Here is a 113,700-nt window from a genome sequence, read left to right as displayed (position 1 = left end):
GAGCGTTTGAAAAGCCACATGGCCAATCAGCACACGTTCGACAGAACCACGCTGCAAGCTATAGGTGGACCAAACGACGGCGAATACTACGGTCTGCCCTGGCCGTGCTGGGGAACGCCAGAGATGGGTCATACGGGGACACCAAACCTCTATGACATGTCCAAACCGGTGGCCGAAGGTGGCCTGACCTTCCGCGCGCGCTTTGGCGTCGAACGTGATGGTGACAACCTGCTGGCGGAAGGGGTCTATAGCGTTGGGTCGGAAATTCAGGACGGATATCCCGAATTCACGATGCAGATGCTGATGGATCTTGGTTGGGACGGCGATCTGACGGCCGAAGAACGTGCGGCCATCGACGCCGTTGCGGGGCCAAAGACCAACTGGAAAACCGACCTGTCGGGCGGCATCCAGCGGGTTGCGATTGCACATGGCTGTGCGCCCTTTGGCAACGCCAAGGCCCGCACCGTGGTCTGGACTTTCCCGGACCCGATCCCGCTGCATCGCGAGCCGCTCTATACCAACCGGCGCGATCTGGTAGAGGACTATCCGACCTATGAGGATCGTCAGTCCTATCGCCTGCCAACCCTGTATGCCTCGATCCAGAAGAACGATTTTTCAAAGGATTACCCGATAATCCTGACGTCAGGTCGTTTGGTCGAGTATGAGGGTGGAGGTGAGGAATCCCGGTCGAACCCGTGGCTGGCCGAACTGCAACAGGACATGTTCGTCGAGATCAACCCCCGTGATGCCAACAACCTGGGCATTCGCGACGGGGCTCAGGTCTGGGTCGAAGGACCTGAGGGTGGTAAGGTCAAGGTGATGGCGATGCTGACCAACAGGGTTGGTGCCGGCGTGGCCTTTATGCCATTCCACTTTGGCGGCCATTTTCAGGGTCAGGATCTGCGGGACAAATACCCCTCAGGCGCTGATCCCTATGTGCTGGGAGAAAGTTCGAACACTGCCCAGACCTATGGCTATGATTCAGTAACCCAGATGCAGGAGACCAAAGCGACTCTCTGCAAGATCTCAGCAGCGTAAGGAGGACGACAATGGCTAGAGCAAAGTTTCTCTGCGACGCTGAACGCTGCATCGAATGCAACGCCTGCGTAACCGCGTGTAAGAACGAGCACGAGGTGCCCTGGGGCATCAACCGCCGCAGAGTGGTGACGATCAATGACGGCGACCCGGGCGAACGCTCGATATCGGTTGCCTGTATGCATTGCTCGGATGCGCCCTGTATGGCGGTGTGCCCGGTTGACTGCTTCTATCAGAACGAAGAAGGGGTCGTCCTGCACTCCAAGGACCTGTGCATTGGCTGCGGCTATTGCTTCTATGCGTGCCCGTTCGGCGCGCCGCAATACCCGCAGGCGGGCAACTTCGGATCACGTGGCAAGATGGACAAATGTACCTTCTGCGCCGGTGGCCCCGAGGAAACGCATTCGACCGCAGAGTTCGCCAAATACGGTCGCAACCGGATCGCAGAAGGCAAACTGCCCATCTGCGCCGAGATGTGTTCCACCAAGGCCCTGCTTGCCGGTGACGGCGATGTGGTGTCGGCCATCTACCGCGAACGCGTCGTGGCGCGCGGTTTCGGGTCTGGCGCCTGGGGGTGGGGCACAGCCTACGACCAAAAAGACGGCTGATCCTTGGCCAAACCTTCCCCGGCGCGCAATCCGTGTGCCGGGGAGCACTAAGATTTTTCGACGAAAAATCTCTGCCCGCCCGGAAAAGGGCCTACGCCAATGACCGCGTCACGAGGTTCATATGACTTTCCTGCGACTTCTGTTCTGTCTCATTGTTTTGACTGTTCCTGCCCTTGCTCAGGATGCTCCGGATCGCAATTCGACGGGTGGTGCGACCACGCTCGAGGATATCTTGGCCCGGCAGCGTGGCGAGACGGTCGATAACGGTTATCGCTCAGGTAACACCGGTCAAGGCAACGCCGAAGGTCTGATGGGCCAGTTGGGCACACGTGGCGTGGCGTCTGACAGCGACGTCTATCGCGCTTTGCGCTATGGCTCGGCGGATGTGACCGTTTCGTCGAACGGTCCTGCGGCCAGCGTCTTGATACAGGACGGAGGCATGTGGTGGTTGAATTTCCGAACAGGCCCGTTGCGCGATTACGGCACGTATATTCTGGCGGGGATGCTGGGCATCCTGCTGCTGTTCTTCTTGGTCCGGGGTAAAATCCGCATTGATGGTGAAAAGACGGGACGCACGGTTACGCGTTTCTCGGGATTTGAGCGGTTCGGACATTGGCTGTTCGCGGGCTCTTTCCTGATCCTTGGCCTGACCGGTTTGCTGACCCTTTATGGTCGAGACTTTCTGATCCCGATCTTCGGGAAAGAAGGCTTTGCGGCCATAGCGCAGGGCTGCAAATGGCTGCATAACAACCTCGCCTGGGCCTTCATGCTTGGTTTGATCATGGTCACTGTGAACTGGATCGCCCACAACATCCCCAACCGCACCGACCTGAAATGGCTGGCCGCCGGCGGCGGGTTGTTCACGAAAGGCAGCCATCCTCCGGCCAATAAATTCAACGCGGGTCAAAAGATCATCTTCTGGGCCTGTATCCTGCTGGGCGTATCGATCAGCCTGTCTGGCCTGTCTCTGCTGTTCCCGTTTGAGATGCCGCTGTTTGCTAAGACCTTCTCAATCGCAAATGCCACCGGCATCCCGCAGATGTTGGGTATGAACCTTCCGGTGCAGATGTCCCCCCAAGAAGAGATGCAATATGCTCAGGTTTGGCACGTGATGGTCGCCTATGTCTTCATCGCCATCATCATCGCGCATATCTACCTGGGCTCGGTGGGCATGGAGGGCGCTTTCGACGCGATGGGCACCGGCGAGGTCGAGGAACAATGGGCGCGTGAGCACCACTCGCTTTGGCTGGAAGAGGTCCAGGAAAAAGAGGCCAATAAGGCAGCGGCCTCGCCTGCGGAATAGATGCGCGGTCTAATCCTTGCACTGGTGTTGACCCCCCTGCCCGCAATGGCCGAGTTCTTTACGCTCAAAGGTCATGGAGGACCGATCATGGGGATTGCCGCCGCGCCGGACGGCCGGATTGCGACGGCCAGCTTCGACAACTCCGTCGGCCTGTGGTCAGACCGCACGCCGCAATGGCTTGAAGGGCACGAGGCTGCCGTGAACAGCGTCGCCTTTGGCGACACAGCGATCTATTCTGCTGGTGACGACTTTACCCTGCGCCGGTGGCCGGATGGCCAAATCCTCGGGCGGCACAAGGGCAAGATCGTCGATATTGCTGTTTCAAACTCCCACATCGCCACTGCCAGTTGGGACGGCACGATAGGGGTTTGGCCGCTTGACGGGGCAGAGCCAAGGATATTGGGCCCCACAGGCAGCGGTGTGAATGCTGTTGTGTTCACACCAAACGGAGATGCGCTGTATACCGGCGGGGTTGATGGGGCGGTTCGTCTTTGGGATGTCGCAACCGGTCAGGAAAAACTGCGACTGGTTGATAACGGGTTCGGCATCAACGAACTGGTCCTGAACCCCCATGAAAACTGGATTGCCTATGGGGCCGTCGATGGCGTCACGCGCATTCGTGATCTGACTACAGGCGACGAGCATGATTTTACCCTGGACCGCCGTCCAATCCTTGCGCTGGCTCTCAGCCCGGACCGCCGCCTGCTGGCGGTGGGGGATGGTGAGGGTCATATCATGTTGGTCGATACCATCGTCTGGCGCATCGCACAGGATTTCCGGGCCACATTGCGCGGCCCGGTCTGGGCGCTGGCCTTCTCAACCGATGGTAAAAACATCTATGCAGGTGGTATAGATGAGGCGATGTATAGCTGGCCGGTATCTGACCTTGGCGACCAACAACAGATGGCCGCGACTGAACCAAGTTTTCTGAAGAACCCTGACCAGATGGATAATGGCGAACGCCAATTCGTGCGCAAATGCTCGATCTGTCACAGCCTGACGGCGGACGGGCACAGACGTGCTGGACCTACGCTCTCTGGTGTGTTTGGTCGCCGGGCGGGCAGCTTACCGGGATATTTCTACTCGGACACGCTGCAAGACTCTGATATCATTTGGAATGACGAGACGATAAATGCCCTTTTCGACCAAGGACCAGACCATTACATTCCGGGATCGAAGATGCCCATGCAACGGATTACACAAGCGGATGACCGCAAAGATTTGATCGCCTTTCTGCGCCGCGTCACGGCACCGGAAAACTGAACCGGAGGTAAATATGAAAGCCTTTCTAGCCGCAGTTGCCACGATGGCTGTAATTGCCGTCGCTGCGCCGTTTGCCTTAGGCCAATTCGGATTCAGCGCGGCGAATGCCAGCGCGGGTTCGGCCGTGCGCCTCGACTGAATGTCAGAATACCTGACCACCAAAGAACTGGCCGACCTGCTGCGCATTGGCGAGCGTAAAGCCTATGACCTTGCCTCATCCGGCGAGGTCCCCTGTGTCCGTGCCATGGGCAAACTCTTGTTTCCAAGGGCCGAAGTCATTGCCTGGCTGAACGCATCGCGAAGCGGACCGCAGGTCGCAGAACCGTCGCTGCCGCCGATCGTGGCGGGCAGTCATGATCCGCTGTTGGATTGGGCTCTGCGGGAAAGCGGGTCGGGCCTGGCAACTTATTATGACGGCTCATTTGACGGCTTGAATCGTCTGAAAGAACGATCAGCGCAGGCTGCGGCGCTGCATATCCACGAGTCAGACGGATTCAACACGCAATCTCTGCAGGACCATCTGGGAGAGGCACCCGTCATTCTGTTCGAACTAGCAAAACGCCAGCGTGGGCTACTGATGGCCCCCGGTGTGACTGGGATATCGGACTTTTCTGACCTCAGGGGCCGTCGCATTCTTCTTCGTCAAGACAGTGCCGCCAGTCAACGGTTGTTCGACACGCAACTGCAGGCGCACGGCCTGAACCGAGACGATCTGGATACCCTGCCGACCTGCGCACGTACCGAAGAAGAGCTGGCCATAGCCCTGCATGACAGCAAAGCCGATGCCGGATTCGGCCTGGGTGCGCTTGCGGGGCTGTACAATCTGGGCTTTGCCCCGACTCATACCGAACGCCTGGACCTTGCCATCTGGAGACGCGCCTATTTCGATGGCCCGATGCTTCGGTTGCTCGGCTTTGTGCAATCCGACCGCTTTGCCACCCGGGCAGAAGAATTCGGCGGGTATGACTTGTCGGATCTGGGAACCATCCATCACAATGGAGCCAGCGGCTGACCCTATTGGGCGTTGGGAAAGAACAGCTGCTGGCCGTCGAGCGTGTAAGATGCGATGGCCGCCTGCCCTTCGGGTCCGGTCAACCAGTCAATAAAGCGCTGCCCCGAGGCCGCCCGCACTTTGGGATGCTTGTCAGGGTTCACAAGAATAATCCCATATTGATTGAACAGGCGCGGATCGCCCTCAACCATGACCTCAAGGTTTCCCTTGTTGCCAAAGCTCTGCCAAGTCGCGCGATCCGTCAGCGCATAGGCACCCATCCCACTAGCCACGTTCAGTGTCGCCCCCATCCCGGATCCAGTTTCCCGGTACCAAGTGCCCGAAGCGTCGGTCGGGTCGATACCGGACGAGGCCCAATGGCCCAATTCTGCCTTATGCGTCCCACTGTCATCCCCGCGCGAGGCGAAGGGCGCCTTCGCCTTAGCCACGGCGGTCAGCGCCGCGATAATGTCAGTCCCACCTTTCACTTTGGCGGGATCGGATTTTGGCCCTACAAGGACAAAATCATTGTACATCACGTCCGACCGCTCAACACCCCAACCATCTGCCACAAACTTCTCTTCGGCAGGTTTGGCGTGAACCAGCAAGACGTCCCCGTCACCGTTGATCGCATTGCGGATCGCCTGCCCTGTACCAACAGCCACCACGCGGACATCAATCCCGCTTTCGGCTTCAAAGCCTGGCAGGATATGGTCGAACAAGCCCGAATTCTGCGTCGACGTGGTTGATTGGACTACAATAAATGGGGTTTCGGTCAATGCGGCTGTAGTGTTCAGGCCAAGCGCTATTACTGCAGCCCCGACGAATTTGCGGATCATTTGAACTCCATATTCTGATTAGGTTACCAGACCACCGGCAACAAACCGGCGCGCGGCGTCACTTGTCGGGGCATCCAGAACTTGTTTGGCAGCACCGTGTTCGACCACGTGTCCGGCCTGCATCATGACGATATCCGCTGCCAGACGGCGTGCCTGACCGATATCGTGGGATACCATGACAATGCGAACCCCTCGGTTCGAAGCGCGCAAGATCATCCGTTCGATCATCTGCGTAGCACCGGGATCAAGCGAACTGGTTGGTTCGTCCAGGAACAAAGTCTCCGGGTCCAGCGCCAGCGCGCGCAGGATGGCCAGCCGTTGAGCCTCGCCCCCGGACAGCGATCTGGCGGACTGGCGTGCCTTACCCTCTAGCCCACCTTCGGCCAGCAATTCGTCGATCCGGGATTTGCGAATTGCACGGGGCATGCCCTGACGCTTTAGCACAAAATCAAGATTGGCTGACACGGACCGGCGCAACAGAACCGGTCTTTGAAACACCATCGCCTGTCGTGATTTGTGATACGCATTCAGGGCAATCCCGTCCTGCTGAACCCTGCCGCTATCCGGGACGATAAGCCCGTGCAAACAGCGCAAAAGCAGGCTCTTGCCCGCTCCGTTCGGCCCAAGGATCAAAGTTGGTCCCAGCCCCATCAGGGATAACTCTGGCACTTGAAGCAGTGTCTTTCCCTTGCGGGAAATCTGTAAACCGTGAACAGAAAGACATTTCACCATCTCGAGCACCAGATCACGCATGGCGCAACCCTTCCTTCTCGGCCCGCAGGCTAAGCGTGCTGACCATGGCGTTTACTGCGATGGCTATGGCAATCAGGATCGCCCCAAGCGCAAGCGCCAAGGCCAAATTACCCTTGGACGTTTCAAGGGCGATTGTCGTCGTCATCACCCGCGTGACGTGGTTGATATTGCCGCCAACGATAATAACCGCTCCAACTTCGGCAATCGCACGGCCAAACCCCGCCAGCAATGCCGTAACAAGAGACAGCCGCGCATCCCACAATAGCACCGGAATCGATGCCATCCGCGACAGGCCGAGTGAGCGGAGTTGCTCGGAATATTCCTCGGCCAGCATTTCGACCACTTGACGTGTCAGTGCGGCAACGATCGGGGTCACCAGAACGACCTGAGCAATAATCATAGCCGTCGGTGTGTAGAGCAATTCAAGGACCCCCAACGGGCCGGAACGCGACAGCATCAGATAGACCAGCAAACCTACCACAACCGGGGGCAAGCCCATCAAGGCATTCATCAAGACGATCAGAATCCGCCGCCCTGGAAAACGCGCAACGGCCAAAGCCGCGCCCATGGGCATCCCGATAACGGCAGAAATCAGAACGGCAAAAACAGAGACTTTCAGGGACAACAGAACAATCGCCCACAGCTCCGGATCCCAATGGAGGATCAAAGCAAGCGCCGACCTGAATTCTGTTGTAAAATCCTGCATTATCTACCCACTACCCCCCCCATATTGAACAGTTTGCTATAATTTACAGGTAATTACTATGACAAACGCCCTACAAGTGCAGTCACATTTTCGACGCTTCCAACAAAAAACGCGGCCCCGTTTGGGACCGCGCCATATTCCATCGTGAACCTGACTCAGTTCAGTGCTGCATCCGAAATCTGATGCGTCCAGGCACCTTCGGGTTGTTTGGTGATAACGGGATCAGAACCACCGGCAAGCAGCGTCCCTACAGTGCGCTCAAAATCCGCCGGATCAAGCGATCCGTTTGAGCCCGCAGTCAGCTTGGCAATCTCACCCATCATACGTTTCTGATGCGCTTCGGTCTGGGCGCCAGTCGCGTCATTTTCAAGCACGATATCGGCCGCTTCATCTGGGTTCTCTTCGGCATATTTCCACCCCTTCATCGACGCCCGCACGAAACGTTCCATCTTGTCGACAAATGCCGCGTCGCTCAGGTTCTCTTCAAGAACGTACAGGCCGTCTTCCAGCGTCGCGACGCCCTGATCTTCGTATTTGAATGTGACCAGTTCGTCGGGGCTGACGCCGGAATCTATGACCTGCCAGTATTCGTTATAGGTCATGGTGCTGATGCAATCAGCCTGACGCTGCAGCAGCGGGTCGACATTAAAGCCCTGCTTCAAAACCTCGACGCCATTTTCGCTCTTGCCACCGGTATCAATGCCCAGCTGGCTCATCCAGCTCATGAAGGGGAATTCGTTGCCAAAGAACCAGACGCCCAGTGTCCGGTTCTTAAGGTCTTCTGGTGCGGAAATACCGGCATCTTTCCAGCAGGTCAGCATCATACCCGAGCTTTTGAAAGGCTGGGCAATATTCACCAGCGGCAGGCCCTTTTCGCGCGCGGCCAACGCAGCTGGCATCCACTCGACCGTCACGTCAGCGCCGCCACCGGCAATGACCTGTGTCGGCGCTATGTCCGGGCCGCCTGGCAGAATGGTGACATCAAGACCTTCTTCTTCGTAGAACCCTTTGTCTTTGGCCACGTAATAACCTGCGAACTGAGCTTGCGTGACCCATTTCAACTGCAATGTCACCTCATCCGCTGACCAGGCTGCACTGGCGGCCAGGCTAAAGGCGGCAACCGCCCCGCTGAGTATCTTTTTCATCTTCACATCTCCTAGTTTCAGTTGGCGCCCCATTTTTCATTTTTGGGGTCTGTTGAATTTTTATCCGCGCTGCGATGGGTGCCAGAAGGTCACCGCCTTTTCGATCATGGCCACCAGACCATAGAATGATGTCCCAGCCAAAGCCGCCACTACGATCTCGGCCCAGACCATATCCAATGAGAGCTGCCCCACGCTGGTTGATATCCGAAAACCCATGCCAAGCGTCGGTGAGCCAAAGAACTCGGCCACGATAGCGCCGATCAATGCAAGGGTGGTGGATATCTTGAGACCATTGAAAACAAATGGCATCGCGGCAGGCAAGCGCAGCTTCAGAAAGCTCTGCCAATACGTGGCGGCATAAGTCTCCATCAGGTCGCGCTGCATTGCTGTCGCCTCGCGCAGCCCGGCGACGGTGTTCACCAGCATTGGGAAAAAGACCATCACGACAACCACCGCCGCTTTGGAGTGCCAGTCGAACCCGAACCACATGACCAGAATCGGCGCGGTGCCAACAATCGGCAGAGCGGCCACGAAGTTGCCCACAGGCAAAAGCCCAAGGCGCAGAAAATCCCACCGGTCCACTGCAATCGCCATCAGGAAGGCGGCTCCACAGCCGATGATGTAACCGCTCAGCGCGCCCTTGATGATGGTTTGCACGAAATCCATCCAAAGCGTGGGCAAACTGTCCCAGAACCGAATCCAGATAACCGATGGAGCGGGCAGAATGACCAAAGACACCTCAAGGCCGCGCACCAAAAGCTCCCAGATGATGATGATAGTCAGACCAAAGATCAGCGGAGCCAGAAACCGGACCATCCGCGTATCAGCATAGGGCCCGCTGGCCAAGCGGCTGTTCAACCACCATCCCAACAGCCACACACCGAGTGCGCCCAGAATTGGTATCATTGCGCAATCCCCATCCGTTTCAGGACCGACTTTTCAATCAGCCCCAGAAGCCCCACAAGACAGGCCGCCAGAATCGCCGCCGCAAACAGGGCCGACCAGATTTGCACGGTCTGACCATAATAGCTGCCTGCCAGCAGGCGCGCGCCCAGCCCCGCGACTGCCCCGGTGGGCAATTCCCCCACGATGGCTCCTACCAATGAAGCCGCAATGCCTATCTTCAGCGATGTGAACAGATACGGCATCGAGGCCGGCAAACGCAGTTTCCAGAACCCCTGCGCGTGGCTCGCGCTATAGGTACGCAGCAAATCCAGTTGCATCGCATCCGGGCTGCGCAAACCTTTGACCATGCCCACCACGACAGGAAAAAAGCTGAGATAGGCCGATATGACCGCCTTGGGGATAATCCCCTGCACGCCAACAGAATAAAGGACGACAATGATCATCGGGGCCAGAGCGATGATCGGGATGGTCTGGCTGACTATCGCCCAGGGCATGACCGACAGGTCCATGACCCGGCTATGTACGATCCCAACAGCCAGCAGAATTCCCAGGCCGGTGCCAATGGCAAAACCCAGTATCGTCGCACTTAGCGTCACCCAGCCGTGATAAACCAGCGAGCGCTTTGAGGTGATTTTCTTCTGGACCGTTGTCTTCCATATCTCAACGGCCACCTGATGCGGAGCGGGCAACCGTGGGCGATCCTGTTCCCACGTGGCTGGAATGGCAAAGCTATTGTCCAGAACCAGACTGAATTCGGACAGATCGCGACGATCTTTTGCCGAGGGTGGCTGAATTGTGGCCCCGGCCCGTTCTTGTTCGGTCAGAACGCCTTTGATATTCATCGGAATACAAGCGGCGTACCAAAAGGCTACTATGACGGCCAGTACCGTCAATACAGCCCAGAATGCCTTGAACCCGCTGCTATTCATCCGAATGCCCCGCGCGCAACCCTTCTCGCACCCTATGGGCAACTTCGATGAATTCCGGCGTGTCGCGAATATCGAGCGGCCGCTCTTTCGGCAACGGACTGTCGATCACGTCAGTGATCCGTCCGGGCCGAGGGCTCATTACAACGATCTTGGTGCTCAGATAGACGGCCTCAGGGATGGAATGGGTGACAAACCCAATGGTCTTTTCAGTCCGCGCCCAAAGTGCCAGAAGCTGCTCGTTCAGGTGATCGCGGACAATCTCATCCAACGCGCCAAAAGGTTCGTCCATAAGCAGGATATCCGCATCAAAGGCCAACGCCCGTGCGATGCTGGCCCGTTGCTGCATTCCACCCGACAACTGCCAGGGAAACTTTCCACCAAACCCCTCAAGATCAACAAGTTCCAAAACCTTGTTTACGCGTTCTTCCTGCTCGGCAGCTGTAAACCCCATGATTTCAAGCGGGAGCTTGATGTTCTTGGAAATGGTGCGCCAAGGGTACAGACCCGCGGCCTGAAATACATAACCATAGGCCCGTTTCCGCCGCGCCTCATCCGGAGTCATACCGTTGACGGTCAATGTCCCGCCAGTCGGTGTTTCCAACGCAGCGATGCACCGCAAAAAGGTGGTCTTACCACAGCCGGAGGGCCCGATGAAGCTGACGAATTCTCCCTTTTCGATGGTCAGGTTCACATCCTTCAGAGCGTGGACCGGCCCGTCATTGGTCTGAAAGGTCAGATCCAGTTGCCGCGCCTCGATTACAGGCGGTGCAGCGGTTTCAATATTCATTCCATCCCCTTGAACTTAAACCGTAATAAGACGTGATATCTGCCACATATTCTGTCATACACCGGTTGCTGGAATACCCGTGCGTACCACCGGTCGCGGCGCTGTCAGCTCTTTCCAAGTACTCAGCGCCTTGTTGACGGTTGTATTGGCCTCGCGTTCAACAAATTGGCCATGGCCTTCCTGAGTCCTGATCTCTCCGTCATGCACTGCAACCTGCCCACGGGTCAGAGTAAAGCGCGGCAAGCCTTTGACCTCTTTGCCCTCAAACACGTTGTAGTCGATCGAAGATTGCTGCGATTTCGCGCTGATCGTCTTGCCTTTCTCAGGATCCCACACCACCAAATCGGCATCGGCACCTACAAGAACTGCGCCCTTTTTTGGATAACAATTCAATATCTTGGCGATGTTTGTTGAAGTGACTGCCACAAATTCATTTGGCGTCAGCCGACCAGTGTTCACCCCATGAGTCCACAGCATCGGCATCCGGTCTTCCAACCCTCCGGTACCGTTCGGGATCTTGGTGAAATCCCCCACGCCAAAGCGTTTCTGATCCGTCGTAAAGGCGCAATGGTCGGTGGCCACGACACTCAACGAACCAGATTGTAATCCGTTCCACAGGCTATCCTGATGCTGCTTGTTTCGGAACGGAGGGCTCATGACCCGCCGCGCCGCGTGGTCCCAATCCTGGTTGAAATACTCGCTCTCATCCAAGGTCAGATGCTGGATCAAAGGTTCCCCCCACACCCGCTTGCCCTGCATCTTGGCACGCCGAATGGCCTCATGCGCCTCTTCGCACGAAGTGTGCACCACATACAGCGGCACTCCGGCCATATCCGCGATCATAATCGCGCGGTTGGTCGCTTCGCCCTCGACCTGCGGCGGACGGGAATAGGCATGTGCCTCGGGACCTGTATTGCCTTCGGCCAACAGCTTGGCGCTGAGCTCGGCAACAACATCGCCATTCTCGGCATGCACCATGGCCGTTCCACCCAGCTCGGCAAGACGCTTGAACGAAGCATACATTTCATCGTCATTGACCATCAACGCGCCCTTATAGGCCATGAAATGCTTGAACGTGTTGATGCCGCGTGTCTCGATCACCGTCTTGAGGTCATCAAACACCTGCTCGCCCCACCAGGTCACCGCCATGTGGAAAGAATAGTCGCAATTTGCACGTGTCGACTTGTTATCCCAGCGCTTGAGCGCATCCAACAGGCTTTCACCTGGGTTGGGCAGAGCGAAATCAACCACCATCGTGGTTCCTCCAGCCAATGCCGCCCGGGTTCCGCTCTCAAAATCATCGCTGGAATAGGTGCCCATGAACGGCATTTCCAAATGCGTATGCGGGTCGATCCCGCCAGGCATCACATAGCAGCCTGTCGCATCCAGTTCCGTGTCACCTTTTAGGTCCGGCCCAATCTCGGTGATCACCCCATGCTCGACCCTCACATCCGCATGGTAAGACAAATCCGCGGTTATGACGGTCCCGTTCTTGATAACAGTGCTCATATCAATCTCCCTGATGCGGTCTGCGCCGCTTGCTTCATCTGGCTACAAATACCTCGGGGGGAGTCGCCCAACGGGCGACGGGGCAGAGCCCCCTATTCCACAATTCCAGCCGTCTCTACGACCGCATGAAACAGAACATCCGCCCCGGCGGCAGCCCAATCCTTGCTGATTTCTTCGGCTTCGTTATGGCTTAGCCCATCCACACAAGGGCACATCACCATCGCTGTTGGTGCAACCCGGTTGATCCAGCAGGCATCATGACCGGCGCCCGAAATGATATCTGTATGAGAATAACCCAACCGTTCAGCCGCATCGCGCACGGCTGCCACGCAGCCTTCATCAAATTGCACCGGATCAAATCCGCCGACCTTCTCGAATTCGATCTGTAGGCCCATCTCATCCACGATATCTTCGGCCGCTACGCGCAGACGATTTTCCATATCGGTGATCACGTCCAGATCGGGCGAACGGAAATCGACAGTAAACACAACTTTCCCCGGGATCACGTTACGCGAATTCGGAAACACATCAATATGCCCCGCCGCACCCACCGCGTGGGGCGCATGGGACCAAGCAATCTCGTCAACCTTTTCAAGGATACGCGCCATCGCCAATCCGGCATTCTTGCGCATCGGCATCGGCGTAGACCCGGTATGGGCGTCCTTTCCGGTAACTGTAATCTGGGTCCAGCTGAGACCCTGACCATGGGTGACAACGCCGATATCCTTCCCCTCGGCCTCAAGAATGGGGCCCTGTTCGATATGCAGCTCAAAAAAGGCGTGCATCTTTCGGGCGCCAACCTCTTCGTCACCGCGCCAGCCAATGCGGCTCAGCTCATCTCCGAACTTCTTACCTTCGGCATCCTCACGGTCATAAGCCCAATCCTGCGTATGCATCCCGGCAAAAACCCCCGAGGACAGCATCGCAGGTGCATAGCGCGTGCCTTCTTCATTCGTCCAGTTGGTCGCGACGATTGGATGTTTGGTCTTGATCCCCAAATCATTGAGCGTGCGGATGATTTCCAACCCGCCCAATACACCCAGAACACCGTCATATTTGCCGCCTGTCGGCTGCGTATCCAGATGTGAACCCACATAGACCGGCAATGCCTCGGGGTCCGTGCCCTCTCGATGCGCAAACATATTGCCCATTTGGTCCAGCCCCATGGTGCACCCGGCCTCTTTGCACCATTTCTGAAACAGCGCGCGGCCTGCCGCATCTTCATCCGTCAGGGTCTGACGATTATTGCCCCCCGCAACACCCGGGCCAATCTTGGCCATCTCCATCAGGCTGTCCCACAACCTGTCGCCATTGATCCTGAGGTTCTGCGCCGGAGCTGCCATCCTAGTCTTCCCTGTTGCTTGCGATTTGCTCGCTTTTGGTGTCTTGATTTGACCATCTGGTCAAACTCACGCTATCACGGGTTCGACATCAGTCAAGAAATAGCAGAGCTCGGTGGGAATTTTTGGCATATTCCGCACTTGCGAGCCCAAAAATCAGACAGGCAAAGACATGTCCAAAGACCGCGCACCAACACGAATTCAGAAAAAAAACCGCGCTGCAATTCTAGAAGCCGCTTTGAACGTGTTTTCTGCCTACGGTTTCCGCGGTGCCACCGTCGACCAGATTGCTGCCGAGGCCGGGTTGAGCAAGCCGAATCTTCTATATTATTTCCCCTCAAAAGAAGCGATTCACACGGCCCTTCTATCTGGCCTTCTCGAGATTTGGCTGGCCCCTCTCCATGATCTCGACGCCGACGGGGACCCATTGGAAGAGATACGCGCTTATATCCATCGCAAACTGCAAATGAGCCGGGAACTTCCGCGCGAAAGCCGTCTGTTTGCCAATGAACTGGTCCAGGGTGCGCCACGCATACACGATGCATTGTCCAATGATCTCAAAACTTTGATGGATGAGAAGACCGCAATCCTTACGGCCTGGATGGAACAGGGTAAAATCGCGCGCCTCCACCCCTACCACCTTATTTTCTCCATCTGGGCTTTGACACAGCATTATGCGGATTTCGATGTCCAGGTTCGGGCCATTCTTGGCGACGAAGACCCGTATGAAGGTGCTGAACCGTTTATCGACACGCTCTACCGCAAATTGCTGGCGCCTTAGGTTTTCGTTAGCCGGAACCCGCTCACCCTGAGCCTAGGATGACGCTACTCTTTTCTTCCCTGTCCACACACAGGTGCCGTGGTAAGGCTTTCGTTGGGTGGGTAGAGCGAGAAGTGGGACATAAGGCGTTCCAAGACGAAGTGAGGAGGCGCGGATATCATCTGATCCGCACCGCCACCCAAAATGTCGCAAACTGCCACAACGCCCCCCATCGACATCCTGCTCTAAGAAAATTCGACGAATTTTCTTGGACTACTCGGCGGCTTTCGCCATTGGATTGTTGGGATGGGTTGTCCAGTTGCCATATTCGGGCTGCACTTCCTGTCCCGTGCGCGGGTCGATTTCGCCAGCGTCCATCGGCACCATGGAAATACATCCCTCGACCGGGCACACATCCACGCACAGGTTACAGGCCACACATTCGTCATCCATAACCTCGAATACGCGCTCTTCGGACATTGAAATGGCCTGGTGGCTGGTGTCTTCGCAGGCGGCATAGCAACGACCACACTTGATGCACTGATCCTGATCAATCTTGGCCTTGGCGACATAATTCAGGTTCAGGTATTGCCAGTCGGTCACGTTTGGAACCGCAAGACCGACAATTTCCGAGACGTCCTGATACCCTTTTTCATCCATCCATTTCGACAGGCCCGCCGTCAGTTCGTCAATGATCTTGAACCCATAGGTCATCGCTGCCGTGCAGACCTGAACATTGCCGCAACCCAATGCCATAAACTCTGCAGCATCGCGCCAGGTAGTCACACCGCCAATACCCGAGATCGGCATTCCGTTCGTTGCCTGTCCACGCGAAATCTCGGACACCATCGACAGGGCAATCGGTTTCACCGCAGGGCCACAATAGCCACCGTGGCTGCCTTTGCCGTCAATCGAGGGTTCAGGGCTGAAGCTATCCAGATTGACACTGGTAATCGAATTAATCGTGTTGATCAGCGATACCGCATCCGCACCACCATTCTTTGCGGCTTCGGCAGGCTTGCGGATATCAGTGATATTCGGCGTCAGTTTCACGATGACCGGTCGGTCATAGTATTTCTTGCACCAGCGCGTCACCATCTCGATATATTCCGGCACCTGCCCTACGGCCGCCCCCATCCCGCGCTCGCTCATCCCGTGTGGACAGCCAAAGTTCAGTTCGATCCCGTCGGCACCGGTTTCGGCAACACGCGGCAGGATAGCCTTCCAGGCCTCTTCCTCGCACGGCACCATGATCGAGGCGATCAGGGCGCGATCTGGATAATCAGCCTTAACCCGCGCCATTTCTTCAAGGTTTACCTCTAATGGGCGGTCTGTAATCAGCTCGATATTGTTCAGACCCAACAACCGACGGTCTGCGCCGTAGATCGCCCCATACCGCGGGCCATTAACATTGACGACCGGTGGACCTTCGGACCCGAGTGTTTTCCACACGACCCCCCCCCATCCGGCCTCAAAGGCACGGCGGACGTTATATTCCTTGTCCGTCGGCGGCGCAGATGCCAGCCAATATGGGTTGGGGCTTTCAATTCCCAGAAAGTTCGATTTCAAATCAGCCATTTATCCGGCCTCCCTGATGCTTGCAGGCATCTTGATCATTGAGTTTCACGCAATCAGACTTGCGTGGATATCCATCGCGGCATCGCGCCCCTCGGCCACTGCGGTCACGGTCAGGTCATCCCCGCCTGCGGCGCAGTCGCCTCCGGCCCAGACCGCTTGTACCGATGTGCGCCCGGCGCCCGTGACGGCGATCTTGTTCCCGTCCAACGTCAGCCCTTCGGGCGCTCCTTCCAGCGTCTGACCTATTGCCTTCAGCACCTGATCGGCAGGCAGGCGGGTTTTCTCGCCGGTGCCCTTCAACTGACCGTCATGGCTGGCAGTATACTCCAATTCGATCTCGGCGGCTGCCCCGTTGCCGTGTACGGCTATGGGCTGAACATTGGTCATGATCCTGACGCCGTGCGATGCGGCCAGATCCTGCTCATAGCGGCTGGCACCCATCGCCTCGCGTCCGCGCCGGTAGGCGATGGTGACGTTTTCCGCGCCCAGCAATTTCGACTTTACAGCTGCGTCAACCGCGGTCATGCCGCCTCCGATGACGACGACATTCCGCCCAACGGGCAGCTCAGCCAGATCGGCCGCCTGACGCACATCCGAGATAAAGTCGACCGCGTCGCGCACGCCGGTCAGATCCTCGCCGCCCGCTCGCAATGCATTCACACCTGTCAGACCGATGGACAGGAAAACCGCATCATAGTTGTCAACAAGGCCATCCAGCGACAGGCCCTCGCCCAGCACAGATCCGGTCTCGATGGTGATGCCGCCGATCCTCAGCAACCAATCGATCTCAGCCTGAGCGAAATCATTGGTCGATTTATAGGCGGCAATTCCATATTCATTCAGACCGCCGGGTTTTGGGCGGCTTTCGTGAATGACCACATCATGCCCCAGCATCGCCAGCCGATGCGCACAGGCCAGCCCTGCGGGCCCTGCCCCGATCACGGCCACCGTTTTGCCGGTGAATGCGGCGCGCTGGAACGGATGGTCGCCCGATGCCATAACACTGTCAGTAGCAAACCGCTGCAAACGCCCGATCTCGACTGGCGATCCTTCGGCGGTTTCGCGTACGCAGACTTCCTCGCACAGCGTTTCGGTCGGACAAACACGGGCGCACATGCCACCCAAGATATTCTGGCCAAGGATGGTTTCACCTGCAGCTTCAGGCTGACCGGCCTGAATCTGGCGCATGAACAATGGAATATCAATGTCTGTCGGACAGGCCGTCACACACGGCGCGTCATAGCAGAAATAGCACCGATCCGCGGCCACTGCGGCCTCATGCGGGGCAAGTGGTGGATGCAGATCCGTGAAATTCGAGGTCAGCTCATCGCTGGAAAGCCTCCCGGAGACTATGCCGGGGACCATCTGGCCCTGTGCCATCGCTCTACTCCCTGTAGATATGTTGTTATGGCCTCAGCTTGGCACAATCTGATTTTTTATCAAATGGTAAATTTTGCCAAATGGTCAAAAAATGAATAACCAGGCCGAAACACCCGGTTTTTTACTGTACATTGCTGGTTTTTTGGGCCGGAACCGCTCAGATCATCTGTGACAGGTGCCCAGATTTGATCCAAATTCGCGCGCCCTCTGCTCCTGCCAAAGCAGTGGAACGCGCACCTGGCGGTAATCTCAACCAGTCCCAGACCGAAAATTCTTCGTCGGATTCCTGCACCGAACCTGCGATGACAAACAACTCCAACCCATCGACTGCATCTAGATCCAGCTTTTCGCCAGGTGACAGATTCAATACGCGAACATCTTCGCGTGCGTCCTTGAAAAGCTGAAGATTCGAATCCCCGGTAATCGACCGACGAATTTCGGTCCTGTCCTCGGGGTCAAACTGGTGCAGTTTGACTAGTATCGTCGCGCCTTCTTTTGCCGAAGGCGTATGGGAAGATGTCGGAGGATTGCGCACATAACTACCTGCAGGAAAATCACCGGTCTCGTCCTGAAACACACCGTCCAGCACCAAATACTCCTCTCCTCCATCATGCGTATGGGCGGCAAAGGCGCTTCCTGGGGCAAAGCGGACAATCGTGGTGGCGCGGGCGACCTCTTCCCCGATCCGGTCCAACATCTTGCGCTCGACCCCTGCGGCAGGTGACGCAATCCAGTCATTCCGGTCGAAATGCACAGCAACACGTTTTGTGAAATCTGCGTTAACTCTCATGCGGCTTCTCCTGTTGGGTCTGGTCTCTAGATGGTTGCGCAAGTCCTGAATTCAAAATTCAGATGCATGATCTATGATCACATCTGGTTTTGTGCCACGTCTCTACCTAGTGTACGCCCAACCAAAATTCGAGCAGTGCTGGCCCAACGCCACGAACCCGAGAGACGCCCGATGCAGACCGCCAACAATAAATTCAATATCGTGGTCATCGGCCAAAACAACCGGCTGCAATACGAGGCACTGCTGTTTACAGCCTCGTTACGACACAGCTGTCCCGATTTCGCTGGCCGCCTGTTCGTTGCCGTTCCTCAACCGGGGGCCCGATGGTCACAGGATCCCGGCATTCAGGATGAGGATGTCCTGAAAGCGCTACATCAGCTTGGGGCCGAAATTCTACCGTTTGAAAACCGGGCTTTCGGTGGAAGCTATCCCTATGGAAACAAGATCGAAGCGCTCTTGGCCCTGCCCGAGGGGGAACCGTTTGTCTTTTTCGACAGCGATACGCTTGTCACCGGAGACCTGAATAGTGTGCCCTTCGATTTTGACCGCCCCGGTGCCTCGCTGAAACTCGAGGGAACATGGCCGCGCCCGACCCTGTATGGTCCGGGGTATGACGGTATCTGGCGCGCCCTGTATGAGCGGTTCGAACTGGATTTCGACAGCTCATTGGACAAGGCCCAACCAGCCGAATACTGGCGGCGCTATCTGTATTTCAATGCGGGTTATTTCTTTTACAGATGCCCACGCCAGTTCGGCGAACGGTTCCTGGAATATGCCTGCACTATCCGGGATGAGGATATCCCGGAACTCGCGGGCCAAACACTGGACCCATGGCTGGATCAGGTCGCATTGCCGCTGGTTATCCATGCCCTTGGCGGCGGCCGCGACGCACTGCCCACTGGCCTGCTGGACGGGTCGGTCACGTGCCACTACCGTCTGTTTCCTCTGCTGTATGCACGCGAAAGCGACCATGTGATCGAGGTTCTGGAAACTGTGGTTGCGCCCAACAAGTTCAAGAAAGTGCTCAAGGGCTATGACCCAATAAAGAAACTGGTGCTCCAGCGCAAAGGGCACAAAATACGCGAGATGTTCGATCGCGAAAACCTGCCCCACCGCGAGCAGGTCATTCGCAACAAGATCAAAAGCAAAGGTCTATGGATGCGCTGACAGCAATGTTGTGCGCACGCGTCCAATCGCCTAGAGATTCTGCAACACATAGCCCAACAGGAGATTTTCACCATGTCTGACGGCCCCACCTACGGTTTCGACACGCTTCAAATTCACGCAGGCGCACGCCCTGACCCGGCAACAGGTGCGCGTCAGACGCCGATATATCAAACAACGGCATATGTGTTTCGCGATGCAGACCACGCGGCGGCTCTGTTCAACCTGCAGGAAGTCGGCTTTATCTATTCCCGCCTGACCAATCCCACCGTGGCGGTTCTGCAGGAACGCGTGGCAACGCTTGAGGGTGGCGTTGGAGCAGTTTGCTGCTCGTCCGGTCATGCCGCCCAAATCATGGCACTGTTCCCGCTGATGGGACCTGGCTGCAACGTGGTGGCCTCGACCCGGCTGTATGGCGGCACGATCACTCAGTTTAGCCAGACGATCAAACGGTTCGGCTGGTCTGCCAAGTTTGTGGATACTGACGATCTGGATGCTGTGAAGGACGCGATCGACGAAAATACACGAGCGGTGTTCTGCGAATCCATCGCCAACCCGGGCGGCTATGTCACCGATATCCGCGCACTGGCGGATGTGACGGATGGCGCCGGCATTCCGCTGATCGTCGACAACACCTCGGCCACACCCTATCTGTGCCGCCCGATTGAGCACGGCGCGACGCTGGTTGTGCATTCAACCACCAAATACCTGACCGGCAACGGCACTGTCACCGGCGGCTGTATCGTGGATTCGGGCAAGTTCGATTGGTCCGCGAATGACAAATTTTCCTCGCTCAGCCAGCCGGAACCGGCCTATCACGGGCTGAAATTCCACGAGACATTCGGTCCGCTGGCCTTCACATTCCACGGCATCGCCATCGGCCTGCGTGATCTGGGCATGACGATGAACCCACAGGCGGCGCATTACACGCTGATGGGGATCGAGACCCTGTCTCTGCGAATGGAGCGTCATGTAGAGAACGCGCAAAAGATCGCAGCCTGGCTAGAGGCCGATGACCGCGTGGAATATGTGACCTATGCGGGCTTGCCGTCCTCGCCCTATCACGACCGGGTCAAGACGCATTACCCTAAAGGGGCCGGTGCGCTATTCACGTTTGCGGTCAAAGGCGGCTATGACGCCTGTGTCAAACTGGTGAACGCGCTGGAGATCTTCAGCCATGTGGCCAACCTGGGCGACGCGCGATCGTTGATCATTCATTCGGCCTCGACCACCCACCGTCAGCTGACCCCGGAACAGCAAGAGGCCGCAGGCGCCGGTCCCGGCGTTGTTCGGGTTTCCATTGGCATCGAAGACGCCAACGATCTGATTGCCGATCTTGATCAGGCGCTGGCCAAGGCAACGGCCTGACAAATGGCCGGGCACGACATCAACGATCTTGGCCAACCCATCGGCCGGCCGGTTTCGGGCAATTTTCCGCGCCCGACGCCGCCTTATACGCCGATGGAAGGTCACTATTGCTCGGTCGTGCCCCTTGATGTGAACAGGCATGCGCCCGGTCTGTACCGGGCGTTTGCCAATGACACTGATGGGCGGAACTGGACTTATCTGCCCTATGGCCCATTCGAAAGCGAAGAAGATTTCGCCGCCTGGACCCGCGCGTCCTGTATGGATGCCGATCCCATGTTCCACACAGTGCTAGACGGTGATGGCACCCCGATTGGCATGGCCTCGTTCCTGCGGATTGAACCTGCGGCCGGTGTGGTCGAGGTTGGGCACATCCATTTCTCACCGCTGCTGCAGCGCAGCCCGAAATCCACCGAGACGATGTACTTGATGATGCGCCGCGTGTTCGACGAGCTGGGGTATCGCCGTTATGAATGGAAATGCGACGCGCTGAATGCCCCGTCCTGCAGCGCGGCCCAAAGGCTGGGCTTTACCTTCGAGGGCATCTTTCGGCAGGCCACCCATTATAAGGGGCGCAACCGCGATACGGCCTGGTACTCGATCCTCGATACAGAATGGCCGCGCATCCGCTCGGCTTTCGAGGCCTGGCTGTCGCCGGACAATTTTGATCAATCGGGCCAGCAGCGGCAATCCCTGATGGCCCGAACCAGCGACACATCCTAGTCGGAAATCAGAAATTCCATCGACACGTTGACCGAGACCGAAATCTCGCCCCCGGAAACCGGAACGCCGCCCTCAGCCGCCATGTTCATTGCACGCATTTGAGGCATGGGATTGAACCCTCCGGCCTGTTCGCGGATCATCTGAACCGGTCCCAGCGTGACTTCGGCCGCCTGTGCCAGTTGGTTGGCCTTTGCCCGCGCCTCACCGACAGCTTTGGCCCGCGCCTGTGCCTCAAGCGGTGCAGGGTCCTGAATTCCGAAACTCAGCCCGCCGAAATTGTTGGCCCCGTCGTCAATGACCGCATCCATGATGGTACCCAGCTGCGACAGATCGCGAACACGCACCACGACGCTGTTGGATGCGACAAAGCCGGAAATCTCGGGCCGCTCTCCGCTAGAACTGTTCCGCCCAGACCATACCGGCGACAAAGACAGATCACGTGTTTGCACATCACGGGTTTCGATCCCCATCTCATCCAGTCGAGTCAGAATTTTGGCCACCGCGTCCGAAGTCGCTTGCATCGCATTTGATGCCTGTGCATCTTCGTTTGTTACACCCAGGGTAATGGTGGCCATATCCGGGGCCACATGCACCATGCCTACCGCATCAACAATGATGCGACGTTCTTCCGCAGTTGCCATCCCTACCGACGTCATGGCCAGCACAGCGGCCAGAAAAGCGATTTTCTTCAATATCTTCCCTCCAATTATCCTGATTTCAACATGGGGCTGCACCGGGTCACGGGGCAAGAGGAGACGCAGGCTTTTTCTTTCCCTCGGCGAGATCCTGCTTTAATGTCGGTCTGCGGACGAGGCATCGTTTGCATTGCAACTGACAATTATGGTTCCTCCGGATTATGAAACCCGCTTTTGCGCTGTCCATTTCTACAACCGGAATTTCTTTGCACCACAATTCCGATGGCGACTGGTTCGCCATAGGTGAGGTGTCGTTGGATGCCTCCAACTTGGAAGAGCAGTTGAAAGCGCTTCGGGACAAGGGGTTTGCGCTTGAAAATGACCTGAGCTGCAAGGTCATCATCCCAAGGGATCAGGTCAAATTCATCAAGGTTGAGGCCGCCGGATCATCCTTCGAAGACACCGAACAGGCTGTGCAAAACGCTGTATCCGATGCCACCCCTTATGATCTGACAGAGCTGGTATATGTCACGGCACATGACGGGGCGACCACATGCGTCGCCGTCGTTCCACGCGATACACTGGAGGAAGCTCGGGGGTTTGTGCTGGGATACGGATTCGTTCCGGTCGCGTTCAGCGCTGCATATGAAACAGATGACTTTCCGACCGAACCGTTTTTCCCGCTTGGGGACGCGCCTGCGACCACAAACGCGCCCAAAGCGATCGCCACAGACCCCGCGCAGGATAGTCCGGTTGTTCACGCGATCGCCGATTCTACCGCTCCGACCAGCTTTTGGCCTGTCCAAAAAGTGGCCGCACCTAACTGGGCCTCTCTGCCATCAGTGCGAATTGCAGCGGCGGTGGCTTTGATGTTGGTAGCCGGTGGCATATGGAGTCTTTTCAGAGAAGACAGCCCTGCCCCTGCCGATTCAGAACTGGCCCTGCTGGACGAAACAATATCCCAACTCGAGCCGAGTTCTGGACCTGTCGAGCCTGCAGAGACACCCGCAGCACAGGCCGAAGTCACAGTGCCCGAGACCGCAGAACCAGAAATGGCACCGACCTCTGAATCAGAGCCAGAGCTGTCTGCAACCGACCAGGCCATTCTTGAGGCGCTGAACGTTGCGCCCGCGTTGGTAGACGAAATCGAGCTTGAGCCTGAACCTCAGTTAGTTCCGACACAGCCGGAGATCGAAATCACGTCACCGGGCCTTTTGATAGCGCCAGCGCAGGATCCGCAAATTGAGCTGTATCTGGCCTCCAAAGACGACTCGAATCTGTCGCGTGATGCAATCGCATTGCCGCCAGTACACACATACGACACCGACCTGCCATTTGATTTCGAACCACTTTCAACCGCTGCCGGGGCTAGGTTCAGCCTTGATGAGCGCGGGCTGGTAATACCAACCAAAGAAGGTGTCTTGAACCCGGACGGGGTGGTTGTCTATTTGGGAACACCTTCTAAAACTCCCCCTCCATCGGCTTTGGTCCGGCTGGAAAAGGCACCTGTTGAGGAAGTGGTCGACAACAGGCTGGCGACATTGCGACCAAAACCAAGGCCCGAGAACCTGGCCGAAAATTTTGAACGGCAACGGCTTCAAGGGCGTACATTGAAGGAATTGTCCGGAATTCGCCCGAAACCGCGCCCGGAATCCCTATTGCGTGCCCCGCCGCCCCCGGAATCGACTGAGCCCCTTGCGGAAATGAGGGTGCCGCGCCCCAAACTCCGACCGGCCGGACTGACCCGGCAGGCCAGTGCAGGTACTGCGACTTTGGGTTCGGCAGCTGGAATTGAACAGCTCAACAATGAGGTCGGAACGTTCCAGCCCAAAACCACAGCGCCCAAAATCCCATCCTCGGCTTCGGTTGCACGGCAGGCCACAATCGACAATGCAATCAACCTGCGGAAACTGAACCTGATCGGGGTTTACGGCAGCCCATCCAATCGCCGCGCATTGGTTCGGCTGCCCAGTGGCAGGTACAAAAAGCTTAAGATCGGGGACAGGCTTGACGGCGGCAATGTCATTGCTATCAGCGACAATGAATTGCGCTATCAGAAACGCGGGCGAAACGTGGTTCTCAAGATGCCACGTGGTTAAGGGGCGGCCTGCGCGAGTGACCACGCAGGATTACCTTCTTGCATCAAGCTGCTGAAATTTCTCCACTTTCAATCTGCTCTCGCTCGATGGATTCGAACAGCGCCTTAAAGTTTCCCTCGCCAAACCCATCGTCGCCTTTGCGCTGAATGAACTCGAAGAAAATCGGTCCGATGACCGTTTTCGAGAAGATTTGCAGCAGAATCCGGGTCTCACCACCGTCCAGAACGCCCTCTCCATCAATCAGGATGCCGTGCTTCATCATCCGGTCCAACGGCTCTTCATGATCGACCACGCGGGTTTTAGACAACTCATAATAGGCTTCGTTCGGGCCGGGCATGAACTTCAATCCCTTTTCGGCAATCGCATCGGTCGAGGCATAGATATCCTCGCTGCCCACAGCGATATGCTGGATGCCCTCGCCCTTGTATTTCTTCAAGTAGGAAACGATCTGCCCGGTTTCGCCGCGATCTTCGTTGATCGGAATGCGGATACGCCCGCATGGAGACGTCAGCGCGCGGCTAAAAAGACCGGTGAATTTGCCCTGAATGTCAAAAAAACGGATTTCACGGAAGTTGAACAAATCACCATAGAACTTGAACCACTTGTCCATATTGCCCTTGTAAACATTGTGGGTCAGGTGATCGAGATAATAGAACCCATCCCCCCGGGGCTTGGACTGTTCGGTCCATGTGAATTCCTGATTATAGGGCGATGTTTCGTAATATTGATCAATGAAATAGATCAACGATCCGCCAATCCCCTTGATTGCAGGCACATTCAGTGTCTTGTCTGCCGCGTCATAAGGTTCAGCCCCTTTCGCTACAGCGTGCTCATAGGCTTTCTGCGCATCCACGACGCGCCATCCCATCGCCGGAGCACAAGGGCCATGCTCGCCCACGAACCGGGCAGAATAGCTGTCGGGATCTGCATTCAGGATGTAAGTCACATCACCCTGTTGCCACAACTCAATCGCAGGCTTGTCCTTGTGGTGACCTACCAGCGCGAATCCCATCTTTGCGAACAGATCGCGCAGCTTTTGCGGCTCGGGATGTGCGAACTCGACAAACTCGAACCCATCGGTTCCGGCGGGGTTTTCATCCGATATGATTGATTTCGGGGCGTTGTGAGGGAAAGGACCCATGGCGCGTCTCCGTTAATACAGGAATTTATTTGCTGATTTCAAAATACGTCTTAATCGGCACTTTTTTCGCGCATAGTTTTCCAATAACTTAAAGGAGCGCGCGTAAATTGCGCATAAGATTGGCCAATCACGGAGTTTTTCCGCACATGCTTGATTCCACTGATACGCGCCTGCTGTCAGCGCTGCAGAAAAACGCCCACCTAACAGCACACCAACTTGGAGAGATGTTGAACCTGTCGCCCAGTCAGGCTGGTCGCCGGCGCCAACGGCTGGAAGCTGAAGGGTATATCACCAGCTATGTCGCACGCCTCGATCCTCTAAAGTTAGGGTTGCAGGTGCAGGGTTTTGTTCAGGTTCATCTGAGTACGCACGGCCCCGAGCAATCTGAAGGCTTTGCCCGTATGGTCGAAACACGCGCCGAAATCACCAGCGCATGGACAATGACAGGTGAGGCCGATTATTTACTACATGTCTATTGCGACGATCTATCCGCGCTTAATCGCTTGCTTCATCAGGTAATCCTTCCACATCCTGCAGTGGCTCGGATACAAAGCCAAATCGTTATGGATCAGCTCAAACGCGACGCCCCCCTGCCCACCTGAGCGCATTGAAAGGACGATCATGGACAACTTCCTTTACCAGGCGACGATCTATCTGGCTGCGGCTGTGATCGCCGTGCCGCTTTCGGCGCGTCTGGGACTGGGCTCTGTACTGGGATATCTGGCCGCGGGCCTTGTCATAGGGCCGTTGTTCGGATTGGTGGGTGCGGAAACGGAAAACCTGCAGCATGTGGCTGAATTCGGCGTAGTCATGATGCTGTTCCTGATCGGACTTGAACTGGAACCGCGCGCTCTTTGGGATATGCGGGACAGGCTTTTGGGGCTTGGCGGCCTCCAGGTGCTTTTATCGACCGCAGTGATCGCCAGCGTCGCCATGTATGCAAATCATCCATGGTCCGTAGCCCTGGCAGTGGGGCTGACGCTTTCCCTGTCATCAACTGCGATTGTTTTGCAGACCCTGTCGGAAAAGGGCCTGATGAAAACGAACGGAGGACGGGCGACGTTTTCAGTACTGCTGACTCAAGACATCGCGGTCATACCAATCCTGGCACTGCTTCCACTGCTGGCTCTGCCTGCCATTCCCCAGATTGCAAATGACGGATCTATCAACCGCATATCCACGGGGCACCACGGCGCGGCGCATCATAGCTTGTCATTGGTCGAGGGGTTGCCAGGGTGGGCGGTAACGCTTGTCACCATTGCCGCGATCGGTTTCGTCATTCTCGCCGGAGTGTACCTGACCAGGCCCTTGTTCCGCTTTATTCATGCGACTCGCCTCCGCGAGATGTATACGGCGCTGGCGTTGATGATTGTGGTTGGCATTTCCTTCCTGATGACGCTGGTTGGCCTGTCACCCGCTCTGGGCGCGTTTCTTGCAGGTGTGGTGCTGGCCAGTTCCGAGTTCCGGCATGAAATGGAGAGCGACCTAGAGCCGTTCAAAGGCCTTTTCCTTGGTCTGTTTTTCATCACCGTTGGCGCAGGCATCGATGTCGCCTATTTCTTTGACGACCCCTTCGACCTGATCGGACTGGCCCTGTTGGTAATCTTGGTCAAAGGGATCATTCTGTTCTTGGTTGGCCGCGCCTTTAAACTGCGCGGACGCGATCACTGGCTGTTTACACTGGGGCTGGCGCAAGCGGGTGAGTTCGGCTTTGTCCTGCTGGCGTTTTCGACCCAGCAGAATGTGATTCCAGGGGATTTGTCACAAAAACTTTTGATGATCATTGCGCTGACCATGCTGATCACGCCGCTTTTGTTCATCATTTATGATCTTCTCTCGCGCCGGATGGGGGATGGCACTCCGGCACCCGAACCGGATGAGATCGACGAGAAAGGCCCGGTCATCATCGCCGGGATCGGGCGATTTGGTCAGATCGTCAATCGTCTGGTGCAGGCAAGCGGGTTCAAAACCATCGTTCTTGACCATAACATCGAAACCATCCAGCTGATGCGTCGCTTTGGCGTAAAAGGGTTCCTGGGGGATCCGACCCGTCCGGAACTGTTGCGCGCGGCCGGCCTTGAAAAAGCATCTGTTCTGGTGGCTGCGATGGATGATCGCAAGAAGGTGACGCGTCTTGTCGGCTATGCGCGCCGCCAGCGCCCAGACCTACACATCGTCGCGCGGGCACGGGATCGGACCCATGTGTACGAGCTGTATCAAGCCGGCGCGAACGACATAGTGCGCGAGACATTCGATGGCTCATTACGGGCCGGGCGATATGTGCTCGAGAATGTGGGTCTCAGCGAATACGAGGCAGCGCAGGCCGAACAGACTTTCTACCACCATGATCGCATGTCGGTTCGTGAACTGGCAGAGCTCTGGATTCCCGGGCTGCCCACCGCCGAGAACAAAAAATACATCGAGCGTGCGCAGCAGCTGGAAAAAGACCTTGAGACCGAACTGCTGGAATTGGCAGAAGAAAACGACAAAAAATCGGCCTGACCTTCAACTGACGGTCAGGCCGCGCGGATCAACCGTCCGAGACGCCAGCTTCGGCAAAGGTCGCCATGCCGGAATGACAGGCAACAGCGCTTTTGAGGATATTGATCGCCAGCGCCCCGCCAGAGCCCTCACCCAGTCGCAGCCCCAGCTTCAGCAAAGGCTCTTTACCGAGCTTGGCCAACACAGCGCCATGCGCACCTTCCGCGCTCTGGTGCCCGGCGACCGTGTGATCCAGCGCGCTCTCTGAAAGGTCAGACAGACACGCGGCGGCGGCTGAGCAGATAAAGCCATCCAGAATAACCGGAATGTGCAGCGCGCGTGCGGCGGCAATGGCTCCGGCCATAGCGGCGATCTCGCGTCCGCCCAGACGGCGCAGAATCTCTAGCCCATCGCCCGAACCGCCATGTAGCGTAACACCTTCGGCCACCACACGGGTTTTGTTTGCCAATCCCGCATCATCGACACCTGTTCCGCGACCAGTCCAATCGCCCGCCTGACCTCCGAACAAGGCGCAAGCAATCGCCGCTGCGGGGGTCGTGTTGCCGATACCCATTTCACCAACAACAAGAAGATCGGCGTCTGGTCTGACCGCAGCCCACCCGGTGCGCAGCGCCTGCAACAGGTCGTCCTCTGACATAGCTGGACCTGATGTGAAATCCGCGGTCGGTCGTTCAAGCTCCAGCGCGTGGACATCCATCGTTGCCCCAGCCGCCTTGGCCAGCTGGTTGATGGCCGCCCCGCCATGTTCAAAGTTCAACACCATCTGCACGGTCACTTCCGGCGGAAAGGCCGAAACACCCTGTGCTGTGACACCGTGGTTTCCGGCAAACACGATAACCTGCGGCGAGGTGATCTGCGGGCGGGCATCCCCGCGCCAGCCTGCATACCAGATTGCCAGGTCTTCCAACCGACCAAGCGCGCCCGGAGGTTTGGTCAGCTGCCCATTACGGTCAGTCGCCCCTTGCGCAGCGGCATCATCGGGCCCGGAGGCTTGCCGGACAGCTTCGCGGAAAGAATTCAGATTGTTAATTTCGGGCAGCATCCAAAGCCTCGTTGCATCAGAGTGGTCCTGCGTGTTTAACCGAAGCGATCAAACCGACAAGACCCTGAAAGGCGCAGGAGTGCTAAAAAACGACACCAAGCTCATTTCTGCCTGGGATATTCCGCTGGCTTTGGTCCTGTTGACGCGTTTGCCCGTGCCGCGGCTGCCTGACAGAGTGTTCTCGCGTCAGGCCAGCGCCGTTTGGGCCTTTCCATTGGCGGGGCTTGTTGTCGGCATGTTGGCCTGTGCTGTGGGATGGATGGCGACGGCTATGGGGCTCCCGTCGATAGCATGTGCCATACTTGTCGTTCTTGTCCTGACCATCTCCACCGGCGCGATGCACGAGGATGGGCTTGCAGATACCGCCGACGGGCTGTGGGGCGGTTTCACGCCTGAACGGCGGCTAGAGATCATGAAGGACAGCCACATCGGCACCTATGGCGTCCTTGCCCTGATTTCTTCGCAACTGCTGCGCGTGTCGTTGATTGCCGCGATCCTTTCGAATGCGGGTTTTACCATCATATTGGCCGCATGCATCGTTTCGCGGGCTATGATGCCTGTTGTTATGTCCGTCCTTCCAAATGCCCGCCAATCGGGCCTTAGCCATTCAGTCGGCGCACCCGGATCGACCGCGGTGATACTCGGCGGGGCCATGGCGCTGCTGCTCACTCTGCCAATGATCGGGTTGCAGGTGGTTTTCCCTGCGCTGATTGCCGCTTTCTCTGCGGTGGCAATGGCGATGCTAGCCAAGGCCAAGATCGAGGGTCATACCGGTGACATACTGGGCGCCACTCAACAACTGGCCGAGTTAGGGTTTCTTATGGCCGTAGCTACGCAGGTTTAGTGGCCCCGATTTCAATAGGTGACTGCAATATAAAAAGGCCACCTCCTTGCGGGGATGGCCCTAAAATTCTGATTTCAGCAGGTTCAGGCCGCCGCTGCCGCGCGCGAGGTCAGAACCTCATCCACCTGCCTGGCCGCGGACACTTCACCTGCGCCGGATACTGCCGCGACTTCGCGGGTCAGACGCTCAAGCGCGGCTTCATAAAGCTGACGTTCGGAATAGCTCTGTTCGCGCTGATCATCGGTGCGGTGCAGATCGCGGACAACTTCGGCAATCGAGATCAGATCACCCGAGTTGATCTTTTGTTCATATTCCTGTGCCCGGCGGGACCACATGGCACGCTTGACCTTGGCCTTGCCCTTCAGCGTTTTCATCGCTTGGCTGATGACATCCGGCGAGCTGAGCGACCGCAGACCAGACTCGGTCGCTTTGTTGGTCGGCACGCGCAGGGTCATTTTGTCTTTCTCAAAGGAAATGACGAACAGCTCGAGCGAGTATCCCGCAACTTCCTGTTCTTCGATCGAAATGATCTGACCGACACCATGGGCCGGGTAAACAACATAGTCGTTGGGGCGAAACTCAAGCTTCTTCGACTTAGACATACAGGTTCTTCCTTGGTTACGAGAGCGCGGGACAGACAACAAAACGACCCACCCCGTGCCAGTACGGCCCGGTCAGGTTGCTGTGTTTTCAACTAATCAGAACTCCAAAGCGAGCATACTTACGGAGTCATCCCCATCTCAATCAACGTTCAATTTCCGAGTATATCACAAAATTGAGACACTCGAAAGGCTGCCCCTTTCCACATGAAAGAAAGGTGTTAAGAAACAGATAGATAAGGCGCCATCCCACTGCTGAACTGACAAGTTCAGAGCGCGAATCGCTTAGCCGCCTTCGCCGGGGGCCTCAGAGAAGTATTTCTCCATCTTACCCTCTTCGCCATCACGCTCTTCTGCATCAGGCAGCGGGTCTTTCTTGGTCACGATCACCGGCCACTGCTCGGAGAACTTGCGATTAAACTCGACCCATTGATCCATGCCCGGCTCAGTATCCGGACGGATCGCATCAGCGGGACATTCAGGTTCACATACTCCGCAATCGATGCATTCATCGGGATGGATGACCAGTGTATTCTCACCTTCGTAGAAACAATCCACCGGACACACTTCGACACAGTCGGTGTATTTGCAGGCGATGCAGTTTTCAGTGACAACATAGGTCATGGTGAATTTCCCGTTTGCGGTTTGGGCGTCTAGCTAAATCAGTATGGCGTCAGCTTCAAGATATGTTCAGCTATCTTGATTGCGAGAAAGATCAAGTACACGCCGATCCTTCTTGGTGGGACGACCTTTTCCCTCAAACCCTGGAATTCGCGGCTGCGTGTCCTGCTTTTCGGTCAAATCGGTATATAGTGTCTGCGCCTCGGTTGCCGGTCCGCGCCGATCACCCAGTTTTTCGATACGCACAACGCGCACAATCCGCCCCTGAGGGAAGGTCAGAACATCACCGGGGGCCACAGGCTGCGCCGGTTTCAGGATCCGGTTTCCGTTGACGCGGACATGGCCGCCACTGACCTGCTTGGCGGACAGGCTTCGGGTCTTGAAGAACCGCGCCTGCCACAGCCATTTATCGATCCGAAGCCGGGCCTCGGTCATCAGGCTTTAGTTGCCTTCCTTCAAACCCATAAGCGCGGCCGCGAACGGGTTATCGGGATCAATGGGCTTTTCTTTCCTGGGCGGACGAGATGAGAAGGTCTTGGCACCCTGCGGCTTGCCACCTTTCTTGCCCTGCGGCTTGCCCCGGCCATCCTGAGGCTTACCGCGCGGCTTACCTTTGCCCTGCCCCTGTCGCTGTTCGCGGCGTGGGCCTTGGTTGGCCTGACGCTGACGGCCCCAAGTGAAGGTATAAAAGACCTCAACTTCGGGTTCATCTGTTGCGGCTGTCGGCGCGGTGGCCTCGGCTGCTGCCTCGGTGCTTTCGGTGGCCTCGGCTGACGCCTCGGTGGGTGCGGCGACCTCTTCGGGGGTTCCCTCTGGTGCGGGCACTTCCTCGGAGGCAGCTGCTTCCGTGGCCTCTGCGGCAGGTAGCTCTGCCGGTGCGGGCTTAACCTTTTCACGCTCGGCGCGTTCGGCCTTGTAGCCCAGCCCCTGCATCAGGTCGGCGAATTGTTCCAGCGTCATACCGGTGATCGACAGCATGTCAGGCTTGGCCTCGAACCCACCACGGCTGTCTTCAGCGCGCAGCATGTCGGCCAGACGTTCCAGCATGTCGATCCGGATCGAGCGTTCGCCCGCATCGCGATAACCACACATAGTGTCATAACCGTCAGGTGCGCCTTTGGCGATGGGCACAGTAACAAGACCCGGAGGCGGCGCGTCGGGAAATTCCTGCAGGCCATTTGCCAATGCCCACAGAACAAGACGCAGACGCGTTGGGGCCGGTTTCAGCAGCAGCGGCATGAAAATGGTGAACTGACCAAAGCGGATACCGTGTTTGCGCAGCGCGCCACGGGCGTCCTGATCCAGATCCTTGACGTCTTGCGCGACACCTGCGCGCGGCAATACGCCCAGCGCCTCAACCATGCGGAAGGCAAAGCCCCTAGCTAGCCCATTGAGTTCTTCATCGCGCGACAGGTTCAGCAACGGCTCGAACAGTGCGGCCACTTTGCGGTCGATGAAATGCTGCAGGCGACGCTGAACTTTCTGTTCAACATCGGGGCCCGCGGCCTCGTCCACAAAAACCTCGACCAGCGGCTTGAGAGGCTCTGCCCCGGCAACCAGCTTGCCAACGGCATATTCACCCCACATCAGGCCACCCTGATCGGTAAAATCAATCTCGGTATCGGGTGCATTATAGAAGCGATCGGCACGCAGATGGAATTGCGGCGCGAGGGCTTGCAAGGACGCCGATTTCAAGGCTTTCGCCTCGGCTCCTTGCGCGCTTTTGTCCGGACTGAACCGGAACCCTTCCAGACGACCGACGAATTCACCTTCGACGGTCACTTCACCCTTGTCATTTACTTCGGCCAAAAGGGCCTCCTTCTGTTTGAGCCGGCGCAACAAAACGGATGTGCGCCGGTCCACAAATCTCTGAGTCAAACGGTCATGCAGAGCGTCTGACAGCCTGTCTTCTACAATGCGCGTCTCATCACGCCAATGGGATTCGTCACGCACCCAACCATTTCGTTGCGCAACGTAAGTCCAGGTGCGAATATATGCCAACCTTTTTGACAGTGCATCTATATCGCCATCCGTTCGGTCGATCCGGCGGATTTGCCGCGCCATAAAGTCATCCGGGATCGAACCACCTTCATGCAGGTGGCCAAAAATCACTTCGAGCAGGCTGGCATGTTCGGCATGGCTGATGCCGCGAAAATCGGGGATTCGGCACACATCCCACAACAAACGAACGGATTGCGGATCACTGGCACGGGCCGCAATTTCGGCAACTTGCGACAAGGATTTAAGCACATTCAGATCATCTGCCGGACGGGCTTTGATCAGGTGTTCGCTATCCGGGCTAATCTCGAGCGTGCGGATCAGAGCGTCAATCGAACCAAACTGCAAGGCGGCATTCCGCCAATTCAGTTTTTTCATCGGCGCAAAGCGGCTGTCCATAATGGCCTGCGCGACACCGTCGTCCAGAGGCGGCGCCTCGCCGGTCACGCCGAAGGTTCCATCGGACATTCCGCGCCCTGCGCGGCCAGCAATTTGGGCAAGCTCATTCGGGGCCAGGGGCCGCATCCGCCGACCATCGAATTTGGTCAGGGACGAGAACGCAACATGGTTCACATCCAGGTTCAACCCCATCCCGATGGCATCGGTGGCAACCAAATAGTCGACCTCACCATTCTGATAGAGCTCAACCTGTGCATTCCGTGTACGCGGACTAAGCGCCCCCATGACCACAGCTGCCCCACCCTTTTGACGGCGTAGCAGCTCGGCGATGGCATAGACGTTGTCGACCGAAAACCCGACGATGGCGCTGCGCGGTGGCATGCGGCTGATTTTCTTGGAGCCGGCATAGACCAGTTGCGACATCCGCTCTCGCCGGACGAATTGTGCTTCGGGCACAAGTGCCGCGATGGGACCGCGCATGGTATCGGATCCCAGAAACAGGGTTTCATTGGTGCCGCGCGCGCGCAGCAACCTGTCGGTGAAGACGTGGCCGCGTTCCGGGTCGGCGCAGAGTTGGATTTCGTCGATAGCCACAAAATCGGCACCCATGCCTTCGGGCATCGCCTCGACCGTACAGACCCAATATTTCGCACGCGGCGGTACGATACGTTCTTCCCCGGTGATCAGCGCCACCACCGACGGCCCGCGAATGGCGACGATTTTGTCGTATACCTCGCGCGCAAGCAGACGCAGCGGCAAGCCGATCACCCCCGTGCGGTACCCCAGCATACGTTCGATTGCGTAATGGGTTTTGCCTGTATTGGTTGGGCCAAGTACGGCCACGATTCGGGATGACCCGCTCACCTTTGCCCCCTGCCCTCGGTTCTCAGAGGGCCGAGCCCTCGACCTGGGCTTTCAGTCGATTCACTGCATTGGTTACTTCTTCGTAATGGGGATGTATAGCCAAGGCATGGGAATAGGCCGCAAATGCTTTTTCGGGCTGACCCAGAATCTCAAATATCAATCCAAGCCCGTAGATGGCCTCATAGTTGTTCGGGTTCAGCGTCAGGGCATGTTCCAGATCTGCGGCAGCCATCCCGAACCTTTCGATCCCAAAAAACGCAGAGGCCCGCGCGTGCCAGCCTTCGGCGAAATCAGGCGCGTGGTCTGTCAGGGCCGTCAAATGCTCGATCGCGGCATAGGTGTCACCATCATCCAGTGCTTCGCGCCCACGCTCCAGCAGCAGATCGGCGGAGGCCGAACCAGATTGCGACCAGAGCGCCCGTAACTGGCGGTCGATTCCGGTCGCCTGGTCCGGTGTGGCCTGCGCAAGGTTCTGCAACAACTCGGCCTCGTCGCGGGAATCCTCCTGCTGCGCAAGGCAAGTGGAGGAAAACATGACTAGGACAGAAAGTGCCGCAACGGTACCTTTGAGATTGTTGATTGCATTGCTCATAACAAGTGTCAGTGTAGCGTTGCGACCGAGGAAGTCCATTCACGGCGTACTAACAAAATGAGGAAGATCATGAGCGATTCATTGGAAAAAGCCGCAGCAGTGCTGAATGAGAAACTGTCGGGCGGCGATTTCGACGCATCGGCTAAATTTGCCATCGCGGATTTGGGCGCGATTGTAGTTGATGCAAGCGGCGCGCGCATCAGCGATGAAGAAACGGACGTGACTTTGAACGCTGATGCGGACACGTTCGAGCAAATTCTCAATGGTGATCTGGACCCGACAAGCGCCTTCATGGCCGGAAAACTGAGCATTGACGGCGACATGGGCGCGGCAATGAAACTCGCCTCGGCCCTGGCCTGATGGAATACCCGTCGGCCCCTTTGTTCGAAGACGTGGCTGGCGGCCCCGCTGGCGGTGTTGCACATTGGTTGAACACCGCCGACGGCACCCGAATTCGCGTGGCGCATTGGCGCCCCGAAGGTACAGCGAACGGGACTGTCATGCTGTTTCCCGGTCGCACTGAATACATCGAAAAATACGGTGATGCGGCGAGTGAATTCGTCAAGCGTGGCTTTGCCGTGCTGGTGATCGATTGGCGGGGTCAGGGATTGGCAGACCGGTTGCTTGACGACCCGCGGGTTGGCCATGTCGATAAATTCACCGACTATCAGCAAGACGTAGATGTGTCGCTAGAGCTGGCCACAAAGCTTGATCTGCCCAGGCCCTGGCATGTTATCGGCCACTCTATGGGTGGTGCCATTGGATTGCGGGCAGTTTTGGAAAACGATTGTTTTGCTACCTGTGTTTTTACCGGTCCGATGTGGGGGATTTTCTTTACGCCCCTTATGAAACCCATCAGCCGGTTGACCGCAAATTGGGCCCCACGACTGGGGTTTGGCGAAAAGACGCCCCCAACCACATCACTGGACAGCTATGTTCTGACACAGCCTTTCGAAGGCAATAGCCTGACGCGCGATCCTGCCATGTACAAAATGATGCAGGATCATCTGGCCAAGTATCCCGAACTGTCCCTTGGTGCGCCGTCGACGATCTGGCTGCGCGAGGCATTAGATGAATGCGACTGGTTGATGGTGCAGACTGCCCCAGCCATTCCATGCCTGACATATCTTGGCTCCCACGAGCAGATTGTGGACCGCAAGGCCATCCGCGCACGCATGGCAAACTGGCCCAACAGCACGTTGATCGAAATTCCAGACGGTGAACACGAAGTCCTGATGGAACCACCAGAGGTGCGCGACCCTGCATTTGACCAAATCGCCGCGCATTTCAAAGCTGCATAGACGGATCACCCCCTGGAACTGGCGCTTTCCCTTTGACTGTCCGCTTGTGATCCTCGCCGGTCGCGCCTAGATGTTTGCCAAAGCAGATTTTCGAGGTGATCCATGCGCGACCTTCCTTTTCCAGTACGTGACGCAAACGCGGTCGGCGGGGCCGATAATCTTGGCAACCTGCCGGAATGGGATCTGACGGATCTCTATGCTTCGGAAGACGCGGCCGAGCTTGCGCGTGACCTGGACTGGTTGGAAACCGAATGCGCCGCCTTTGCCGCAGATTACGAAGGCAATTTGGCGGATCTTGATGCCCAGGGCTTGCTGACCTGCGTGTTGCGGAACGAAAAGATCAATTCGATCGCCGGGCGTATCATGTCCTTTGCCGGACTGCGCTATTATCAGCTGACGACCGACGCCGAGCGCGCCAAGTTCCTCTCGGACATGCAGGAAAAGATCACTGTCTTTACCACGCCGCTGGTGTTCTTCACGCTGGAAATCAATCGCCTCGACGACGACGCGCTAAAAGCGCATTTCGACGCCAACACCGATCTGGCCCGTTACGAGCCCGTATTCCGCCGCATCCGCGCAATGAAACCCTATCAGCTATCTGACGAGCTAGAAAAATTCCTGCACGATCTGGGTGTTGTTGGCGATGCCTGGGAACGCCTGTTCGACGAGACCATCGCGGGCTTGACCTTTGATGTTGACGGAGAAGAGTTGAACATCGAAGGCACACTCAACCTACTGACCGAGCAGGACCGCAGCAAACGCGAAGCGGCTTCTCGCGAATTGGCCCGGGTGTTTCAGGACAACGTCAAGACCTTCGCGCGCGTTCACAACACGCAGGCCAAGGAAAAGGAAATCGTCGACCGCTGGCGCAATATGCCGACTGCGCAGACTGGTCGCCATCTGTCGAATGACGTCGAACCCGAGGTCGTCGAGGCCCTGCGCGAGGCGGTCGTGGCTGCCTACCCCAAGCTGAGCCACCGGTACTACGAGCTAAAGCGCAAATGGCTGGGTCTGGACGTGATGCAGGTCTGGGATCGCAACGCCCCCCTGCCGATGGAAGACACGCAGATTGTCGGCTGGGATGACGCCGAGAAAACCGTGATGGATGCCTATGAGGCCTTTGATCCGCGTATGGGTGAGATCGCCGCGCCGTTCTTCTCGAAGGGTTGGATTGATGCCGCGGTGAAACCGGGCAAGGCGCCGGGCGCCTTTGCGCATCCCACCGTAACTGACGTCCACCCCTATGTGATGCTGAACTATCTTGGTAAGCCCCGCGATGTGATGACCCTGGCGCATGAGCTGGGCCATGGCGTTCATCAGGTTTTGGCCGCCGATCAAGGTGAGATGCTGTCTTCCACCCCGCTGACGCTGGCCGAAACCGCTTCGGTTTTTGGTGAAATGCTGACCTTCCGCAAAATGCTGGACAAGGCCGAAACCCCTGAGCAGCGCAAGATTCTGCTGGCTGGCAAGGTCGAGGACATGATCAACACGGTCGTGCGCCAAATCGCCTTCTATGACTTCGAATGCAAATTGCACGCCGCACGCCGCGAGGGCGAGTTGACCCCGGACGACATCAACGCCCTGTGGATGAGCGTTCAGGCCGAAAGCCTCGGCCCCGCATTTGAATTCATGGAAGGGTATGAGACGTTCTGGGCCTATATCCCACATTTCGTGCACTCGCCCTTCTACGTCTACGCCTATGCCTTTGGCGACGGCCTCGTAAACGCGCTCTATTCCGTCTACGAAAGCGGCGCCGACGGGTTCGAGGACAAATACTTCGACATGCTGCGCGCCGGTGGGTCAAAACACCACAAAGAGCTGCTGGCCCCGTTCGGTCTGGATGCTAGCGATCCCAAGTTCTGGGACAAAGGCCTGTCGATGATCTCGGGCTTTATTGACGAGTTGGAGGCGATGGAGGGCTGAAGCCGCCTGAAGCGGAGACGGTGATGTCTGCTTCGCGGACAAAGCGGACAAACGAACGAACAGTCCGAATGTCCGCTTCAAGAAGTCAGAAACCTACGAATTCTTCCAGAGTATACCCGTTTTCATATATTTCGGTTTTGGTCCGAGACAGGCTCAAGGCCGATGTATTGCTGCCAAACAATCCAACTCCGGTTCCCAAGATACATGGCGCTCGCTTGAGGATCAGCCTGTCGATCAATCCTTCGACGAGCATCCATCCTGCGAACTCTCCTCCGCCGCACAAATATACCGGGCCATCTGATTCTCGGGCTATCTGCCGAATATCGTCTGGATCTGGCCGCTTTAGAACCGATACCTCGGATTTCTCAGGCAACTGAAACGTGTTTGAGAACACAATCGTGTTCATGTGCGGATATGGGTTCTGTCCGGGTTCTAGTCCGTATTCATAGCCAAACTCATAGGTCTTCCGGCCCATGATTGCTGTCTTGTAGCCTTCAAGCCGATTGGCATAGTCGTCGACAACGGGCCCTTCATGGGCGAATTTCGAAATGTCTCCAGACAAACCAGAGATAAACCCGTCAAGCGATACGGCGACGTCATAGATAATGGGATGCATCTGCTGCTCCTGTACAATGATTTCCAATGAAGCCAGTTAGCTTCGTGCAGGGTGGAAATTACTTGATCACTGACAGGGCACTCCTCAGATTGAACGCGTCACTAGATGAGTTTCGTGGTCTGGTCAACGTTGCGTCAAATGAGCATTCGAGCAAAAAGCAGCATCCTCTACTTTGGGCTCAAAGCAAACATAATAAACTCACCTCAACTGACTGTCCTTCGACCCGCGCCGGTTGATACCGCCGCGCATTTTATGCACTCCGTCACGTTCTTGCTGGCACTCGAGGCACAGTTTCACGCCAGGCAGTGCTGTGCGGCGCTTTTCGGGGATTGGTTCTTCGCATTCGGCACATTGGGTCAGGCTTTCGCCTACGGGCCGTTTCTGGGCCTGCATTCGGGCCAGCTCATCCGAAATGGATGCTTCGATCTGTTCGCTTACTGCGCCGTCGCGCGCCCAGCCACCTGCCATCGGGATGCCTCCTGTAAAGGTGTTAGCCGATTTTGCAGCGGTTCAAGAAGCGTGGCAAGTCATGGCAGCGCCACTGCATTCTCCAGCACACGGTCAATCACTTCCTGCGTGCCGCGTGAAAACTCCAGCGGGCAGGGATATTCGGCACCCTCACGGACCGACCGACAAAAAGCTTCGACCTGCAGCTTATAGTGATCGTCCGCGGGGAAACGTGTGACCTGTATTTCCAGGCCGGGGCGGTGCAATTCGACACGCGCCTCTCCGAACACACGCGGATTGAACGGCGCAGTCAGCCGGATCATGCCGCGGTCGCCATGAAACACCATCTCTTGATGCGGATGCATTCGGATCGAGACATAGCTGGAATAGGTGAAATCCGGGAACTGAGCGCGAATCTCGGTAAAAGCGTCGACCCCATCCTCCCACCGGATGGCGGATTCGACCTGAATCGGCTCCTGCCCGGTGACAAAGCGCGCGCTGCCAATCACATAGACGCCAATATCACGCAGCCCACCTCCGCCGGTCTCAGCCCGGTTGCGAATGTTTGCCGTATCCGCCCGGCTGTCAAAGCTGAACGCACCCGTCACATGGGCCAAATTCCCGATCGCCTTGTCGGCGATCAGCTTGCGTACAAACTTCCATTGAGGGTGTTGGACGATCATATAAGCCTCGGCCGCCAACAATCCGGTCTCATCCCGTTTGTTGATCAATGGGGCAAATTCGGACACGGTCATAGCCATCGGCTTTTCACACAGCACATGTTTACCGGCGTCCAGTGCCTTAAGGCTCCATTCGACATGCAAATGGTTGGGCAGCGGGATGTAAACGGCCTCAATCTGTGGGTCGTTCAGCAACGCATCATAACTGTCATAAACCGTCAAATCCGGGCAAAAGGCCTGAAACGGTTCGGCTTTGGCGGGATCGGACGTCGCAAGGCCTGCCAGACGCGCGCCCTCAGCTGCGTGGATTGCAGGGGCCATATATTGCCGCGCGAATTTCGCAGCTCCCAATACGCCCCAATTCACCGGATTCTGCATCATGGACACCCCCTATGGCTTTGATCCGGTCTGTTGTAATCGCCCTCAGTCCGAGTGTCATTAGCGCTAACACAAATAGAAAACCCGGCACGACCAATGTCGCACCGGGCCCGTTCAATAAACGAAGAGGTCAGGCTGTGGCCAGCATCCCTTTTTCGCGGGCAAGCTCTCGCATCTTCTTCTGAAGTTTCTCAAAAGCGCGGACTTCAATCTGGCGAATGCGTTCGCGACTGACATTGTACTGCGTACTCAGCTCTTCCAGTGTGACGGCCTGATCCATCAGGCGGCGTTGGGTCAGAATGTCTTTTTCCCGGTCATTCAAAACTTCAAGAGCAGCCGCCAACAGCTCGCGGCGGGCGTCGAGCTCATCGCGGGCCTCATAGTCGCCCGCCTGATCGGCATCCTCGTCCTCAAGCCAGTCCTGCCATTGCATGGTGCCTTCGCCCTCGGACCCGACGGTCGCATTCAGAGAGGCGTCGCCACCGGACATCCGGCGGTTCATGCTGATCACTTCTGCTTCGGTCACACCAAGGTCATTTGCGATCCGGGCCACGTTTTCCGGACGCAGGTCGCCCTCTTCCAGCGCACCGATGCGTGCCTTAGCTTTGCGCAAGTTGAAAAACAGCTTTTTCTGCGCCGAGGTTGTACCCAGTTTGACCAAAGACCATGACCGCAGAATGTATTCCTGAATCGAGGCGCGAATCCACCACATGGCATAGGTCGCCAGCCGGAATCCTTTTTCCGGGTCAAACCGTTTCACGGCCTGCATAAGACCGACATTGGCCTCGGAGATCACTTCGGCCTGTGGCAGCCCATAACCGCGATAACCCATAGCGATCTTGGCCGCCAACCGTAGGTGGGAGGTCACCATTTTATGTGCAGCTTCAGTATCTTGCTTCTCAACCCAGCTTTTGGCCAGCATGTATTCTTCTTCTGGCTCCAGCAGGGGAAACTTCCGAATTTCCTGCATATAGCGGTTCAGCCCGCCTTCCGGCGTCGGCGCGGGGAGATTTGCGTAATTGGCCATGTTTCTTGTCCCTCCGACAAATGTTTAAGTCGTTAACATGGATATGGGAGGTCGTCCCGATCCGTTCAAGAGGTACCGTTAACAGTTTGAAATTAACGTTTGATAAAGGAAACCTAAGAAAACGTTATTCACGTAACTTTGCTTATTATGTCAGCGGTGTGCGCAGCTGTTCAATCAGATTTTCCATATCATCCGGCAACACAGCCTCGAAGCGAAGGTTTTCACCCGATATCGGGTGCTCAAAACCCAAAACCGCAGCATGAAGCGCCTGACGAGGAAAGTCTCGTACAGCCTCGGCGGCAGACGCGCTAAAGGCTTTAGCTGCGAGTTTCCGCTTGCCCCCATAAACCGGATCACCGACCAGACCATGACCGGCATGGGTCATGTGAACCCGAATCTGATGCGTGCGGCCCGTTTCCAGCCAGCATTCGATCAGAGCCAGCCCCTGCGGCGCCCCAAACGTTTCGACCAGGCGGGCGCGCGTGACAGCGTGGCGACCACCGTGAAACAGCACAGCCTGTCGTTGCCGGTCTGTCTTGTGACGGGCCAGCTGAGTGGTGATCCGCATGATGTTTCCGGGCTCAAAGCTGACACCTTTGACGCCGCGCAACCGGGGATCATTGGCATCCGGGACACCGTAACAGATGGCGCGATAATAGCGTTCGACACTATGCGCCTCGAACTGCGCGGCAAGCCCGTGATGGGCCGCGTCGGATTTGGCCACCACCAGCAACCCGCTGGTTTCCTTGTCGATACGATGCACGATGCCGGGGCGCTTTACGCCGCCTACGCCAGACAGGTCATCACCGCAGTGATGCAGCAACGCATTGACCAATGTCCCGTTCGGAGAGCCGGGCGCAGGATGCACGACCATACCCGCAGGTTTATTGACCACGATCAGGTCGGTATCCTCGAATACGACCTCCAGCGGGATGTCTTCCGGGCCGATATGGCTGTCTTCGGCCTCGGCCACAGTGATCGCCACCACTGCGCCTTCGGCCACCTTGGCCTTGGGGTCGCGGGCGGCGGTTCCGTTGATCATCACGGCCCCCTCTTCGATCAGCTTCCCCAATCGGGTCCGCGACAGGCTTTCCTCGGCTGGCACATCGCGGGAAAGCGCCTTATCAAGGCGGGGCGGCGGATCGGCCGCGATTTGAAACTCAATCTGGCGAGTGCCCATGACTGTCCCTTCCGAACCCCAAGAACCGCAGGAAACGCCGCAGCTTCGCCTGCTGCGGAGAATGGTCATGCTGCTGACCGCGGTAATGATTGGCGGGGTTCTAGTGACATTCGCACTGATTGTCATCCGGCTATCGGACCGGACCCCTACCCTGCCTGATCAGGTTGAGTTGCCCGATGGCGCAAAAGCGCAGGCGGTCACCATTGGAAACAACTGGTTTGCGGTTGTGACTGATGACAATCGCATCCTGATCTTTGACAAAACCACTGGCCGGCAGCGCCAGGAAATTACCGTCGAATAAGGTCAACCCTCTAGCGCCATGCGAAACACGATCTCGGATGCCTGGCGCAGCGCCTGATATTCCGCGGCTGTGTCCCGGCGAAACGACTGATCATGCATGCTCAACCTGACAGGGGCAAAAAGCTGCGTCCGGTCGGGAAAGAACTCTTGATGAAAACTCACATCTTCATTTGCCATAAACGCGTCCAGCCAGGCGCGTTCATCCGGTTCAAGCACATCATTCTTACGCATCATCACGGGATCATCGACAGCCCGACGTCGCAACTGGCGACTTTTCTTGCGTCCCATAGCCCTTGTGACCACACCAAACGCCTCACACGCGGCTCTTGAATGCGAAGGATTGGACGATGTTTCGGTCTTGCTGTCCAAGGGCAGTTGGACGCCGATGCGATCCAGAAAATCATCGATAATGTTGCCATTGGCCATTTCAGAGCGCTCATACAGCATAGGCACCAACGAGACGCCCGGAAAAGCTGACCTAATCCGAGCCGCAGCACTGGCAAAGCTGAAACGCTCAGGATGCGCACGTATCTCGTCCAGCTGGGTACGAATATATTCAGAGCCGCCCCCGGCAAGCCTGCCGTTCTTTGCCCTTTGTTTATAATCGGCCTCGAAAAAGTCAGAATATCTACGGCAGTAGAAAGCAATCCTCATCTCACGCGCGGGGATCTCAGCGAAAATCTCGGCCAGTTTGTGCAGATCGACTGAGTACAACATCTCAGACGATACCAAGCATGCCTTATCCTCATGCTCAGCATATTCCCTTGCCATCGCTTCGCGCAGGGCGGTGACCGGCTGTTCGGTTTGGTTCATGTGGAAGGCAATCAGGTTATGACTGCTGGCCAGACGCCCCTGCCCCTCGGTTCGCCTGCGGCCCGTTTCCATATAGTGTAATCCGGCCCCAGCCATCACTTGACCGTTTTTGCGAACAAACCCCTGTAACGCAGTCGACCCAGTCTTGGGCATTCCTATGTGTAGCCAGAGCATGAAACGTTCCTATTCGCCAAGCGACCTCAGGTCTCGGCCTTGGCTGAGAACCCGGCGGTCATCTGACGCATGAGGTCTTGCATCTCGGGTTGTTCGCGCAACTGGGCAACCTGTTGGCGATGCAGATCGCAGGTCATATGGTGCAGGCGGGCCGTCTCAGCGTCTGACAGCATTTCGTAATACAAAGCCCGTTTCCGATCGAGGATTGTGTCGATCGAGGTCTCAGTTTCGGCGTTTTGGTTCATCATGTTCCAATATTCCATCCCAAGGCTTTCCCCCAGATGATGGGCCCGACCACGCATTTTCTTGACCAGATAACTTTCACAGGATTTCAAAGCATAGTGATTGATCTGAACATGCTCGTACCCGACGGAGTCCCGCGCCGATCGCCAACTGGCAGTAAAATACCTTTCGGGCATCGGTTGACCGGATCCGTTGTACCAATGGCATTCTTCCATCGTTTCAACGGTCGGCCTTTTCGGTCGATGGACACCGAGCGCATCCCACAGGCCGCGTTGGAACATGGTCTTAAAGCCCCAAGCTTGCGGCGGTCGAAAAATACGCTCAGGTGCAGCTTGGCGAAACTGATCCGACAGAAAACGGTCCTCGTACCGAACAATTCCGGCGTTTCCAAATAGACGCCAAGTCATTGAAATCGTTTTTGCATCCGGCATGGCACCTGTCAGCGCACGCAATGTATGGTCGCCGGTTCTGACGTTAATATGTTCATCCGCGTCGATAACGATCACCCAATCCTGTGGACGGGCCACTTCCATTTTCAGAAAGGCGTTATAGGCGCGTTTTTGCGGGCTGGTCTGACGTCTCGAGTTGTTGTCGACATGCGTGACAATGCCAAGGTCATGCAATCGCTGCAGCAAGGCATCTGTACCATCGGTACAGTCATTGGTCATGACCACAATCTGGTCCACACCAATGGCACGATTATGGGCGATCCATTCAAGAACGAATGGTCCTTCGTTCTTCATAGGGGTAACGCTGATATATCGAGGATCCTGTTCGGCCATACCTGACTGCCCTGCTTGTTTTCATTGCCCCGGTGGTATCGGAGATTTGTTTAAGATTTTGACTGCAAACTACCGGTATTCAAGCCGGTCACCAAGAGAAATCCGTCTATTTTCCACCCGCACGTTTCAGCTGATTGGAATATCGTTTTAGGGTTGGGCACAACGCGTGGGCCTTGGAAAGATGAACGCGCGCATTCTGCTTTTCACCTCGTTGCAGATATATCCTGCCTGCCTCGCCTTGGATCGCCGCTGTATTGTCATCCAGTTCCGCAGCCTGAATAATTTGGTTTTGCCCCTGTTCTTCGGCCCCGTTCCTTTCAAGGTATTGCCCCATCGCAAAGACCAGAAATGGGTTTCCCGGATCACAGGCCAACGCATCTGCCATGGCCAGCCTTCCGTTTACAAAATCTCCATCTTTCTCATACAGTTCGGCCAGTCGCTTTAAGTATAACGGGTTATCCGGAAGGCGCTTGGCCACTTTCCGCGCAATATCCAAAGACTGCGCCAAAGATGTATCTCCCAAATGCAAACGCAGCAAAGATTGCACCCCTTCAAAGCGCGGGTCTTCGCGGGAAATGCGAACATCCTCGGGCAACTGAGTTGAGCTTTCTAGCCCGTCAGCCAAAGTCTGCAAGCGGGATCGGTTGGAGGTTAGACGGCGCGCCCTTTGATCTACGGACAGACTAGCCCAATCCAATAGGATCAGGTCGAAATTACAGGGCGGGCGACCCAGTACCTTCCTCTGCGCAACGTGCGCATTGTAGTTGAACCAAGGCCTCCGAACAGCCTTCTGCATCACCCAATCCATTGGCGGCATTGCGCGCTGCGCAATCTGTTCACGATACAAAAGCCGAGAGCCAAATATGATGACATCCGGGCGCATTGGTTTTGTCCAAAACGCCCTGCTGAACACCTGCGCAGCCTTCCAGCGTTTCTTCTGCCCTCCAAATATCGCGGCTTGAAGTGCAGTTACGACAGCAAAATCTTCGGGCCAGATATGCGGGTTTTCGAAGGCTGCTTCAGTCATCTCTAACGCTTCGGCCCAACGATTCAGATAAAAGTAATTCAACGCCTGAAGAAGTGGAAGGAATGCATTATCCGAACCTGCATCCATCAACGGCTGCACCAGTTCCAATGCCTCTTCGGCCCGATCTCCCGCGCCCAAACCATGAAGATAAAACGAAGCCTTGGCATAGATATGAGCGGCTTCTGAGAGATTCAGAAATTCTTCTGGACCGCGTTGCAGGCGTGCGATCACTTGTTCGTTGGCGCGTTTGACTTCATCTTCGTTCAAAACATCGCGAAAAACTTTTCCCTGCTGCCCTGAAATTCGCGCCGCTGCCATGGAAAAGGCGGAAACGTACGGCGCTATCAACTGATCCGCGCGCGACATGGTATAGAGCTCCAGAAAGTCTCGTTGTGCACGGGTCAGACTGGAAAGATCCGCGATATCTGACATTTGCATAAGGTGCGGAAACTGCACTTGGAATCGGGCCACAAGCTCGGGCTGATCTGAAAACATGATCGCGGCACACCCTGCGTTTTTTCCAAGATGCGCTGCATACAGTTCTTCCGGTTCGATCTTTGCCGGCCAGGTCGTATGCTTCCACGGCAGACCATTCAGGATGTCGCCACGGCGAATGTGATAGGCCGACACCCCCTTGCCACTTAGTTTGGCATCTGCCTTTTCCATAATGTTCCGGATTTCATCCGTGAACCCGATCTGATGGATGAACTCTCGGTACCGGGGGCGGATCTGCTCGACATCTTCCCATTGAAAGGCCAGAACCTCAAAGCCTTCCTCGACGACAACAGAGCGGCCGGAATTCAGATGGGATATCAGCCGATCCGGTGTCGCATCGCCCTGAAACGACCATATCGGCAGGGCGTTCTCGCCTAGAGCATCAAAGGATTCGGTGCTCAGGAAATGCTCATCCATCCACTCTTGTGAGAACAATTCTTGCGGCTGGTCCAGCTCTGGCGCATCCGCACCTTTGGGAAACCAGTTGACCCGATAGCTGGTGTCAAAATCCTCGGCCAACCGGATGCAGGTCAGCATCATCAGCAACCGGGCACCCATCCGGTCTTTGCGCTGGCCGATAAAGACCCCCTTTTCGGGCTTCATGAGGCTGCTTCGGCCAAGGCTGCGCGCCGCAGCCGTCGGAACCTCTGCCTTGCTTGCGTAACAAGCTGTGGGTGACGTTCGCCGCCAATCGCCTCGATCCCGCGCATATACAAAGGCAGTCGCCGCCGTGCCCGCATCATTCGGTAATAGGCCTGGGGTTCCAGTGTGCCGTCCATCGCCTCGAGCATAACCGGCTTCAGTATATCCAATTTGCGCAGCATCGGGGCCGCGAAATGGTTTGAAAACCATGTCTTCAGCAGCACGACATTATCGCCTTTCAATCGCGTCACCTGCTGGCGATCAAGATCAAAAAAGGGATCATAGAAAACGTAGGCTTTCCCCACATTTTCAACGGCTTGCGTGGCATCGCTAAAGGGAAGATCCCAGTCTTGCACCTGCCCGAACCGATACCGGGTCTCCCACGGGACCAGCCGTTCATCCAGCGTTGTCTGCGGATTGAAAGCGATGACATTGGCGCCGGGAACAAGGGCCGAGAATGTCAGCGCTCCAAATCCGCCCATCGAAGCGCCCGCAAACACAACCTGATCAAACTGTGCAAAAAAACCCTGATCCGCTTGGGTCTGAAAATACGAGATGATCTCGGGATCGCGGTACCAGGCTTTGGTCCGCGCAAATATCCCCATATGGGACCAGCCTTCGTCACGGAAGAACTTCCAGCCCCAGGGTTCGCGGGAAAAAGACAGGTCGTTGGCATTGGCAATGTTGTCAAAGCTGACCACAAGCCGGGACGCAGACCTTTGGTGAAACAAAACCGAGTGTCTGTTCAGCTTTTGCAGAAACCCGGTCCCGTCCCCACCTGGATACAGCTCGACAAACCAAGGGGGCGCAGGGTCTGTCAGAATCCGTTCATACCCCGTCTTACGATCGGGGTGATCAGGCTTGAGCTGCTCTTTTGAAAGGTCTTCTGCCATGGTGATCAGACCAGATTTTCCGCAAGCCAGAGGCGGAAATCCACCCAGTCAGGCCGCAACTTGATCTCTGATATCTTGGTGCGATGCCAGTCACATGCCTTCGCGTGCAGGCAGCCGAGTTCTTCATCGGCTTTCAGTTCGGCCAGCAATGGGGCCGCGCGATGCGCTGCTGGCAGTATCGAGTGATCTGTTTCTTTGTTGGCATTCATGTCCTGCCAATAGGCTTGCCCTTGGTCTACGCGGATATGATTGGTACGGCCCCGATCCCTTTTGACCAGAAACCCATCCAAAGACCGGACGGAATAGTGATGAATCCGCCCCAGCGAATGATCAAATTTCCTCCATGCGCGCCACCCGACCTTCTCGGACGGAAACAGCCTGCCACCGGCATCGGACCAAGCGATTTCGCTTTCTTTCCCTTCTTCGACCCCTTTCGGGCGATGCGGGCCGAACCGCGTAAATTTTCCGTTGTTACGAAACAGGGTTTTCAGACCATAGGCCCGGCCGGAATGATACGGGAATTCCTGATCCCCCATCGAAAAGGACTCGGTCACAGGTTTGTCTTCAAAGCTGATATTCCCCGAACTACCAAACAATTTCCACGCGAATGAGATCGCATCCACCGGCTTTCCGGCCCGCTGTTCGGTTTCTGCGATCAGCGCCGCAAAGCTGTTGTCACCGCAGCGGATGTTCCAGAATTCATCAACATCCAGACACATCAGCCAGTCGGCCTCTTTCACTTTGGGCTGACGCCGCGCGCGCCGTAGCATCTGATGCTGCGGGTTTCCCCCTTCTTTGACCTCGTTCGGGACATGTGTGGCAAGACCCAATTCCTGCAGCCTGCGGGCAATGGCATCCGTGCCGTCTTCACAGCTATTGGTGAAGATCACAAAGTGATCGACTCCCAGTGTTTTGTGGAATGCGACCCATTCCAGCATATAGGGGCCTTCGTTCTTCATCGTCGTGAATACGGTGAGCGCCTGAGACATGTATTTCCTGCCATAACTTCTTTGCCCAAGTCATACACAACCCGGCAAGCACGGGCGAGATGGGATTTGGGTGCAAAAGAAATACTGCGCGAAACTGGTGCAAAGCTACACCCACTGGGTAGGGATCATACTATTTCGAATGAATATCCAAGTGGTTGAAGCGGCTAACCTTAATCACGCCAAAATGCGCCCACTCTTTCTTTGGTTGCAGCAGGACGCATTTGGCTGGTTCAAGGTTAGTCGGTTCTGAATCGTCGTGAACCAGGTCAGAATCTCAGCGACAGACATGACATTCCGCCATCCAATTTGGCGCATTCCACATTGTCGATTTCGACCACATCATAACCGTTCTGGCGCAACATCTCGGTGGTACGCGGGAAGCCGGCCGGAGCCAGGACAAATTGGTTGAACCGGATCGAGTTTGCAGCGGCTTCTTCGCCTTCTGCCACATGCAGAACCCGATACCCTTCGAAGCAGCCGGATGCGTCCAGCCGCTTCGTGGACAGGATGGTTTCCCCATCCAGCAACGAACAATCCGTTTTGAAGTGCAACACGCCCGGTGGTGTAAAAACCTCGCGTACGGTGTGGCCCCAGTCGGAAACGATTTCGGTCAGCTCTGTGACACCGGCCGCATCGGTCCGATCTGACCGGCCAACCAGAATTTCGCGACCCGTTACCAGAATGTCCCCGCCTTCAATATGGCCGGGCCCAGCGATCTGCCGAACCTCGTCATAAACGCCGCGGATTGTCGGCTCCATCTCGGCCACCTCACCCATGCGGCTGGGTGCACCGGGGCGCATCATCACCGCACCCTGAGGAAGACACAGTGTGGTATCTTCGACAAAGACGGCATCCGGATACGTCTCAAGGGGAGCCAGTTCGATAACCTCTGCTCCGGTTTTCTTGAGGGTTTCAACATAATGCGCATGAGATGCAAGCATTCGGTCTAGGTCCGGCGTACCGATATCTTCTGCACGCAGACCATCGGTGATGGACGCTGCTGGGCGACGGGTGATCGCGCGCGAGAATTCATAGGTCGGGTCAGTCATTTTCGGTCTCACTTTTAATCAAGAGTGTGATTGGTTTGGCGCGCGGATTTCAACAAGCCGCGGGCCATCTTGGGATTGTGCAGACGACAAAGCTTGGGCCACGTCCAACGGGTCGGGGCCAGTGCGCCAGAACGGCATGCCGCACGACCGGGCGACGCTTTCAAAATCCGGTGGGGTCGGATCGCATCCCAGCACAGTCACACCGACCGCCTGCATTGATGTGGCGATTTCCTGATAACCGTGGTTGTTCCAGATCACGAAGGTGATCGGCAGTTTTTCATCAACGGCGCACATCAGCTCAGGAAGGCTGAACTGCGCCCCGCCGTCGCCTGCGATACAAATGACCGGAGCGTCAGGGTCCGCCAATGCAGCGCCGATCGCGGCAGGTATGCCATATCCAAGCGCTCCGAACCCGGTCGCGGCGTTGAACCACCCGCCGGGCCGATCATGATCGTAGTAAAGGTTTCCTGCATAGATCGGATAAGCAGAATCGCCCACCATGATCGCGTTAGGGACTGCATCGCGCATGGCGTTCAGCACAGCCAGTAACGCCTGCATTTCCGGCCCGATTTCTTCGACCGCGTTCTGCCGCGAAGTAGCTGCGCGCGCGACACCGTTTGCCGACTTGGGCGATGCGGCAAACCGATCCACAAGCTCGGCCGCTGCCATCGCCGCATCACCAACAATGGCAATGTCCGCCGCGTGGCGCTTCAGCTGATCGGGGCATAGGTCCACACGGATCAGGGATGGCATTTCAGCCATCGTGCCGGTGGCGTACATATCGTAGTCCGTCTGGCCCAGCTCAGTCCCCAAAGCCAGAACCACGTCGGACTGTTCGATCAAAGCACGCACTGAATTCAGGCTTGGGCTTGCAGGCACGCTCAACGAGTGATCATACATCAACCCGCGCGCATTCACGGTTTGAACAACCGGCGCGTCCAGCGCTTCGGCCAGCTGCCGGATCGACCTGCCCGCGCTGCGCGCACCGCCGCCGACCAGAATGACCGGCGCTTTTGCCGACCCCAGTAGCTTGGCAGCACGGTCAAGAAGCGCCGGATCAGGAGACTTATCGACAGGACCTTTCGCAGCATCGGTCGGACCAGCAAACTCGTCCCCCGCAACGTCTAGCGGGATTTCGATATGTGTTGGCCCTGGGCGACCGGATTGAAACATGGCGAAGGCGCGGTCCAACGCGGCTGCTAGTTCAACTGACTTTTCAACTCGGTCCGATGACAGAGCGACTGTTCGCGCCATCGCTCGTTGATCCGGTAACTCATGCAAGTGACCAAGCCCTTTGCCAAGACTGGACAACGTGTTGACCCCCGACACAACCAGCATCGGAACGCTGTCTGCCCGAGCCTGCCCCATCGCCGTGAGTGTATTGGTCAGACCGGGGCCGGTAATCACAAAGGCCACGCCGGGCTTGCCGGATACCCTGGCATAACCATCAGCCATGAACCCTGCCCCCTGCTCGTGTCGTGGGGTGACATGGCGAATGCCCGATGCGGCCAGCCCGCGGTACAATTCGACCGTATGCACGCCGGGGATGCCAAACACGGTATCCACATCGCGCCTGACCAGTTGATCAACCAGCGCCTCACCAATGCTCGTCATGCGTTTTCCAGTTGCAGTTGGGTCGCGTGGGCAACGATCCGGTCACAGGCTTCGGTAAAGATCGCGTCGTCCACCGTCAGCGCGATACGGACCCAGTTATCAACCGTGTCACCGAAAGACGGCCCCGGCATCACCGCGACTTTGCCATGTTCGAGCAGATGAAAGGCGTACTCGTTTCCATTCATCCCGGTGGCCGAGACATCAATCATCGCAAACATACCTGCCTGTGGAAGATGCACACGCAGATGTGTCTCGTTCGGCAGCCTGTCGTTCAGCATCCGGGCGCGGCGGGCGTACCGTTGCGCCATGCCTTCGGCCACGGTTGATCCGTTGCGAATAGCCGTCTCGGTCATGTCGGCGATGAAGGGCTGATTTCCAAACAGCATGGTTTCCGACAGCGACAAAAGGCGCGCGGTAAACTCCTCGGGGCCAATGCACCAACCGCTGCGGAATCCGGGGGCGGCATGGGATTTTGATATCGACGAGACGACGATTACCCGATCCGCCAACTCGGACCGCGACAGGGGTGAGGTAAACACAGATCCGTCAAAGATCAGTTCTTCATAAACCTCATCAGAAATGATCCATAGATCATGCTCGATAGCCAGCTTGCCGATTGCGTCTATGTCTTCGCGTGTCAGGATCGACCCGGTAGGATTATGCGGTGTGGTTAACAAAAGCGCAGTGGTCTTCGCGGTAATCCTGTCCGCGATATCATCCGCAGAAATACGAAAACCGTTTTCCGGCCGCAATGGAACCGGCACAATATCCGCACCGCTTGCGCGTACCACACCTTGATAGGTTGCATACATCGGATCGCCCACCAGCACCTCACAACCCGCCTCGGCCACGCCCATCAGGACGGTAAATAGCGAGGTCTGGGTGCCTGGAAAACACAGCACTTGATTATCCGTGATCGTGCGCCCGGATCTGGCCGAATAACGATTGGCCAGTGCAGAGCGCAGTCCAGCCTCACCACGCCCATTGGAGTAGTTAGTACGCCCGGCGCGCAAAGCGTCCACAGCGCTTTCCACCAGTTCGGTAGGCGTTGGCACATCCGGCTCGCCAATGGTCAATTCGATGATATCCTGCCCCTGCTCGACAAGTTCCTTGGCCTTGAGATAAACTTCCCATTTGGCGCCACCCAGGCCGGCAAGGCGTTCAGTAATCGCTGTTTTCTTCATGTCTGCCTCTGCTCAAGATCCGTCAATTCAACACCGATAATTGCCCCAACCGAAGCCAGCCCAATCTCGGGCAGCTCATCCGGCTCAAAGGCGTATGGCAGGGCGCCGCCTTCCATCCACAAGCCGTCGACCACGGCGTTGCATGCGATAGCCAACCTGCGCAGTTCCGCCGGGCTGGCTGGTATGCCTACCTCGTTCAGCGCATCTGCAATGAGTGATTCCAAGCGGTCACGAAAATCCCGATATGTCTGTTCGTGGATCGCTTGCATTTTGTCGTCCGCCAGAACTTTGTTCAAAAAGCCCGCCCATAGGGACACTGACCCCGGATCGACCACCGGATGGGTCAACCCGGTCGTTACAAACGTCGCCAGCCGCAATCTAGCTGTGCTATAATCTCCGTCTGCAGGGGCCGACGTCATATCCGTCAGTCGCCGCATATGAAAGTCATAAGCTGCTGTAATTAAATCTTCTTTCGAAGAAAAATAGTGCCGGATCAGACCCTGAGTTACACTGGCCCGCTCGGCAATCGCCCGAACGGTCGCACCTTGCAAACCTTGCTCGGCGATCAAAGACAGCGTGGCCTGGATCAACGCCTCTTTGCGCTGCTCCGCGGGTTCTCGCTTGAATTTTGTTGCGTGATCCGACATCTATCTTTCCAGAAATTATAATTATACAGTTGCATAATTGTAGGGATTTGCTAAAGCTGCAAGTAAAAAAACGGTTGAGAGGGATGAAACTGCAAAATGAACGCTGACCCAGAAACCACGCTGGATGAAGCCATTCGGGTCACTGACTTGCACAAGTCTTTTGGCTCGCTCGAAGTTCTCAAAGGCGTTTCACTTACTGCCCATCAGGGTGATGTCGTCGCCATCATCGGAGGCAGTGGTTCGGGGAAATCCACGTTCCTTCGCTGTATCAATTTCCTTGAAACGCCCAGTTCCGGAGAAATCGTCGTAAACGGCGAGCCAATTGAGATGCGCCCGGATGGCACGCCTAAGGACCGGCGTCAGCTGGAACGCATCCGCACCCGACTGGCAATGGTGTTTCAGGCCTTCAACCTTTGGACCCACCGGACGCTGCTGGAAAATGTCATCGAGGTGCCCGTTCACGTGCTGAAAGTGCCGCGGGACGAGGCGATCAAGCGCGCGCACCAGTTGCTGGAGCGCGTCGGGCTTGGCGACAAGGCGGAAACCTTCCCTTCCTTTCTGTCAGGCGGTCAGCAACAGCGCGCTGCGATTGCGCGTGCTCTTGCCGTTGATCCCAGCGTAATGTTGTTTGACGAGCCAACCAGCGCGTTAGATCCAGAACTTGTTGGTGAAGTACTGACCGTAATTCGCGATCTGGCGGCCGAGGGCCGAACCATGTTGCTGGTCACGCATGAGATGAAGTTTGCGCGCGAGGTTGCGACCCATGTTGTGTATCTTTTCGAAGGAAAGATCGAGGAACAGGGGCCACCCGACGAACTTTTCGACAATCCGAAATCCGCAAGGCTGCAACAATTCCTAAAATCAGTCGGCTGAACAAACAAAATATCAAACAGGGAGAATATTAATGAAAAACAAAAAGCTAATCGTGGCCGCATTGGCTGCTGCTGTGCTTTCGGCTGGAACGGCTGGCGCAGATGAAGTCAAGATCGGGATCGCAGCCGAGCCTTATCCGCCTTTCGCATCGCTGGATGCCTCTGGCAAATGGGTCGGTTGGGAGATCGAGGTTATTGATGCGGTCTGTGCCGCCGCCGAGCTTGAGTGTGTGATCACTCCGGTTGCGTGGGACGGGATCATCCCATCACTGACCGGTCAGCAGATTGATGCCCTGATGGCGTCGATGTCGATCACCGAAGAGCGCATGAAAACGATCGATTTCAGCGATCCTTACTACAACACTCCGGCCGTTATCGTCGCCGACAAGTCGATGGACATTGAACCGACACCAGAATCTCTGGCCGGTAAGATCATCGGTATTCAGGCGTCCACGATCCATCAGGCCTATGCCAACGAGCATTTCAAGGATGCGGCAGAAATCCGGGTGTATCAGACTCAGGACGAAGCCAACCAGGATCTGTTCGCCGGCCGTATCGACGCGACCCAAGCCGACAGCATCGCCATGGCGGATTTCGTCTCATCTGACACCGGTGCCTGCTGTGAAATCAAAGGCGCGGTCGAAAATGACGTCTCGATCCTAGGTCGCGGCGTCGGCGCGGGTGTCCGCAAGGGCGATGACGCGCTGCGTGAAAAGCTGAATGCGGGTATCGCGGCAATTCTTGCCGACGGCACGCATGACGAAATCACCTCGCGCTATTTCACAGCCAGCATCTATAGCGAGTAAGGTTCGCCGTGGAAGCTATCCTCGAAAGCCTGGGTTTGGCCCAAAGCATGGAGTTGCTTGCCCTTAGTCCTCCGGGATGGGGCGGCAACCTTCTGCGTGGCCTCTCTAACTCGTTGCAGATCGCTTTTGGAGCGTTCGGTTTCGGGTTGATCATCGGGCTTTTCGGGGCCTATGGAAAACTATATGGCGGGCCGGTCACACGTGACCTGCTCGGCATATATACGACTGTAATGCGCGCCGTGCCTGAACTGGTGCTGATCCTGATCCTGTATTACGTCGGGACCGACCTGATCAATCAGGCCGCGCAGGCAATGGGGTATGACCGCGTCGAAATCAGCGGCGTCGTTGCCGGCATCTGGGTTTTGGGCATCGTTCAGGGCGCCTATGCGACCGAGGTTCTCAGGGGCGCAATCAAAGCGGTTCCCACCGGACAGATCGAAGCCGCCCGCGCCTATGGCATGCCCTCGCTGCTGCTGATGCGGCGGGTGACAATTCCCGCGATGATGTCTTTTGCCACGCCTGGATTGGCCAATCTGTGGCTCATTGCAACTAAAGATACGGCCCTGCTGGCCATTGTCGGCTTTAGCGAATTGACGCTGGAGACCCGTCAGGCCGCGGCCAGCACCCGCGCCTATTTCACCTTCTTCCTTGCTGCAGGTGCCTTGTACTTGATCGTCACGCTTTGTTCCGGTGTCGTGTTCGCGCGTATCGAGAAATGGGCCCGTCGTGGGCAGCCTTCGTTGAAGGGAGGAAGCCGATAATGGACTGGCGAGCACTCATGCAGCCGCATCGGATCGTGCTGATGGCACTTTTTGCTGCTTTCGTTATCTGGTGCGCCGTCTCACTGCGCTGGGATTGGATTCCAACCTATGCGCCCCTGGCACTTGAAGGTCTGTGGAGAACCATCTGGCTGTTGGCCGTCACCTGTGTGCTTGGGTTCTTGCTGGCTGTTCCGCTGGGCCTCGCTCAGGCGATTGGGCCCTGGTATCTGTCGGCACCGGCGCGGGTGTTCTGCACGATCATTCGTGGCACGCCCATCCTTTTGCAGATCTGGCTGCTATACTATGGGCTTGGATCGCTTTTCCCTCAGATTCCATGGATACGCGGCAGCGAGCTGTGGCCCTATCTGCGACAGGCTTGGCCCTATGCGGTTCTGGCCCTGACCTTGTCGTACGCAGGCTACGAGGGCGAAATCATGCGCGGTGCCTTTGCCAGCGTTAAGAAGGGTCAACTCGAAGCGGCGCAATCCTTTGGCATGCCTCGGTTTACCATGTTCCGCAGGATCTGGCTGCCTCAGGCCATTCGCAGCGTGCTGCCGACACTAGGCGGTGAGACGATCCTACAGCTGAAAGCAACCCCGCTGGTGGCGACGATAACAGTGGTTGAGATCTACGCTGTGTCGTCAAGAATTCGGGCGGACACCTTTGTTGTCTATGAGCCGCTGCTGCTGTTGGCACTGATCTATCTGATCATTGCAGGCATTATCACACTGATCTTCCGCCGTATTGAGCTGCAGGTCCCTGCCCGGTAACGCAACGCCGGACACCTAAGAAACCTGACACCTGGTCAGAATCCTGGCTGCCAGCGCCTTTACCTTGCTTAACAGCGGGCGGCTGGCGACCGGCTTTGACACGTCGACTGAACGCACCGAAGGCGTCGCGAATTTCGGCCTAAAAAGAATGAAATCCAATGACTTGGTGCGGTCGAGAAGACTCGAACTTCCACGGGTGTTACCCCACAGCGACCTCAACGCTGCGCGTCTACCAATTCCGCCACGACCGCACTGTTAGTGACTTGGTAGTGGGGCGTATAGACCTTGATGATCAAGATGTGAAGAGGCAAAAATCACGTTGGTTTGAATTCCCATTCGGCGCTCTTATCTTTAACAGGTTGTCGTCCAAATGACCCCGTCAGGAGCCCCGCCATGACCTCGCCCGACCCTCGCCCCATCGTTCAGATCGACATAGTCTCCGATGTGGTTTGCCCCTGGTGCATTGTTGGATTCCGGCAGTTGGATCTGGCGCTAAAACAGCAAGATACTCTAGCACAGCTGCGCTGGCATCCGTTCGAATTGAACCCAAACATGGCGCCCGAGGGTCAGAACCTGCGTGAGCACATTGCCGAGAAATACGGCTCCTCGACGGAACAAAGCCAAGCGATGCGGGATCGATTGACGCAAATCGGGGCTGACTTGGGCTTTACCTTCGCCTTTGATGAAGAAAGTCGCATCGTAAACACATTTGCTGCACATCAGCTTCTTGACTGGGCCGAGGCTCAGGGTCGCCAGCATCCACTGAAACTGGCCTTGTTCGAGGCCTATTTCACCAAGCAAATGGACGTTTCGAATATTGAAGTTCTGCTTGAGGCCGCGGAAACTGCCGGTCTGGATCGGAATGCTGCGCGCAGGGTGCTTGAATCGGGTGCTCATGCCGCGCCGGTTCGAGAGAAGCAGCAATACTGGACCAGCCGTGGCATTTCCGGCGTGCCCTCAATGGTGTTTGGCGGAAAGTATCTGCTGACCGGAGCGCAGGGGGCGGACACCTATGCGCAGGTCCTGCAGCGCTGTTTGACCGAAGCGGCCTAGGCCCTTTCCATCCATGCAACCAGCCGCTAAGGAGCCGACATGGAATGGAAGATTACTGACGGATTGACCGACTATGATGAGGCCATCGCCTTTATGGAGGCGCGCGTGGCCGATATCGCGGCGGGTGAGGCGGATGAGTGTATCTGGCTACTTGAGCACCCTGCCCTGTACACAGCGGGCACTTCAGCCAAGGTCGAAGACCTGAAAGACCCGGACAGATTTCCAGTCTATACGTCAAAACGCGGTGGTGAATACACCTATCATGGTCCGGGGCAGCGCATTGCTTATGTCATGCTGGACCTGAACAAACGCGGCAGGGATGTGCGCAAGTTTGTAAAGCAGCTTGAGAATTGGGTGATCGCAGCTTTGGCCGAGTTCAACGTGACCGGGCAAATCCGCGACGGCCGTGTTGGTGTCTGGGTGCAACGGGATGACAAGCCGCTGACGCCAGCAGGCGAAAAAGCCGAGGACAAAGTCGCGGCGATCGGCCTGCGATTGCGTAAATGGGTCAGCTTTCACGGCATCTCGATCAATGTCGAACCGGATTTGAGCCATTTCTCTGGGATCGTACCCTGCGGCATCTCGAACCATGGCGTGACTTCTCTGGTCGATCTGGGTCTTCCGGTCGCGATGGATGATGTGGACAACGCGCTTAGAAAAACCTTCGCTGAGGTTTTTGGACCCTCGGGGGCGGATTAACTCGGATCACGAATCGAAAAACAGCCCGGCACCGACTACAATCCTGCCGTCAGATCCGCTCTGTTTCAAAATTTGGAAACAATTCCCGATCGGTCCGTCTGGTTTCCGACGGAATCTAGTTAAATTTCACAAATATGAATACTTGGGTCCCATTAACGCCTAGTATGGATTTACCGTTCTAGAGTGAGTGGTGTGTTAAGCCGGTGATCGCAGGTATCCCCTGGGAAAACAGGTAAGTGTTTTGGTTACGAGTCTGCCGTTCCGACCCCAAATCGGAACGGCAATTTCTTTTTTAGTGCTCGTGTTTGTCATGTCCAAACCGGGCCAGATGGCCACAAACCTCTTCCCCACTTTCAATTTCAAGCGTTGCATGGCCGATCCCGAACTGATCCTGCAGCGCATTCTTGATGGTTGTGGAAAGCCACCTGGCATCTTCGTCTGCGTGGCTGGTCGCAACCACATGTGCAGTCAGGGCAGGTTCATGCTCCTGCATACTCCACAGATGAACGTGATGGACCGAAACAACGCCCTCGGTGGCCTCGATCATCGAAGCGACCTCTTCTGGGTCAAGGTCGGATGGTGCACCCAACATCAAGACGTGAATGGTTTCGCCAATTTCAGATTTCACATGCCAAAGGATGTAGACCGAGATCAGAATGGTTACGGCGGGATCCACCCATGTCCAGTTGAACACGATGACCATGGTCCCGGCGACGATCACTGCCAACGAGCCCAATGCATCTGCCACATTGTGCAGAAAGGCCGCCCTGATATTCATACTGTCCTTTGCCATCGAATAGGTCAGTGCAGCCGTGATCAGATCGACGATCAGGGCCAGCGCTGCGATCCAGACGACGATCCAGCCATTCACCGGTTCGGGCTCGATAAACCGCATGACACCTTCGTACATCAGATAAACGGCAAGAACGACAAGAGTGGTGTAGTTAACAAGAGCGGCCACAACCTCTGCCCGACCATAACCAAAGCTCATCCGTGGATCTGCCGGGCGTCGCGCAATCTTACGAGCGAAAAACGCGATGATCAGCGCGATGGCATCTGAAAAATTATGCAAGGCATCTGCGATCAAGGCCAGTGAGCCAGACAAAATGCCCCCCACTATTTGTGCAAGCGTCAATACCATATTGACGCCGATCGCTCCGACCACCCTCCGGTCACCGGCATTCGGATCAATGTGAGAGTGGGTGTGGTTATGTGACATGGCAGATCAGATCCTTGTTTTGAACTGCCATCTTATGTAATTCCTCTAGTCACTAGAGGTTCAAGAGGCAAAAAGCACAAAATGTACTCAATCGGAGATTTGTCGCGGCAAACCGGGGTCAAGGTGCCCACGATCCGTTTCTATGAGGAAAAAGGCTTGTTGGCCAAACCGTATCGGACGGCGGGCAATCAGCGCAGATATGACGAGACTGCTCTGAAACGCCTCCAATTTATCCGCCACTCGCGTGATCTGGGCCTGCCTTTGCCGGATGTCGAGGCGTTGCTTTCTTTGGAAGGGGCGCAGGGGGCGGATCTGGACCATGTTCATGAAATCGCGGATCGTCAGCTGACTGAACTGCGCAACCGGATAACATTGCTGCGCAGCCTTGAGGCCGAACTGGAACGCATCACAGCCGCCTGTGACGGCACCCACGACCATGTATGTGAAGTGCTGAACGCGTTTGGCGACCATAGCAAATGCCTTGGATCGCACTGATCCTGTAGCGGGTGATCAGGCCAGCGCGTCTTTGATTTTACCGGCGTTTTTAGCGATCAGGTCAAAATCACCCATATTGCCCGGCGGTCGCATCGAAACGCCTTCGTGCCGCGGCAGAACGTGGAAATGCAGATGAAACACTTCTTGCCCACCTGCAGCCTCGTTGAACTGTTGGATGGTGACACCATCCGCACCAAACGCCGCTTTCACCGCCTGCGCCATCTTCTGAACCGTTGAGATCACAGAAGCAAGCTGTTCTGGGCTGGCATCCAGCACGTTGCGACAAGGCGTTTTCGGGATCACCAGCAGATGCCCGTCCGTGCGCGGCATGATGTCCATGAAGGCCAGTGTGTCGTCGTCTTCATAGACCCGGTTTGCAGGGATTTCACCACGCAGGATCTTGGCGAAAATGTTATCGGGATCATAGGCAGACATACTCGGCCTCCGTTTGGACGTTTTTCATGAGGTGTTTGTGCGGTGCCGCACCTTGGCGGTCAAGACGCAATGCACATGCGATCAGAGCGACAAAGGTGTTTCCAGAAAATCGCGGTATACCCTGTCCCGATGCAACAGCAAACCTGCCGAAAGAGTATCCCGTACAGGATCGGATATATGCTCGAAAACCCTTCGGGTACTCAGCCGCATAGCACACAACTCTTCCGGCAACGGTGCGAACAAAGCCATGAAGGCAGCGCAATAGATATCTGCTGCAGTGAGCGTGTTGCCAAACAGAAAATCACCACTTTCTGCGAGCTTGCTACTGACGCGTTTCAATATTCCATCAGCGCGACCGGCAGCCATTTCACCTGCTTCTGTATCATAACCGTATTTCTTGCCAAGATAGTCGGCAATCTTGGGATGGAACCCACCTTCTTGGCCTCGCATACCAGCATGGATTTTCTGAAGCCGCCTTTGCCAGCCCAATCCATTGGGGGCCGCCAGTAAGTCAATGAAGGCGAGAATGTCGGGCGCCATTGATGCTGGCAACAAATCTGGTTCAGGCGCGATTCGTTGTGCCAAGGCGACAATATCGGCCGTTTCGGAAAGCGGTGCCTCATCTTTCCAGAACACAACCGGTGCGCTGTCCGTTTGCGCCCAGATGGTCTGCGCCCGGTCCTGATGGTCCAGATAAACTGGCAGCCAAGGCAGACGTTTTACGTGAAAAATACTCTTTGCGGCTTCGCTCCAGGGGCTTGGCACACCTCCGACAACGATCATGCGTAGCCCGGTGGCCGCCTGAGCCTTTTCGGTCGTCACGTAGTTCAGAACCATCCGGTCGCCTCCATTTGCCGAAAGTTGTGCTCTTTTTCGAAGCCCTGCAACCGGCACCCGCGACAATTAATCTTGATCCAGATCAAACTCGACCATTGAAGGTCGCCCCCACGCAATCTAAAACCAGCAGGAATCCCGCGCGTTGGAGAGGTCCGACAGCGCGGTGTAGTTGCAACAGGAGGCACCTAATGGCAGACGCAGCCATTCATGGTCACGACCATGAAGACCAGCGCGGGTTCTTTACCCGCTGGTTCATGTCGACCAACCACAAGGACATCGGGATTCTGTACCTGATCGTCTCGGCCCTGGCCGGTCTAATCTCGGTTCTGATGACTGTTATCATGCGGATCGAATTGATGGAGCCCGGGGTACAGCACATGTGCATGGAAGGGTTCCGCTTGTTCGGCAGCGGTGCCGAGCTCTGCACTCCGAACGGGCATCTGTGGAACGTGATGATCACCTACCACGGTGTTCTGATGATGTTCTTCGTGGTCATCCCTGCCCTATTCGGCGGATTTGGCAACTATTTCATGCCGTTGCAGATTGGCGCGCCGGACATGGCGTTCCCGCGGATGAACAACTTGTCCTTCTGGCTCTATGTCGCCGGTACTTCGCTGGGCGTGGCCTCGCTGCTGAGCCCCGGTGGTAACGACCAGCTTGGTTCGGGCGTCGGCTGGGTTCTATACCCGCCGCTGTCGACGAGCGAGGGCGGCATGTCCATGGACCTTGCGATCTTTGCCGTGCACGTATCGGGCGCCTCCTCGATCCTCGGCGCGATCAACATGATCACCACCTTCCTGAACATGCGTGCCCCGGGCATGACCCTGTTCAAGGTGCCGCTGTTCAGCTGGTCGATCTTCATCACCTCGTGGCTGATTCTTCTGTCGCTGCCGGTTTTGGCGGGCGCGATCACCATGTTGCTAATGGACCGCAACTTTGGTTTCACCTTCTTTGATCCGGCCGGTGGTGGTGATCCGATCCTGTATCAGCACATCCTGTGGTTCTTTGGCCACCCAGAAGTGTACATCGTAATCCTACCTGGATTTGGCCTTATCAGCCACATCATCGCGACCTTCTCGCGCAAGCCAGTCTTCGGTTACCTGCCGATGGTTTGGGCACTTATTGCGATCGGTGTGCTGGGCTTTGTCGTGTGGGCACACCACATGTACACAGTTGGCATGTCGGTCCAGCAGCAAGCCTACTTCATGCTGGCAACGATGGTCATCGCGGTTCCCACCGGCGTTAAGGTCTTCTCGTGGATCGCCACCATGTGGGGCGGCTCGATCGAGTTCAAGACACCGATGCTGTTTGCCTTCGGCTTCCTCTTCCTGTTCACCGTTGGCGGTGTGACCGGTGTGGTTCTGTCGCAGGCTGGTATCGACCGCGCCTATCACGACACATATTATGTGGTTGCACACTTCCACTATGTGATGTCGCTGGGCGCTGTGTTTGCGATCTTTGCCGGAATCTACTTCTACTTCTCCAAGATGACAGGCCGTCAGTATTCAGAGTTCTGGGGCAAGGTTCACTTCTGGCTGTTCTTCATCGGCGCCAACCTGACCTTCTTCCCGCAGCACTTCCTGGGCCGTCAGGGCATGCCACGTCGCTACATCGATTATCCCGAAGCGTTCGCGCAGTGGAACTATGTCTCGTCGATTGGTGCCTTTGTATCCTTCGCCTCGTTCCTGCTGTTCTTTGGTATCGTGTTCTACGCCTTGTTCCGTGGCGCACGTGAGACCCGGAACAACCCGTGGAACGAATACGCGGATACGCTGGAATGGACCCTGCCCTCGCCGCCGCCCGAACACACGTTCGAGCAGCTGCCCAAGCAAGAAGACTGGGACAAGGGCCACGCGCACTGATCCCTCTGAACCAACAGAAAACCCCGCCAACTTGGCGGGGTTTTTCATTTCTAAGTGGCGTGCCACCGGAAATTCGCCAGATCGGTCAAAATAGGGTACTCTGGTAAAGGCAAAACAATCGGCTACCCCGAGGGTTCACATGCCCGATCTTGATTTCTGGTACTCTATCGGAAGCACCTACAGCTTTCTGACGATCATGCGCCTGGACGATTGGTGTTCTGAACACGATGCGTCCGTCACATGGCGGCCGTTCAATGTACGCACAGTTATGTCGCAGCAGAAGAACATCCCCTTTGCAGGGAAACCCGTCAAATCCGCCTATATGTGGCGCGACATTGAGCGTCGGGCGGCTAAGTACCATATGCACGCCCAGCTTCCTGCGCCCTACCCCATTTCTGACCTTGCCTTGGCAAATCAAGTAGCGCTGTTAGGAATGGAAGAAGGCTGGGGCAAGAACTTTACGCAAATTCTATATCGGATCTGGTTCGAAGAAGGTGTAGAGGCCGGCAGCGAAACCGCCCTGTCCGAAGCGCTACATCGCAGTCAGCAGGATCCCCGACTGATCCTGTCCCGCGCGCGCAGCCCCGACATTGTCGCCGCACTTGAGGCGGAAACACTACGCGCAATTAAGCTGGGCATTTTTGGCGCCCCAAGCCTGGTTGTGGGGAACGAAGTCTTTTGGGGGGATGATCGGCTGGACGATGCCCTATCGTGGGCCCGCGTCGGGCACGTCATCTGAATTTTCAGCGTCGACTCGGACGCGCTTTGGGCTATCTTCCGGCCATGCCCTACAGATGGAATCAAACCACCACTTCAGAACTTGAATTGCGCCTGTGGCCGCATAACTCACTGCCGCGTCCTTGGGCGGTGCGAGTTGTGTTTGGGGTCTTTCTGTTCGGGCTGATCCCACTTTTGGCCGTGCTCGGCTCGGCCCTGCTTTGGGGGTTGCTGCCGTTCCTGCTGCTGACGGTAACGGGTCTTTGGCTGGCGCTCCGGTCAAACTATCGGGCCCGTAGCATATTCGAAGTCCTGACGCTGACCGGAACACAGGCGCATCTGATACATCATGACCCGCGACGGGGGCAGCAGGAATGGGCCTGTAATCGGCATTGGGCCCGCCCCGAGATCCATCAGAGCGGCGGCCCGGTTCCGAACTACGTCACCCTCAAGGGTGAAGGTCGCGAAGTCGAAATCGGCGCATTCCTGTCCGAGGAAGAGCGGATTGCGCTTTACGATGACCTCAAAGAAAAACTGCGCGAACCAGTCGCGCAGTAAACTTTCAGCATGTCACGGCAGTCAGCCGCTGGCAGCCGCACAAAGCTGATCTTTGACCATGGGCCCAACTTTCCCAAAGTCCATCTGGCCAGTATAGCGTGTCTTGAGCTCGCCCATGACCTTGCCCATATCCCGGATCGACCCGGCACCAGTGGCCGTAATCGCTGATTGGATGGCTTTCGTCACCTCATCGTCGTCCAGTTGCTCGGGCAGGAATTCTTCTATGACTTCTATCTCGCGCAGTTCACGCTCCGCCAGATCGAGGCGTCCACCCTCTTCGTAAGCACGCGCACTTTCCTTACGCTGCTTGGACATTTTCCCTAGAATTTCAAGAACTTCGGCATCACCGCAACCCTTGGCTTCCTCGTTGACCGCAGCACGAGACGCGATATCCCGGTCCTTGATTGCTGCATTGATCAGACGTAGGGTCGACAGACGCTCGGCGTTCTTGTCTTTCATTGCTTGCTTCAGGGCGGAATTCACCCGTGATCGCATATCCATTTAGTTTGTCCATCCCCATGACAAAAGGAACCCCGACCATATCGAAACAAAAAGCGTGATACAACCGGGGGTCTCAACATCTAAGTCATTGATATTGCTCAATAGCCCAAAAATTGAACACACTTGACCCAAGCGCATAACCCCCTTAGGTATGCGCCGATTTACCCTGCAGGAGAGTCGCGCTATGGCCCAGAACGCCCCGTCCAAGCCCACCGCATGTCTGGCTTTGGCCGATGGAACACTGTTCTACGGGGTCGGTTTCGGCGCCACAGGCCAGACCGTGGCCGAGCTGTGTTTCAACACCGCAATGACCGGCTATCAAGAGATCATGACCGATCCTTCTTATGCCGGGCAGATCGTGACCTTCACTTTCCCTCATATCGGAAATGTTGGCGTGAACCCCGAGGATGACGAAACAGGTGATCCTGTCGCGGCCGGAATGGTCGTCAAATGGGACCCAACCGAACCGTCCAGCTGGCGGTCTGCTGAAGAGCTGAAATCATGGCTTGCCCAGCGTGGGCGTATTGCCATTGGCGGTGTCGATACCCGCCGGTTAACCCGCGCAATTCGCCAGCAAGGCGCACCTCATGTGGCATTGGCCCATGATCCTGAGGGCAATTTCGACATCCAAGCTCTGGTTTCGGCTGCGCGTGGCTTTGCCGGGCTTGAAGGTATGGATTTGGCGAAGGAAGTGACTTGTGCGCAAAGCTATCGCTGGGATGAGATGCGTTGGGCCTGGCCAGATGGCTATAAACGGCAAGAGGCCCCAGTACATAAGGTTGTGGCACTGGATTTCGGGGCAAAGCGCAATATCCTGAGATGCCTTGCCTCGACCGGGTGCGATGTCACTGTGCTGCCCGCAACGGCCACCGCGGCTGAGGTTCTGGCCCATAGTCCCGACGGCGTATTCCTGTCCAATGGCCCCGGTGATCCAGCGGCTACGGGTGAATACGCAGTACCGATGATCAAAGAGGTATTGGACACCACCGACCTACCCGTATTCGGGATTTGCCTTGGTCATCAGATGCTTGCGCTGGCCCTTGGCGGTCAGACTGTCAAGATGAATCACGGCCACCACGGGGCGAACCACCCGGTAAAAGATCTCGAGACTGGGAAGGTGGAAATAACGTCGATGAACCATGGGTTTGCGGTAGACGCTCAAACCCTTCCCGACGGTGTCGTTGAGACTCATCGTTCGTTGTTTGATGGTTCAAACTGCGGAATTCGCATGACGGATCGACCGGTCTATTCGGTACAGTACCACCCAGAGGCATCTCCAGGTCCACAAGACAGCTTCTACCTGTTCGAGCGGTTCTCGCATGCGATGGCCGCCCGGAAGGCACAGGCATAATCATACAGTCTTAACGGCCTATTAACCTTAATCGCTCCACCCTGACGCAGATTACCACGTCTGGGTTGATTGAATGGTTGAACTGAACCTGCAGCATTTCGCATCGGCCGCGCCGATTTCTGCAACGGTGCGCAAGCCTTTGGGGGCTTGCCTGATCGACCGCGGGCTGCTTTCGAACCATCAGTTGCAAAAAGCCCTGCACCTGCAATCCAGACAAAATGTTGCACTGGGCGAAATCCTGGTCGGCGAAGGCTGGGTAGATCGGTCCGAGGTTCTGACGGCGCTGTCTGAACAAACAGGATTGCAGATCGCGGACCTGGATCTGCATCCACCAAATCCGGACCTTTGCAAAACCCGCCCCGCCAGCTTTTGGCTGGATCACAACATCATTCCCTGGATGCGCATCGGTCCCATTCTGCTGGTCGCTACCGCCAATCCCGATCAGTTCGACGCAGTTCGCAAGCAGTTGGCAAAGGAAAAGCAAACGATCATACCCGTGCTTGCCGATGCGGACCGGATCGACGACGCGATCGCCAGAATTTTCTCGGAAAGCCTTGCTGAAAAGGCTGAAACCCGTGTGGCAATAGCTCAGAGTTGCCGATCCTGGACTCGGCACTCGCGTATTGGGCCGATTGCCATAGTGCTTGGCCTCGCCACACTGTTCCTGGCGCAACCCATTCCGGGGCTGCTGGCTCTGGTCGTTTTGGCCGTTACGTCGCTTGTATTATTCCTGACATTGCGACTGGCGGGATTGCTCTCGTTTCTGTGTTACAAAGGAAAACGCCACAGTCAGACCACCACCACGCTTCCTCTTCGACTGCCTCGCGTTTCCATCATGGTCCCTTTGTACAAAGAGCGAGAGATTGCTGGCGCTCTGATCCGCCGATTGCGACGTCTGACATATCCCAAAGCTCTTTTGGACGTCATTCTGGTTTTGGAAGAAACGGATATGGTAACCCGTGCAACCCTGGCCAAAATCGAGCTGCCCTGTTGGATCCGCACGATCGAAGTACCGGCTTTAAGCGGGCTGACGACAAAACCGCGCGCGATGAACTATGCGCTGGATTTCTGTCGTGGTGATATTCTGGGCGTTTGGGATGCCGAGGACGCCCCTCTTCCCGATCAAATCGAACGCATCGTCGGACATTTCACCCAAGCCAGTGAAGACGTCGTCTGCTTGCAAGGCGTTCTGGATTATTACAACCCGCGCACCAACTGGCGGTCTCGCTGCTTTACCATCGAGTATAACAGTTGGTTTCGGGTCATCCTGCCTGGCATTGCCCGGTTGGGACTGGTGGTTCCACTTGGTGGTACAACCTTTTTCTTTCGTCGCGAAAAGCTGTTGGAACTGGGCGGTTGGGATGCCCATAATGTGACCGAAGACGCGGATCTGGGCGTCCGCCTCAGCCGCGCGGGTTATCGGACCGAGATGGTTGATACCGCCACTTTCGAAGAAGCAAACTTTCGGGCCTGGCCTTGGGTCAAACAGCGTTCACGATGGCTCAAGGGCTTTATGGTCACATATCTTGTCCATATGCGCGCGCCGATCCATCTGCTGAAAGAGCTGGGTGTGCTGCGCTTCCTTGGGCTTCAGGCGTTTTTTCTGGGCACCGTCGGACAATTCCTGCTGGCCCCGGTTTTGTGGCTGTTCTGGCTTACCACATTCGGATTGGCCAGCCCGCTGGATCCCGTCATTCCGGGCAAGGTCATGACCATACTGATAGCTCTATTCGTATTTGCAGAAATCACGAATGTGACCATCGGGATACTGGCTGTCGCCGCCCGTGAAAGACGGTTTCTGATGCCGTGGGTGCCGACAATGCCGTTGTATTTCCCCTTGGGTGTGCTGGCAGCTTACAAAGCCCTTTGGGAATTGGCTATCAACCCGTTCTTCTGGGACAAAACCCAACACGGTCAAGCTAGTGAAGAAGCCTTCGACATGTGACCGTCAGCTTTCGCGACGAACCGCATCCTGCTTGAGACGCGTCATGAAAGCGACCGAGATATGCTCTTTCAACGCACGTTCCGCGGCTTGCTCGTCACGGGCGGCAATAGCCTCGACGATGCCTTTGTGTTCACTTTGCGCGATCTCACCGCGCCCGGAAACCGCAAGCGATGTCGTTGCCATCAAGGCCATTGTACGGTGCACAAGGTTCAGCTGTTGCACCAAATAGCGGTTGTGCGAGGCCAGATGGATCTGTTCGTGAAACCGCCGGTTCGCCCGAGACAGGGCGTTTGGATTGTCCACCAGCGCATCATCTTCGGCAACCATTTCCTGCAGCACCTTGATCTCTTCCTCGGTCGCGTGCTTGGCGGCCAAACTTGCAGCGAGACCTTCAAGTTCACGGCGAACGACATATAGCTCTGCCATCTGATTGTGGTCCAATGAGGCCACAATCAGCGAACGCCCGTCGCGTTCAAGCAAGGATTGGGTCTCTAACCGCTGCAACGCCTCGCGGATTGGCGTGCGCGAAACACCGAACCTTTCGGCCAGTTCGCTTTCGACCAGCCTGTCACCGGGCTTGTAGATGCCCACATCAATCGCTTCGAGAATAAGGCTGTAGGCGTCGCTGTTGGACTGCTTGGATTGGGGCATCTTTTGTTTTTCTCCTCGTTCGGACATGTCTATCCGTCTGCAGTGCGCACAATCAAGTACTGCATTGAAAACCTGCGCTGCGCGGCTTAAACGGCAGGCATGGTCAAACCTGCCTTCAGCCATGTCTCCCAATGGGTGTTCGATCTGGACAACACCCTGTACCCGCCGCATATGCGCCTGTTCGATCAGATCGAGGTGCTGATGACGGATTATGTGGTCCAGGCCATCGGCGTCGACCGGGCCGAAGCCGACCGGCTGCGATCCCATTACTGGCGCGAATATGGCACCACGCTGGCCGGGCTGATGGCCGAACATGATCTGGATCCCGACCCTTACCTGCATGCCGTGCATCAGGTGGATATGAGCCATATGGACCCGGACGTGGATCTGGCGGCACATATTCGTGCCCTGCCCGGTCGCCGCATTGTCTATACCAATGGCAGCGCGCCCTATGCCGAACGCGTCCTTGCGGCGCGTGGCCTCAGCGGTTTGTTCGATGCCATCTATGGGGTCGAGCATGCGGGATACCGTCCTAAACCCGAAAAGGCCGCATTCCAGGCCATCTTTGCGCAAGACGGAATCAAGGCAGAAAAAGCGGCCATGTTCGAAGACGATCCGCGCAATCTGGCGGCCCCGCATGAGATGGGGATGCGCACAGTTCATGTCGCGCCCGAACCGCACATGGCCGATCACATCCACCATCATACAGACGACCTGACCGCCTTTCTGGCCCGCCTGCGATAGGCTGTCACACTGCGACGATCTGCACGTACTGCGACCCGGGCGCCGCCCCTATATCCCAACTGCGACGAACAGAACGGAGACCCAGATGTCCGCAATCGAAATGCCCCCGCGCTCACCCATCTGGCAGCGCCTGCTATTTGCTGTTCCCCTGTTTGGCTGGATGGCGCGCGATGCGGCCGATGCAGATGGGGACGACTGGTATTACACCGCTGCCGCCATCTTCAGCATGTGGGGCTGTTCGGTGATGCTGTTTGGCTTGCCGGGCCTGTATATCCCCGCCGTCGTGATGGTGCCCGTGATATTCCTAATCCTCATCCTGATCTCGCGCGGCTGACCTGCGAGACAGGATGTCACTTGGCGCAGGCAGCGGAACCGCTCTAGGGTCGGCTCAGAACCAAAGAGGGCGCCATGAACGACCAGTGCGACATCCTGATATCCGGCGGCGGAATTGCCGGTTTGACCGCAGCGGCGGCCTTTGGCGCGGCTGAGTTCAATGTGGTCTGCGTTGATCCCACCCCTCCTGTGACCCAGCGGGACGTGGACGGATCGGATTTACGGACTACCGCGTTTTTGCAACCAGCCCACGGTCTTTTGGAACAATGCGGGCTGTGGGAAAAACTCGACGCGCATGCCGCCCCTCTTCAGATCATGCGGATTGTGGATGCAGGCGGAGATGTGCCCGAGCCGCGCGTGGTGCGCGACTTCAATGCCGCGGATATCTCGGATCAGCCCTTTGGTTGGAACCTGCCAAACTGGCTCTTGCGGCGCGAAATGGTGGCCCGTCTCGCTGAACTGCCCAATGTCGATTTTCGCCCCGGAACGGGCACGGTCAGCTTGTTCACCCGTACAGCCGAAGCCCGCGTTGGCCTGAGCGACGGGACGCGCATCCGCTGTCAACTGGTGATCGCCGCAGATGGTCGCAACTCGCCCATGCGAGAGGCCGCCGGGATCAACGTGCACACCACGCGCTATGGACAAAAGGCGTTGGCCTTCGCGGTTACACACTCGATCCCGCATCAGAACGTCTCGACCGAGATTCACAGGTCCGGCGGCCCGTTCACGCTCGTTCCCCTGCCCGACTGGCAGAGTCAGCCCTCGTCCGCGATTGTTTGGATGGAGCGTGGCCCGCGCGCAGTAGAGCTGTTGAACACCGATCCGGAAAGCTTTGAAGCGCTGATGACCGAACGGTCCTGCGGGTTGTTCGGTCCGTTGAAACTGGCTTCACGCCGAACAATCTGGCCGATCATCAGCCAATCGGCAGAGCGCCTTTCGGGCGAACGCGTGGCCCTGATGGCCGAAGCCGCCCATGTCGTGCCCCCCATCGGTGCGCAGGGGCTGAACATGTCCTTGGGTGATCTGCGATGCCTGCTGGATTTGGCACAGGCCCGTCCCGAGGGCCTGGGTGACGCGCAGATGTTGGATACCTATCACAAAGCGCGTCACACCGAGATCGAGGCCCGGGTCAAGGGTATCGACTTGCTGAACCGCGCCTCGATGATCGAGGCGCGGCCTTTACGGGACATACGTGCAATGGGGTTGAACGCGCTGTATTCGCTGCCGACCGTGCGCAAGACGCTGATGCAGATGGGCCTCGGCGTCCGCTAAAGCCCGATGGTCACAAAACCTGGTCCAGCACGCGCTTTAGACGCGCGATTGTGCCGTCAATATCGTACAGCTTGTCCAGACCGAACAGGCCCAGACGGAAGGTGCTGAACCCGTCTGGCTCATCACATTGCAAGGGCACACCAGCAGCGATCTGCATGCCCAAGGCGGCGAATTTGCTACCGTTCTGGATATTGGGATCCGAGGTATAGCTGACCACCACACCCGGCGCACCAAACCCATCGGCAGCGACAGAAACAATGCCCTTCTCCTTCAGCATTGCCCGTACACCGTCCCCCAATGCCCACTGGGCGTCACGCAGTTTGTCAAAGCCATAGTCTCGAGTCTCAGCCATCGTGTCGCGGAAGGCTTTCAGCGCATCTGTTGGCATCGTGGCGTGATAGGCGTGACCGCCATTTTCATAGGCTTGCATGATCTGACGCCATTTCTTCAGGTCGACGGCAAAACTGTCCGAAGTCGTCTCCTCCAGCCTTGCCTCAGCCTGTTCAGACAGCATGACAAGACCCGCGCAAGGCGATGCGCTCCACCCTTTCTGAGGGGCCGAGATCAGGACATCCACACCCGTCGCCTTCATGTCCACCCATGCGCAGCCCGAAGCGATGCAATCCAGAACCATCAGCGCCCCAACCTCGTGGGCTGCGGCTGCCATCGCCGAAATATAGTCGTCGGGCAGAATGACCCCGGCCGCCGTTTCGACATGCGGCGCAAAGACAACATCCGGGCGCCCATCGCGGATCGTTTCGATGACTTCCTCGATCGGAGCGGGCGCAAATGGGGACGTTGCCGAGTTGCCGGTCTGGCGCGCCTTCAGAACTGTTGCCGACGCCGTCAACCCACCGGACTCGATGATCTGGCTCCACCGATAGGAAAACCAGCCATTCCTGACCACCAGAACATTGGCATTGCGGGCAAACTGGCGCGCGACTGCTTCCATTGCATAGGTACCACCGCCCGGGATAACGGCCACACCGTCAGCGTTGTAAACGCCTTTCAGCATCTCAGAGATGTCGCGCATCACATGCTGAAACTGAACCGACATGTGATTAAGCGAGCGATCGGTGAAGACGACCGAAAACTCCTCTAACCCATTGGGGTCAATTTTGTCCAAAAGCGGGGGCATTGGTATTCCTTTCAAATTCCACGAAACGAGCGGGTGTTCGCAACTTCGCTCACTGCCTCTCAGTTATTACTGAAAATTGACCCAACGGAACCCGGTTTCCTAAGAAAATTTTAACGCCTCAAAGGCCCTATCGACAACTAATGACGCCAAACAGTGTCAGCAACCCTTTACACCCCTACGTGTTTCTGACCAGATACATACACTTTGGAGAAGAAAGGTATTTTCACTCGTGACTGCGCATAAGCGGATCAGTTTTCAGTTTGTACGTGACGAAGTAAAACGACGAATAGAAACCAGAGTTTGGCCACAGGGGTCGGTGCTGCCGACAGAAACCCAGTTGGCAGAAGAATTTAATTGTGCCCGTGCCACGGTAAATCGTGCTTTGCGGGAACTGGCAGATCAGGGCTTCGTTGAAAGAAAACGTAAAAGCGGAACGCGGGTCAAAAAAGAACCCAGCAAACACGCAAAACTGGAGTTTTCCCTGACCCGACTGGATGTCGAGGGGCAGAACTCCACCTATCGTTATGCGCTGGTCGAGCGTAATATCGTCTCCAGCCCCGGATGGCTTGCCTCTCAGTTAAGCGTCTCGCAGGAAGCGCGTGTTTTGCATATTGTCTGCATGCACTATGCAGACAACCGGCCGTTTCAACTGGAAGAGCGCTGGATCAATATCGATGCAGTTCCAGAAGTGGAACATGCTGACCTCGACACCAAAGGCCCGCATGAGTGGCTGTTGCACGCCGCCCCCTTCACCGATGCTGAAGTCGCCTTTTGCGCGATTTCGGCAGATGGACGGCTGGCTGAATTCATGGGGACAACCTCGGGGACGTCCATGATCCAATTAGAGCGCACGACATGGAAAGACGGGCAGCCAATTACCTTTGCGCGCATGACACATCATCCCGGATATTACATCCGTACCAGGTACTAAAACGGGCCTAGCCGATAGGCCCGGGTAGCCTCTCTTCGCTCAGCAATACATTGGCTTCGACATCTCCGGCCCCGGGCAAAGTCATTATCCGGCGGCGCAGAACACGTTCAAAGTCCGAGAGATCCCGTGCCACGACGCGCAAACGGTAATCATAGAGGCCCAACACATGTTCAACGGTTTGAACCTCGGGGATCGCACTGACGGCACGTTCGAAATCTTCAAGGCTGACCTGACCTTTCCGCGCTAACTTGACCCCCAGAAAGACTGTCACCCCAAACCCCAACGCTTCTGCATTCAAACGCAGGTGGCGCCCCTTTATGATCCCCGTCGTTTCAAGCCTCCGGATACGGCGCCACATCGCGGGCTGAGACAGGCCGAATTTACGCCCCAAGGCACCCGCGCTTTGCGTTGCATCCTGGATCAGAGCGCGCAGAATTTTGCGGTCGAGCTCATCCAATTCGGTCATAGCGGCAGCACCTCATCGCTTTTGACCCGCGCGATATGCATCAATGCCTCGATATCTGCGATATGCGGTAAAGTCAGGATACGGTCACGATACAGCTGCTGGTAATGTGCCATATCCTTGGCAAGCACAGATAAGCGCACATCCACACGGCCCAAAAAGGTCTGAATCTCGATCACCTCGGGAACCTCACGCGCGACACCCATGAACTCGTCGAATGCACGCGGTTGGGTCTTATCCAGCGTCACCCGCAATGAAACCTCGACTGCATATCCCAATGCGGCCCAGTCAATGATCGCCTCTTGGGCTTGAATAATCCCGACCTCTTGCATTTTTTCGATACGCCGCCAGCAGACACTTGTGCTGATGCGACAAAGCTCGGCCAACTCAGCGGTTGTCAGCGTCGGGTCGGCCTGGAAATGACGCAGAAGCCTGCGGTCAACATCATCAAGCATGATTTTTTCTTTATTGCTATACTTCAAGAATAGATACTCGAGTTATCCTTGATAATTCAAGGATAACAGTATCGCTATCCTTGGAAAATCGCCTTAAAACCCACAGCAATCGAAACAGAAAGGACCAGCATCATGCGCGTCTATTACGATCGCGATTGCGACATCAACCTGATCAAAGACAAAAAAGTGGCCATCCTGGGTTATGGCAGCCAGGGTCATGCACACGCGCTGAACCTGCGCGACTCGGGCGCGAAGAATCTGGTCGTTGCCCTGCGCGAAGGCTCGCCTTCGGCTAGGAAAGCCGAAGCCGAAGGCCTGGCGGTCATGGGCATTGCAGAAGCGGCAGCCTGGTGTGATGTCATCATGTTCACCATGCCCGATGAATTGCAGGCCGAAACTTACAAGAAATACGTGCATGACAACATCAAGCCGGGTGCTGCGATTGCGTTCGCCCACGGCCTGAATGTTCACTTTGGCCTGATCGAACCGAAAGCAGGCGTAGACGTCATCATGATGGCCCCCAAAGGCCCCGGCCACACCGTCCGTGGTGAATACACCAAAGGTGGCGGCGTTCCCTGCCTTGTGGCTGTTGACACCGACGCAACCGGCAAAGCGCTGGAAATCGGTCTGTCTTATTGCTCGGCCATCGGTGGCGGCCGTTCGGGCATCATCGAGACCAACTTCCGCGAAGAATGCGAAACCGACCTGTTCGGTGAACAGGCGGTTCTGTGTGGTGGTATCGTCGAGCTGATCCGCTGCGGCTTTGAAACTCTGGTCGAGGCTGGTTATGCACCCGAAATGGCCTATTTCGAGTGTCTGCACGAAACCAAACTGATCGTGGACCTCATCTATGAAGGCGGAATCGCCAACATGGATTACTCGATCTCGAACACTGCTGAATACGGTCAGTACGTCACTGGTCCGCGCATTCTGCCTTATGAGCAGACCAAGAAGGCAATGAAAGAGACCCTGTCGGACATCCAGAGCGGCAAGTTCGTACGCGACTTCATGCTGGAAAATGCTGTGGGTCAACCCACCATCAAAGCCTCGCGCCGTTCCAATGACGAGCACCAGATCGAAGTGGTCGGCAAAAAGCTGCGGGACATGATGCCCTGGATTTCGGCCGGTAAACTGGTCGATCAGGAAAAGAACTGATCCTATCGTGACGCCGCCCCCCGGGGCGGCGTCATTCATTTAATGGGCGTCAAAAATTTCTATCGACGGCCCGCCAACAATATCCACATGGGTATACATCGGGTTCGAATGCTGCTCGAACCGCACCGGCTTGTCGACAACCACCGAGGGCCATTTCCCGGGCTTCTGACAGAGGAAGATGTTGAGCAGCAAATGGCTGGGATTGATCCCCTGCGGATTGGCGATAACCAACATGGGCTCGACCCCTGGATTACCAACCGTGACAATGCCCGTCACAATCAACCTAGCGGGCCCCGGAGGCATCTTGTTGTTCCAAGCATACCAATCTCGTGAAGCCACATCGTCTCCGGGCTGGCAAACAGCATTCACTTCTTTGTAGTCCATAATTTGTCTCCAAATTCTTTTTCCAATACCCCTACAATACCACACTCGCAGCTAATTGTGACGAAGCAGGCAATACCATGAGCGAACCCTCTGAAATCACCAACAAAAACTGGCTTATGGTCGCTGTACTTGGCTTCATCTGGGGCGGCACATTTATGGTCGTGGCCATCGCGCTCGAAGGGTACGGGCCCGTCACAGTAGCAACAGCGCGCACGACTCTGGGCGCGCTCACCCTTATACTGCTGATGGGGGTGACGGGTCGCAAATTGCCAACAACCACGCGGGGCCTTTGGCCCTCAATCATCGTGATCGGCATTCTGTCGACGGCCCTACCTTTTTTGCTTCTCAGCTGGGGCCAGCAATATGTTCCGTCCGCCTTTGCAGGCCTGTCGATGGCGGCCATCCCGTTGATGGTGTTGCCACTGGCGCATTTCTTTTCGGATGAGCCCCTCAACGCGCGGCGTTTTGTTGGCGTATCACTTGGATTTGCAGGCGCGCTGGTGCTGATTGGCCCTGGCCTTGCACAGCTTGGTCAAGGTGCGGAACCACTGGCACAGCTGGCCTGTATTGGTGCTGCACTGTGCTATTCCTGCGCTTCTATATTCACGCGCAGATGCCCTCCGGTCGATCCGGTTGTTCTGGCTGCGCTCACTTTGCTGGTCGGCGCGGCGATCTTGTTGCCCATCATGCTGGTAACCGAAGGGGTGCCAAATTGGCATGGCGCACGGCCTAGCCTCGCCATAATCGCATTGGGCCTTGTTCCGACCGCCTTTGCCACGTTGTTGCGCGTCTCGATTATTCGCAGCGCCGGGTCTGTTTTTCTGACGCTGGTCAACTACCAAGTTCCGATATGGTCGATGGTGTTTGGCGCGTGGATTCTGTCCGAGGCATTGCCGATACGGTTTTACGTTGCTCTGGCGATGATCCTGACCGGACTAGCGATCAGCCAGTGGTTCAGCCTGCGCAGAATGCTGGCCGGTCGCTAGCCTGCAACCGCCGCGACCTCAGCAACGATACTGTCAACGACTTGGGCCAACAGCTGATCATCTTCACACTCCGCCATGACGCGGATCAGAGGTTCAGTGCCGGATTTACGGATCAGTAATCGGCCTTTTCCTTTTAGACGCTCTTCGGCATCCGAGATTGCGGCTTTCACACCAGCTGTTTCCAGCGGGGCCTGCCCCTCGCCATAGCGCACGTTCTTCAACAGTTGCGGTACTGTTTCGAACTGAACCGACAGTTCGGATGCGTTGCGCCCGGAATGTACCATTTCAGCCAGGAAATGCAGGCCCGCCATGAGGCCATCGCCTGTGGTGGCATAGTCGCTCATGACGATGTGGCCAGATTGTTCACCACCCAGGTTGAAATCTCCTTCACGCATCCGCTCAACTACATAGCGGTCGCCTACGGCCGTTCGTTCAAGCCTGAGCCCCTGCGAACCGAGATGGCGTTCGAGACCAAGGTTGGACATAACTGTCGCGACCAAGGCGCCGCCGCGCAGGCGGTCGGCCTTGGCCCAAGAGGTCGCCAACAACGCCATCAACTGATCGCCGTCGGCCACGTGTCCGTGCTCATCCACGATCACAACCCGATCGGCATCACCATCCAGGCAGATCCCGACATCGGCCCCGTGCGCCACCACTGTTTCAGCTGCAAGCTGAGGTCTGGTCGAACCGCAATTCAGGTTGATATTCTTACCGTTAGGAGATGTGCCTACAGGAATGACCTCGGCCCCAAGTTCCCACAAAACTTCGGGCGCAGTGCGGTGCGCGGCGCCATTGGCGCAATCCACCACCACTTTGAGACCGTCCAGTCTAAGATCGCGGGATAGCGAAGATTTCACCCGCTCGCCATAGCGAAACCGCGCATCGTCTACCCGGCGGGCCCGACCGATATTTTGCGCCTGCGCAGGCTTAACCCCTTCTTCGATCAGCCGTTCGATTTCAATTTCCGCCTGATCCGACAGCTTGAAGCCATCAGGCCCGAAAAACTTGATCCCGTTGTCTTCGGCGGGGTTGTGACTGGCCGAGATCATCACGCCCAGATCGGCGCGCATTGACCGCGTCATCAGGCCGACAGCCGGCGTTGGAACTGGTCCCAGCAGCAAAACATTCATCCCGGTCGAGGTCAGCCCCGCCGTCAGCGCGTTTTCCAGCATATACCCAGACAGGCGCGTATCCTTGCCAATAACAACACGGTGCACGCCGGATTGGTCACGTCGGAAGTACCGCCCAACCGCGGCCCCCATGCGCAGGGCCATCTCAGCCGTGATCGGATGCGTATTGGCGGTGCCACGCACCCCATCGGTTCCGAACAGCTTGCGCATTGGTATCTCTCCGTAAATTCTTGCTTGTTGCGACCGGATTACCGGACGGCGGCCCATAGACGCAAGGCCTGAGCGGTTTCAGCGACGTCATGAACACGAAGGATCTGCACACCCTGTGCCAATCCGGCCAGCCCCACGGCGATGGATCCCGGCGCACGGGCATCTTTGCCCGGTTCTTTGCCTATCTGACCAATAAACCCCTTTCGGGACACGCCCAGCAGGATCGGACACCCCAAACCGTGAAACAGGCTGAGATTCTGCAGAAGGATAAGATTGTGCTTTTCGGTTTTGCCAAATCCTATGCCCGGGTCGATAACGATCTGGTCCCGGCTCATGCCGAGGTCTTCAAGAAAACCAACCTGCCCATGTAGGAAGTCATAAACATCCAGCAAAACATTGTCGTAAGTCGGGTCATCCTGCATCGAACCGGGATCGCCCTGCATGTGCATCACGCAGACAGAGGCTCCGACCTGGGCACAGAACGGCGCAAGGTCCGGATCGAAGGTAAAGCCCGAGACGTCGTTGATCAGCCCTGCCCCGGCTTTCCAAGCGGCTTTGGCAACGGCGGCTTTGCGGGTATCTATGGAAATCAACGCATCGGTGGCCGACCTGATCGCCCTGATCAGCGGTTCGGTCCGGGCGATTTCCTCATCTTCAGGGACAAAGGTTGCACCCGGGCGTGTCGACTCGCCTCCGATATCGAGAATGCTGGCGTCCCGCGATACCATGTCCCGAGCCGCAGCCTGTGCCGCCTCGACCGAGTTATGCACCCCGCCATCCGAGAAACTGTCCGGCGTGGCGTTGAGGATCCCCATGATCTGAGGGCAATCCATCGCAACTCCAGAAACAGCTGCCCGTGGACGTGTCAGTCGATCCAGCACATCCCCCGGAACCTGCGCAGCCGGGATGATGCACGCGGCTTCAGTCCGGCTCAGACGTTCGACATGGGTAAACCACAGCTTCTGACCGGCTAAGGTCACCGCCCCTTCAGGGCGCGCCTCACCATGCTGAACCAGGGGTCGGTAGTAAGCAGTCACAGATTCGCCTGATCCACCGGCACAGCGCGCAGCGGAATCTGCGGCGAGTCCGGCAGGGCGCCTCCGAAAACCAACAGCTCACTTGCTTCGAAAGTCGCGGCAAACCATGCCGCCAAAGCGACCGCGTCAGAGGGTGCGGCAGATGGCCCATCCACCGCATCAAGAACGATCTTGGACGGGGCCCAAACGCAAATCTGTCCGTTCTTCATGGCCCAATCCAATTCAGTCCGCGTGGATACGACGACACAGCGCAGGTCACGCGCGGCCAATACCCAGGCGTTTTGCTCGATGGCCAAAAGGTCGATCCGGCGTTGTGTCATGGCGTGCCCCGTTTGTGAAACGGCCATATCCGCCGCCCCAACGCATAGGATCAAGGGACGTTTCCGGTTCTCCAACTGGTCGATCCAACCGGTCAGATTGTCCGAAGCGATTGCTTCGTTTGACAGGAAGGCCAAACGCGGGTGCGGACGCTCTTCCTCGACCAGATCGTGGTGAGTTGCATCTTTACCGCGCACGATCTCGACGCCCAAAGCGCCGGGTCCTCGATCCAGTTTTTCTATTCTGACAAAAGCTCTTACGGCTTGAGGCTCAAGCAAAATTCTTTCCGCAATCCGATCTGCCAGAGTTTCCAGCAGGTTCAACCGCTCGGCTGACAGTTCAAAGGCGATAGCCTCGGTCACACGATCATATGACAAAATGCGATCAACATCATCGTCAATCGGATCGGTCAAAGGGCGCACTTCGACAACGATATTAAAGCAAATGCGTTGCGTCGTTCCGCGCTCTGCCTGAAAAGCGCCAATTTCGACCTCGACAATATGGTCCCGCAGAGAAATGCGATCCAGAGGTCCCCGCGTGGCTGTCGCTTCGGACCGCTCGGAGGGGTGCGCAAAGGCAAGACGGATTTCAGAACTCATGCGGTTGACCCTTTGGGCTTGGTGGATTTTTCGGACCTATTTACACATTGCAGGCCCTATAACACTGCAACAAGCGCCATTCCAGTCTTCGAATGCGGCGTCAGCTGACGCGAAACCAGCTCATCATTCCCGATGCTGAATGACCCAGCATATGACAGTGCAACAACCAGTCGCCTGGATTGTCAGCAATCAGCGCGATTTTACGGGTCTGACCCCGCCCTATCAGTATTGTGTCGCGCCAGGGGCCCAGCGTGCCGTCATCCAGGATGATGCGGAAATGGTGCCCATGCAGGTGCATAGCATGGGAAAATACCGTTTCATTGACAAACTCAATCTGATGAGCACTTCCCAATCGCGCATCCAGAAACGGCTCATCCGGTCGATCAGAATAGCCATTCAATGCCCAAAACCTCCCGAGTTGGGCCAATTCACGGCCTGATAGCTCGGTCTCGCCCATATTGGCGGAATCCAGCCAGCGCATGGCCCCGCCTTGCAGCGTCATGCGATGGATCGGTGCGTCGTCCAGCCGAACCTTAGGTATCTCATTTGCTGGCAAAGGGCGGATTCCAGTCCTGTTTGCCGCCTCCTGACCGGCCACCGCAAGCCGAACCAGACCGAAGCTGTCACCGCGTTCTTGACTTACAAGCCCGGCAATCTGACCCTCATCACTTTGCACATCCACGATCAGATCCATCCGCTGAGCAGGTGCAAGCGGGACGTTCCCGGAAAACGGCAAAGGGTCAACCAGAGGCATTCCATCCAAAGCGACGATCCAACCTGTCAGACCATCCAGCCCCAGATCGAATATCCTGGCATTTGCCGCATTGATCAGCCGCAGCCTCAGGCGCGCGCCGCGCGCCACTGCATATTCTGGATCAAACTGGCCATTAACTGTGACGAGATTGCCCAAACGCCCGGCGTGGCTGAGGTCGTGCTGGTTATCAAAATCTTCTACGATCTGCCCGGTTTCCGGGGCCAACCTCCAGTCGTCCAGGACAAGGGTCAAATCCTGATCCACATCAGGCAGATTATCTTCTTCGACAATCAATGGGCCGTAGAGGCCACGCGCAACCTGCTCCATGGATCGGTTATGGGCATGATACCAATATGTTCCCGCATCCGGGACCACAAAGTCATAGGTAAAACTGTGGCCAGGCTGAACAGCGTCCTGCGTCAGACCCGGGACTCCGTCCATTGCATTGACAATCCGAATGCCATGCCAGTGGATCGTAGCGGGTTGGGGTAAATCGTTTACCAATCTGCGCCGGACGCTTTGCCCTTTGCGCAGGCGAATTTCCGAACCGGGCACATTTCCACCAAAGGACCAAACCGAGGTCTCGGGGTACCCGTCAGGGGCCAGCTGTCGGGAGACGATCTGGGCAACCAAATCATCTATTGCGGCATGCACTGCCTTGGGCAACAGCAACATTGCTGTACCGGATTGCAAAATCTGTCTGCGTGATAACACCAATACGGGCCTCCTGGACCCGCAATCTAAACCGATTTTCGTCCCGCGCCAGTAGGGTTCCAGCGCGGGTGCGTCAATCAGTTACTCGCCGTCTGATAGTTGTGACGGTAGAAAATATGGACACCGATACGCGCGGTTTCCTTGTAGACCTTGGCCCAAGACGGGCGCACTGCGGTCGTGTGATAATGCGTAGCCCCTTCGGTGAGCTTTTTGGCAGCCCCGTCGATGGCTGTACGCGCGACTTTCGCTACACGCTCATAGGCCTTCTTTTCACGGATCACTTCCTCTTGACCGTCACAGGTATAGGTGAACTGGCACTGGTATTTCTTACCTGTGCCCTGATTGATCACACCACACAGCGTGTCGGGAAAGCGGCTGCTGGCAACACGGTTGAGGATTACCTCCGCCACAGCAAACTGACCGCGCACGCCTTCGCCGCGCGCTTCAAAGTACAACGCCTCGGCCAGGCACTTGAACTGTTCGCCTCCGGTGGCGGTGGGTTGCTCGTCCAACCAGCTCTTGGAGTAGGACACTTCTTTCGGCTCAGGCTCCTGTCGGGGCTTGAACAAATTCAGATAATCGCGAAAATTCTGACCGGGCAGTTCGCTACGGGCGACCAGCTCACGTTTCGCAGTATCGGTTGCTTCCCTCTCAGCGAAGGACACACTAGGCAGCATGGTTGTCGCCATAACGGCAACAGCCAGAATATATCTTAGCATCAGATAACCTCGCACAGGCACATTCTGCGCCATACCCTCCCCCGGCGGGCGCGATGAGGCTCATACCGAATTGAATCGGAAACGTCCAGATCAGAAGAAGATGCAAGTGGAAAATCGCCGTAACGTCAAAATAAGTTGACGACGGCTACCTTCTTTTCCCACTAATCCTTGGGTCGGCAGTTACTGTCAACCCCCAAGTCTGGACGAAATCGCCAGTTGAGCGGCAGCCAGCCGAGCGACAGGTACCCGGAAGGGTGAACATGACACATAGTCGAACCCCAAATCCCGACAAATTGCGATTGATTCGGGGTTTCCGCCATGTTCGCCACAGACCGACAGGGTCACGTCCGGCTGAACCCGGCGTCCGCGTTCAGACCCCAGCTTCAGCAATTCCCCTACACCATCGGGATCTAGCACGTGGAACGGGTCCTCGGCAAAAACACCCTGACGCACATAAGCAGACATGAAACGACCAGCGTCATCACGAGACAATCCGTAGGTCATTTGGGTCAAATCATTGGTGCCGAAGCTAAGGAACGCAGTTTGTGGAGCGATTTCGTCCGCCCGCAGGCAGGCACGCGGCGTTTCCACCATGACCCCCAGCCGATATTCGAACTCTTGCCCTCGTTCAGCGGCTACCGATGCCGCAACCGTGTCTATCCGAGATTTGACAAGCTCAACCTCGCGCTTGGCCGAAACCAGCGGTATCATCACCTCGGGGACCACCAGAGCGCCCTCTTTGCTGGCCTCAAGCGTCGCCTCAAAGATTGCCCGGGCCTGCATATCATAGATTTCCGGCACCGTGATGCCCAGCCTGACGCCGCGCAATCCCAACATCGGATTATATTCGGTCATCTCGGCGACACGGCGTTCCACATCCGAAACCGGCAGATCAAGTGCCTCTGCTAATTCACGCTGGCCACTGCGAGTCGTGGGCAGGAACTCATGCAACGGCGGATCGAACAGGCGGATACAGACCGGTTGACCTTCCATAATTCGAAAAAGTTGCACGAAATCTGCGCGTTGCATCGGAAGCAGACGTTCCAGAACCGCCGCACGACCGGAAGAGGTTTGGGCAAAGATCATTTCGCGCATCACGATCAGGCGGCCGGGATCAAAGAACATATGTTCCGTCCGGCACAGGCCGATCCCTTGTGCCGAAAAGTTCCGAGCGGTCTGCGCATCCGCAGGCGTATCGGCATTGGCGCGGATCTCAATATCACGTTCGGCGTCTGCCCAGCTCATAAGCGTCTGAAAACAATCGTCTAGCGCCGCCTCAAGCATCGCGGGCTGCCCCGCCAGAACCTGCCCCGAAGTTCCGTCTATCGTCAGCTTGTCGCCCGTTTTGAAAACGCGGCCATCCTGAGCTGTCAACATCTTTTCTTTGGTCTGAAACCGCATTTCAGAGGCGCCAACGATGCAAGGCAGGCCCAAGCCGCGACCGATCACGGCCGCATGGCTGGTCATCCCACCCTTTTCGGTCAGAACAGCCACTGCGGCGTGCATTCCCCGGACATCTTCCGGGGACGTCTCTCGGCGCACCAGAATACAGGGCTCGCCCCGCGCGGCACTCGCCTGCGCCTCGGCCGCAGTAAACACAAGCTTTCCGGTTGCCGCCCCTGGACTGGCTGCAATGCCTGTGGTCAGCACATCGCGGCGCGCGTCGGGGTGAACCTGCCGGTGCAGCAACTCGTTCAGAGAATGCGGATCGACCCGCATCACCGCCTCTTGCTGAGGAATGATGCCATCCTCGGCCAACCGAACGGCAATCCGCATGGCGGCACGGGCACTGCGCTGCACGCGCACACCGTCCAGAATGTGAACGTGCCCATTTTCAATGACGAATTCGACCTGCATTTCCTCACGCAGCTTTTCGCGCATGATTGCAGCATGTGCCTTGAGTTCCGCGAATGCCTTGGGCGCAACTTCCTCAAGCGACTTACCACGCGGATCCTTTTCCAGATACAGCGCAGCGACCCCCTCGCCCAACGCATCGCGACCCTGGCTTTGGCTGAGGTAACGACCGGTTATCTGCTGCAGCCCTGTTGTCGGATCAATCAGTTGCAGAACGCCGGACCCGCACTCGCCCTGCCCCACACCCGGGACCATCTCCTGAATGACCAGGCCCAGACCTGCATCCGCTGGCGCACCTTTTGCCTGGCGTAACAGCCGGGCTGAGGTTCCATCCCATGCCCGCGCCATCGAACGCAGAACCGCAACCAGCTGCTCACCACGATCCTGTGGGAAAGGCTCGTCGGTCTCATCCTCATAGGCCCGCAACGACTGGCGCAGACCTTCCAGCCCATCGGCCTCGATGTCGTCAAACACATCCGCATCCAGACGCGCCACATGAATGGCATAGCTTTGAACAAAGCGCAGCGACAGTGCAGCCGCGGCCTCGTTCCCCATCTCGTCTGACAGATCCACATAGCGCGCATCATTCATACCGATGTTGAGGATTGCCCCAGGCCCGCCCCAATCGGGGTCCTCGGAACTTGGACGAACACATAGCAGCGCCGCCTCGTCGAACTGTTCGAGAATGGCCGCAATGTCGGGCACCTGCCCGCCGGCGATCCGCTGCACTGCGTCAAAGGACAATGCAACCGTTCGTGGTACGGGAAAATCCAGCCGAACCAGGCGCTGCAGGCATTTCGCGCGCCCGCCATGAGTATTCGCCGCTACGGGCGCTTCGGCTGTGATCAGAGTGGTATGCGGGTTATTCTGCACTGCGGCACCTTTTGATTTCACCGCAGCATAAGCCCCTGCGCCCTTGGCGCAAGGGCGTTATCCTTCGATCCGGGTCAGATCGGCGACGCTGGAACAGACCTTGCGGATCTGGCTTAGCAGGTTCAGACGGTTGCGGCGCAGGATGTCATTGTCGGTATTGACCTGCACATCCTCAAAGAACGCATCCACCGGCCCGCGCAGCGCGGACATAGCCGTCATCGCGGCCGGGAAATCTTCGGACGCCAGCGCTGTGTCGATCTGTGCCTTAGCCTGATCCAATGCTGCAAACAGTGCTTTCTCGCTTTCTGTTTCGGCGAATTTCACATCCGCGCCATAGGAGTACTCGACCCCATCCTTTTCCTCGGCCTGGGTCAGGATGTTGTTGGCCCGCTTGAACCCCTGCACGAGGTTTTCGCCATCCTCGGTCGCAATCACCGCGTTCAGCGCGCGGGCGCGCTTGACCAGCAGGTTGAGGTCGTAATTCCCGTCCATCGCGATACAGGCGTCGATGATGTCGTGACGTATGCCCTCATCTCGAAGGAGGACTTTGAGGCGGTCGTGGAAGAAGGAGAGTAAGTCCTCTACGACGCTGAGCGTTTTTTTCGGATCGTACAGTGCAAGTGCCGCCTCTTTGTCTTTGTGATCCTGCTCAGTCCATTCACCCATTGGTTTGCCAGCGCTGCGCCAATGGTTCGGGTAGACATGACCATTGTAGCCCATCGCAAGAAATTCCCGAAAACTCGGTGTGTCATTAAGGTGCAAGTCATTCTCTAACGCCAACCGAACAAAACCCAACGCCGCGCGGCGCAGGGCAAACGGATCTTTCGATCCGGTCGGCTTTTCATCAATCGCCCAGAACCCGGTCAGCGTGTCCAGCTTATCGGCCAGCGCCACGGTCACGGAAAGCGGCGCGGTTGGTACGTCATCCGACGGGCCCAGCGGTGAATAATGCTCTTGCGCCACGGCGGCTACGGCAGCATCTTGACCTGCGGCCTCGATGTAGTACCGCCCCATAAGCCCCTGAAGTTCGGGGAATTCATAGACCATTTCCGAGCTCAGATCGGCCTTGGCCAGACGCGCGGCTTTCTCGGCCTGATCTGCGTCCGCTCCAACAATCGGTGCCAACTCGCGCGCCAGCGCGGCGATGCGATCGATCCGTTCGGCCTGCGTGCCCAGCTTGTTGTGGAAGGTCACATTCTCCAACGCGCGGGTCCATTGGGCGATGTCCGATTTGGCGATGCGCAGGTCGTTCTCCCAAAAGAACTTGGCATCCGCCAGACGCGCCGACAGCACCTTTTGGTTGCCCGCCAGAATGGTCGCGCCATTGTCGGCGGTTTCGCGGTTGGCGACGGTGATAAAGCGTTCAATCCGGCCCGTTTTGGGGTTCTTCACGGAAAAGAACTTTTGATGCTCTTTCATCGAGGTCTGCAACACCTCGGGCGGCAGTTCGAGGAACTCCTCGTCAATCTGCCCCATCAGCACAACGGGCCATTCGACCAGCCCCGCAACCTCGGCCAGCAGGCCCTTATCGTCGACCAACTCCAAGCCTGCCGCAAAGGCCATGTTCTGGGCGTCGTTCCAGATATGCTCAGCGCGTTCCTGGGGCGACAGCACCACGAACGCGCGTTTCAGCTTGGCGGCGTAATCCTCGAAGGAAGAAACAGAAAACCGGTTTGGGGCCATGAAACGATGACCCTCGGTCGTATCGCCGGATGTGATCCCTTCGACCTCAAGCGGCACGACCTGCGCGCCTGCCTCATCGCTGAGGAGGCACAGGATCGAATGCAGCGGACGTACCCAGCGCATCGGGCCACTGCCCCAGCGCATCGACTTGGGCCAGGGGAAGTTACGGATGGTCGCCTCAAGCACTTCGGCCACAATATCAGCCGCCGGTCGCCCGGGCTTTTCGATCATCGCGAAATACACCGCGCCTTTGGGCGTTTCGCGCTCTTCCAACTGGTCACGGGTTACACCGGCGCCGCGCAGGAAGCCTTCGATGGCCTGATCCGGCGCGCCCACTTTCGGACCCTTACGTTCTTCGCGGATGGACGGGCTTTCGGCCAGCAAGCCTTCGACCGCCAACGTCAGACGACGGGGCGTGGTCAGTGAGGCGGCCCCGGCATAGGTCAGACCGGCCTCGACCAGACCATCGGTGATCCGCTTTTTCAGGTCTTCACCGGCACGGGTTTGCATGCGTGCAGGGATTTCCTCGGAAAACAGTTCGATCAGCAGGTCGGGCATAGTCGGTCCTTAGAAATTGACGATCGTCTGGATGACGATGGCATTAGCGATATCCACAAAAAAGGCGGATACAAGGGGCAGTACGATAAAGGCAATAGGTGAAGGGCCATATCGCTTGGTTACTGCGGTCATATTGGCAATGGCGGTCGGAGTTGCGCCCAGCGCAAACCCACCGAACCCGGCGGCCAGAACTGCAGCGCGATATCCTGACCCCATCACCGGAAACAACACGTAGATAACGAAGATTACCGTAAAGGCGGTTTGTGCCGCCAGTACGACCAAAATGGTCACACCAAGTTCCGCAATCGTCCACAACTGCAGGCTCATCAGCGACATGGCCAGAAAGGTACCCAACGCAAGCTCTGAAACCAGCCCAAGCGCGGATGTGCGGCTGACGGGAACTGCATTTGGCCGCAACCAGCTGCGCAGGTTGCCGATCAAAATGGCAATGATCAGACAAGGTACAAACAGGGGAAGTTTCAGGCCGGCCTCTGCGATCAGGACATTCACGCCATAGCCAATGATAATGGCAAGATGGAGGTACAGCATGACCCGCATCAGACCAAGCGGCGTAATATCAGGATAACGCTGTTCTTCGGTTGCGACACCAACTGTCAGTTCTTCGTTGGGGCGGTCGGGGGTCAGAGTATAGCGTTCGACAAGATACTTGGCCACAGGACCACCAACTACCGCGGCCAACACCAGGCCCAATGTCGCCACTGCGACCCCCAACTCGGTCGCGCCTTCCAACCCAGTTACGGCACCAACGTCCGGCGCCCATGCGATGGCGGTTCCATGCCCGCCGATCAGTGCAGCTGATCCGAATAACACTCCGGATTGGGCAGGAAAACCAAATGCAACCGCCCCGACCGCACCAATGCCGTTTTGCATGATGATGGTGATCAGTGTCAGAACCAACAGCAAGAACAGAGGTTTGCCGCCGGTAAGCAGATCCAGGAACCGGGCATTCAGGCCGATTGCCGCAAAAAACAGCACCAGCATATAGTCCCGCGTGGCCATCTCAAAATCGAATGAGATGCCTGTGGCCATGTACAATCCCAACATCACCAGCGCTGCGACCAACCCGCCGCTGACCGGTTCGGGTATGTTGAAGCGCTGAAGCAGTTTCACCTGCGTGTTCAACTCCGCCCCCAAAAGATAGACAGCTAGCCCCAACGTGGCGGCGATCATATCCGGGATGAGATAAGTCATTGCCCCGTTTCCAGTTGCTGCGGGCATTCCTCTCCGACGACCGTGCCGTCATAGGCCTTTTCCCCGCAGTTGTTCAGCGCGTGCCAAACATAGCCTTTTCCATCCTGGGTTACAGCGACGATCCGGTCCACGCCAAAGTGTATATTCTTAGCCCCGATAAAGGCCTGCGCCTGACCGGTCTGCAACGCGTTGGCAATCTCGATGGCATCGTAGCACTCAAACCATCCGGGCGCCGTCAACGGTTCGGGGTCATTGGCGGTCTGATAACCAGCCAGATCTGCTGGCGTCAGGTCAGTTTCAAAGCAGGCGCGGTATCGAATCGGAGAGCTGTCCGCATCAATCGCCTGAAAGTCCGTATAGGCGATGGTCTCGGGCTCATCTGCGCCGATTGCTAGCAAACGGACATCCTGTCCCGGCTTTGAGACCACTTCATAATAAAAGCCGTAAACTTGCAGATAGTACATGGCCCCACCAGCCAGAACAGCCGACCCAAGAAGGAGAATAGCAAGTAGTTTTCCGGTCATCGTTCGAGCATCCTATTCACGTGGCCTCTTTCATTGAGGTCGAAAATGGGCCAGTTTCCAACCTGATACAGGCTGACATTAGGGTAATGAAAATGGACACGACTCTCGCCGCAGGTTTTTTCGGCGCGCTTTTTGCGATCATGAACCCGATCACCAACTTGCCCGTTTTTCTGAGCGTGACTGATGGTCTGACCCCCGCCGATCAACGCAAGGTTGCGGTGAAAACCGTCACCTACTGTCTGATCCTGGGCGGTGCTTTTGCAGCCATTGGCAGCAAGACATTGGGACTGTTCGGCATCAGCGTCAATGATCTGCGCGTTGCGGGCGGTCTTGTTGTCCTGATGATCGGCCTGAACATGCTGAGCGGCACCGAGAGCACGGCGCATCACGGAACCGAAGGCGAAAAGAAATCTTATCCCGAGCCCGACACCGTCGCCTTTTATCCGTTGGCCTTTCCCATCCTCGTTGGGCCTGGCACAATCACAACGTTGATCCTCTATGCACATCAAATGTCCAAACCTATGGACGTCATACTCTATGCGGGCGTTTTTCTGGCAGTGCTGTTTTTGCTGTTCGTCACATTCTGGAACGCCGCGGCGCTGTCCAAGCGGCTTTCGGACAACGCTCGGGTGATCATGAGCCGCTTTATGGGTATGATCCTGTCTGCCATCGCAATCAGCATGATCGCGGACGGACTTAAAGTTCTGCTTCCCGGTTTGGCGTAACTGCCGCATCAGACCTCGTACCCGGCGGCATCGGTCTGAACGAAGGCGTCGGCGCATTGCTTTGCCAAGGTCCGCACGCGCCCAATATAGGCCTGCCGTTCCGTCACCGAGATCACGCCACGCGCATCCAACAGGTTAAAGATATGTGATGCCTTGATGCACTGATCATAGGCCGGGTGCGCCATTACGATACGCTTGCCGGTCTTGGGATCGTCATGATCCTGCGCCAGAATGGTGGCACATTCGGACTCGGCCTCTTCGAAATGGCGCAGTAGGACTTCGGTGTTGGCCACGTCAAAGTTCCAGCGGGCATATTCTTCTTCGGTCTGTTTGAATATGTCACCATAGGTCAGCGGGCTGGGTGACTGCGGATCGTTGAAGGGCATGTCCATCACGTGATCAACACCCAGCACATACATCGCCAGCCGCTCCAACCCATAGGTCAATTCACCTGAAACCGGCGCGCAGTCATGGCCTCCGACCTGTTGGAAATAGGTGAACTGGCTGACTTCCATGCCGTCGCACCAGACCTCCCAGCCCAAGCCCCAGGCGCCCAGGGTTGGGCTTTCCCAGTCATCCTCGACAAACCGGATGTCATGCAGGTCCATGTCGATGCCGATTGCCTCAAGGCTGCCCAGATACAACGCCTGCAGGTCCGGCGGGCTAGGCTTGATCAACACCTGATACTGGTAATAGTGCTGCAAGCGATTGGGGTTCTCGCCATAACGCCCATCTGTTGGGCGGCGCGAGGGTTGCACATAAGCTGCGGCCCAGGACTTGGACCCCAAAGCGCGCAAAGTAGTCGCTGGATGGAATGTCCCTGCCCCGACCTCCATGTCATAGGGCTGCAGAATGGCGCAGCCTTTTGACGCCCAATAGGTCTGAAGGCGCAGGATGATCTCCTGAAAAGAGCGAGGTGCGTTGGACTTAACGGTCATCACATTCCCTTTGGACGCCATTGCGCCCTGTTCCGGTGGGTTTTGCCCTTCCTATGCAAGGGGCCAAGGGGCGTCAACGGGACAGTGTGCCCGGGAAGCCACTGAGCGGCCAAACTGGAAATTCCCCGTATTCCAGGCATGGTGTTTCAACCCGCATATCGCGTACTCTTCATCGCAGAAAAACACCGCGGACACAGGCACACAATGAGACGCATATTAACGGTAATTTCAGTTCTTTTCCTTTTCGGCGTGCGAGCATCATTTGCGCAGCAAGACGGAGGTGTTTGGGTCCAGGTCGAGGCGCAGCCTTCGCTGCGTGAAGCCCAGGAACGCGCACAAACCTATTCTGGCGCGTTGCCAGACGTAAATGGATTTCGCCTGAATTCGGGCTGGTATGCCATTGTGATCGGCCCGTATCTGCGCGGCGATGCCGAGCAAGTTCTGCGGGTGTACCGCGCAGAGGGGCAAATTCCAGCCGACAGCTTTATCGCCTTCTCGAACACACTGGGGCAGCAGTTCTGGCCGGTCAGTGCGAATACTCAGGACCAGGCCGCTGTGACAGCGCCGGTCGCATCTGAACCGGAACAACCAGTGGCCGAGGCAACCCCGCAAATTGCCGATGAAACCAGATCACAGGCGCTGCAAAGCGAACGATTGCTGAGCGCGCAGGAGCGTATGGGCCTTCAAACCGCACTTCAGGCAGCCGGTTTCTACAATTCGACGATTGACGGTGCCTTTGGTCAGGGGACACGCCGCTCGATGGGCGACTGGCAAAGTTTCAACGGATACGAGGCGACCGGGGTTTTGACCACGGCACAGCGCAAGGCCTTGATGGATGACTATAACGCGCCATTAATCAGCGCGGGAATGCAGCTCTACACAGACCCACAGGCAGGTATCGAGATGGCCATGCCGCTGGGTGTTGTTGCATTCGACCGTTACGAGGCCCCCTTCGTGCATTTCAACGGCTCGACCGACCTGAATGCTCAGGCCCTGCTGATCAGTCAGGATGGCACCAAAGCAACCCTGCGGGCCCTTTTTGAAGTCATGCAGTCGCTGGAAATCGTTCCGCTTGAAGGCCCTCGCCAGCTGCGCGGTGACAGCTTTACGCTGGAAGGTCGCGGCAATGACATTGTGTCCTATACCGAGGCCAAGCTGAAAGATGGTCAGATCAAAGGTTTTACCCTGGTCTGGCCCGAAGGGGACGAGGCGCGCCGTACCCGCGTTCTTGCCGCCATGAAAGCGGGCTTTAGCACCACTGATGCGGTTCTTGACGCCGCCGCCGGATCGGACGCTGCGCAAAGCATTGATCTTGTATCCGGCCTGCAGGTTCGCAAACCGCGCCTGTCACGCTCGGGGTTCTTTGCGGATGCCAAAGGCACCGTCCTCACCGTGACCGAGGCGGCAGATAGCTGCTCGCGGATCACGCTGGACGGCGCGCACGAGCTTGAGGTCGCCTCGACCGATCCCAATATCGGCATCGCCGTTCTGCGGCCAAGCCGCGACCTTTCCCCGATCAGCGTGGCCGAGTTCAGCAGCACCAAGCCGCGGATTCAGTCCGAGGTTGCGGTCTCCGGATTCTCGTATCAGGGCGTTTTGGGCGGTCCGACGCTGTCATATGGGCAGATCGCCGACCTGCGCGGCCTGAACGGTGAGGATGGCGTGAAGCGTCTGGCGCTGGCCACCCAACCCGGCGATGCAGGAGGCCCCGTGTTTGACGGCAACGGTCAGGTGGTCGGGATGCTTTTGCCGACCCCGACGAATGGGCGGACCCTGCCCGCCTCGGTCAGCCTGTCTGCCAATACAGAGAGCCTGAACAAGGCGCTGAGCAAGGCTGGGCTGGCAGGTCAATCCAGCGCCACCGCCGCCACGCAGGTCTCACCCAATGAGCTTAGCCGCCGGGCAAATGGGATGACTGTTCTGGTACAATGCTGGGATTGAGTTCGTAAAATCGCGCATTAACGCCGCCCATCCGGGCGGCGTTTTTTATTCTGCGCGCCATATGTCCGGAGTGATCCGGATCAATGTCGGCCCCTTAGCGGAAAACGCTTTTCGCACCGCAGACTGCATGTCTTCCAGTGTTGAGGGCGCAGCAGACAAGGCGCCGAATGCCTCGGCCAGTTTGCAAAAGTCAGGGTTACGCGCAACGACAGCATTCGGCGCGATCTGACTGCCCACCATGCTGTCTTCGATCTCTTTCAGCTTGCCATTGTCCCAAAGAATGATCGGCAGGGGCAAACCCAGCCCTACCGCCACGCCCAATTCCATCATCGTGTAGTGAAAGCCAAAATCCCCAGCTATCACAGCAGTCGGCCTGCCCGGCCGCGCGATAGCGCCACCTATTCCAGCAGGCAACGCATAGCCCAGCGTGCCAAAGCCGTTCGGGTGGTGCCAATGATAGGGGAAGGGCATTTCCCACACCCCCTTGGCAACATAGGCGAACTGGGTCATGTCCGAATACACCATCACATCCGCTGGCATTGCCTTACGCAAGGCATCCAACACCGGGACAATTCCGGGTCGTTCTGCGTCAATCTCGGCGCGCCATTTACTGCGGGCTTCGGAAACCTCATCCGAAGACCAGCCATTTGCCGGTTTGACATGGTCAATAGACGCCCACATCGCGTGGGCAAAGCTTTCGCCATCCGCCTGCAACTTGACCGAGGCCCGATGATGGTCTGACAGGACCTGAGGGTCCAGATCAATGCGGATCATATTGGCCGTATGCCCCAGCGCATCGCGCCACAGATCGACCTCACCCAGCTCGGCTCCGACGACCACCACAAGATCGGCGGAGGCGATGATCTGGGCGCTTTCGGGACGAGACAAGGCAGCGCCAAAATCCAACGCATAATCCAACCCCACCATTCCACGCCCCGCATAGGTGGTGAAACAGGCCGCTCCGATCTGTGTCAGAATCTGCCGCCACAGGTTTGATCTTGCACCGCCTCCTAGAATGAACAGCGGCCTGCGCGCAATGTTCAGCATCGACAAGACCGGCGCGACGTCCGGCGGCAGAGCCTTTGTCCGCAAACCCGGCTGGTTCGGGAATGGGGCCGGGTCAGCCTGTGCCTTAAGCTGCGAAATCGGCACCTGTATGTGCTTGGGTCTGGGGCGGCTCAGCGCGAACTCTTCGAAAGCACGTTCAACCAGGCCATAGGCGGCCGAAGCTGTATTAGCCTGCAACGACCAATCCGCGACCGTTTCTCCGGCGGCACGTTGATCCTTCATCTGATGAAGCTGCCCCTGCAGCGCCTGATCATCATCAAGGCAGGAGGACAGCACCAGCATTGGCACCGAATCCGAATACCCCTGCCCCATGGGTGTCATGATGTTGCACAGCCCAGGCCCAGTGATCACATAGGCCACGCCAGGATTGCCGCTTGCACGCGCATATCCGTCCGCCATGAAACCGGCCCCCTGCTCGTGCCGCGCAAGAACATGGGTGATGCCGGCTTCTTCGATCCCGCGATACATCTCCTGATTATGGACGCCGGGGATACCAAAAATCACATCAACTCCCCGATCCCGGAGCATGTGCGAGATTTGAGCGCCAAGTGGTCTTTTCATCAACTTCTCCAGAAATGGACTGTGAACAGCGCATAGACCGCGAGCAGTTCAAGCCGACCGACCAGCATCCCCGCAGATAGTAACCATTTGGCTGTATCGCTGAGCCCGCTGAAATTACCCGCTGGTCCGATCTGATCCCCAAGGCCCGGACCAACATTGGCCAACGCTGTTGCTGCACCCGAGACAGAGGTAATGAAATCCAGCCCGGTCAGCGCCAGCGCCCATGCCAGAAAACCCAAAGACAATACGAAGAACATGAAAAAGCTCATGACCGAAGTCAGGACATCCGTTCCGATGGGACGCCCGTCATAGAGAGGCATGAACACCCCATGCGGTGAACGGATACGCCGGATTTGAGTTTTGATGGATGCAAACAGCAGTTGATAGCGGAAAATCTTGATCGAACAGGCAGTTGATCCCGCACACCCTCCTATCAGGCCAATCAGGAAGAACAACATGATCGGAAAACTGCCCCAACCCATGTAATCGACGCTGGCATAGCCGGTACCTGAAATGATCGACGTGATGTTGAACAGCGATTCCCGCACCGCCTGTTCCCAGTGATGCGGAAAGACAGAGGTCAAAAACACCGCCATGACGGCTACAAGAATCAGGATCGTGGCCAAAAACGCCCGAATCTGACTGTCGCGGAACAGGGAGCCGGTGCTGCCATTGGCAAACTGAACATAACGCACAAATGGCAGGGCAGCGAGGATCATGAAAATCGACGCCGCATATTCCGCCGGACCCGAGAAGGTACCGAACGATGCATCATAGTTTGAAAACCCACCGGTCGAGATTGTGGTCATAGAATGAACCACGGCGTCAAAAAAGCTCATGCCAAGACCGGTGTAAACAAGCGCGCAGACCACGGTCAGGAACACGTAGATCAGGGAAATCTGGCCTGCGATTTCTTGCGCCCGCGGCAGGATCTTACCCATGGTTTCGAAACCTTCCGAACGGAAGATCTGCATTCCTCCGACCCGAAGCTCGGGCAGAAAAACCATTGCAACAACGATGATCCCGATACCGCCCAGCCACTGCAGCACACCGCGCCACAAAAGCAACCCCTGCGGCAGCCCGTCGAGCCCCGAAATCACGGTCGAGCCCGTGGTCGTAAGGCCAGACATGGCCTCGAAATAGGCATCTACAAAGCGCAACTCGGTTTCCCCAAACAGGAAAGGAATTGCCCCAAATAAAGGCAATGCCACCCAAACGCCGGTCGTGAGCAGAAAGGTCTGACGGATCGTCAACCCTTCGCCAACGCCATTTGAGCAGCTCATAGAAAGGACAGCGCCGGTCAGAATGGTGATAACGCTGCTTTCAAGGAAAACATGCCATTCGCCGCGGCCCTCGATAAGGTCCGCAAGCATGGGCAACATCATGGTCGCCCCAAGAATGGCGACCAACAGGCCAATCACATATCCTACCGGGCGCATGTCCGTCATGAGGCGCAGCGTTGGCGCGCCTGCACGACTGTGTCAAGCGGATGTCCCGATTACTTTTCGGTTTTGCCGCTCGAGACGGGCATCACGGGCGGTTTCGAAGGCGCGCGTGACCGGCGTGCAGCTGCCGCCTGTCCCGCCTGAGTCTTCGACGCGGCCGGATTTGCGGGTGCAGGTTTGGCTGTTGCGACCCGATCTGCCTTCACCTTGGACGCTACGGGTTTAACGGCTGCGGTTTTTGCAACAGCAGCGTCGATCGCAGCGGCGGGAGCAGCAGATTTTACCACTGCAGGCCTAACTGCAGCAGGTTTAGCGGCTTCTACTTTGGGCGTTTCAGATTTGGCAGTTACGGTTTTGGTAACAGCAGGCTTTGCCGTAGCGGCTTTGGGGGCAGCGGGCCTAGCTGCGACTTTTGGGGCTGCGGCTTTTGCCACTGCAGGTTTTGCCGCGGATTTGGTCTGTGCCTTTTTCGCACCCCCCGACGCTCTGGCTTTTGTCACAGGTTTCGCCAGGGCGGGCTTGGGCGATTCGGCCTTTGCCTTGACTTCTGCCTTCTTCTGGACGGCCACTTTGACCTTTGCCGCAGGTTGCGGATCAGCATTGACCACAGGCATCGCCTGAGATTTGAACTCAGGTGCCTTCACGTCAGCAACAGTCTTTTCGGAGGCGACACGCAGGGCCTGAACCTGGGCGAAGGGCAGTTCAATCGCAGAGTTGGTCAGAATTTGCATGATTTTCAAATGGTTGGTCATTGCCTCACCGGCAAATCGAATTGCTGCTGCCTGAAATTCAAATGGCTGGGTAAACGGGTTCATGAGGTTGTTCTCCTGTGAAAGTGATGCAACCCGCGAATGAGTAAAGAACCCTGCCCGCCCTGACTAAACGGGCGGATTACGTTGCCTTGCAGTCCTTGGCGTCGCACGTGCCGGCTTCCTGATTGAGTGAAATGATCACCAGAACAGTGACCACGAGATGGCTGCATTCAAGGATAGTTTACAGCAAGAACTTCGCGCTTGCAGCATTTATCGCTGCAATGCGGCGAAATTTCACCGCATCGACACTTAATCAAGGTTTTACAAAAGTTTAGCGCCTATCCGACGTGAAACAATGTCGTAAACAGTCTCGGATCCAGGCTAGAGGACACAAAGGTCGGGCCCTCAGTCAGAACAGAAACGGCATCATGGCTGTGCAGGCTTTCTTGATGGCTGGCGATCACGCGGAAATCGCCGATATGATGGTCGGCCAAAAGTTCGGCACAAAACAGGCGTGCCGCGTCTTCGACAAAAATCGGGTTTGCGGCGTTCAGCTCGGCAAATGCCTGCTCATCTTCACGTTTGACCATGACCTGCGTCTCGGTCGGCACCGCCCTGCGACACAGCGCAATCAGATCTTCGAACCAGAGGCAATCGGCATCGCAATCGACCGCAACCGATATCCGCGCAACCGAGCGCTGCGAATGCGGCGTCGCCAGTTGCCCTCGTGTAGACCGCGCATGCTCGCTGAGCTCCAGAGAACATGGGCACGTCGAGGAATACACATAATCCAGATGCATGATCTTTTGGCGCACGCCATTCTGTTCAACCAGTTCCAGCGCGATATCGTAATATTGATAGCCTTCCAGACCCGAACGCAGGCTTTGAGTCCTGTCCGGGTAAGAGAACCGCATCTGGATACGTGCGTCAAAGCTGTCCAGATCGGTCATATAGTCGTTCAGCGCAGCCTCGATCACCTCAAAGCTGAACGTGCGCTCAGCATGTTTGTAGAACGAACGCATGATACGGGACATGTTGATGCCCTTCTTTTCCGCATCAAGGCTGACAGTGCCAGTCACTGAGGTCTCCAGCGTCAGGTCGTCGCCCTGCTTGCGGTGAAACCGGATCGGCAGGCGGAAATTCGATATGCCAACATGTTGAATCTGTTGCTTTGCCCCACGGATCAGGCTGGAAGGTCCATTCTGAAGGTCAGGCAACGAGGCGCGGTAGGCCTCATCCACAGCAAACCCCTCGGGGTAATGCCGCGACAGGGATGGGTAGTTGACCGGCAGGAGCCCCGGCACAAGCCGCGCGACAGCAGGATCAAGCTGACCGATATCTGCCTCGGTCGCGTTCTCGGCCCATTTCCGCAGGGTTTTCAACGCTGCCGCGGCCTCATCATTGTTGGGGGCGTCATCAATGTCACGGGGATACACGTTCATCGATCAGGGCTCCTCGGGTTGGTCGCCGGACTATATATATGTTCGACGCGATTTCCAGTCTAATGGTATACGCGCCGAAACACAGCCCGGATCGAAACTTCGTGATGGGCGCATCATGCGCACAAGTCACAAACCGTTTTCGAACTATGCCTAACAGTCCAGCAGACACCCCTATTGCTGAGAAACGTCCAATGCGCGCTTGATATCGGCAAGAAGATCATCGGCGTCTTCCAAACCTACCGAGAACCGGATGAGGCCCGGAGCAATGCCCAGCTCAACTTTTTGGTCGTCACTCAATCTTTGATGTGTGGTGGTTGCCGGGTGGGTCGCAATCGACTTGGCATCGCCCAGATTGTTCGAAATCACCGGAATCGTCAGGGCGTTAAGGAAGAAAAATGCCGCCTCTTTTCCGCCCTTGATATCCAACGACAGCACTGTCCCGCCTTTGCCGCCAAGCTGCGTTTGTATCAGATCATTCTGCGCATGAGACTTCAGACCGGGGTAAAGCGTCCGCTCCAACGCCGGATGGCCCTCTAGCGCCTCGGCAATCCTCTGGGCGGTTTCGGCCTGTGCGTTGACCCGCAAGGCCATGGTCTCAAGCCCTTTCAGCATGATCCACGCGTTGAAGGGGCTAAGCGCGCCTCCGGTGTGTTTCATATAGGGCTCGACCGTACCACGGATGAACTCTTTGGTGCCGATGATGACACCACCCAGGGCGCGGCCCTGCCCGTCAATATGCTTGGTTGCCGAGTAGACAACCACGTCAGCCCCCTGAGCGATCGCGCGCGAGAAAACTGGGGTCGAAAACACATTGTCCACGATGACCGTTGCACCAACCGCATGGGCCAGAAGGGAAACGGCTGAGATGTCGATGACCTCAAGCGTCGGGTTGGACATGGATTCGAAGAAAACCGCTTTGGTGTCCGGGCGGATCGCAGCCTCCCATGCGTCAAGATCGGTACCGTCCACAAAGGTCACTTCAACCCCGAACCGGGTCAGCACGTTTTCCAGAATATACAGGCACGACCCGAACAGAGCCTTGGCAGAAACAACGTGGTCACCGGCTTGCAACATCGAAGTCAGTGCCGCATTCACCGCAGCCATTCCAGAGGCGGTGGCAAAAGCGTCTTCGCCCCCTTCCAGAGCCGCGATACGCTGTTCAAACATCGAAACTGTCGGGTTGCCATAACGAGCGTAAATGAACTCATCAGGGCCGGTTTCGATGAACCGCGCCTCGGCCTGCTCGGCCGTATCATAGACAAATCCCTGGGTCAGAAAAATCGCCTCGCTCACTTCGTTGTATTGGCTGCGGCGGGTGCCGCCATGGACGGCTTGTGTGCGCTTGTTCCAGCTCTCGCTCATGTCATTCCTTTCAGCCCCTTGAGGGACGTAAACAAAAAACCCCAGACGCGGCCAAGCGAAAGGGGTCTTTCATCCTGACCTTTTAGCGGTGTTGTTTAGCGTGGCCCGCAATCCGGTAACAAATCGCCACGTGGTGATGCTGAATTACGCCGCGGCTGCAGTATCGTCAACCCCGCCCCCCGCAACGTCGCGCAGCTGTAACAATCCCTTCACCTAGGGGGCATAGGCTGTTGGGATATTGCCGCCACAACATCTTGTATGAGGCTGTGAGAATGCCAATAATCCGGATCAACGCGACCGGCGACACGCTTACGCTGCACAACAGCCCACAGTCCCCCTTCAGCCTGCTATGTCAGACCCGGCACATCCAAGGCCCGGTCATCCTCATGTCACATGGGTACAGGTTCCGGCCAGGCCGGGCCAAGGCCTGCCCGCACCAACATTTCTTGTCCCTGCCCCGGACATCCTCGCCAACATCTTTCTGCAGCTGGCCGCGGCAACTTGGTTTTGGCACTGGTTTGCAAACCGAAGGGCTGGGCATTGCCTTTGGCTGGAATGCACGGGGATCGTTTTGGGGTGCCCTCCGCCGGGCGCACGAGGCCGGACGTGTTCTGGCCGAATTGATCCGGGAACTGCACCATCTGAACCCGCGACGTCCGATCCACTTTATTGGCCACTCGATGGGGACCGAATTGGCGCTTGAAGCCCTGCATCACATCCGACCCGGATCCCTGAGCCGCATCATCTCGTTGACCGGAGCCGCCTATCAGAGTCGCGCGTTAAGAGCGCTGGCCACTCCGGCGGGTAGACGGGCGGAATTCATTAATATTACGAGCCGCGAAAATGATCTGTTTGATTTTCTTTACGAATGCCTGATCCCTCCGCCTGAACAAGGCGATCGCAGCATAGGCAGCGGCTTGACCGCCCCGAATGCTATCACGCTGCAACTGGATTGCCTGGACACGCTGAATCATCTGGAGCATCACGCCTTTGCGATCCATGCCTCCAGACGCAGGTTCAGCCATTGGTCCAGCTACACACGCCCCGGTGCGTTGCAAGTTTATCAGGCATTGTTACGTAGCCCAAACGCCCTGAGACTGGCCGTCCTGCGCAGTGGCATCCCACCCTTACCCCAGCGCCGATGGTCTCGGCTATTTGCATGGGCAGAACCCTTGGCGTTCAATTCGCTTTCCAGCAAAACCTCATGACCTCGGCAATCGGCGTATTATTGACCCTCGACCTCACAGCGGGCAGCCGCTGACAGGCTACGCCAATTCCAGTCAGTAGCTGCGGGTAAAAATACAGCGAGCAGAAGAACGGGAGGGGAACAAAGGCCAAGAATTCCCAGACGCGGCACATCGAGTCGCAAATGAGGCTGGAAACACCTAAATGCCTTGACTAAGGAAGGATCTAACATCGCAAGAGGAAGACGCACGCAATGGCAAAGATCACTTATGTCGAGCATGGCGGTACCGAGCACACTGTCGAGGTCGCCAACGGACTAACCGTCATGGAAGGAGCCCGTGACAACAACATTCCCGGCATCGAAGCGGATTGCGGCGGCGCCTGTGCCTGTTCGACCTGCCATGTCTATATCCACCCCGACTGGGTTGAGAAAATTCCCGGCAAGGATGACATGGAAGAAGACATGTTGGACTTTGCCTATGAGCCCGACCCTGCCCGTTCGCGCCTGACCTGCCAGATCAAAGTCACAGACGAGATGGATGGCCTGATCGTTCAGATGCCGGAAAAACAGATCTGATGCCCTGCAAAGCGCCGCGCCTACCCTACCGAACTTGGCAGGGTCAGGCCCGCGGCGCAGCGCTGACGTTGTGCTTCTGGCTGACGGGCCATGCCCCGTTGGCACTGGCAGAGACCGTCTCAGCCGCTCGTTTCACCGAGCCGACAACACGTTACGCCCACGGAGTTCTGGGTGATAACATCGAATATGGCGCGTTGGAGCTGACTACCCAAAGCGGAAACGTGACCATCCGTCTTCCATCTGATCGCGTATTTGAAGATCTCGCTCCACGGCTTGTGGACGTGGATCAGGACGGGACCCCCGAGGCCATTGTCGTTGAATCTCAGGATCAAGCGGGCGCCCAGTTGGCCATCTATGATGCCAGAGGGGACAAAATCGCCGCAACTCCGCATATCGGTACCCGCTTTCGATGGCTTGCTCCGGTCGGGGCGGCGGATCTGGATGGGGATGGCAATATCGAGATCGCCTATATCGACCGCCCTCATCTAGCCAAGACATTGCGCATTTGGCGCTTTGTCGACGGCGAATTAATCCAGATTGCCGCTCTACCAAGGCTGACAAATCATCGGATCGGCGAAGATTTCATCACAGGGGGTCTGCGCGACTGTGGCAATGGCCCGGAACTGGTTGTCGCGTCTGCGGACTGGCGCGAAATTGTCAGCATCCGCTTTGACAATGGCTGGGTGCAGCATCTGGTCGCCCCCTTTAGCCCGAAAGCAATGACCTCTGCGCTTAACTGCGTAGCCTCGCCCTGACTTCAGCCCGCGTCAGAGGGCTGCCCGGCCCAAGTCCATTGACGCTGCATCTCTGATGCAGTGGCTGGGCGCGGGAGCCGTCGCGATTACAGCGCCCGCCATCCGATATCCCGGCGAAAGAACCCCTCTGGCCAGTTGATCCCGTCGATCAGCTCATAGGCGCGATCACGCGCTTCCTGCAGGTTCTGGCCGCGTGCGGTGACATTCAATACACGGCCACCACTAGAGACGATCTGACCGTCGGCTTCTTTGGTTCCTGCGTGAAACACCATATTGCCGCTATCTTCAGATACGTCATCCAGCCCTTTGATCACGCTGCCTTTTTGGTAAGAGCCCGGATAACCATTTGCGGCCATGACTACCGTCAAGGCGTGATCATCCGCCCAGTTTACACGCGCCTCGGCCAACCGGCCTTCTGCTGCGGCGTGCATCAGGTCCATCGCCTGCGCGCCCAGGCGCATCATCAGCACCTGACATTCCGGGTCGCCGAAACGCACGTTATATTCAACCAACCGTGGCTGGCCGTCCTTGATCATCAAACCAACATAAAGAACGCCCTGAAACGGCGTTCCGCGCCGCTTCATCTCTGCCATGGTGGGGCGCACAATCTCGTTCATCGCGCGCTCTTCGATTACAGCGCTTAACACGGGAGCCGGAGAATACGCGCCCATGCCGCCGGTGTTCAGACCGGTATCGCCCTCGCCTACCCGTTTATGGTCTTGCGCCGTGCCAATGGACAGGATGCTTTCCCCGTCGCACAGCACGAACAGAGATGCCTCTTCACCTTCCATGAACTCTTCGACCACAACTTCGGCACCGGCACCACCAAAGGCTCCGCCAAACATGTCATCGATCGCATCCAAGGCCGTCGCTTCGTCCATCGCAACGATCACACCCTTGCCCGCGGCCAAGCCATCAGCCTTGACGACGATAGGTGCGCCCTTCTTTTTGATATAGGCTTTGGCTGGCTCGGCCTCGGTAAACCGGGCGTATCCTGCGGTTGGAGCATTGGCGGCGTCGCAGATCTCTTTAGTAAAGCTCTTGGACGCCTCGAGACGTGCGGCCTCTGCCGAGGGGCCAAAAACCAGCACACCGGCCTCGCGCAAACGATCCGCAACCCCCGCAGCCAATGGCGCCTCGGGGCCGACGATCACAAAGTCGATCGCGTTCTCATCCGCAAACCTGACCACCTCACCGCCGTTTTCGATATCCAGCGCTGCACATTCGGCAATCTGGGCGATCCCGGCATTGCCCGGCGCCACAATCAGGCGGTCGCATTTCGGGTTTTGCATCACCGCCCAGGCCAGGCTGTGTTCGCGCCCACCACTGCCGAGAATGAGGATGTTCATGACTGCTCTCCGATCTGCTTGGCCTTGCCTTCCGCGCGTTCTAAGCTGGCCGGGCATTTGACACAAGGCGCTGAAATGTCCGACCTGCTTGACGACCCCACTCCCGGCCAAAATACCCCAGAATACACTGTTTCCGACATCTCGGGCGAGGTGAAGCGGACGCTGGAAGGCAGTTTCGGCCGAATCCGTGTTCGGGGTGAAGTCGGTCGCGTGTTCAAAGCCAGATCTGGTCATCTGTACTATGACATCAAGGACGACAAGAACGTACTGGCCTGCACCACTTGGAAAGGCCAGGTTGCTGCCCTGTCCGTGGTTCCCGAGGAAGGTCTGGAAGTGGTCGTCACAGGCCGCCTGACCGCTTTTGGAGCGCAGTCCAAATACAATCTGAACGTGGATGAGGTTTCGGTGGCCGGACAGGGTGCCCTGATGGCCCTGCTTGAAAAGCGAAAGAAACAGTTGGAATCCGAGGGCCTGTTCGCACCCGAGCGTAAAAAGCCTCTGCCCTATCTTCCTCAGATCATCGGCGTGGTGACTTCACCCTCGGGCGCGGTGATCCGCGATATCCTGCACCGGTTGCGTGACCGATTTCCGCGCAAAGTGTTGATCTGGCCTGTCGCCGTGCAAGGTTCGAATTGCGCGCCTGAGGTGGCGAACGCGATTACTGGTTTCAACCAACTGACTCCTGGCGGTGCGCTGCCACGACCGGACCTGATCATCGTCGCCCGTGGTGGCGGGTCAATCGAGGACCTCTGGGGGTTCAACGAAGAGATCGTGGCCCGCGCTACGGCGGCATCAGAGATCCCGGTGATCTCGGCCGTTGGGCACGAGACCGACACGACCCTGATTGATTTTGTGTCGGACCGCAGGGCCCCAACCCCCACAGCCGCAGCCGAACTTGCGGTGCCTGTCCGCATGGAACTTCTGGCCTGGACCGGAGAGCAAGGCGCCCGCCTGTCCCGTGCAGCCACGGACGCTGTGCAAAGACGGTCGCAACGGTTGCGGGATTTATCCCGCGCATTACCACGCCCGGATAGCTTGTTGAACAACCCGCGACAACGCCTTGATTTAATTGCGGACCGACTGACACCAGCACTTGAGCGCGGCGTACAAAACCGCCGCCTTCAAGTTGTGAAACTGTCCGCCCATCTGCGCCCGTCCACATTACGCTCACTGGTCGGAACCCGACAGGAAACACTGCGCAGCCTTTCGTCGCGCCTGTCTGTCCGGCCGATCCAGCGCGAAATCGACAGCCAACGGCAAAACATCAACCGCCTAGCCGAACGCTTGAGTACAGCGCAAGCCGCGCGTCTGGACCGGATGCGTCAATCCCTGGAAACCGCAGACCGGCTGCGGGAAACGCTAAGCTACAAGGCAACGCTGCAACGTGGATATGCGGTCGTACGCGCCGAAGGACAGGTACTGACAACCCGTAAACAGGCGGCAAAACACCAATCCTTTGACATTGAATTTGCAGATGGCGAATTGACGACCGGCCCGTCTACCGCGTCACCGTCAACTTCGAAAAAGCCGCCGAAAAAGGATGCGCCGGATCAGGGGTCGTTGTTCTGACCCCTGCACAGGCTAGACACCGACTTCGGGACCGTAACAGACCATCTCGGCGTCTGTGTCTTCGTTCTCATATAGTTCGGTCATCTCAGGATTTCCCTCGAACTGAGCGATCAGACCGCCGCCAGATTCGGTGAATACCCAGCATTGCGGGTCATGCCGGTCTTCATAGACGAAACAGATCTGTCCTTCCTGCTCGTACCAGAGCCCTTCTTTGCAGTTCCCATCCAGAAAAGACCAAATCACGCGGCGATCCGGCAGATAACGCTCGACCCCATAAATCCTGCCTTCAAAGCCATAGAACAGGGTTTTTCCCAGCGTATAGCGGTCAAATTCGGCGCCGGATAGAGATGTGTCGGCACAAACCGCCGGGGCAGCCATCGACAACAGAATCGCAATTCGTTTCAGCATGGGACCATTCTGTCAGATGGCAGGCCGCTAGGCCAATTCCCTTTTCATTCCAACCGGGTGCCTTCACGTCACCGATTGAGTTTTGCGGTTATGCGCTGCGAAAGTGTTCAGTACATGCTGCGGAGATAACTCTATGACCAATGCCCTGTTTCTGATTGCGACAGCTTGCGCTCTGGCTTACCTGCCATTGACCTCGCGTGGCGCTGGCGCTGTTCGGTCAATCCTAAAGACCCTATCCGTCGCAGTTTTGGCGGTCATTGCCGCCCAAAGTGGCGCTCCATTTCTGTTGATCCTTGCGCTGGCATTCTGTGCGCTGGGGGACGCCCTTCTGTCCCGGGAAAGTGATGCCACCTTCATGGCCGGGATCGGTGCCTTTGCAACTGGTCATCTGGCCTATATCGGGCTGTTCCTGTCCCATCCGGCCAGCGACGCCGCGCTTATTCTGGAGAAGCCCGGATATTTCTGGTCTTTGATCCTCCTCGGTATTGTCGTTGTCACCCTATTACCGCCGCGTGCCGGAGACCTGAAATGGCCCGTTCTCGGGTATATTCCGATCATTCTGGGCATGGGTATCACGGTCCTGGCCCTGCCCGAGACAGGCGCGCTGCGTTGGGCTTTACCTGCGGCTTTGTCCTTTATCGCGTCCGACCTGATCCTGGCGACTGAGAAGTTTCTTCTGCCAGTGGACCATCCCAGCCGCCGTTTCACCTCCTATCTGGTTTGGGTATTGTATTGGGGGGCGCAAGCCGGTCTTCTGATCGCCTTCCTCTGACCCTTTGCAACTGCTGCAATTCCGCATTAGGTGAGAGGAACACCTGCGGAGACCAAAAATGGCGCTATTCTCAAAGCTCAAGGACAAGCTGTTCAAATCCTCATCCCGCCTTGAACAAGGGTTGGATGCCATCGTTGAAGATGGGGGCGAGGAAACAACCGCACCGGATTCAATCCCGCCAGCGCCAGCGCCGCATTCCGAACCGGCACCCGAAGTCGCGCAACCGGACATGGCACCGGAACAGGCAGTTGCCAAACCGGTGGCCTCTACAGCCGAGTCTGCGCCGTCCAAATCCATGCTCGGGCGGCTTTTCGGGCGCGCCGAGACCGAGACAACAGTTCGCCGCACGCTGGATGACGACATGCTGGAACAGCTTGAAGAGCTGTTGATTGCATCCGACATGGGTGTGGACACAGCGCTGCGCGTCACCGCCAATATGGCCGAGGGCCGTTATGGCCGCAAACTTTCGACACAAGAGATCAAGCAGCTTCTGGCGCAGGAAGTCGCCCGGGTTATGGAACCCGTGGCAAAGCCCATGCCGCTCTATTCCAAACGCCCACAGGTGGTATTGGTCGTTGGCGTCAACGGATCGGGCAAGACCACCACGATCGGCAAACTAGCCAGCCAGTTCAGGGCGGCCGGCAAGAACGTAGTGATCGCAGCTGGAGACACCTTCCGCGCAGCCGCCGTAGAACAGCTGCAGGTCTGGGGCGACCGCGCAGGCGTTCCGGTCCTGACAGCCCCCGAAGGCTCGGACCCCGCCTCCCTGGCCTTCGACGCGTTGACCCGCGCACAAGAGGATGGCGCCGATCTGTTGATGATCGACACCGCCGGTCGTCTGCAAAATCGTGCCGACTTGATGGAGGAATTAGCCAAGATCGTCCGGGTGATCCGCAAAGTCGACGAAACCGCACCGCACAATACCCTTTTGGTTCTGGACGCCACCACCGGTCAGAATGCACTCAGCCAGGTTGATACTTTTCAAAAACTGGCCGATGTCTCCGGCCTGGTGATGACCAAGCTGGACGGCACTGCAAAAGGCGGCGTGCTGGTGGCACTGGCCGACAAGTTCGGCCTGCCCATTCACGCAATCGGCGTCGGAGAACAGATCGACGATCTTTCCCCCTTCGATCCCGAAGAATTCGCAGCCGCCCTAACCGGCCTGGATAAAGGCTGATCCGAACTTCAACTGGCTAAAAATATCTTCGGGGGGCAGACAGCCCCCCACCCTCTCCACCCGCGAAAGGTCGATGTCTTGAGCGACTGGCTCATCTCTCTGGAAGGCACGCCCAAGGGCCATGACCTTGCCCTTGGGCTCGCGCTGATGGCCGCCTTCTTGCACGCGGTGTTCGGAGCATTACAAAAGGGCCGTCACGACCCGTGGCTGTCCCGCGGGGCTATAGACGCCAGCTACTGTCTTCTGGCTGCACCTTTCGCGTTTTTTGTAGTGCCCTGGCCCGAACCCTATATGTGGCCAATCTTCGCCACCGTCTGGCTGATCCACATCGCTTACAAGATACTGCAGGCAATGGCCTATACCAAAGGCTCTTATACAGTGGTCTATCCTGTTGTGCGCGGCACCGGGCCGCTGTTCACCGTTTTCGGCGCCTATCTTTTGTTTGGCGAGACCTTCTCTGCCACGCAATGGTTTGGTGTCGCGGTCTTGCTGGCCGGGATATTCGGGCTTGCGGCCTATAATCTGCGGTTTCTCGAAACCAACCGCGAAACGCTTGGGATCGCCCTAGCCTTGGCCCTCGCAACCGGCCTGTTTGTGGCGTTATATACCACCTATGACGCCTATGGCATTCGCGCGACGGCCGATCCGTTCACCTTTCTGGCTTGGTTTTTCATGATCGACGGGGCCGCCATGCCGATCTATGCGTTCTTTCGCTGGCGCGCGATGGCCCATCGCCCGGCCTTGGGACCCTTGGCGCTGCGCGGCATCGCCGGCGGGATCATCGCCCCTCTATCTTTCGGGGCCATCATGCTGGCCACGCGGTTGGACAAGGTCGGCGAAGCCGCCGTTCTGCGGGAAACCTCCACCGTCTTTGCCGCCCTGATCGGCTGGCTGGTTCTGAAAGAAACCGTCGGCCCAAGGCGGATCGCGCTGATGGCATTGATTGCACTCGGCGCCGTAATAGTTGAAATGGGCGGGTAAGCAGCAGGGCAAGAGATATGACAGGCAAGACCGACATAAATCCATTTCTGAAACAGGTGCTGGAACTGGGTCCTCCGCTGGCCTTTTTCTTCATCTACCTGCGCTTGCGCGATGACAGCTTTCTGATCGGCGGCATCGAGTATTCCGGCTTTATCATTGCCACGATCATTTTTGTGCCGCTGATGCTGGGGGCAATGGGCATCTTGTGGTACCTGACCGGCAAGCTAAGCCGGATGCAGATATTCACAGCTTTCATGGTCATTTTCTTCGGCGGCCTGACCGCCTGGTTCAATGACGAGCGGTTCTTCAAGATGAAAACCACGCTTGTTTATGGCCTGTTTGCTCTGATCCTGGGGATCGGGCTGCTGCAAAAGAAATCCTATCTTGCCTATGTTCTGGACGAGATGCTGCCCATGAAACACGAAGGCTGGATGATCCTGACCCGTCGTCTGTGTGCGTGTTTTGCTGTTCTGGCCGTCGCAAATGAATTCGTGTGGCGCACGATGTCGACTGACCTTTGGGTCAAGATTGAAACCTTCGGATTCCCCATTGCCCTTATGGCGTTCCTCATGCTGCAGTTCAGCCTGTTGCAAAGCTATATGGATGATCCCGATCATTAATGACGGCTAAATCCTCAACCGCCCTTCGGATGACTTTTCCGTGAAGCGCGGGAGGCCATAAAACCTAACAAAATCCTTGGCTAAACGCTTGGGCTATGAAAAGTTGTGTCACCACTCACCTTTTCCCGCCGGAGCACCACACCAAATGACGGCTTTCCCAAATAGTGGCTTTCTATCCGAAGCTTCAGACCGGCTGAGATCAATGCTCTCGGCACAGGCGACAGAGATTTCTCTCGAACCTGGTGATATCCTTTTCGAACAAGGGGATGAAGGGGATGCCCTCTATGCCATTCTTGCCGGCACGCTAGAGGTGTCCTTCTTGGCGATGAGCGGTCGAAAACTCTCGTTGACATTGATGAAGCCTGGCGAGGTCTTTGGTGAAATCGGCTTGTTCGACAATGGCCCCCGCACCGCAACCGTGGCCGCGGCCGAGGCCTCTCGGGTGCTGCGTGTGCGTAGGTCCGATGTCATGAACCAGATCCGCCAACATCCTGACCTTGCGGTGGATATGATCCGACTGGCCGGTTTGCGCATGCGGTGGATGGGGTCGCAACTGAATGAACAGGTCTTTTTGCCGATGCCTATCCGGCTTGCGCGCAAACTGCTGCATCTGTCCAACCTTCAAGACGATCCAACCACTCGCATTACCCTGTCCCAAAGCGAGCTGGCCGAATTCGTTGGGGCCACGCGCGAAGCTGTCTCAAAGACAATTTCAACCTGGAAACGCGACAAGGTTGTCGAAGCTTCGCGGGGCGGCCTGATGATCCATGATTTTGAGGCACTGCGGGAACTGGCGGATTCCGACCTCATTTGACCTGTTGTGACCTGCTTCACATACGACGGATCGCATTAAGATTACGTTAGGAACTGTTACCGTAGGAGGTCAGAGAATCATCCCCGATATCTGTCCACTGACCTCTCCCTGTACCAGAGCCATACGCCTTCCCCGGCGTGTGGCTCATCTTTTTTCAGCACAGAAAAAAGGCCAGAGCAGGTGCCCTGGCCTTTCTGTTTGTTCAACCTAAGAGATCACTCTTCAAGGCTCAGCGCGACAAAGCGTGGATCTCCACCGCGCCGCACCAAAAGCAGCAGTGACTTCCGCCCGGCCGTGCGGGCTTCTTCCATTCGGTCCTCGAGATCAGAAATCGCAGTGACCTTCTGCTGGCCAGCCTCGGTGATCAGATCACCGGCGCGCAAACCCTTGGCATAGGCTTCTGACGCCTCGTCCACTTCGGTCACAACCAGCCCCTCGGTATCCGGCTCCAGCCCCAGATCAGCACGCAGGGCTTCAGTCACGGGCGATATCGTCAGCCCCAGAATATCGGCATTTTCCTCAACCGGGGCTTCTTCAGCCTCACCCTCTTCGCTTTCGGCCCGCTCGGCATCTTCGCGGCGGCCCAGAGTCACAAGTACTGTCTGCGTGCTGCCATCCCGATGCACCACCACACGGACCGACTTGCCAACCGTTGTCTCACCAACCTGACGTACCAATCCACGGGTGTCTTCGACCTCAACACCATCAAAGCTGAGGATCACGTCACCGGCCAACAGGCCTGCCTCTTTGGCCGGGCCCTCGGGTACATCGCTGATCAGTGCGCCACCCGGCTTGTCCAGGCCCATCGCCTCGGCCATATCCTCGGTCACGTCCTGAATGCGGACACCCAGCCAACCGCGGCGGGTCTCGCCGAACTCGCGCAGTTGGTCGACAACCTTGACCACCACATTCGAGGCCATCGAGAAGCCAATCCCGATCGAACCGCCATTCGGCGACAGGATCGCCGTATTCACGCCGATCACCTCGCCATCCATATTGAACAGCGGCCCGCCCGAGTTCCCCCGGTTAATCGCAGCATCGGTCTGGATATAGTCGTCATAAGATCCGCTGAGCGCGCGGTTCCGCGCCGAGACGATCCCCGCCGAAACCGAAAACCCTTGCCCCAGCGGGTTGCCCATCGCAATCACCCAGTCGCCAACGCGCGCAATGTCACTATCGCCGAACTTGACGTATTTCAGCGGCCCGGTGGCCTCGACCTTCAAAAGGGCGATATCGGTTTTTTCATCCGTACCGATCACTTTCGCAGGCAGTTCTTTCTTCGGTTGACCGTCGCCCGGGAAAAATTCGACCAGTATCTCATCAGCCTCGGCAATAACGTGGTTGTTAGTAACGATGAAACCATCCTCGGATATCACAAACCCCGAGCCCAGCGAATTGCTGCGGCGCGGGCGGTTGTCATCTTCCCCGTTACGGTCTTGAAACTCGCGAAAGAAATCTTCGAACGGAGAGCCCTCGGGAACGATCCCCTGCGGGCCGGTCTGTCCCTCAATCAGTGTCGAAGTGGTGATGTTGACCACCGCTGGGCTGATCTTATCGGCCAGCGGAGCCAGGCTTTCGCCCCGCGCCTGTGCGGCCACTGACTGCGCCAATACAAGCAGCATCCCGGCAAAGGCCAGCCACATCAACCGCATGAAACCAACAACGTCGTCCCGCCGGACGGATATACTGCGCGCTTGTGACTGCACGTGGGAACTCCTTGTCGTCAACACTATCTGGATCGCCCGCAGGCGGCCCTTCTTGATATCCAATGTAGCTGGTTTGTCCTTGCCCGCAACTGAGGATCGCGGGGAAATCACCATGAAGTGTAGCCGTTGTTCAAAACCCGACCTGATATGCACCCCATAGCAACACGAGACCTCCCACCATACATAACAATCCTGCAAGCCGACGTGCCTGCTCTGGCATAGACCGCAACGCCTCTAGCATACGTTCAATAAGCGAAGGGGCCAGCGCATAGGCCAGCCCCTCGACAATCAACACCAGCCCAAAGGCCAGAAGGATCATACCCATTATTCAGACGCCTGCCCCGCCGATTGGCCCCGGCCGGTGGGTGATTTGAGATAGTTGAAGAACTCGGAATCCGGGCTCAATACCATCGAGCTGTTACCGCCCTGCAAAGCATTCTGATAGGCGGTCAGCGAACGATAGAATTCGAAGAATTCAGGGTCCGCACCGTAAGCTTCGGCAAAGATCGCATTGCGTTCGGCGTCAGCCTCACCGCGAATGATCTCAGCCTCACGCCGCGCATCCGATACCAGTTCGACAACGGTCCTGTCGGCCTGGGCACGTACGCGCTGTGCCGCCTCATTACCACGGGCACGTTCGTCTGTAGCTTCCCGCTCCCGCTCGGCCTTCATCCGGTCAAACGTCGCTTCGAGGTTGGCCTGCGGCAGATCGGTCGCTTTCAGACGCACGTCAATGACGGTCACACCCAGCGCAAGTGCCTCGGCAATCGCACTATTGCGGATACGCAGCATCAGTGCAGCCCGGTCCGAGCTCAGGATGTCACGGGACGAAACTGAACCCAGAACTTCGCGGGTTTCAGCGCGCAAGATGCGGTCCAGACGATCCTCGGCAACCGGGATACCACCGACACCAACCGCCTGGCGGAACTGGTTCAGATCGGAAATCCGGTACCGTGCGAAGGCATCGACTACCAGACGACGATCATCCAACGGCGTCACTTCAAGCGGTTGAACGTCGATGGACAGGATACGGTCGTCATAACGGACAACTTCCTGAATAAGTGGAATTTTGAACGCCAGACCAGGCTCTTCCTTAACCGCGACCACACGGCCGAATTGCAGAACCAATGCGCGCTGGCGTTCGTCCACGATAAAGATCGAAGACAGCGCAACAACGCCGAGGATCACCACAAGGATGAGGATAATGGGTGACTTACGCATCAGTTGCTCTCCCCGGATTGATTGCGGCGCAGTTCGTTCAGCGGCAGATACGGCACAATGCCCTGTCCCTGACCGGCCGAGTTTTCGTCCAGTATGATCTTGTCGACATCACCCAGAATCTGCTCCATCCGCTCCAGATACAAACGTTTGCGCGTTACATCCGGCGCTTTGGAGTATTCTTCCAGAACCGCGCTAAAGCGGCTGGCTTCACCTTGAGCACTGTTGATCTGCTGGGCGCGATATCCTTCGGCCTCTTCCACAACTTGCGCGGCTTCACCACGTGCTTCGGCCAGTACCTTATTAGCATAGGCGTCGGCGACGTTCTGCAGACGGTCACGTTCTTGTGCGGCGGCCTGAACGTCGCGGAAGGCCGCGATTACGTCCTGTGGCGGGTCGGCTTTGTCAAAGTTGACACGCACAATGTTCACGCCGGAATCATAGCTGTCCATCGTCGACTGAATCAATTCCTGCAAGCGATCAGCGATCACACCCCGATCTCGGTTCAGGATCGGTGCCAGCTCGCTTTGTGCAATGATCTCGCGCATGGCCGATTCCGACACGGCGCGGATCGTCTGGCGCGGGTCGCGCAAATTGAACAGATACTTGGCCGGGTCATTGATGTTCCAGACCACCTGATAGTCGATATCGACAACATTTTCGTCGCCTGTCAGCATCAAGCCATCATCGCTACCACGGGCTCCGCCCATGTCTTCGTTCTGCTCGCGGGTCACAGGAATGACCTCGGCAGTTACAAATGGCCAAGGCGCAAAGTTCAGACCGGGATTTCCAACGTTTGAAAATTCACCCAAAAACAGCTCTACCGACTGTTCTTCCGGCTTTACCGTATAAAAGCTGGCCGCACCCCAAAGGACTGCACCCACCACCAACCCAATGGCAATAGTCCCTTTGGTAAAGATGGGACCACCCCCGCCACCGCCCGAACCATTGGTGCCACGACCACCGCCGCCTCCCATCAGGACGCGCAGCTGTTCCTGGCCTTTTTTCATCAGCTCGTCGATCTCGGGAATCTGCGGGCCCTCGTTTTCAGGGGGCTTGCGCCCGTCCCCGTTGTCACCCCGATTTCCTCCGCCGCCAGAAGAGCCTCCGCCCCCCCAGGGGCCGCCGCTGTTGCCCGCCATT

General features: G+C 56.9%; 111 protein-coding genes, 1 tRNA gene and 1 riboswitch (1 of these 113 only partly in view). Of the genes, 47 read left to right on the top strand and 65 right to left on the bottom strand.

What is annotated here, in order from left to right:
- The 6 genes from AC2FH6_RS00870 to AC2FH6_RS00845 all read left to right on the top strand — a co-directional run.
- On the top strand, nt 1-1,038 hold the 3' portion of the coding sequence (locus AC2FH6_RS00870; RefSeq protein ID WP_496700770.1) for a formate dehydrogenase subunit alpha. The gene continues 1,857 nt to the left of window position 1, outside the view; only the last 1,038 of its 2,895 coding nucleotides appear in the window; its start codon lies beyond the left edge, outside the window; the stop codon is at nt 1,036-1,038.
- An 11-nt stretch (nt 1,039-1,049) separates the two neighbouring features.
- Entirely contained in the window at nt 1,050-1,643 is a 594-nt protein-coding gene (gene fdh3B / locus AC2FH6_RS00865) for a formate dehydrogenase FDH3 subunit beta (RefSeq protein WP_085821701.1), read from the top strand.
- A 121-nt stretch (nt 1,644-1,764) separates the two neighbouring features.
- A complete protein-coding gene (locus AC2FH6_RS00860; RefSeq protein WP_496700769.1) occupies nt 1,765-2,946 on the top strand; it encodes a formate dehydrogenase subunit gamma in 1,182 nt (393 codons plus the stop codon).
- On the top strand, nt 2,947-4,209 hold the full coding sequence (locus AC2FH6_RS00855) for a c-type cytochrome (RefSeq protein ID WP_496695125.1): 1,263 nt from the start codon (nt 2,947-2,949) through the stop codon (nt 4,207-4,209).
- Nucleotides 4,210-4,222: 13 nt separating this feature from the next.
- Nucleotides 4,223-4,348, top strand: a complete 126-nt coding sequence (locus AC2FH6_RS00850; RefSeq protein ID WP_271946568.1) for a hypothetical protein — start codon at nt 4,223-4,225, stop codon at nt 4,346-4,348.
- Nucleotides 4,349-5,221, top strand: a complete 873-nt coding sequence (locus AC2FH6_RS00845) for a substrate-binding domain-containing protein (protein ID WP_496695124.1) — start codon at nt 4,349-4,351, stop codon at nt 5,219-5,221.
- Nucleotides 5,222-5,223: 2 nt separating this feature from the next.
- Here the strand turns inward: AC2FH6_RS00845 and AC2FH6_RS00840 are convergent, their stop codons facing one another.
- The 9 genes from AC2FH6_RS00840 to AC2FH6_RS00800 form a co-directional block, all read right to left on the bottom strand.
- The gene (locus AC2FH6_RS00840; RefSeq protein ID WP_496700768.1) at nt 5,224-6,039 is read right to left on the bottom strand and encodes an ABC transporter substrate-binding protein; all 816 of its coding nucleotides are present in this window, start codon (nt 6,037-6,039) and stop codon (nt 5,224-5,226) included.
- Nucleotides 6,040-6,057: 18 nt separating this feature from the next.
- Entirely contained in the window at nt 6,058-6,792 is a 735-nt protein-coding gene (locus AC2FH6_RS00835) for an ATP-binding cassette domain-containing protein (protein ID WP_281972251.1), read from the bottom strand.
- A complete protein-coding gene (locus AC2FH6_RS00830; protein WP_281994749.1) occupies nt 6,785-7,498 on the bottom strand; it encodes an ABC transporter permease in 714 nt (237 codons plus the stop codon). The genes AC2FH6_RS00835 and AC2FH6_RS00830 overlap by 8 nt, the downstream gene beginning before the upstream one ends.
- A 155-nt stretch (nt 7,499-7,653) precedes the next feature.
- On the bottom strand, nt 7,654-8,643 hold the full coding sequence (locus AC2FH6_RS00825; RefSeq protein ID WP_271946556.1) for an ABC transporter substrate-binding protein: 990 nt from the start codon (nt 8,641-8,643) through the stop codon (nt 7,654-7,656).
- Between the two features lie 60 nt (nt 8,644-8,703).
- Nucleotides 8,704-9,549: an ABC transporter permease gene (locus tag AC2FH6_RS00820; RefSeq protein WP_142634378.1), complete on the bottom strand. Its 846-nt coding sequence runs from the start codon at nt 9,547-9,549 to the stop codon at nt 8,704-8,706.
- Complete coding sequence (locus AC2FH6_RS00815) at nt 9,546-10,478, bottom strand: ABC transporter permease (protein ID WP_496700766.1); 933 nt, start codon at nt 10,476-10,478, stop codon at nt 9,546-9,548. Before AC2FH6_RS00815 ends, AC2FH6_RS00820 begins: the two co-directional genes overlap by 4 nt.
- Entirely contained in the window at nt 10,471-11,265 is a 795-nt protein-coding gene (locus tag AC2FH6_RS00810) for an ABC transporter ATP-binding protein (RefSeq protein WP_271946553.1), read from the bottom strand. Before AC2FH6_RS00810 ends, AC2FH6_RS00815 begins: the two co-directional genes overlap by 8 nt.
- Nucleotides 11,266-11,319: 54 nt before the next feature.
- Nucleotides 11,320-12,774, bottom strand: coding sequence for a dihydropyrimidinase (hydA, locus tag AC2FH6_RS00805; RefSeq protein WP_142634384.1), 1,455 nt, complete (start codon nt 12,772-12,774; stop codon nt 11,320-11,322).
- Between the two features lie 92 nt (nt 12,775-12,866).
- A complete protein-coding gene (locus AC2FH6_RS00800; protein WP_496700764.1) occupies nt 12,867-14,117 on the bottom strand; it encodes a Zn-dependent hydrolase in 1,251 nt (416 codons plus the stop codon).
- A gap of 169 nt (nt 14,118-14,286) precedes the next feature.
- On the opposite strand from AC2FH6_RS00800, the gene AC2FH6_RS00795 reads away from it, so the two are divergent.
- Complete coding sequence (locus AC2FH6_RS00795; RefSeq protein ID WP_142634388.1) at nt 14,287-14,895, top strand: TetR family transcriptional regulator C-terminal domain-containing protein; 609 nt, start codon at nt 14,287-14,289, stop codon at nt 14,893-14,895.
- Between the two features lie 252 nt (nt 14,896-15,147).
- Here the strand turns inward: AC2FH6_RS00795 and preA are convergent, their stop codons facing one another.
- From preA to AC2FH6_RS00780, 3 genes are all read right to left on the bottom strand, one after another.
- On the bottom strand, nt 15,148-16,452 hold the full coding sequence (gene preA, locus AC2FH6_RS00790; RefSeq protein WP_281994752.1) for an NAD-dependent dihydropyrimidine dehydrogenase subunit PreA: 1,305 nt from the start codon (nt 16,450-16,452) through the stop codon (nt 15,148-15,150).
- Nucleotides 16,453-16,497: 45 nt separating this feature from the next.
- Entirely contained in the window at nt 16,498-17,832 is a 1,335-nt protein-coding gene (locus AC2FH6_RS00785) for an NAD(P)-dependent oxidoreductase (RefSeq protein ID WP_496677798.1), read from the bottom strand.
- Between the two features lie 157 nt (nt 17,833-17,989).
- Nucleotides 17,990-18,622 (bottom strand): cupin domain-containing protein, encoded by a 633-nt coding sequence (locus AC2FH6_RS00780; RefSeq protein ID WP_496700762.1) that lies wholly within the window; start codon nt 18,620-18,622, stop codon nt 17,990-17,992.
- 171 nt (nt 18,623-18,793) lie between these two features.
- Between AC2FH6_RS00780 and AC2FH6_RS00775 the strand changes: the two genes are divergently transcribed.
- The 3 genes from AC2FH6_RS00775 (at nt 18,794) to AC2FH6_RS00765 (ending at nt 21,874) form a co-directional block, all read left to right on the top strand.
- On the top strand, nt 18,794-19,789 hold the full coding sequence (locus tag AC2FH6_RS00775) for a GT-B fold glycosyltransferase domain-containing protein (protein WP_496700760.1): 996 nt from the start codon (nt 18,794-18,796) through the stop codon (nt 19,787-19,789).
- Between the two features lie 72 nt (nt 19,790-19,861).
- The gene (locus tag AC2FH6_RS00770) at nt 19,862-21,154 is read left to right on the top strand and encodes an O-acetylhomoserine aminocarboxypropyltransferase/cysteine synthase family protein (RefSeq protein WP_271946534.1); all 1,293 of its coding nucleotides are present in this window, start codon (nt 19,862-19,864) and stop codon (nt 21,152-21,154) included.
- 3 nt (nt 21,155-21,157) lie between these two features.
- Nucleotides 21,158-21,874, top strand: a complete 717-nt coding sequence (locus tag AC2FH6_RS00765) for a GNAT family N-acetyltransferase (RefSeq protein ID WP_496700758.1) — start codon at nt 21,158-21,160, stop codon at nt 21,872-21,874.
- On the opposite strand, the gene AC2FH6_RS00760 is transcribed toward AC2FH6_RS00765, so the two are convergent.
- On the bottom strand, nt 21,871-22,566 hold the full coding sequence (locus AC2FH6_RS00760; RefSeq protein ID WP_282021349.1) for an SIMPL domain-containing protein: 696 nt from the start codon (nt 22,564-22,566) through the stop codon (nt 21,871-21,873). The two genes, AC2FH6_RS00765 and AC2FH6_RS00760, sit on opposite strands and share 4 nt — an antisense overlap.
- Nucleotides 22,567-22,730: 164 nt before the next feature.
- On the opposite strand from AC2FH6_RS00760, the gene AC2FH6_RS00755 reads away from it, so the two are divergent.
- On the top strand, nt 22,731-24,608 hold the full coding sequence (locus AC2FH6_RS00755; protein ID WP_496700756.1) for a hypothetical protein: 1,878 nt from the start codon (nt 22,731-22,733) through the stop codon (nt 24,606-24,608).
- A 43-nt stretch (nt 24,609-24,651) separates the two neighbouring features.
- Here the strand turns inward: AC2FH6_RS00755 and hppD are convergent, their stop codons facing one another.
- Nucleotides 24,652-25,749, bottom strand: coding sequence for a 4-hydroxyphenylpyruvate dioxygenase (gene hppD, locus AC2FH6_RS00750; RefSeq protein ID WP_496700754.1), 1,098 nt, complete (start codon nt 25,747-25,749; stop codon nt 24,652-24,654).
- A 146-nt stretch (nt 25,750-25,895) separates the two neighbouring features.
- Here hppD and AC2FH6_RS00745 point away from each other — a divergent pair, with 146 nt between their 5' ends.
- Both AC2FH6_RS00745 and AC2FH6_RS00740 read left to right on the top strand, forming a co-directional pair.
- Nucleotides 25,896-26,351, top strand: coding sequence for an Lrp/AsnC family transcriptional regulator (locus tag AC2FH6_RS00745; protein WP_142634408.1), 456 nt, complete (start codon nt 25,896-25,898; stop codon nt 26,349-26,351).
- Between the two features lie 19 nt (nt 26,352-26,370).
- Nucleotides 26,371-28,251: a monovalent cation:proton antiporter-2 (CPA2) family protein gene (locus tag AC2FH6_RS00740; RefSeq protein ID WP_142634410.1), complete on the top strand. Its 1,881-nt coding sequence runs from the start codon at nt 26,371-26,373 to the stop codon at nt 28,249-28,251.
- 28 nt (nt 28,252-28,279) lie between these two features.
- Here AC2FH6_RS00740 and cobT read toward each other — a convergent pair whose 3' ends face one another.
- Nucleotides 28,280-29,293, bottom strand: coding sequence for a nicotinate-nucleotide--dimethylbenzimidazole phosphoribosyltransferase (gene cobT / locus AC2FH6_RS00735; RefSeq protein ID WP_496700752.1), 1,014 nt, complete (start codon nt 29,291-29,293; stop codon nt 28,280-28,282).
- 79 nt (nt 29,294-29,372) lie between these two features.
- Here cobT and cobS point away from each other — a divergent pair, with 79 nt between their 5' ends.
- Nucleotides 29,373-30,137: an adenosylcobinamide-GDP ribazoletransferase gene (cobS, locus tag AC2FH6_RS00730; protein ID WP_496700750.1), complete on the top strand. Its 765-nt coding sequence runs from the start codon at nt 29,373-29,375 to the stop codon at nt 30,135-30,137.
- A gap of 83 nt (nt 30,138-30,220) precedes the next feature.
- On the opposite strand, the gene AC2FH6_RS00725 is transcribed toward cobS, so the two are convergent.
- The 5 genes from AC2FH6_RS00725 to AC2FH6_RS00705 all read right to left on the bottom strand — a co-directional run bounded on the left by AC2FH6_RS00725 (nt 30,221) and on the right by AC2FH6_RS00705 (nt 35,210).
- Nucleotides 30,221-30,739: a CarD family transcriptional regulator gene (locus tag AC2FH6_RS00725; RefSeq protein ID WP_142634416.1), complete on the bottom strand. Its 519-nt coding sequence runs from the start codon at nt 30,737-30,739 to the stop codon at nt 30,221-30,223.
- A gap of 282 nt (nt 30,740-31,021) precedes the next feature.
- The gene (fdxA, locus tag AC2FH6_RS00720; RefSeq protein WP_085821728.1) at nt 31,022-31,360 is read right to left on the bottom strand and encodes a ferredoxin FdxA; all 339 of its coding nucleotides are present in this window, start codon (nt 31,358-31,360) and stop codon (nt 31,022-31,024) included.
- A 66-nt stretch (nt 31,361-31,426) separates the two neighbouring features.
- Nucleotides 31,427-31,792: an RNA-binding S4 domain-containing protein gene (locus AC2FH6_RS00715; protein WP_496700748.1), complete on the bottom strand. Its 366-nt coding sequence runs from the start codon at nt 31,790-31,792 to the stop codon at nt 31,427-31,429.
- Nucleotides 31,793-31,798: 6 nt separating this feature from the next.
- Nucleotides 31,799-34,618 (bottom strand): helicase-related protein, encoded by a 2,820-nt coding sequence (locus AC2FH6_RS00710; RefSeq protein ID WP_496700746.1) that lies wholly within the window; start codon nt 34,616-34,618, stop codon nt 31,799-31,801.
- A 22-nt stretch (nt 34,619-34,640) separates the two neighbouring features.
- The gene (locus AC2FH6_RS00705; RefSeq protein ID WP_281972267.1) at nt 34,641-35,210 is read right to left on the bottom strand and encodes a tetratricopeptide repeat protein; all 570 of its coding nucleotides are present in this window, start codon (nt 35,208-35,210) and stop codon (nt 34,641-34,643) included.
- A 69-nt stretch (nt 35,211-35,279) separates the two neighbouring features.
- On the opposite strand from AC2FH6_RS00705, the gene AC2FH6_RS00700 reads away from it, so the two are divergent.
- The 3 genes from AC2FH6_RS00700 to AC2FH6_RS00690 all read left to right on the top strand — a co-directional run bounded on the left by AC2FH6_RS00700 (nt 35,280) and on the right by AC2FH6_RS00690 (nt 38,434).
- On the top strand, nt 35,280-35,570 hold the full coding sequence (locus AC2FH6_RS00700; RefSeq protein WP_142634424.1) for an SCP2 sterol-binding domain-containing protein: 291 nt from the start codon (nt 35,280-35,282) through the stop codon (nt 35,568-35,570).
- Entirely contained in the window at nt 35,570-36,511 is a 942-nt protein-coding gene (locus tag AC2FH6_RS00695; RefSeq protein ID WP_496700744.1) for an alpha/beta fold hydrolase, read from the top strand. Before AC2FH6_RS00700 ends, AC2FH6_RS00695 begins: the two co-directional genes overlap by 1 nt.
- A 102-nt stretch (nt 36,512-36,613) precedes the next feature.
- A complete protein-coding gene (locus AC2FH6_RS00690; RefSeq protein WP_281994761.1) occupies nt 36,614-38,434 on the top strand; it encodes a M3 family oligoendopeptidase in 1,821 nt (606 codons plus the stop codon).
- An 85-nt stretch (nt 38,435-38,519) separates the two neighbouring features.
- Here AC2FH6_RS00690 and AC2FH6_RS00685 read toward each other — a convergent pair whose 3' ends face one another.
- From AC2FH6_RS00685 to AC2FH6_RS00665, 5 genes are all read right to left on the bottom strand, one after another.
- Nucleotides 38,520-39,050 (bottom strand): dihydrofolate reductase family protein, encoded by a 531-nt coding sequence (locus tag AC2FH6_RS00685; RefSeq protein WP_496690729.1) that lies wholly within the window; start codon nt 39,048-39,050, stop codon nt 38,520-38,522.
- Nucleotides 39,051-39,248: 198 nt separating this feature from the next.
- A complete protein-coding gene (locus AC2FH6_RS00680; protein WP_496700741.1) occupies nt 39,249-39,518 on the bottom strand; it encodes a DksA/TraR family C4-type zinc finger protein in 270 nt (89 codons plus the stop codon).
- Nucleotides 39,519-39,577: 59 nt separating this feature from the next.
- The gene (locus AC2FH6_RS00675) at nt 39,578-40,555 is read right to left on the bottom strand and encodes a Gfo/Idh/MocA family protein (protein ID WP_496701502.1); all 978 of its coding nucleotides are present in this window, start codon (nt 40,553-40,555) and stop codon (nt 39,578-39,580) included.
- 130 nt (nt 40,556-40,685) lie between these two features.
- Nucleotides 40,686-41,582 carry an RNA polymerase sigma factor RpoH gene (gene rpoH, locus AC2FH6_RS00670; RefSeq protein WP_142634432.1) on the bottom strand — a complete coding sequence of 299 codons (897 nt, stop codon included), beginning with the start codon at nt 41,580-41,582 and terminating at the stop codon, nt 40,686-40,688.
- 145 nt (nt 41,583-41,727) lie between these two features.
- Nucleotides 41,728-42,762, bottom strand: a complete 1,035-nt coding sequence (locus tag AC2FH6_RS00665) for an RluA family pseudouridine synthase (protein WP_496690730.1) — start codon at nt 42,760-42,762, stop codon at nt 41,728-41,730.
- Between AC2FH6_RS00665 and AC2FH6_RS00660 the strand changes: the two genes are divergently transcribed.
- Nucleotides 42,761-43,063, top strand: coding sequence for a DUF6476 family protein (locus tag AC2FH6_RS00660; RefSeq protein WP_142634436.1), 303 nt, complete (start codon nt 42,761-42,763; stop codon nt 43,061-43,063). The two genes, AC2FH6_RS00665 and AC2FH6_RS00660, sit on opposite strands and share 2 nt — an antisense overlap.
- 2 nt (nt 43,064-43,065) lie before the next feature.
- Here the strand turns inward: AC2FH6_RS00660 and AC2FH6_RS00655 are convergent, their stop codons facing one another.
- The 9 genes from AC2FH6_RS00655 to AC2FH6_RS00615 form a co-directional block, all read right to left on the bottom strand.
- Complete coding sequence (locus AC2FH6_RS00655) at nt 43,066-44,049, bottom strand: hypothetical protein (protein ID WP_496700739.1); 984 nt, start codon at nt 44,047-44,049, stop codon at nt 43,066-43,068.
- Nucleotides 44,050-44,075: 26 nt separating this feature from the next.
- Nucleotides 44,076-45,074 (bottom strand): glycosyltransferase family 2 protein, encoded by a 999-nt coding sequence (locus AC2FH6_RS00650; protein WP_271946483.1) that lies wholly within the window; start codon nt 45,072-45,074, stop codon nt 44,076-44,078.
- 106 nt (nt 45,075-45,180) lie between these two features.
- Entirely contained in the window at nt 45,181-47,199 is a 2,019-nt protein-coding gene (locus tag AC2FH6_RS00645) for a hypothetical protein (RefSeq protein WP_496700737.1), read from the bottom strand.
- Entirely contained in the window at nt 47,196-48,131 is a 936-nt protein-coding gene (locus AC2FH6_RS00640; protein ID WP_496700736.1) for a hypothetical protein, read from the bottom strand. The genes AC2FH6_RS00645 and AC2FH6_RS00640 overlap by 4 nt, the downstream gene beginning before the upstream one ends.
- Before the next feature lie 5 nt (nt 48,132-48,136).
- Nucleotides 48,137-49,120, bottom strand: a complete 984-nt coding sequence (locus AC2FH6_RS00635; RefSeq protein ID WP_496690735.1) for a glycosyltransferase family 2 protein — start codon at nt 49,118-49,120, stop codon at nt 48,137-48,139.
- Nucleotides 49,121-49,386: 266 nt separating this feature from the next.
- Entirely contained in the window at nt 49,387-50,169 is a 783-nt protein-coding gene (locus tag AC2FH6_RS00630; protein ID WP_271946472.1) for a dimethylarginine dimethylaminohydrolase family protein, read from the bottom strand.
- 18 nt (nt 50,170-50,187) lie between these two features.
- Nucleotides 50,188-51,783, bottom strand: coding sequence for a 5-guanidino-2-oxopentanoate decarboxylase (locus tag AC2FH6_RS00625; RefSeq protein ID WP_496700735.1), 1,596 nt, complete (start codon nt 51,781-51,783; stop codon nt 50,188-50,190).
- A complete protein-coding gene (locus AC2FH6_RS00620; RefSeq protein ID WP_496700733.1) occupies nt 51,780-52,967 on the bottom strand; it encodes a pyridoxal phosphate-dependent aminotransferase in 1,188 nt (395 codons plus the stop codon). The genes AC2FH6_RS00625 and AC2FH6_RS00620 overlap by 4 nt, the downstream gene beginning before the upstream one ends.
- Nucleotides 52,964-53,614: a TetR/AcrR family transcriptional regulator gene (locus AC2FH6_RS00615; protein ID WP_271946462.1), complete on the bottom strand. Its 651-nt coding sequence runs from the start codon at nt 53,612-53,614 to the stop codon at nt 52,964-52,966. The genes AC2FH6_RS00620 and AC2FH6_RS00615 overlap by 4 nt, the downstream gene beginning before the upstream one ends.
- A 96-nt stretch (nt 53,615-53,710) precedes the next feature.
- On the opposite strand from AC2FH6_RS00615, the gene AC2FH6_RS00610 reads away from it, so the two are divergent.
- From AC2FH6_RS00610 to AC2FH6_RS00595, 4 genes are read left to right on the top strand one after another with little or no spacing between them, the layout of a single operon-like run.
- Nucleotides 53,711-54,487: an ABC transporter ATP-binding protein gene (locus AC2FH6_RS00610; RefSeq protein ID WP_496700731.1), complete on the top strand. Its 777-nt coding sequence runs from the start codon at nt 53,711-53,713 to the stop codon at nt 54,485-54,487.
- 31 nt (nt 54,488-54,518) lie between these two features.
- Nucleotides 54,519-55,292, top strand: a complete 774-nt coding sequence (locus AC2FH6_RS00605; protein ID WP_142634460.1) for a transporter substrate-binding domain-containing protein — start codon at nt 54,519-54,521, stop codon at nt 55,290-55,292.
- Between the two features lie 47 nt (nt 55,293-55,339).
- A complete protein-coding gene (locus AC2FH6_RS00600; protein ID WP_496700431.1) occupies nt 55,340-56,053 on the top strand; it encodes an ABC transporter permease in 714 nt (237 codons plus the stop codon).
- Nucleotides 56,053-56,823 carry an ABC transporter permease gene (locus tag AC2FH6_RS00595; RefSeq protein ID WP_425471946.1) on the top strand — a complete coding sequence of 257 codons (771 nt, stop codon included), beginning with the start codon at nt 56,053-56,055 and terminating at the stop codon, nt 56,821-56,823. Before AC2FH6_RS00600 ends, AC2FH6_RS00595 begins: the two co-directional genes overlap by 1 nt.
- 164 nt (nt 56,824-56,987) lie before the next feature.
- Here the strand turns inward: AC2FH6_RS00595 and AC2FH6_RS00590 are convergent.
- Nucleotides 56,988-57,074, bottom strand: a tRNA-Leu gene (locus tag AC2FH6_RS00590).
- A 142-nt stretch (nt 57,075-57,216) separates the two neighbouring features.
- Between AC2FH6_RS00590 and AC2FH6_RS00585 the strand changes: the two genes are divergently transcribed.
- A complete protein-coding gene (locus AC2FH6_RS00585; protein WP_496700728.1) occupies nt 57,217-57,876 on the top strand; it encodes a DsbA family oxidoreductase in 660 nt (219 codons plus the stop codon).
- Between the two features lie 39 nt (nt 57,877-57,915).
- A complete protein-coding gene (gene lipB / locus AC2FH6_RS00580; protein ID WP_142634466.1) occupies nt 57,916-58,575 on the top strand; it encodes a lipoyl(octanoyl) transferase LipB in 660 nt (219 codons plus the stop codon).
- Between the two features lie 292 nt (nt 58,576-58,867).
- Here the strand turns inward: lipB and AC2FH6_RS00575 are convergent, their stop codons facing one another.
- A complete protein-coding gene (locus tag AC2FH6_RS00575) occupies nt 58,868-59,794 on the bottom strand; it encodes a cation diffusion facilitator family transporter (protein ID WP_142634468.1) in 927 nt (308 codons plus the stop codon).
- 81 nt (nt 59,795-59,875) lie between these two features.
- Here AC2FH6_RS00575 and AC2FH6_RS00570 point away from each other — a divergent pair, with 81 nt between their 5' ends.
- Nucleotides 59,876-60,289 (top strand): MerR family transcriptional regulator, encoded by a 414-nt coding sequence (locus AC2FH6_RS00570; protein ID WP_281972282.1) that lies wholly within the window; start codon nt 59,876-59,878, stop codon nt 60,287-60,289.
- Nucleotides 60,290-60,304: 15 nt separating this feature from the next.
- Here AC2FH6_RS00570 and AC2FH6_RS00565 read toward each other — a convergent pair whose 3' ends face one another.
- Together AC2FH6_RS00565 and AC2FH6_RS00560 are read right to left on the bottom strand one after the other, a co-directional pair.
- Nucleotides 60,305-60,724: an HIT family protein gene (locus tag AC2FH6_RS00565; RefSeq protein ID WP_496678134.1), complete on the bottom strand. Its 420-nt coding sequence runs from the start codon at nt 60,722-60,724 to the stop codon at nt 60,305-60,307.
- Nucleotides 60,725-60,805: 81 nt separating this feature from the next.
- A complete protein-coding gene (locus AC2FH6_RS00560; protein ID WP_496678137.1) occupies nt 60,806-61,561 on the bottom strand; it encodes a glutathione S-transferase family protein in 756 nt (251 codons plus the stop codon).
- Between the two features lie 188 nt (nt 61,562-61,749).
- Here AC2FH6_RS00560 and ctaD point away from each other — a divergent pair, with 188 nt between their 5' ends.
- From ctaD to AC2FH6_RS00545, 3 genes are all read left to right on the top strand, one after another.
- Complete coding sequence (gene ctaD / locus AC2FH6_RS00555) at nt 61,750-63,423, top strand: cytochrome c oxidase subunit I (RefSeq protein ID WP_142634476.1); 1,674 nt, start codon at nt 61,750-61,752, stop codon at nt 63,421-63,423.
- Between the two features lie 139 nt (nt 63,424-63,562).
- Nucleotides 63,563-64,162, top strand: a complete 600-nt coding sequence (locus AC2FH6_RS00550; RefSeq protein ID WP_142634478.1) for a 2-hydroxychromene-2-carboxylate isomerase — start codon at nt 63,563-63,565, stop codon at nt 64,160-64,162.
- Between the two features lie 44 nt (nt 64,163-64,206).
- A complete protein-coding gene (locus AC2FH6_RS00545) occupies nt 64,207-64,698 on the top strand; it encodes a DUF2244 domain-containing protein (protein WP_496700725.1) in 492 nt (163 codons plus the stop codon).
- Nucleotides 64,699-64,719: 21 nt separating this feature from the next.
- Here the strand turns inward: AC2FH6_RS00545 and AC2FH6_RS00540 are convergent, their stop codons facing one another.
- Nucleotides 64,720-65,199, bottom strand: a complete 480-nt coding sequence (locus tag AC2FH6_RS00540) for a GatB/YqeY domain-containing protein (protein ID WP_142634482.1) — start codon at nt 65,197-65,199, stop codon at nt 64,720-64,722.
- A gap of 184 nt (nt 65,200-65,383) precedes the next feature.
- Between AC2FH6_RS00540 and carA the strand changes: the two genes are divergently transcribed.
- Nucleotides 65,384-66,550, top strand: a complete 1,167-nt coding sequence (carA, locus tag AC2FH6_RS00535) for a glutamine-hydrolyzing carbamoyl-phosphate synthase small subunit (protein ID WP_496700723.1) — start codon at nt 65,384-65,386, stop codon at nt 66,548-66,550.
- A gap of 73 nt (nt 66,551-66,623) precedes the next feature.
- On the top strand, nt 66,624-68,495 hold the full coding sequence (locus tag AC2FH6_RS00530; protein WP_496700721.1) for a glycosyltransferase: 1,872 nt from the start codon (nt 66,624-66,626) through the stop codon (nt 68,493-68,495).
- Nucleotides 68,496-68,498: 3 nt separating this feature from the next.
- Here AC2FH6_RS00530 and AC2FH6_RS00525 read toward each other — a convergent pair whose 3' ends face one another.
- On the bottom strand, nt 68,499-69,146 hold the full coding sequence (locus AC2FH6_RS00525; protein WP_142634488.1) for a GntR family transcriptional regulator: 648 nt from the start codon (nt 69,144-69,146) through the stop codon (nt 68,499-68,501).
- Nucleotides 69,147-69,245: 99 nt separating this feature from the next.
- On the opposite strand from AC2FH6_RS00525, the gene AC2FH6_RS00520 reads away from it, so the two are divergent.
- From AC2FH6_RS00520 to AC2FH6_RS00510, 3 genes are all read left to right on the top strand, one after another.
- A complete protein-coding gene (locus AC2FH6_RS00520) occupies nt 69,246-69,890 on the top strand; it encodes a pyrimidine 5'-nucleotidase (protein WP_142634490.1) in 645 nt (214 codons plus the stop codon).
- Nucleotides 69,891-69,975: 85 nt separating this feature from the next.
- Nucleotides 69,976-70,224, top strand: coding sequence for a hypothetical protein (locus AC2FH6_RS00515; protein WP_271946430.1), 249 nt, complete (start codon nt 69,976-69,978; stop codon nt 70,222-70,224).
- A gap of 74 nt (nt 70,225-70,298) precedes the next feature.
- Nucleotides 70,299-71,495 (top strand): UbiH/UbiF family hydroxylase, encoded by a 1,197-nt coding sequence (locus AC2FH6_RS00510; RefSeq protein ID WP_496700719.1) that lies wholly within the window; start codon nt 70,299-70,301, stop codon nt 71,493-71,495.
- A 10-nt stretch (nt 71,496-71,505) separates the two neighbouring features.
- Here the strand turns inward: AC2FH6_RS00510 and AC2FH6_RS00505 are convergent, their stop codons facing one another.
- Nucleotides 71,506-72,633, bottom strand: coding sequence for an aminotransferase class V-fold PLP-dependent enzyme (locus AC2FH6_RS00505; protein ID WP_496695053.1), 1,128 nt, complete (start codon nt 72,631-72,633; stop codon nt 71,506-71,508).
- 229 nt (nt 72,634-72,862) lie between these two features.
- Between AC2FH6_RS00505 and hutC the strand changes: the two genes are divergently transcribed.
- Nucleotides 72,863-73,564, top strand: coding sequence for a histidine utilization transcriptional repressor HutC (gene hutC / locus AC2FH6_RS00500; protein ID WP_142634498.1), 702 nt, complete (start codon nt 72,863-72,865; stop codon nt 73,562-73,564).
- Nucleotides 73,565-73,571: 7 nt separating this feature from the next.
- On the opposite strand, the gene AC2FH6_RS00495 is transcribed toward hutC, so the two are convergent.
- Entirely contained in the window at nt 73,572-74,030 is a 459-nt protein-coding gene (locus AC2FH6_RS00495) for an Lrp/AsnC family transcriptional regulator (RefSeq protein WP_496700067.1), read from the bottom strand.
- Nucleotides 74,027-74,482: an Lrp/AsnC family transcriptional regulator gene (locus AC2FH6_RS00490; protein WP_496700716.1), complete on the bottom strand. Its 456-nt coding sequence runs from the start codon at nt 74,480-74,482 to the stop codon at nt 74,027-74,029. Before AC2FH6_RS00490 ends, AC2FH6_RS00495 begins: the two co-directional genes overlap by 4 nt.
- A gap of 132 nt (nt 74,483-74,614) precedes the next feature.
- Here AC2FH6_RS00490 and ilvC point away from each other — a divergent pair, with 132 nt between their 5' ends.
- On the top strand, nt 74,615-75,637 hold the full coding sequence (ilvC, locus tag AC2FH6_RS00485) for a ketol-acid reductoisomerase (RefSeq protein WP_142634504.1): 1,023 nt from the start codon (nt 74,615-74,617) through the stop codon (nt 75,635-75,637).
- Nucleotides 75,638-75,676: 39 nt separating this feature from the next.
- Here the strand turns inward: ilvC and AC2FH6_RS00480 are convergent, their stop codons facing one another.
- Nucleotides 75,677-76,021: a hypothetical protein gene (locus AC2FH6_RS00480; RefSeq protein WP_142634506.1), complete on the bottom strand. Its 345-nt coding sequence runs from the start codon at nt 76,019-76,021 to the stop codon at nt 75,677-75,679.
- A gap of 77 nt (nt 76,022-76,098) precedes the next feature.
- On the opposite strand from AC2FH6_RS00480, the gene AC2FH6_RS00475 reads away from it, so the two are divergent.
- The gene (locus tag AC2FH6_RS00475) at nt 76,099-77,007 is read left to right on the top strand and encodes a DMT family transporter (RefSeq protein ID WP_496700714.1); all 909 of its coding nucleotides are present in this window, start codon (nt 76,099-76,101) and stop codon (nt 77,005-77,007) included.
- Here the strand turns inward: AC2FH6_RS00475 and glmM are convergent.
- From glmM to AC2FH6_RS00430, 9 genes are all read right to left on the bottom strand, one after another.
- Nucleotides 77,004-78,347: a phosphoglucosamine mutase gene (glmM, locus tag AC2FH6_RS00470; RefSeq protein WP_281994791.1), complete on the bottom strand. Its 1,344-nt coding sequence runs from the start codon at nt 78,345-78,347 to the stop codon at nt 77,004-77,006. The two genes, AC2FH6_RS00475 and glmM, sit on opposite strands and share 4 nt — an antisense overlap.
- A gap of 38 nt (nt 78,348-78,385) precedes the next feature.
- The gene (gene folP / locus AC2FH6_RS00465; RefSeq protein WP_496700712.1) at nt 78,386-79,384 is read right to left on the bottom strand and encodes a dihydropteroate synthase; all 999 of its coding nucleotides are present in this window, start codon (nt 79,382-79,384) and stop codon (nt 78,386-78,388) included.
- Nucleotides 79,381-80,301, bottom strand: coding sequence for a dihydroneopterin aldolase (locus tag AC2FH6_RS00460; RefSeq protein WP_496700710.1), 921 nt, complete (start codon nt 80,299-80,301; stop codon nt 79,381-79,383). The genes folP and AC2FH6_RS00460 overlap by 4 nt, the downstream gene beginning before the upstream one ends.
- Nucleotides 80,302-80,401: 100 nt before the next feature.
- The gene (locus AC2FH6_RS00455; protein WP_496700708.1) at nt 80,402-81,769 is read right to left on the bottom strand and encodes a multicopper oxidase family protein; all 1,368 of its coding nucleotides are present in this window, start codon (nt 81,767-81,769) and stop codon (nt 80,402-80,404) included.
- Nucleotides 81,770-81,846: 77 nt separating this feature from the next.
- Nucleotides 81,847-82,521 (bottom strand): cell wall hydrolase, encoded by a 675-nt coding sequence (locus AC2FH6_RS00450; protein WP_271946407.1) that lies wholly within the window; start codon nt 82,519-82,521, stop codon nt 81,847-81,849.
- Between the two features lie 153 nt (nt 82,522-82,674).
- Nucleotides 82,675-85,236: a putative PEP-binding protein gene (locus tag AC2FH6_RS00445; RefSeq protein ID WP_496700706.1), complete on the bottom strand. Its 2,562-nt coding sequence runs from the start codon at nt 85,234-85,236 to the stop codon at nt 82,675-82,677.
- Between the two features lie 36 nt (nt 85,237-85,272).
- Complete coding sequence (gene glyS / locus AC2FH6_RS00440) at nt 85,273-87,408, bottom strand: glycine--tRNA ligase subunit beta (protein WP_496701500.1); 2,136 nt, start codon at nt 87,406-87,408, stop codon at nt 85,273-85,275.
- 57 nt (nt 87,409-87,465) lie between these two features.
- Entirely contained in the window at nt 87,466-88,668 is a 1,203-nt protein-coding gene (gene gltS, locus AC2FH6_RS00435) for a sodium/glutamate symporter (protein ID WP_496700704.1), read from the bottom strand.
- Nucleotides 88,665-89,192, bottom strand: coding sequence for a DUF6446 family protein (locus AC2FH6_RS00430; RefSeq protein WP_496700702.1), 528 nt, complete (start codon nt 89,190-89,192; stop codon nt 88,665-88,667). Before AC2FH6_RS00430 ends, gltS begins: the two co-directional genes overlap by 4 nt.
- Before the next feature lie 92 nt (nt 89,193-89,284).
- Here AC2FH6_RS00430 and AC2FH6_RS00425 point away from each other — a divergent pair, with 92 nt between their 5' ends.
- Entirely contained in the window at nt 89,285-89,917 is a 633-nt protein-coding gene (locus tag AC2FH6_RS00425) for a MarC family protein (RefSeq protein ID WP_496690758.1), read from the top strand.
- A gap of 8 nt (nt 89,918-89,925) precedes the next feature.
- On the opposite strand, the gene AC2FH6_RS00420 is transcribed toward AC2FH6_RS00425, so the two are convergent.
- On the bottom strand, nt 89,926-90,855 hold the full coding sequence (locus AC2FH6_RS00420) for a glycine--tRNA ligase subunit alpha (protein WP_496700700.1): 930 nt from the start codon (nt 90,853-90,855) through the stop codon (nt 89,926-89,928).
- A 204-nt stretch (nt 90,856-91,059) separates the two neighbouring features.
- Between AC2FH6_RS00420 and AC2FH6_RS00415 the strand changes: the two genes are divergently transcribed.
- Complete coding sequence (locus tag AC2FH6_RS00415; RefSeq protein WP_496700699.1) at nt 91,060-92,796, top strand: serine protease; 1,737 nt, start codon at nt 91,060-91,062, stop codon at nt 92,794-92,796.
- A 45-nt stretch (nt 92,797-92,841) separates the two neighbouring features.
- Here AC2FH6_RS00415 and AC2FH6_RS00410 read toward each other — a convergent pair whose 3' ends face one another.
- From AC2FH6_RS00410 to metZ, 5 genes are all read right to left on the bottom strand, one after another.
- On the bottom strand, nt 92,842-94,425 hold the full coding sequence (locus AC2FH6_RS00410) for a thiamine pyrophosphate-binding protein (RefSeq protein ID WP_496700697.1): 1,584 nt from the start codon (nt 94,423-94,425) through the stop codon (nt 92,842-92,844).
- Nucleotides 94,425-95,873 (bottom strand): TrkH family potassium uptake protein, encoded by a 1,449-nt coding sequence (locus tag AC2FH6_RS00405; RefSeq protein ID WP_496700695.1) that lies wholly within the window; start codon nt 95,871-95,873, stop codon nt 94,425-94,427. Before AC2FH6_RS00405 ends, AC2FH6_RS00410 begins: the two co-directional genes overlap by 1 nt.
- Before the next feature lie 50 nt (nt 95,874-95,923).
- Nucleotides 95,924-96,685: a hypothetical protein gene (locus AC2FH6_RS00400; protein WP_496700049.1), complete on the bottom strand. Its 762-nt coding sequence runs from the start codon at nt 96,683-96,685 to the stop codon at nt 95,924-95,926.
- Between the two features lie 275 nt (nt 96,686-96,960).
- Nucleotides 96,961-98,064, bottom strand: coding sequence for a GTP cyclohydrolase FolE2 (gene folE2 / locus AC2FH6_RS00395; RefSeq protein WP_496678170.1), 1,104 nt, complete (start codon nt 98,062-98,064; stop codon nt 96,961-96,963).
- A gap of 171 nt (nt 98,065-98,235) precedes the next feature.
- A complete protein-coding gene (gene metZ / locus AC2FH6_RS00390; protein WP_496678172.1) occupies nt 98,236-99,426 on the bottom strand; it encodes an O-succinylhomoserine sulfhydrylase in 1,191 nt (396 codons plus the stop codon).
- 62 nt (nt 99,427-99,488) lie between these two features.
- A riboswitch (SAM riboswitch) is annotated at nt 99,489-99,566 on the bottom strand.
- A gap of 132 nt (nt 99,567-99,698) precedes the next feature.
- Here metZ and AC2FH6_RS00385 point away from each other — a divergent pair.
- The 3 genes from AC2FH6_RS00385 (at nt 99,699) to AC2FH6_RS00375 (ending at nt 101,943) form a co-directional block, all read left to right on the top strand.
- The gene (locus AC2FH6_RS00385) at nt 99,699-100,634 is read left to right on the top strand and encodes an alpha/beta hydrolase (RefSeq protein WP_496700693.1); all 936 of its coding nucleotides are present in this window, start codon (nt 99,699-99,701) and stop codon (nt 100,632-100,634) included.
- A gap of 230 nt (nt 100,635-100,864) precedes the next feature.
- Nucleotides 100,865-101,188 (top strand): 2Fe-2S iron-sulfur cluster-binding protein, encoded by a 324-nt coding sequence (locus AC2FH6_RS00380; protein WP_142634548.1) that lies wholly within the window; start codon nt 100,865-100,867, stop codon nt 101,186-101,188.
- Nucleotides 101,188-101,943: an FG-GAP repeat domain-containing protein gene (locus tag AC2FH6_RS00375; RefSeq protein WP_496700691.1), complete on the top strand. Its 756-nt coding sequence runs from the start codon at nt 101,188-101,190 to the stop codon at nt 101,941-101,943. The genes AC2FH6_RS00380 and AC2FH6_RS00375 overlap by 1 nt, the downstream gene beginning before the upstream one ends.
- Before the next feature lie 86 nt (nt 101,944-102,029).
- Here the strand turns inward: AC2FH6_RS00375 and purD are convergent, their stop codons facing one another.
- On the bottom strand, nt 102,030-103,292 hold the full coding sequence (gene purD, locus AC2FH6_RS00370; protein ID WP_496700043.1) for a phosphoribosylamine--glycine ligase: 1,263 nt from the start codon (nt 103,290-103,292) through the stop codon (nt 102,030-102,032).
- 75 nt (nt 103,293-103,367) lie between these two features.
- Here purD and xseA point away from each other — a divergent pair, with 75 nt between their 5' ends.
- Nucleotides 103,368-104,861, top strand: a complete 1,494-nt coding sequence (gene xseA / locus AC2FH6_RS00365) for an exodeoxyribonuclease VII large subunit (RefSeq protein WP_496700688.1) — start codon at nt 103,368-103,370, stop codon at nt 104,859-104,861.
- Nucleotides 104,862-104,873: 12 nt separating this feature from the next.
- Here the strand turns inward: xseA and AC2FH6_RS00360 are convergent, their stop codons facing one another.
- The gene (locus tag AC2FH6_RS00360; protein ID WP_185956619.1) at nt 104,874-105,269 is read right to left on the bottom strand and encodes a hypothetical protein; all 396 of its coding nucleotides are present in this window, start codon (nt 105,267-105,269) and stop codon (nt 104,874-104,876) included.
- Nucleotides 105,270-105,402: 133 nt separating this feature from the next.
- Here AC2FH6_RS00360 and AC2FH6_RS00355 point away from each other — a divergent pair, with 133 nt between their 5' ends.
- The 5 genes from AC2FH6_RS00355 to AC2FH6_RS00335 all read left to right on the top strand — a co-directional run bounded on the left by AC2FH6_RS00355 (nt 105,403) and on the right by AC2FH6_RS00335 (nt 109,633).
- Nucleotides 105,403-106,041, top strand: coding sequence for a lysoplasmalogenase family protein (locus tag AC2FH6_RS00355; RefSeq protein WP_281972305.1), 639 nt, complete (start codon nt 105,403-105,405; stop codon nt 106,039-106,041).
- Between the two features lie 58 nt (nt 106,042-106,099).
- On the top strand, nt 106,100-107,218 hold the full coding sequence (gene ftsY / locus AC2FH6_RS00350; protein ID WP_496700686.1) for a signal recognition particle-docking protein FtsY: 1,119 nt from the start codon (nt 106,100-106,102) through the stop codon (nt 107,216-107,218).
- 78 nt (nt 107,219-107,296) lie between these two features.
- On the top strand, nt 107,297-108,199 hold the full coding sequence (locus tag AC2FH6_RS00345) for an EamA family transporter (RefSeq protein WP_142634560.1): 903 nt from the start codon (nt 107,297-107,299) through the stop codon (nt 108,197-108,199).
- Nucleotides 108,200-108,216: 17 nt separating this feature from the next.
- On the top strand, nt 108,217-108,819 hold the full coding sequence (locus AC2FH6_RS00340) for an inner membrane-spanning protein YciB (protein ID WP_496700684.1): 603 nt from the start codon (nt 108,217-108,219) through the stop codon (nt 108,817-108,819).
- 145 nt (nt 108,820-108,964) lie between these two features.
- Nucleotides 108,965-109,633: a Crp/Fnr family transcriptional regulator gene (locus AC2FH6_RS00335; RefSeq protein ID WP_142634564.1), complete on the top strand. Its 669-nt coding sequence runs from the start codon at nt 108,965-108,967 to the stop codon at nt 109,631-109,633.
- A gap of 215 nt (nt 109,634-109,848) precedes the next feature.
- Here AC2FH6_RS00335 and AC2FH6_RS00330 read toward each other — a convergent pair whose 3' ends face one another.
- The 4 genes from AC2FH6_RS00330 to hflK all read right to left on the bottom strand — a co-directional run bounded on the left by AC2FH6_RS00330 (nt 109,849) and on the right by hflK (nt 113,699).
- Complete coding sequence (locus tag AC2FH6_RS00330) at nt 109,849-111,339, bottom strand: Do family serine endopeptidase (protein ID WP_496700682.1); 1,491 nt, start codon at nt 111,337-111,339, stop codon at nt 109,849-109,851.
- A 130-nt stretch (nt 111,340-111,469) separates the two neighbouring features.
- Nucleotides 111,470-111,664 (bottom strand): DUF2065 domain-containing protein, encoded by a 195-nt coding sequence (locus AC2FH6_RS00325; RefSeq protein WP_142634568.1) that lies wholly within the window; start codon nt 111,662-111,664, stop codon nt 111,470-111,472.
- Nucleotides 111,664-112,560 carry a protease modulator HflC gene (hflC, locus tag AC2FH6_RS00320; RefSeq protein WP_496700039.1) on the bottom strand — a complete coding sequence of 299 codons (897 nt, stop codon included), beginning with the start codon at nt 112,558-112,560 and terminating at the stop codon, nt 111,664-111,666. Before hflC ends, AC2FH6_RS00325 begins: the two co-directional genes overlap by 1 nt.
- The gene (gene hflK / locus AC2FH6_RS00315) at nt 112,560-113,699 is read right to left on the bottom strand and encodes an FtsH protease activity modulator HflK (protein WP_496700679.1); all 1,140 of its coding nucleotides are present in this window, start codon (nt 113,697-113,699) and stop codon (nt 112,560-112,562) included. Before hflK ends, hflC begins: the two co-directional genes overlap by 1 nt.
- Nucleotide 113,700 lies beyond the last annotated feature (1 nt).

The organism is Ruegeria sp. CDSC045, from assembly GCF_059610725.1.
This window is presented reverse-complemented; position numbering and strand designations above follow the sequence as displayed.

Coding starts and splice junctions, on each gene's coding strand:
- AC2FH6_RS00635 (WP_496690735.1), bottom strand. CDS start 49,120: ATGTCTCAGGCGCTCACCGTATTCACGACGATGAAGAACGAAGGCCCC.
- cobT (WP_496700752.1), bottom strand. CDS start 29,293: ATGCTGCCCGAAATTAACAATCTGAATTCTTTCCGCGAAGCTGTCCGG.
- AC2FH6_RS00380 (WP_142634548.1), top strand. CDS start 100,865: ATGGCAAAGATCACTTATGTCGAGCATGGCGGTACCGAGCACACTGTC.
- AC2FH6_RS00695 (WP_496700744.1), top strand. CDS start 35,570: ATGGAATACCCGTCGGCCCCTTTGTTCGAAGACGTGGCTGGCGGCCCC.
- AC2FH6_RS00680 (WP_496700741.1), bottom strand. CDS start 39,518: ATGGCAGGTGGCTGGGCGCGCGACGGCGCAGTAAGCGAACAGATCGAA.
- AC2FH6_RS00385 (WP_496700693.1), top strand. CDS start 99,699: ATGCCAATAATCCGGATCAACGCGACCGGCGACACGCTTACGCTGCAC.
- AC2FH6_RS00460 (WP_496700710.1), bottom strand. CDS start 80,301: ATGAGTTCTGAAATCCGTCTTGCCTTTGCGCACCCCTCCGAGCGGTCC.
- carA (WP_496700723.1), top strand. CDS start 65,384: ATGGCCCAGAACGCCCCGTCCAAGCCCACCGCATGTCTGGCTTTGGCC.
- AC2FH6_RS00450 (WP_271946407.1), bottom strand. CDS start 82,521: ATGGCGCAGAATGTGCCTGTGCGAGGTTATCTGATGCTAAGATATATT.
- AC2FH6_RS00600 (WP_496700431.1), top strand. CDS start 55,340: ATGGAGTTGCTTGCCCTTAGTCCTCCGGGATGGGGCGGCAACCTTCTG.
- AC2FH6_RS00425 (WP_496690758.1), top strand. CDS start 89,285: ATGGACACGACTCTCGCCGCAGGTTTTTTCGGCGCGCTTTTTGCGATC.
- lipB (WP_142634466.1), top strand. CDS start 57,916: ATGGAATGGAAGATTACTGACGGATTGACCGACTATGATGAGGCCATC.
- AC2FH6_RS00705 (WP_281972267.1), bottom strand. CDS start 35,210: ATGAGCAATGCAATCAACAATCTCAAAGGTACCGTTGCGGCACTTTCT.
- AC2FH6_RS00795 (WP_142634388.1), top strand. CDS start 14,287: ATGTCCAAAGACCGCGCACCAACACGAATTCAGAAAAAAAACCGCGCT.
- AC2FH6_RS00430 (WP_496700702.1), bottom strand. CDS start 89,192: ATGACCGGAAAACTACTTGCTATTCTCCTTCTTGGGTCGGCTGTTCTG.
- AC2FH6_RS00325 (WP_142634568.1), bottom strand. CDS start 111,664: ATGGGTATGATCCTTCTGGCCTTTGGGCTGGTGTTGATTGTCGAGGGG.
- AC2FH6_RS00655 (WP_496700739.1), bottom strand. CDS start 44,049: ATGCTCTGGCTACACATAGGAATGCCCAAGACTGGGTCGACTGCGTTA.
- AC2FH6_RS00775 (WP_496700760.1), top strand. CDS start 18,794: ATGCAGACCGCCAACAATAAATTCAATATCGTGGTCATCGGCCAAAAC.
- AC2FH6_RS00755 (WP_496700756.1), top strand. CDS start 22,731: ATGAAACCCGCTTTTGCGCTGTCCATTTCTACAACCGGAATTTCTTTG.
- AC2FH6_RS00645 (WP_496700737.1), bottom strand. CDS start 47,199: ATGAAGCCCGAAAAGGGGGTCTTTATCGGCCAGCGCAAAGACCGGATG.
- AC2FH6_RS00490 (WP_496700716.1), bottom strand. CDS start 74,482: ATGCTTGATGATGTTGACCGCAGGCTTCTGCGTCATTTCCAGGCCGAC.
- AC2FH6_RS00530 (WP_496700721.1), top strand. CDS start 66,624: ATGGTTGAACTGAACCTGCAGCATTTCGCATCGGCCGCGCCGATTTCT.
- AC2FH6_RS00765 (WP_496700758.1), top strand. CDS start 21,158: ATGGCCGGGCACGACATCAACGATCTTGGCCAACCCATCGGCCGGCCG.
- AC2FH6_RS00585 (WP_496700728.1), top strand. CDS start 57,217: ATGACCTCGCCCGACCCTCGCCCCATCGTTCAGATCGACATAGTCTCC.
- hydA (WP_142634384.1), bottom strand. CDS start 12,774: ATGAGCACTGTTATCAAGAACGGGACCGTCATAACCGCGGATTTGTCT.
- AC2FH6_RS00770 (WP_271946534.1), top strand. CDS start 19,862: ATGTCTGACGGCCCCACCTACGGTTTCGACACGCTTCAAATTCACGCA.
- metZ (WP_496678172.1), bottom strand. CDS start 99,426: ATGAGCGAGAGCTGGAACAAGCGCACACAAGCCGTCCATGGCGGCACC.
- AC2FH6_RS00630 (WP_271946472.1), bottom strand. CDS start 50,169: ATGACTGACCCGACCTATGAATTCTCGCGCGCGATCACCCGTCGCCCA.
- AC2FH6_RS00625 (WP_496700735.1), bottom strand. CDS start 51,783: ATGACGAGCATTGGTGAGGCGCTGGTTGATCAACTGGTCAGGCGCGAT.
- AC2FH6_RS00565 (WP_496678134.1), bottom strand. CDS start 60,724: ATGTCTGCCTATGATCCCGATAACATTTTCGCCAAGATCCTGCGTGGT.
- AC2FH6_RS00820 (WP_142634378.1), bottom strand. CDS start 9,549: ATGATACCAATTCTGGGCGCACTCGGTGTGTGGCTGTTGGGATGGTGG.
- AC2FH6_RS00560 (WP_496678137.1), bottom strand. CDS start 61,561: ATGGTTCTGAACTACGTGACGACCGAAAAGGCTCAGGCGGCCACCGGG.
- AC2FH6_RS00675 (WP_496701502.1), bottom strand. CDS start 40,555: ATGCAGAATCCGGTGAATTGGGGCGTATTGGGAGCTGCGAAATTCGCG.
- AC2FH6_RS00575 (WP_142634468.1), bottom strand. CDS start 59,794: ATGTCACATAACCACACCCACTCTCACATTGATCCGAATGCCGGTGAC.
- AC2FH6_RS00780 (WP_496700762.1), bottom strand. CDS start 18,622: ATGAGAGTTAACGCAGATTTCACAAAACGTGTTGCTGTGCATTTCGAC.
- glmM (WP_281994791.1), bottom strand. CDS start 78,347: ATGCGCAAGCTGTTCGGAACCGATGGGGTGCGTGGCACCGCCAATACG.
- AC2FH6_RS00525 (WP_142634488.1), bottom strand. CDS start 69,146: ATGCCCCAATCCAAGCAGTCCAACAGCGACGCCTACAGCCTTATTCTC.
- AC2FH6_RS00840 (WP_496700768.1), bottom strand. CDS start 6,039: ATGATCCGCAAATTCGTCGGGGCTGCAGTAATAGCGCTTGGCCTGAAC.
- purD (WP_496700043.1), bottom strand. CDS start 103,292: ATGAACATCCTCATTCTCGGCAGTGGTGGGCGCGAACACAGCCTGGCC.
- AC2FH6_RS00540 (WP_142634482.1), bottom strand. CDS start 65,199: ATGGATATGCGATCACGGGTGAATTCCGCCCTGAAGCAAGCAATGAAA.
- AC2FH6_RS00615 (WP_271946462.1), bottom strand. CDS start 53,614: ATGTCGGATCACGCAACAAAATTCAAGCGAGAACCCGCGGAGCAGCGC.
- AC2FH6_RS00745 (WP_142634408.1), top strand. CDS start 25,896: ATGCTTGATTCCACTGATACGCGCCTGCTGTCAGCGCTGCAGAAAAAC.
- AC2FH6_RS00620 (WP_496700733.1), bottom strand. CDS start 52,967: ATGAAGAAAACAGCGATTACTGAACGCCTTGCCGGCCTGGGTGGCGCC.
- AC2FH6_RS00650 (WP_271946483.1), bottom strand. CDS start 45,074: ATGGCCGAACAGGATCCTCGATATATCAGCGTTACCCCTATGAAGAAC.
- AC2FH6_RS00665 (WP_496690730.1), bottom strand. CDS start 42,762: ATGGGCACTCGCCAGATTGAGTTTCAAATCGCGGCCGATCCGCCGCCC.
- AC2FH6_RS00550 (WP_142634478.1), top strand. CDS start 63,563: ATGCCCGATCTTGATTTCTGGTACTCTATCGGAAGCACCTACAGCTTT.
- AC2FH6_RS00685 (WP_496690729.1), bottom strand. CDS start 39,050: ATGCATCCCATTATCTATGACGTCGCCGTATCGCTTGACGGGTTTATC.
- AC2FH6_RS00355 (WP_281972305.1), top strand. CDS start 105,403: ATGACCAATGCCCTGTTTCTGATTGCGACAGCTTGCGCTCTGGCTTAC.
- AC2FH6_RS00360 (WP_185956619.1), bottom strand. CDS start 105,269: ATGCTGAAACGAATTGCGATTCTGTTGTCGATGGCTGCCCCGGCGGTT.
- AC2FH6_RS00715 (WP_496700748.1), bottom strand. CDS start 31,792: ATGACCGAGGCCCGGCTTCGGATCGATAAATGGCTGTGGCAGGCGCGG.
- xseA (WP_496700688.1), top strand. CDS start 103,368: ATGTCCGACCTGCTTGACGACCCCACTCCCGGCCAAAATACCCCAGAA.
- AC2FH6_RS00725 (WP_142634416.1), bottom strand. CDS start 30,739: ATGTCTAAGTCGAAGAAGCTTGAGTTTCGCCCCAACGACTATGTTGTT.
- AC2FH6_RS00415 (WP_496700699.1), top strand. CDS start 91,060: ATGAGACGCATATTAACGGTAATTTCAGTTCTTTTCCTTTTCGGCGTG.
- hppD (WP_496700754.1), bottom strand. CDS start 25,749: ATGGGTCCTTTCCCTCACAACGCCCCGAAATCAATCATATCGGATGAA.
- AC2FH6_RS00860 (WP_496700769.1), top strand. CDS start 1,765: ATGACTTTCCTGCGACTTCTGTTCTGTCTCATTGTTTTGACTGTTCCT.
- AC2FH6_RS00595 (WP_425471946.1), top strand. CDS start 56,053: ATGGACTGGCGAGCACTCATGCAGCCGCATCGGATCGTGCTGATGGCA.
- fdxA (WP_085821728.1), bottom strand. CDS start 31,360: ATGACCTATGTTGTCACTGAAAACTGCATCGCCTGCAAATACACCGAC.
- AC2FH6_RS00520 (WP_142634490.1), top strand. CDS start 69,246: ATGGTCAAACCTGCCTTCAGCCATGTCTCCCAATGGGTGTTCGATCTG.
- fdh3B (WP_085821701.1), top strand. CDS start 1,050: ATGGCTAGAGCAAAGTTTCTCTGCGACGCTGAACGCTGCATCGAATGC.
- AC2FH6_RS00420 (WP_496700700.1), bottom strand. CDS start 90,855: ATGACCGTTAAGTCCAACGCACCTCGCTCTTTTCAGGAGATCATCCTG.
- gltS (WP_496700704.1), bottom strand. CDS start 88,668: ATGACTTATCTCATCCCGGATATGATCGCCGCCACGTTGGGGCTAGCT.
- AC2FH6_RS00825 (WP_271946556.1), bottom strand. CDS start 8,643: ATGAAAAAGATACTCAGCGGGGCGGTTGCCGCCTTTAGCCTGGCCGCC.
- AC2FH6_RS00810 (WP_271946553.1), bottom strand. CDS start 11,265: ATGAATATTGAAACCGCTGCACCGCCTGTAATCGAGGCGCGGCAACTG.
- AC2FH6_RS00410 (WP_496700697.1), bottom strand. CDS start 94,425: ATGAAAAGACCACTTGGCGCTCAAATCTCGCACATGCTCCGGGATCGG.
- AC2FH6_RS00785 (WP_496677798.1), bottom strand. CDS start 17,832: ATGGCACAGGGCCAGATGGTCCCCGGCATAGTCTCCGGGAGGCTTTCC.
- AC2FH6_RS00610 (WP_496700731.1), top strand. CDS start 53,711: ATGAACGCTGACCCAGAAACCACGCTGGATGAAGCCATTCGGGTCACT.
- AC2FH6_RS00830 (WP_281994749.1), bottom strand. CDS start 7,498: ATGCAGGATTTTACAACAGAATTCAGGTCGGCGCTTGCTTTGATCCTC.
- ftsY (WP_496700686.1), top strand. CDS start 106,100: ATGGCGCTATTCTCAAAGCTCAAGGACAAGCTGTTCAAATCCTCATCC.
- AC2FH6_RS00850 (WP_271946568.1), top strand. CDS start 4,223: ATGAAAGCCTTTCTAGCCGCAGTTGCCACGATGGCTGTAATTGCCGTC.
- AC2FH6_RS00475 (WP_496700714.1), top strand. CDS start 76,099: ATGAGCGAACCCTCTGAAATCACCAACAAAAACTGGCTTATGGTCGCT.
- AC2FH6_RS00740 (WP_142634410.1), top strand. CDS start 26,371: ATGGACAACTTCCTTTACCAGGCGACGATCTATCTGGCTGCGGCTGTG.
- AC2FH6_RS00335 (WP_142634564.1), top strand. CDS start 108,965: ATGACGGCTTTCCCAAATAGTGGCTTTCTATCCGAAGCTTCAGACCGG.
- folE2 (WP_496678170.1), bottom strand. CDS start 98,064: ATGAACGTGTATCCCCGTGACATTGATGACGCCCCCAACAATGATGAG.
- hflC (WP_496700039.1), bottom strand. CDS start 112,560: ATGCGTAAGTCACCCATTATCCTCATCCTTGTGGTGATCCTCGGCGTT.
- ilvC (WP_142634504.1), top strand. CDS start 74,615: ATGCGCGTCTATTACGATCGCGATTGCGACATCAACCTGATCAAAGAC.
- AC2FH6_RS00690 (WP_281994761.1), top strand. CDS start 36,614: ATGCGCGACCTTCCTTTTCCAGTACGTGACGCAAACGCGGTCGGCGGG.
- AC2FH6_RS00405 (WP_496700695.1), bottom strand. CDS start 95,873: ATGACGGACATGCGCCCGGTAGGATATGTGATTGGCCTGTTGGTCGCC.
- AC2FH6_RS00700 (WP_142634424.1), top strand. CDS start 35,280: ATGAGCGATTCATTGGAAAAAGCCGCAGCAGTGCTGAATGAGAAACTG.
- glyS (WP_496701500.1), bottom strand. CDS start 87,408: ATGCAAACCCGTGCCGGTGAAGACCTGAAAAAGCGGATCACCGATGGT.
- AC2FH6_RS00505 (WP_496695053.1), bottom strand. CDS start 72,633: ATGCCCCCGCTTTTGGACAAAATTGACCCCAATGGGTTAGAGGAGTTT.
- AC2FH6_RS00400 (WP_496700049.1), bottom strand. CDS start 96,685: ATGAACCCGTTTACCCAGCCATTTGAATTTCAGGCAGCAGCAATTCGA.
- ctaD (WP_142634476.1), top strand. CDS start 61,750: ATGGCAGACGCAGCCATTCATGGTCACGACCATGAAGACCAGCGCGGG.
- AC2FH6_RS00340 (WP_496700684.1), top strand. CDS start 108,217: ATGACAGGCAAGACCGACATAAATCCATTTCTGAAACAGGTGCTGGAA.
- AC2FH6_RS00835 (WP_281972251.1), bottom strand. CDS start 6,792: ATGCGTGATCTGGTGCTCGAGATGGTGAAATGTCTTTCTGTTCACGGT.
- AC2FH6_RS00510 (WP_496700719.1), top strand. CDS start 70,299: ATGAACGACCAGTGCGACATCCTGATATCCGGCGGCGGAATTGCCGGT.
- hflK (WP_496700679.1), bottom strand. CDS start 113,699: ATGGCGGGCAACAGCGGCGGCCCCTGGGGGGGCGGAGGCTCTTCTGGC.
- AC2FH6_RS00515 (WP_271946430.1), top strand. CDS start 69,976: ATGTCCGCAATCGAAATGCCCCCGCGCTCACCCATCTGGCAGCGCCTG.
- AC2FH6_RS00480 (WP_142634506.1), bottom strand. CDS start 76,021: ATGGACTACAAAGAAGTGAATGCTGTTTGCCAGCCCGGAGACGATGTG.
- preA (WP_281994752.1), bottom strand. CDS start 16,452: ATGGCTGATTTGAAATCGAACTTTCTGGGAATTGAAAGCCCCAACCCA.
- AC2FH6_RS00375 (WP_496700691.1), top strand. CDS start 101,188: ATGCCCTGCAAAGCGCCGCGCCTACCCTACCGAACTTGGCAGGGTCAG.
- AC2FH6_RS00815 (WP_496700766.1), bottom strand. CDS start 10,478: ATGAATAGCAGCGGGTTCAAGGCATTCTGGGCTGTATTGACGGTACTG.
- AC2FH6_RS00855 (WP_496695125.1), top strand. CDS start 2,947: ATGCGCGGTCTAATCCTTGCACTGGTGTTGACCCCCCTGCCCGCAATG.
- AC2FH6_RS00495 (WP_496700067.1), bottom strand. CDS start 74,030: ATGACCGAATTGGATGAGCTCGACCGCAAAATTCTGCGCGCTCTGATC.
- AC2FH6_RS00570 (WP_281972282.1), top strand. CDS start 59,876: ATGTACTCAATCGGAGATTTGTCGCGGCAAACCGGGGTCAAGGTGCCC.
- rpoH (WP_142634432.1), bottom strand. CDS start 41,582: ATGGCCAATTACGCAAATCTCCCCGCGCCGACGCCGGAAGGCGGGCTG.
- AC2FH6_RS00640 (WP_496700736.1), bottom strand. CDS start 48,131: ATGGCAGAAGACCTTTCAAAAGAGCAGCTCAAGCCTGATCACCCCGAT.
- AC2FH6_RS00660 (WP_142634436.1), top strand. CDS start 42,761: ATGACTGTCCCTTCCGAACCCCAAGAACCGCAGGAAACGCCGCAGCTT.
- AC2FH6_RS00545 (WP_496700725.1), top strand. CDS start 64,207: ATGCCCTACAGATGGAATCAAACCACCACTTCAGAACTTGAATTGCGC.
- AC2FH6_RS00845 (WP_496695124.1), top strand. CDS start 4,349: ATGTCAGAATACCTGACCACCAAAGAACTGGCCGACCTGCTGCGCATT.
- AC2FH6_RS00800 (WP_496700764.1), bottom strand. CDS start 14,117: ATGGCAGCTCCGGCGCAGAACCTCAGGATCAATGGCGACAGGTTGTGG.
- AC2FH6_RS00605 (WP_142634460.1), top strand. CDS start 54,519: ATGAAAAACAAAAAGCTAATCGTGGCCGCATTGGCTGCTGCTGTGCTT.